General features: G+C 60.4%; 107 protein-coding genes, 1 pseudogene and 1 riboswitch (1 of these 109 running past the window's edge). Of the genes and pseudogenes, 25 read left to right on the top strand and 83 right to left on the bottom strand.

All coding sequences use genetic code 11. The features are described from left to right. From PHU01S_RS00520 to PHU01S_RS00500, 5 genes are all read right to left on the bottom strand, one after another. Positions 1–266: the 5' end (the start) of a long-chain-fatty-acid--CoA ligase gene (locus PHU01S_RS00520; protein WP_164762919.1), read on the bottom strand. 1,432 nt of this gene lie to the left of the window's left edge; 266 of the gene's 1,698 nt are visible here — the first part of the coding sequence; the start codon lies at positions 264–266; its stop codon lies off the left edge, out of view. A 25-nt stretch (positions 267–291) separates the two neighbouring features. Then, positions 292–2,076 (bottom strand): acyl-CoA dehydrogenase FadE, encoded by a 1,785-nt coding sequence (locus PHU01S_RS00515; protein WP_127505493.1) that lies wholly within the window; start codon positions 2,074–2,076, stop codon positions 292–294. 146 nt (positions 2,077–2,222) lie between these two features. After that, positions 2,223–3,407 carry an acetyl-CoA C-acyltransferase gene (locus PHU01S_RS00510; protein WP_127505491.1) on the bottom strand — a complete coding sequence of 395 codons (1,185 nt, stop codon included), beginning with the start codon at positions 3,405–3,407 and terminating at the stop codon, positions 2,223–2,225. Between the two features lie 277 nt (positions 3,408–3,684). Continuing rightward, positions 3,685–6,084 (bottom strand): 3-hydroxyacyl-CoA dehydrogenase/enoyl-CoA hydratase family protein, encoded by a 2,400-nt coding sequence (locus tag PHU01S_RS00505; protein WP_127505489.1) that lies wholly within the window; start codon positions 6,082–6,084, stop codon positions 3,685–3,687. A 158-nt stretch (positions 6,085–6,242) separates the two neighbouring features. Further along, positions 6,243–8,513, bottom strand: a complete 2,271-nt coding sequence (locus tag PHU01S_RS00500; protein WP_127505487.1) for a (Fe-S)-binding protein — start codon at positions 8,511–8,513, stop codon at positions 6,243–6,245. A 343-nt stretch (positions 8,514–8,856) separates the two neighbouring features. Here PHU01S_RS00500 and fadR point away from each other — a divergent pair, with 343 nt between their 5' ends. The 4 genes from fadR (at position 8,857) to PHU01S_RS00480 (ending at position 12,193) form a co-directional block, all read left to right on the top strand. After that, complete coding sequence (gene fadR / locus PHU01S_RS00495) at positions 8,857–9,441, top strand: fatty acid metabolism transcriptional regulator FadR (protein WP_127505485.1); 585 nt, start codon at positions 8,857–8,859, stop codon at positions 9,439–9,441. 33 nt (positions 9,442–9,474) lie between these two features. Next, a complete protein-coding gene (locus PHU01S_RS00490) occupies positions 9,475–10,242 on the top strand; it encodes an electron transfer flavoprotein subunit beta/FixA family protein (RefSeq protein ID WP_048744081.1) in 768 nt (255 codons plus the stop codon). A gap of 35 nt (positions 10,243–10,277) precedes the next feature. Next, positions 10,278–11,249 carry an electron transfer flavoprotein subunit alpha/FixB family protein gene (locus tag PHU01S_RS00485; protein ID WP_127505483.1) on the top strand — a complete coding sequence of 324 codons (972 nt, stop codon included), beginning with the start codon at positions 10,278–10,280 and terminating at the stop codon, positions 11,247–11,249. Between the two features lie 80 nt (positions 11,250–11,329). After that, positions 11,330–12,193, top strand: a complete 864-nt coding sequence (locus PHU01S_RS00480; RefSeq protein ID WP_048744085.1) for an SDR family oxidoreductase — start codon at positions 11,330–11,332, stop codon at positions 12,191–12,193. 114 nt (positions 12,194–12,307) lie between these two features. Here PHU01S_RS00480 and mnmH read toward each other — a convergent pair whose 3' ends face one another. Continuing rightward, positions 12,308–13,351, bottom strand: coding sequence for a tRNA 2-selenouridine(34) synthase MnmH (mnmH, locus tag PHU01S_RS00475; RefSeq protein WP_127505481.1), 1,044 nt, complete (start codon positions 13,349–13,351; stop codon positions 12,308–12,310). A gap of 11 nt (positions 13,352–13,362) precedes the next feature. Beyond that, a complete protein-coding gene (selD, locus tag PHU01S_RS00470; protein ID WP_049867456.1) occupies positions 13,363–14,412 on the bottom strand; it encodes a selenide, water dikinase SelD in 1,050 nt (349 codons plus the stop codon). Positions 14,413–14,593: 181 nt separating this feature from the next. Here selD and PHU01S_RS00465 point away from each other — a divergent pair, with 181 nt between their 5' ends. Continuing rightward, entirely contained in the window at positions 14,594–15,664 is a 1,071-nt protein-coding gene (locus PHU01S_RS00465; protein WP_049867457.1) for a permease, read from the top strand. 58 nt (positions 15,665–15,722) lie between these two features. Here the strand turns inward: PHU01S_RS00465 and PHU01S_RS00460 are convergent, their stop codons facing one another. Continuing rightward, positions 15,723–17,072 (bottom strand): PDZ domain-containing protein, encoded by a 1,350-nt coding sequence (locus tag PHU01S_RS00460; protein WP_127505479.1) that lies wholly within the window; start codon positions 17,070–17,072, stop codon positions 15,723–15,725. A 203-nt stretch (positions 17,073–17,275) separates the two neighbouring features. Between PHU01S_RS00460 and glsA the strand changes: the two genes are divergently transcribed. Next, positions 17,276–18,217, top strand: a complete 942-nt coding sequence (glsA, locus tag PHU01S_RS00455; protein ID WP_021880768.1) for a glutaminase A — start codon at positions 17,276–17,278, stop codon at positions 18,215–18,217. On the opposite strand, the gene PHU01S_RS00450 is transcribed toward glsA, so the two are convergent. Both PHU01S_RS00450 and PHU01S_RS00445 read right to left on the bottom strand, forming a co-directional pair. Further along, entirely contained in the window at positions 18,214–19,311 is a 1,098-nt protein-coding gene (locus PHU01S_RS00450) for a sensor histidine kinase (RefSeq protein WP_049867459.1), read from the bottom strand. The two genes, glsA and PHU01S_RS00450, sit on opposite strands and share 4 nt — an antisense overlap. Before the next feature lie 108 nt (positions 19,312–19,419). Further along, complete coding sequence (locus tag PHU01S_RS00445) at positions 19,420–20,106, bottom strand: Na-translocating system protein MpsC family protein (RefSeq protein WP_021880766.1); 687 nt, start codon at positions 20,104–20,106, stop codon at positions 19,420–19,422. 290 nt (positions 20,107–20,396) lie between these two features. Further along, positions 20,397–20,496, top strand: a riboswitch (purine riboswitch). Positions 20,497–20,544: 48 nt separating this feature from the next. Between PHU01S_RS00445 and PHU01S_RS00440 the strand changes: the two genes are divergently transcribed. After that, the gene (locus tag PHU01S_RS00440; protein WP_127505477.1) at positions 20,545–22,008 is read left to right on the top strand and encodes an NAD(P)/FAD-dependent oxidoreductase; all 1,464 of its coding nucleotides are present in this window, start codon (positions 20,545–20,547) and stop codon (positions 22,006–22,008) included. 68 nt (positions 22,009–22,076) lie between these two features. On the opposite strand, the gene PHU01S_RS26840 is transcribed toward PHU01S_RS00440, so the two are convergent. Beyond that, the gene (locus PHU01S_RS26840; protein WP_127505474.1) at positions 22,077–23,120 is read right to left on the bottom strand and encodes a protoglobin domain-containing protein; all 1,044 of its coding nucleotides are present in this window, start codon (positions 23,118–23,120) and stop codon (positions 22,077–22,079) included. 168 nt (positions 23,121–23,288) lie between these two features. Between PHU01S_RS26840 and PHU01S_RS00430 the strand changes: the two genes are divergently transcribed. Further along, complete coding sequence (locus PHU01S_RS00430; protein WP_164762918.1) at positions 23,289–23,990, top strand: HAD family hydrolase; 702 nt, start codon at positions 23,289–23,291, stop codon at positions 23,988–23,990. Positions 23,991–24,074: 84 nt separating this feature from the next. On the opposite strand, the gene PHU01S_RS00425 is transcribed toward PHU01S_RS00430, so the two are convergent. Both PHU01S_RS00425 and PHU01S_RS00420 read right to left on the bottom strand, forming a co-directional pair. Then, positions 24,075–24,266, bottom strand: a complete 192-nt coding sequence (locus PHU01S_RS00425; RefSeq protein WP_021881875.1) for a hypothetical protein — start codon at positions 24,264–24,266, stop codon at positions 24,075–24,077. A gap of 79 nt (positions 24,267–24,345) precedes the next feature. Continuing rightward, entirely contained in the window at positions 24,346–24,669 is a 324-nt protein-coding gene (locus PHU01S_RS00420) for an antibiotic biosynthesis monooxygenase (RefSeq protein WP_021881876.1), read from the bottom strand. Positions 24,670–24,794: 125 nt separating this feature from the next. Between PHU01S_RS00420 and PHU01S_RS00415 the strand changes: the two genes are divergently transcribed. Continuing rightward, positions 24,795–25,733: a DMT family transporter gene (locus tag PHU01S_RS00415; RefSeq protein ID WP_127505469.1), complete on the top strand. Its 939-nt coding sequence runs from the start codon at positions 24,795–24,797 to the stop codon at positions 25,731–25,733. 81 nt (positions 25,734–25,814) lie between these two features. Here the strand turns inward: PHU01S_RS00415 and PHU01S_RS00410 are convergent, their stop codons facing one another. Beyond that, positions 25,815–26,075, bottom strand: coding sequence for an HPr family phosphocarrier protein (locus PHU01S_RS00410; protein ID WP_021881878.1), 261 nt, complete (start codon positions 26,073–26,075; stop codon positions 25,815–25,817). A 216-nt stretch (positions 26,076–26,291) separates the two neighbouring features. Here PHU01S_RS00410 and PHU01S_RS26835 point away from each other — a divergent pair, with 216 nt between their 5' ends. Then, complete coding sequence (locus tag PHU01S_RS26835) at positions 26,292–26,420, top strand: hypothetical protein (protein WP_021881879.1); 129 nt, start codon at positions 26,292–26,294, stop codon at positions 26,418–26,420. Between the two features lie 87 nt (positions 26,421–26,507). Here PHU01S_RS26835 and PHU01S_RS00405 read toward each other — a convergent pair whose 3' ends face one another. From PHU01S_RS00405 to PHU01S_RS00355, 11 genes are all read right to left on the bottom strand, one after another. Then, entirely contained in the window at positions 26,508–27,119 is a 612-nt protein-coding gene (locus PHU01S_RS00405) for a thymidine kinase (protein WP_127505467.1), read from the bottom strand. A 52-nt stretch (positions 27,120–27,171) separates the two neighbouring features. After that, entirely contained in the window at positions 27,172–28,218 is a 1,047-nt protein-coding gene (locus PHU01S_RS00400; protein ID WP_021880775.1) for a M42 family metallopeptidase, read from the bottom strand. A gap of 204 nt (positions 28,219–28,422) precedes the next feature. Continuing rightward, positions 28,423–29,724 carry a pyrimidine-nucleoside phosphorylase gene (locus tag PHU01S_RS00395; protein WP_127505465.1) on the bottom strand — a complete coding sequence of 434 codons (1,302 nt, stop codon included), beginning with the start codon at positions 29,722–29,724 and terminating at the stop codon, positions 28,423–28,425. A gap of 169 nt (positions 29,725–29,893) precedes the next feature. Beyond that, positions 29,894–30,610 (bottom strand): purine-nucleoside phosphorylase, encoded by a 717-nt coding sequence (gene deoD / locus PHU01S_RS00390; protein ID WP_127505463.1) that lies wholly within the window; start codon positions 30,608–30,610, stop codon positions 29,894–29,896. Positions 30,611–30,658: 48 nt separating this feature from the next. Next, the gene (gene deoB, locus PHU01S_RS00385) at positions 30,659–31,840 is read right to left on the bottom strand and encodes a phosphopentomutase (RefSeq protein ID WP_048744112.1); all 1,182 of its coding nucleotides are present in this window, start codon (positions 31,838–31,840) and stop codon (positions 30,659–30,661) included. A gap of 232 nt (positions 31,841–32,072) precedes the next feature. Continuing rightward, positions 32,073–32,747 carry a deoxyribose-phosphate aldolase gene (deoC, locus tag PHU01S_RS00380; protein WP_021880780.1) on the bottom strand — a complete coding sequence of 225 codons (675 nt, stop codon included), beginning with the start codon at positions 32,745–32,747 and terminating at the stop codon, positions 32,073–32,075. Between the two features lie 263 nt (positions 32,748–33,010). Further along, a complete protein-coding gene (locus PHU01S_RS00375) occupies positions 33,011–33,250 on the bottom strand; it encodes a hypothetical protein (RefSeq protein WP_127505460.1) in 240 nt (79 codons plus the stop codon). Continuing rightward, positions 33,247–34,683: a dihydropyrimidinase gene (gene hydA, locus PHU01S_RS00370; RefSeq protein ID WP_127505458.1), complete on the bottom strand. Its 1,437-nt coding sequence runs from the start codon at positions 34,681–34,683 to the stop codon at positions 33,247–33,249. The genes PHU01S_RS00375 and hydA overlap by 4 nt, the downstream gene beginning before the upstream one ends. A 2-nt stretch (positions 34,684–34,685) precedes the next feature. After that, positions 34,686–35,972: an NAD-dependent dihydropyrimidine dehydrogenase subunit PreA gene (gene preA, locus PHU01S_RS00365; RefSeq protein WP_021880783.1), complete on the bottom strand. Its 1,287-nt coding sequence runs from the start codon at positions 35,970–35,972 to the stop codon at positions 34,686–34,688. Positions 35,973–36,087: 115 nt separating this feature from the next. After that, a complete protein-coding gene (locus PHU01S_RS00360; RefSeq protein WP_049867468.1) occupies positions 36,088–37,461 on the bottom strand; it encodes an NAD(P)-dependent oxidoreductase in 1,374 nt (457 codons plus the stop codon). Further along, positions 37,433–38,734, bottom strand: coding sequence for a Zn-dependent hydrolase (locus tag PHU01S_RS00355; RefSeq protein WP_127505456.1), 1,302 nt, complete (start codon positions 38,732–38,734; stop codon positions 37,433–37,435). The genes PHU01S_RS00360 and PHU01S_RS00355 overlap by 29 nt, the downstream gene beginning before the upstream one ends. A 224-nt stretch (positions 38,735–38,958) precedes the next feature. Here PHU01S_RS00355 and PHU01S_RS00350 point away from each other — a divergent pair, with 224 nt between their 5' ends. Next, positions 38,959–40,347, top strand: a complete 1,389-nt coding sequence (locus tag PHU01S_RS00350) for a PucR family transcriptional regulator (RefSeq protein WP_246029101.1) — start codon at positions 38,959–38,961, stop codon at positions 40,345–40,347. Here PHU01S_RS00350 and PHU01S_RS00345 read toward each other — a convergent pair. From PHU01S_RS00345 to PHU01S_RS00315, 7 genes are read right to left on the bottom strand one after another with little or no spacing between them, the layout of a single operon-like run. Beyond that, a complete protein-coding gene (locus PHU01S_RS00345) occupies positions 40,239–41,606 on the bottom strand; it encodes an aspartate aminotransferase family protein (protein WP_127505454.1) in 1,368 nt (455 codons plus the stop codon). The genes PHU01S_RS00350 and PHU01S_RS00345 overlap by 109 nt on opposite strands. 31 nt (positions 41,607–41,637) lie before the next feature. Then, positions 41,638–43,104, bottom strand: a complete 1,467-nt coding sequence (mmsA, locus tag PHU01S_RS00340) for a CoA-acylating methylmalonate-semialdehyde dehydrogenase (RefSeq protein WP_127505451.1) — start codon at positions 43,102–43,104, stop codon at positions 41,638–41,640. Between the two features lie 13 nt (positions 43,105–43,117). Further along, the gene (locus PHU01S_RS00335; RefSeq protein WP_174806333.1) at positions 43,118–43,999 is read right to left on the bottom strand and encodes a nitrilase-related carbon-nitrogen hydrolase; all 882 of its coding nucleotides are present in this window, start codon (positions 43,997–43,999) and stop codon (positions 43,118–43,120) included. A gap of 24 nt (positions 44,000–44,023) precedes the next feature. After that, positions 44,024–45,061: an ABC transporter substrate-binding protein gene (locus PHU01S_RS00330; RefSeq protein ID WP_049867473.1), complete on the bottom strand. Its 1,038-nt coding sequence runs from the start codon at positions 45,059–45,061 to the stop codon at positions 44,024–44,026. 52 nt (positions 45,062–45,113) lie between these two features. After that, a complete protein-coding gene (locus PHU01S_RS00325) occupies positions 45,114–46,235 on the bottom strand; it encodes an ABC transporter permease (RefSeq protein ID WP_127505449.1) in 1,122 nt (373 codons plus the stop codon). After that, positions 46,232–47,011 (bottom strand): ABC transporter permease, encoded by a 780-nt coding sequence (locus PHU01S_RS00320; RefSeq protein ID WP_127505447.1) that lies wholly within the window; start codon positions 47,009–47,011, stop codon positions 46,232–46,234. Before PHU01S_RS00320 ends, PHU01S_RS00325 begins: the two co-directional genes overlap by 4 nt. A 23-nt stretch (positions 47,012–47,034) precedes the next feature. Further along, positions 47,035–47,820 carry an ABC transporter ATP-binding protein gene (locus PHU01S_RS00315; protein WP_049867474.1) on the bottom strand — a complete coding sequence of 262 codons (786 nt, stop codon included), beginning with the start codon at positions 47,818–47,820 and terminating at the stop codon, positions 47,035–47,037. Positions 47,821–48,203: 383 nt separating this feature from the next. Between PHU01S_RS00315 and PHU01S_RS00310 the strand changes: the two genes are divergently transcribed. Then, complete coding sequence (locus PHU01S_RS00310) at positions 48,204–49,406, top strand: DNA glycosylase AlkZ-like family protein (RefSeq protein ID WP_218032392.1); 1,203 nt, start codon at positions 48,204–48,206, stop codon at positions 49,404–49,406. A gap of 57 nt (positions 49,407–49,463) precedes the next feature. Here the strand turns inward: PHU01S_RS00310 and PHU01S_RS00305 are convergent, their stop codons facing one another. After that, on the bottom strand, positions 49,464–49,970 hold the full coding sequence (locus tag PHU01S_RS00305) for a DinB family protein (protein ID WP_049867476.1): 507 nt from the start codon (positions 49,968–49,970) through the stop codon (positions 49,464–49,466). 158 nt (positions 49,971–50,128) lie between these two features. On the opposite strand from PHU01S_RS00305, the gene PHU01S_RS00300 reads away from it, so the two are divergent. Further along, positions 50,129–50,722, top strand: a complete 594-nt coding sequence (locus PHU01S_RS00300; RefSeq protein ID WP_127505442.1) for a CGNR zinc finger domain-containing protein — start codon at positions 50,129–50,131, stop codon at positions 50,720–50,722. Next, positions 50,719–51,195: a GNAT family N-acetyltransferase gene (locus PHU01S_RS00295; RefSeq protein WP_049867478.1), complete on the top strand. Its 477-nt coding sequence runs from the start codon at positions 50,719–50,721 to the stop codon at positions 51,193–51,195. The genes PHU01S_RS00300 and PHU01S_RS00295 overlap by 4 nt, the downstream gene beginning before the upstream one ends. A gap of 76 nt (positions 51,196–51,271) precedes the next feature. Here the strand turns inward: PHU01S_RS00295 and PHU01S_RS00290 are convergent, their stop codons facing one another. From PHU01S_RS00290 to PHU01S_RS00280, 4 genes are all read right to left on the bottom strand, one after another. After that, positions 51,272–52,060, bottom strand: coding sequence for an SDR family oxidoreductase (locus PHU01S_RS00290; protein WP_048748518.1), 789 nt, complete (start codon positions 52,058–52,060; stop codon positions 51,272–51,274). A 96-nt stretch (positions 52,061–52,156) separates the two neighbouring features. After that, a complete protein-coding gene (locus PHU01S_RS25525) occupies positions 52,157–52,312 on the bottom strand; it encodes a hypothetical protein (RefSeq protein WP_218032391.1) in 156 nt (51 codons plus the stop codon). Between the two features lie 278 nt (positions 52,313–52,590). Next, positions 52,591–53,655 (bottom strand): lactonase family protein, encoded by a 1,065-nt coding sequence (locus PHU01S_RS00285; RefSeq protein ID WP_127505440.1) that lies wholly within the window; start codon positions 53,653–53,655, stop codon positions 52,591–52,593. A gap of 142 nt (positions 53,656–53,797) precedes the next feature. After that, a complete protein-coding gene (locus PHU01S_RS00280; RefSeq protein ID WP_127505438.1) occupies positions 53,798–55,678 on the bottom strand; it encodes an LTA synthase family protein in 1,881 nt (626 codons plus the stop codon). A gap of 117 nt (positions 55,679–55,795) precedes the next feature. On the opposite strand from PHU01S_RS00280, the pseudogene PHU01S_RS26515 reads away from it, so the two are divergent. Both PHU01S_RS26515 and PHU01S_RS00270 read left to right on the top strand, forming a co-directional pair. Continuing rightward, a pseudogene (locus tag PHU01S_RS26515) lies at positions 55,796–56,278 on the top strand (IS1595 family transposase); the annotation flags it as partial. Between the two features lie 15 nt (positions 56,279–56,293). Further along, on the top strand, positions 56,294–56,809 hold the full coding sequence (locus tag PHU01S_RS00270) for a GNAT family N-acetyltransferase (RefSeq protein ID WP_084781305.1): 516 nt from the start codon (positions 56,294–56,296) through the stop codon (positions 56,807–56,809). 181 nt (positions 56,810–56,990) lie between these two features. Here the strand turns inward: PHU01S_RS00270 and PHU01S_RS00265 are convergent, their stop codons facing one another. Genes PHU01S_RS00265 through PHU01S_RS00255 form a run of 3 tightly spaced genes read right to left on the bottom strand, consistent with a single transcriptional unit; the run spans position 56,991 to position 59,841 of the window. After that, the gene (locus PHU01S_RS00265) at positions 56,991–57,305 is read right to left on the bottom strand and encodes an HNH endonuclease (protein WP_127505436.1); all 315 of its coding nucleotides are present in this window, start codon (positions 57,303–57,305) and stop codon (positions 56,991–56,993) included. A gap of 41 nt (positions 57,306–57,346) precedes the next feature. Continuing rightward, complete coding sequence (locus PHU01S_RS00260; protein ID WP_021878589.1) at positions 57,347–59,380, bottom strand: peptidoglycan D,D-transpeptidase FtsI family protein; 2,034 nt, start codon at positions 59,378–59,380, stop codon at positions 57,347–57,349. After that, complete coding sequence (locus PHU01S_RS00255) at positions 59,377–59,841, bottom strand: SACOL1771 family peroxiredoxin (RefSeq protein WP_048748520.1); 465 nt, start codon at positions 59,839–59,841, stop codon at positions 59,377–59,379. The genes PHU01S_RS00260 and PHU01S_RS00255 overlap by 4 nt, the downstream gene beginning before the upstream one ends. Before the next feature lie 181 nt (positions 59,842–60,022). Between PHU01S_RS00255 and PHU01S_RS00250 the strand changes: the two genes are divergently transcribed. Continuing rightward, positions 60,023–61,057, top strand: a complete 1,035-nt coding sequence (locus PHU01S_RS00250) for a HoxN/HupN/NixA family nickel/cobalt transporter (RefSeq protein WP_048748536.1) — start codon at positions 60,023–60,025, stop codon at positions 61,055–61,057. A 251-nt stretch (positions 61,058–61,308) separates the two neighbouring features. On the opposite strand, the gene PHU01S_RS00245 is transcribed toward PHU01S_RS00250, so the two are convergent. From PHU01S_RS00245 to PHU01S_RS00190, 12 genes are all read right to left on the bottom strand, one after another. Further along, a complete protein-coding gene (locus PHU01S_RS00245) occupies positions 61,309–61,527 on the bottom strand; it encodes a cold-inducible protein YdjO-related protein (protein WP_021878586.1) in 219 nt (72 codons plus the stop codon). A 108-nt stretch (positions 61,528–61,635) separates the two neighbouring features. After that, a complete protein-coding gene (locus PHU01S_RS00240; RefSeq protein ID WP_049867482.1) occupies positions 61,636–62,388 on the bottom strand; it encodes a GNAT family N-acetyltransferase in 753 nt (250 codons plus the stop codon). A 182-nt stretch (positions 62,389–62,570) separates the two neighbouring features. Then, a complete protein-coding gene (locus PHU01S_RS00235; protein WP_127505434.1) occupies positions 62,571–63,005 on the bottom strand; it encodes an organic hydroperoxide resistance protein in 435 nt (144 codons plus the stop codon). A gap of 112 nt (positions 63,006–63,117) precedes the next feature. Next, positions 63,118–63,507, bottom strand: coding sequence for a hypothetical protein (locus PHU01S_RS00230; RefSeq protein WP_127505432.1), 390 nt, complete (start codon positions 63,505–63,507; stop codon positions 63,118–63,120). Between the two features lie 164 nt (positions 63,508–63,671). Next, entirely contained in the window at positions 63,672–64,013 is a 342-nt protein-coding gene (locus PHU01S_RS00225; RefSeq protein ID WP_021878582.1) for a hypothetical protein, read from the bottom strand. Between the two features lie 55 nt (positions 64,014–64,068). After that, complete coding sequence (locus tag PHU01S_RS00220; RefSeq protein WP_048748523.1) at positions 64,069–65,061, bottom strand: serine hydrolase domain-containing protein; 993 nt, start codon at positions 65,059–65,061, stop codon at positions 64,069–64,071. Between the two features lie 275 nt (positions 65,062–65,336). Continuing rightward, the gene (locus PHU01S_RS00215; protein ID WP_127505429.1) at positions 65,337–66,248 is read right to left on the bottom strand and encodes a helix-turn-helix domain-containing protein; all 912 of its coding nucleotides are present in this window, start codon (positions 66,246–66,248) and stop codon (positions 65,337–65,339) included. Between the two features lie 99 nt (positions 66,249–66,347). Beyond that, entirely contained in the window at positions 66,348–68,225 is a 1,878-nt protein-coding gene (locus PHU01S_RS00210) for an ABC transporter ATP-binding protein (RefSeq protein WP_127505427.1), read from the bottom strand. Next, the gene (locus tag PHU01S_RS00205; RefSeq protein WP_048748526.1) at positions 68,222–69,970 is read right to left on the bottom strand and encodes an ABC transporter ATP-binding protein; all 1,749 of its coding nucleotides are present in this window, start codon (positions 69,968–69,970) and stop codon (positions 68,222–68,224) included. The genes PHU01S_RS00210 and PHU01S_RS00205 overlap by 4 nt, the downstream gene beginning before the upstream one ends. A gap of 71 nt (positions 69,971–70,041) precedes the next feature. Next, positions 70,042–70,791 (bottom strand): DUF421 domain-containing protein, encoded by a 750-nt coding sequence (locus PHU01S_RS00200; RefSeq protein ID WP_127505425.1) that lies wholly within the window; start codon positions 70,789–70,791, stop codon positions 70,042–70,044. Between the two features lie 92 nt (positions 70,792–70,883). Beyond that, entirely contained in the window at positions 70,884–71,465 is a 582-nt protein-coding gene (locus PHU01S_RS00195; protein WP_048748527.1) for a TraR/DksA C4-type zinc finger protein, read from the bottom strand. Between the two features lie 94 nt (positions 71,466–71,559). Beyond that, on the bottom strand, positions 71,560–72,309 hold the full coding sequence (locus PHU01S_RS00190; protein WP_127505423.1) for a metallophosphoesterase family protein: 750 nt from the start codon (positions 72,307–72,309) through the stop codon (positions 71,560–71,562). Positions 72,310–72,405: 96 nt separating this feature from the next. Here PHU01S_RS00190 and PHU01S_RS00185 point away from each other — a divergent pair, with 96 nt between their 5' ends. Further along, entirely contained in the window at positions 72,406–72,849 is a 444-nt protein-coding gene (locus PHU01S_RS00185) for a GNAT family N-acetyltransferase (protein WP_127505421.1), read from the top strand. 217 nt (positions 72,850–73,066) lie between these two features. Here the strand turns inward: PHU01S_RS00185 and PHU01S_RS00180 are convergent, their stop codons facing one another. After that, on the bottom strand, positions 73,067–73,339 hold the full coding sequence (locus PHU01S_RS00180) for a hypothetical protein (protein ID WP_021878572.1): 273 nt from the start codon (positions 73,337–73,339) through the stop codon (positions 73,067–73,069). Positions 73,340–73,508: 169 nt separating this feature from the next. On the opposite strand from PHU01S_RS00180, the gene mprF reads away from it, so the two are divergent. Continuing rightward, positions 73,509–76,211: a bifunctional lysylphosphatidylglycerol flippase/synthetase MprF gene (gene mprF, locus PHU01S_RS00175; protein WP_127505419.1), complete on the top strand. Its 2,703-nt coding sequence runs from the start codon at positions 73,509–73,511 to the stop codon at positions 76,209–76,211. 93 nt (positions 76,212–76,304) lie between these two features. Continuing rightward, complete coding sequence (locus PHU01S_RS00170) at positions 76,305–77,360, top strand: polysaccharide deacetylase family protein (protein WP_164762917.1); 1,056 nt, start codon at positions 76,305–76,307, stop codon at positions 77,358–77,360. Between the two features lie 180 nt (positions 77,361–77,540). Here PHU01S_RS00170 and PHU01S_RS00165 read toward each other — a convergent pair whose 3' ends face one another. From PHU01S_RS00165 to PHU01S_RS00135, 7 genes are all read right to left on the bottom strand, one after another. Then, positions 77,541–78,248, bottom strand: coding sequence for a DUF4166 domain-containing protein (locus PHU01S_RS00165; RefSeq protein ID WP_127505416.1), 708 nt, complete (start codon positions 78,246–78,248; stop codon positions 77,541–77,543). Positions 78,249–78,268: 20 nt separating this feature from the next. Further along, entirely contained in the window at positions 78,269–79,234 is a 966-nt protein-coding gene (locus PHU01S_RS00160) for a DoxX-like family protein (protein WP_127505415.1), read from the bottom strand. After that, entirely contained in the window at positions 79,231–79,680 is a 450-nt protein-coding gene (locus tag PHU01S_RS00155; RefSeq protein WP_127505414.1) for a thiol-disulfide oxidoreductase DCC family protein, read from the bottom strand. The genes PHU01S_RS00160 and PHU01S_RS00155 overlap by 4 nt, the downstream gene beginning before the upstream one ends. Positions 79,681–79,832: 152 nt before the next feature. Beyond that, complete coding sequence (locus tag PHU01S_RS00150) at positions 79,833–80,492, bottom strand: response regulator transcription factor (RefSeq protein WP_127505413.1); 660 nt, start codon at positions 80,490–80,492, stop codon at positions 79,833–79,835. Beyond that, complete coding sequence (locus PHU01S_RS00145; RefSeq protein WP_127505412.1) at positions 80,482–81,855, bottom strand: sensor histidine kinase; 1,374 nt, start codon at positions 81,853–81,855, stop codon at positions 80,482–80,484. The genes PHU01S_RS00150 and PHU01S_RS00145 overlap by 11 nt, the downstream gene beginning before the upstream one ends. Positions 81,856–82,013: 158 nt before the next feature. Next, entirely contained in the window at positions 82,014–82,574 is a 561-nt protein-coding gene (locus tag PHU01S_RS00140) for a macro domain-containing protein (RefSeq protein ID WP_076355535.1), read from the bottom strand. 68 nt (positions 82,575–82,642) lie between these two features. Continuing rightward, complete coding sequence (locus tag PHU01S_RS00135) at positions 82,643–83,083, bottom strand: hypothetical protein (protein WP_127505411.1); 441 nt, start codon at positions 83,081–83,083, stop codon at positions 82,643–82,645. 297 nt (positions 83,084–83,380) lie between these two features. Here PHU01S_RS00135 and helD point away from each other — a divergent pair, with 297 nt between their 5' ends. Both helD and PHU01S_RS00125 read left to right on the top strand, forming a co-directional pair. Beyond that, complete coding sequence (gene helD / locus PHU01S_RS00130; protein WP_127505409.1) at positions 83,381–85,744, top strand: RNA polymerase recycling motor HelD; 2,364 nt, start codon at positions 83,381–83,383, stop codon at positions 85,742–85,744. An 84-nt stretch (positions 85,745–85,828) separates the two neighbouring features. Next, a complete protein-coding gene (locus PHU01S_RS00125) occupies positions 85,829–87,253 on the top strand; it encodes a hypothetical protein (RefSeq protein ID WP_076355529.1) in 1,425 nt (474 codons plus the stop codon). A 220-nt stretch (positions 87,254–87,473) separates the two neighbouring features. On the opposite strand, the gene PHU01S_RS00120 is transcribed toward PHU01S_RS00125, so the two are convergent. Then, positions 87,474–88,646 carry a WD40/YVTN/BNR-like repeat-containing protein gene (locus PHU01S_RS00120; RefSeq protein WP_127505407.1) on the bottom strand — a complete coding sequence of 391 codons (1,173 nt, stop codon included), beginning with the start codon at positions 88,644–88,646 and terminating at the stop codon, positions 87,474–87,476. 718 nt (positions 88,647–89,364) lie between these two features. Between PHU01S_RS00120 and PHU01S_RS25520 the strand changes: the two genes are divergently transcribed. Next, entirely contained in the window at positions 89,365–89,538 is a 174-nt protein-coding gene (locus PHU01S_RS25520) for a hypothetical protein (RefSeq protein WP_164762916.1), read from the top strand. Between the two features lie 204 nt (positions 89,539–89,742). On the opposite strand, the gene PHU01S_RS00115 is transcribed toward PHU01S_RS25520, so the two are convergent. From PHU01S_RS00115 to PHU01S_RS00095, 5 genes are all read right to left on the bottom strand, one after another. After that, positions 89,743–90,540 (bottom strand): undecaprenyl-diphosphate phosphatase, encoded by a 798-nt coding sequence (locus PHU01S_RS00115; protein WP_127505405.1) that lies wholly within the window; start codon positions 90,538–90,540, stop codon positions 89,743–89,745. A 69-nt stretch (positions 90,541–90,609) separates the two neighbouring features. Continuing rightward, complete coding sequence (locus PHU01S_RS00110) at positions 90,610–90,969, bottom strand: Lin0512 family protein (protein WP_076355523.1); 360 nt, start codon at positions 90,967–90,969, stop codon at positions 90,610–90,612. A gap of 45 nt (positions 90,970–91,014) precedes the next feature. Beyond that, positions 91,015–92,163: a DUF3900 domain-containing protein gene (locus PHU01S_RS00105; RefSeq protein WP_127505403.1), complete on the bottom strand. Its 1,149-nt coding sequence runs from the start codon at positions 92,161–92,163 to the stop codon at positions 91,015–91,017. Continuing rightward, positions 92,153–92,698, bottom strand: coding sequence for a glycosyl-4,4'-diaponeurosporenoate acyltransferase CrtO family protein (locus PHU01S_RS00100; RefSeq protein ID WP_076355521.1), 546 nt, complete (start codon positions 92,696–92,698; stop codon positions 92,153–92,155). The genes PHU01S_RS00105 and PHU01S_RS00100 overlap by 11 nt, the downstream gene beginning before the upstream one ends. Then, entirely contained in the window at positions 92,688–93,830 is a 1,143-nt protein-coding gene (locus tag PHU01S_RS00095) for a glycosyltransferase family 2 protein (RefSeq protein WP_127505401.1), read from the bottom strand. Before PHU01S_RS00095 ends, PHU01S_RS00100 begins: the two co-directional genes overlap by 11 nt. Before the next feature lie 161 nt (positions 93,831–93,991). Between PHU01S_RS00095 and PHU01S_RS00090 the strand changes: the two genes are divergently transcribed. After that, positions 93,992–95,491, top strand: coding sequence for a phytoene desaturase family protein (locus PHU01S_RS00090; protein ID WP_127505399.1), 1,500 nt, complete (start codon positions 93,992–93,994; stop codon positions 95,489–95,491). A 172-nt stretch (positions 95,492–95,663) separates the two neighbouring features. On the opposite strand, the gene PHU01S_RS25515 is transcribed toward PHU01S_RS00090, so the two are convergent. From PHU01S_RS25515 to PHU01S_RS00035, 12 genes are all read right to left on the bottom strand, one after another. Next, complete coding sequence (locus PHU01S_RS25515) at positions 95,664–95,849, bottom strand: hypothetical protein (protein WP_164762915.1); 186 nt, start codon at positions 95,847–95,849, stop codon at positions 95,664–95,666. Between the two features lie 89 nt (positions 95,850–95,938). Further along, positions 95,939–96,469 carry a GNAT family N-acetyltransferase gene (locus PHU01S_RS00085; RefSeq protein WP_083687945.1) on the bottom strand — a complete coding sequence of 177 codons (531 nt, stop codon included), beginning with the start codon at positions 96,467–96,469 and terminating at the stop codon, positions 95,939–95,941. A 218-nt stretch (positions 96,470–96,687) separates the two neighbouring features. Continuing rightward, entirely contained in the window at positions 96,688–97,089 is a 402-nt protein-coding gene (gene mnhG, locus PHU01S_RS00080) for a monovalent cation/H(+) antiporter subunit G (protein ID WP_076355513.1), read from the bottom strand. Further along, on the bottom strand, positions 97,082–97,357 hold the full coding sequence (locus tag PHU01S_RS00075) for a Na(+)/H(+) antiporter subunit F1 (protein WP_127505397.1): 276 nt from the start codon (positions 97,355–97,357) through the stop codon (positions 97,082–97,084). The genes mnhG and PHU01S_RS00075 overlap by 8 nt, the downstream gene beginning before the upstream one ends. Then, positions 97,354–97,833, bottom strand: a complete 480-nt coding sequence (locus PHU01S_RS00070) for a Na+/H+ antiporter subunit E (protein ID WP_076355509.1) — start codon at positions 97,831–97,833, stop codon at positions 97,354–97,356. The genes PHU01S_RS00075 and PHU01S_RS00070 overlap by 4 nt, the downstream gene beginning before the upstream one ends. Then, complete coding sequence (locus PHU01S_RS00065) at positions 97,833–99,320, bottom strand: Na+/H+ antiporter subunit D (protein ID WP_127505395.1); 1,488 nt, start codon at positions 99,318–99,320, stop codon at positions 97,833–97,835. Before PHU01S_RS00065 ends, PHU01S_RS00070 begins: the two co-directional genes overlap by 1 nt. Further along, the gene (locus PHU01S_RS00060) at positions 99,313–99,651 is read right to left on the bottom strand and encodes a Na(+)/H(+) antiporter subunit C (RefSeq protein ID WP_076355505.1); all 339 of its coding nucleotides are present in this window, start codon (positions 99,649–99,651) and stop codon (positions 99,313–99,315) included. Before PHU01S_RS00060 ends, PHU01S_RS00065 begins: the two co-directional genes overlap by 8 nt. Then, a complete protein-coding gene (locus tag PHU01S_RS00055; RefSeq protein WP_246029100.1) occupies positions 99,652–102,504 on the bottom strand; it encodes a Na+/H+ antiporter subunit A in 2,853 nt (950 codons plus the stop codon). A gap of 266 nt (positions 102,505–102,770) precedes the next feature. After that, positions 102,771–102,953: a hypothetical protein gene (locus PHU01S_RS00050; RefSeq protein WP_021881273.1), complete on the bottom strand. Its 183-nt coding sequence runs from the start codon at positions 102,951–102,953 to the stop codon at positions 102,771–102,773. Further along, the gene (locus tag PHU01S_RS00045; protein ID WP_164762914.1) at positions 102,950–104,245 is read right to left on the bottom strand and encodes a Ger(x)C family spore germination protein; all 1,296 of its coding nucleotides are present in this window, start codon (positions 104,243–104,245) and stop codon (positions 102,950–102,952) included. Before PHU01S_RS00045 ends, PHU01S_RS00050 begins: the two co-directional genes overlap by 4 nt. Continuing rightward, complete coding sequence (locus PHU01S_RS00040) at positions 104,242–105,342, bottom strand: GerAB/ArcD/ProY family transporter (protein WP_164762913.1); 1,101 nt, start codon at positions 105,340–105,342, stop codon at positions 104,242–104,244. The genes PHU01S_RS00045 and PHU01S_RS00040 overlap by 4 nt, the downstream gene beginning before the upstream one ends. Next, positions 105,339–107,030 carry a spore germination protein gene (locus PHU01S_RS00035; RefSeq protein WP_049867505.1) on the bottom strand — a complete coding sequence of 564 codons (1,692 nt, stop codon included), beginning with the start codon at positions 107,028–107,030 and terminating at the stop codon, positions 105,339–105,341. The genes PHU01S_RS00040 and PHU01S_RS00035 overlap by 4 nt, the downstream gene beginning before the upstream one ends. 217 nt (positions 107,031–107,247) lie before the next feature. Between PHU01S_RS00035 and PHU01S_RS00030 the strand changes: the two genes are divergently transcribed. Next, complete coding sequence (locus PHU01S_RS00030) at positions 107,248–107,469, top strand: hypothetical protein (RefSeq protein WP_127505389.1); 222 nt, start codon at positions 107,248–107,250, stop codon at positions 107,467–107,469. Positions 107,470–107,590: 121 nt separating this feature from the next. Here PHU01S_RS00030 and PHU01S_RS00025 read toward each other — a convergent pair whose 3' ends face one another. The 5 genes from PHU01S_RS00025 to PHU01S_RS00005 all read right to left on the bottom strand — a co-directional run. Beyond that, positions 107,591–108,817 carry a nitric oxide synthase oxygenase gene (locus PHU01S_RS00025; protein WP_084781687.1) on the bottom strand — a complete coding sequence of 409 codons (1,227 nt, stop codon included), beginning with the start codon at positions 108,815–108,817 and terminating at the stop codon, positions 107,591–107,593. Positions 108,818–108,831: 14 nt separating this feature from the next. Beyond that, positions 108,832–109,656, bottom strand: a complete 825-nt coding sequence (locus PHU01S_RS00020; RefSeq protein ID WP_048748387.1) for an EcsC family protein — start codon at positions 109,654–109,656, stop codon at positions 108,832–108,834. A 355-nt stretch (positions 109,657–110,011) separates the two neighbouring features. Continuing rightward, positions 110,012–112,084 (bottom strand): HelD family protein, encoded by a 2,073-nt coding sequence (locus PHU01S_RS00015; protein WP_127505386.1) that lies wholly within the window; start codon positions 112,082–112,084, stop codon positions 110,012–110,014. Positions 112,085–112,236: 152 nt separating this feature from the next. Then, positions 112,237–112,509, bottom strand: coding sequence for a DUF1294 domain-containing protein (locus tag PHU01S_RS00010; protein WP_232313192.1), 273 nt, complete (start codon positions 112,507–112,509; stop codon positions 112,237–112,239). 129 nt (positions 112,510–112,638) lie between these two features. Then, a partial coding sequence (locus tag PHU01S_RS00005) for an ATP-dependent helicase C-terminal domain-containing protein (protein ID WP_281279704.1) occupies positions 112,639–113,618 on the bottom strand: 980 nt, incomplete at its 5' end.

Here is a 113,618-nt window from a genome sequence, read left to right as displayed (position 1 = left end):
GCGATGACGGCCTGAGGGCAGTTGGGAAGCATGACCGCGACCCGGTCTCCCTTGCGGAGACCGAACCCGTTCATGGCGTTCGCGAAGCGGTACGTTTGATCCAACAGATTCTCGTAGGAGATGCGGGCGCCCATGAATTCCAGCGCGGTGCGCTTTGGATGCTTGCGGGCGGTCTGGACCAGGAATTCCGCCAGGTTCTGGTCCGGATAGTCGTAGGTCGGCGGTACTTCGGCGGGATAATGGCTGAGCCATGGCCGGTTTGACATGCCGTTCACCCCATTTCCTGCCCGATTAAGGAACGTAGCGCTCCGCTTCGATGACGCGCGAAGCAATGCGGCGCTTCAGCTGCACCGTATTGGCCGGATTCGACTTCGTCAGCTTTTTCAGCACGGACAGCTGCGTGCGAAGCGTATCCCCGGATTCCATGGCGGCGAGCGTTTCCTTTGCAAGCTCCGCGATGCGGGCGAACTCCTCCTGCACGAAGACGGTCGTCATGTCGACGCCGAGCTGAGCCTTTGCTCCGCCCTGGAGCGAAATGCGCTTTTGGGTGCGGAGGACGGCGCTTTCCATCGCGAAGATCGAGATCATGATGTCGGCCAGGTTGCTCAGTATTTCCTGCTCCTGATCCAGCTTCATCTGGTACTTCTGGACGGCTCCGGCGCCGGCCATCAGGAAGATTTTCTTGGCGTTGGAGAGCAGATGAGCTTCCCGCTCCAGCGTGCCCTCGAACTTCTCGCCGAGCGAGGAGCGCATTTCCAGCAGCTCGCCCTGCAGCTTCATCGCTTTCTGCATGAGAGGCAGCTCGCCCTTCATCGCGCGCTTGATGAGCGTGCCGGGTATGAGCAGCCGGTTGATCTCATTCGTGCCCTCGAAGATGCGGTTGATGCGGGAATCGCGGTAGATGCGCTCGACGCGGTATTCCTGGGTGAAGCCGTAGCCGCCGTGGATCTGCACGCCTTCGTCGGCGACGAAGTCGAGGCCTTCGGATGCGAACACCTTGTTGATGGAGCATTCCAGCTGGTATTCCGCGATCGCCTTGGCCGACTGATAGCCGACGTCGGCAGCGGAATAGTCCACGTCGGCGAGCCCGACGTCGAACAGCCCGGCCGTGCGGTAGACCATCGACTCCATGACGTACGTGCGGATGTTCATATCGGCCAGCTTCTTCGCCACGAGCGGGAAGCTGCTGATCGGGCGGCCGAACTGGGCGCGTTCATTCGCATATTTGGCCGAGTATTCGATGGCGTCCTTGGAGGAGCCTACGCAGCCGACGGCGAGCTTGTAGCGGCCGATGTTGAGGATGTTGAAGGCGATCAGATGGCCCTTGCCGACTTCCCACAGCAGGTTTTCGGCCGGCACCTTGACGTCTTCCAGAATGAGCGGACAGGTCGAGGAGCCTTTGATTCCCATTTTCTTTTCTTCCGGACCGATGCTCACCCCTTCCATCGAACGCTCGACGATGAACGTGCTGAAGTCCTTGCCGTCCACCTTGGCGTACACGATGAACACGTCGGCGAAGCCGGCGTTCGTAATGAACTGCTTCGTGCCGTTCAGCACGTAATGCTTGCCGTCCTCGTCCAGGACGGCCGTCGCTTTGGCGCCGAGAGCGTCGGAGCCGGAGGACGGCTCCGTCAGGCAGTAAGCCGCGATCAGCTCGCCGGTCGAGAGCTTGGGCAGGTACTTCTGCTTCTGCTCTTCATTGCCGAAATAGACGATCGGCAGCGTGCCGATGCCGACATGCGCGCCGGCGGAAAGGGCGAATGCCGACGCCTTCGTCATTTTCTCGCTGATCAGTGTGGAGCTGACCTTGTCGAGCCCGAGACCGCCGTAGGCTTCCGGCACATCGGCTCCCAGCAGGCCAAGCTCTCCGGCCTTGCGCAGCTTTTCGACCGTCAGCTCATAATTGAGCTTCTCGATCGCCTCGTCGACAGGCGCGATCTCGCCCGCGACGAAATCCTCCGTCGTCTCGGCGATCATGCGCTGCTCTTCGGTCAATTCTTCCGGGATGACAATGCTGCTCGCGTCGATATCCTCGATAATGAAGCTTCCGCCCAGCACTTTGCTTTTGGTCGTCATGATAATCGCTCCTTGGAATGGGTTGGATTGATGAGCCATGCTGCCCTCGGATTTCCCCGCCGCAGATACGGCCGCCAGCGGAATTCTGCTCCGCCTCGGCCGGCTGGACGCCCCGGTGCAGCATCCCTTGCCTGCACTCTACCTGCTCAAGCGGAATGGACTTCGAAGACGCCTGCCGCTCCCATGCCGCCGCCGATGCACATCGACACGACGCCGTAGCCGCCCCCTCTGCGGCGCAGCTCGTTGATCAGCGAGACGCTGATCTTGGTGCCGGTGCAGCCGAGCGGATGGCCCAGCGCGATCGCGCCGCCGTTGACATTGACCTTCTCCTCGTCGATGCCGAGCTCCCGGATGATATGGAGGCACTGGGAGGCGAACGCTTCATTGATTTCATAGAGATCGACCTGCTCCTGGGAAATGCCGGCTCGCTTCAGCGCCTTTGGAATCGCCTCGACCGGGCCTACGCCCATGATCTCCGGCTCGACGCCCGCAAGGGCGAACGAACGGAACGTAGCCAGCGGCTTCAGGCCGAGCTCGTCGGCTTTCTCGCGGCTCATGATGACGACCGCAGCCGCTCCGTCGCTGATCTGCGAGGAGTTGCCCGCCGTCACCGAGCCGTTCAGCTTGAACGCAGGGCGCAGCTTGCCGAGCGTATCCGGCGTCGTATCGACGCGGACGCCTTCATCGGTGTTGAAGACGAACTTCTCGGTTTTCACCTTGCCGCTGTCTTCCATGGACTTGAGCTCCGCTTCGAACGGGACGATCTCATCGGCGAACTTGCCTGCGGCGATGGCTGCAGCCGCCTTCTCATGGGAGCGGGCAGCGAAGATGTCCTGGTCCTCGCGGCTGACGCCGAACTTCTCCGCGACGCGCTCGGCCGTATGCCCCATCCCGATATAGACTTCCGGGTATTCATCGACGATTTTCGGATTCGGGGAAATTTTGAAGCCGGTCATCGGAACGTGGCTCATGCTCTCCACCCCCCCGGCGATCATCACATCCGCGTTGCCGGTCATGATGCGCTCCGCCGCGAAGGCGATCGATTGCAGGCCGGAGGAACAGAACCGGTTGACGGTCAGCGCCGGAACCGTCACCGGGAAGCCTGCATACAGCGACATGATGCGGGCGAAGTTGAGCCCCTGCTCCCCTTCGGGCATCGCGCAGCCGATGATGATATCCTCCACATCTTCTTTCTTGAGCCCCGGCGCCCGCGAGACTACTTCCTGCAGCACGATTTTGCCGAGGTCGTCCGCGCGGGTTTGGCGAAGGCTGCCTTTCTTGCCTTTGCCGATCGCCGTCCGGGCCATGGATACGATTACCGCTTCTCTCATGACTTCACGCTCCTTTAATGGTTCGCGTTTTGTGAGCAGCCGCTCCGGAAATAAAAGGCCCTTCCGATCGCTCTTGCCCCCGGATTTCTTTGATTCCGCATGAATGTGGAAATCCGGCTGCAAATGCGACCGCTCCTCTTCTCCATGGAGCTTACATTTCCTGCGATCTCTGCACAGCCGTCCCAAACTCCTCCAGAATACTGAGCGGTCACATGGCTCTTAAATCCGGATGGCTTTGATTCCACAGAAAGATGTCGTTTCTGTGCCGAGCGATATCCTAATTCCGCAAAGCCTTGCCTTTGGAGAGCATATGCTGCATGCGGGCCTGGGTCTTCGGCTCGCCCGTCAGGCTGAGGAAGGCTTCGCGCTCCAGATCGAGCAGATATTGCTCCGATACGAGCGTGCCGGCCGGCAAGTCGCCGCCGCTCAGCACATGCGCCAACTTCTTGGCGATGAGAAGGTCGTGGTCGCTGATGTAGCCGCCTTCCTTCATGCCGATCGCCGCGAGCTGCAGCGCGGCCTTGCCTTCGGCGCCGGCGATGCGGATCTTCTCTTCCGGAGGGAGCGTGTAGCCGTCCGCAGCCATCTGCAGGACAGCCTGCTTCGCTTCGTAGATCAGATGGTCCGCGTTCGGCAGGATGCGGTCGTTCGTGCGGAGGTAGCCGAGCCGCTTGGCATCATGCCCGCTCGAGGACACCTTCGCCGAGCCGACCGTCTCGAACACCTGGCCGAGCAGAGGCAGCAGATCCGCTTCCGGATGCCCGGCCTGCCTGCTGACGCGCAAGGCGAATTCCTTGCAGCCGCCGCCGGCCGGGATGAGGCCGACGCCGACTTCGACGAGGCCGTAATAAGTCTCCGCCGCGGCGATGACCTGGTCCGCCGGCATGCAGGCTTCGACGCCGCCGCCGAGCGTCATCCGGTGGGGCGCCGCGACGACCGGCTTTTCCAGCCGCTTCAGCTTATACATGCTCTGCTGGAACAGGTTGATGATTTCGTCGACTTCGTCCCATTCTTCGTCCTGCGCTTCCATGAGCAGCAGCATCAGATTCGCGCCGACGCAGAAGTTGCGGCCCTGGTTCGCCAGGACGAGGCCGCTCCAGTTGCGCCGGACTTCCTCCGCGCTCTGCTGGATCATCGACAGGATATCGTCGCCGATGGCGTTGTTCGGGGAATGGAATTCCAGGCAGACGACGCCGTCGCCGATATCGATCAGGCTGGCGCCTGTATTGGATTTGACGACCTTGTTCTGCTCCTTGAGCGAGCGCAGGTCGATCTCTTGAACAGGGGCTTCGACTTCCTTGTACCGGCTGCCGCTCACATAGAAGCGCTTGCCGTTGTCCTTCTTATAGAAGCTCGCATGGCCGGCTTCAATCCATTCCTTGACCCATGCCGGAACGGCGAGGCCTTCCTTCTCCATCCGCTGCACCGACTTCGCGAGCCCGATGGCATCCCATGTCTCGAACGGGCCCAGCTCCCAGTTGAAGCCCCATTTCATCGCTTCGTCGATTTCCTGGATCGAGTCGGCGATCTCCCCGACCTTGTCGGCGGAATAGACCAGAACCTGCTTCAATATATTCCACGCCAGCTCCGAATACTTGTCTCCGGCGCCGAGGAGAGCCTTCGTCTTTTCACGGGCGCCTTTGACGCTCTTCGCCGCTTCCAGGGAACCGGAAGCCGCTTTTTTCTGCGGCGTATACTCCAGCGTCCCGAGATCGATCGACAGGATCTCGCTCTTGCCGCCTTCTCCTTTGCGCTTCAAATAAAAGCCTTGGCCGGATTTCTCGCCCAGCCAGCCGCGCTCGACGAGCTGCGTCAGGGCGGCCGGAGGCGTGAAGTCTTTGCGCTCGGCCTCGTTGTCCACATTCAGGCGGACGTTGTCCGCGACATGGATGAACGTATCGAGGCCGACGAGATCCAGCGTGCGGAAGGTGGCGCTCTTCGGGCGTCCCATAGCCGGACCGGTGACCGCATCCACTTCCTCGACGGTGAAGCCGCCCTTCTCCATTTCCTGCAGCGACACGAGCAGACCGTACGTCCCGATTCTATTTGCAATGAAGTTCGGGGTGTCCTTGGCGATGACGACGCCTTTGCCGAGGACGGTTTCTGCAAATGCCTTCATCTCGTTCACAAGCTCCGCATCCGTTCCGTCCGCCGGAACGATTTCCAGCAGTTTCATGTAACGGGGCGGATTGAAGAAATGGGTGCCCATGAACGACCTGCGGAACGGCTCGCTGCGCCCTTCCGCCATCGCGTTGATGGAGATGCCGGAAGTGTTGGAGCTGACGATCGTTCCCGGCTTCCAGTGCTGCTCGATGCGGTCGAGCAGGCTGCGCTTCGCGTCCAGATTCTCGACGATGACCTCGATGATCCAGTCGGCATCCGCGATCTTGTGGAGATCGTCCTCCAGGTTGCCCGGCGTGATGCGGCCCGCGAAGGCCGGATCGTAGAGAGGCGCCGGATTCGTCTTCTTCAGCTTGGCGATGGCGCTTGCGGCCAGCCTGCTGCGGACAGCCGGATGCTCGGCCGTCAGGCCTTTCTTCTCTTCCTCGGGGGTGAGCTGCTTGGGCACGATGTCCAGGAGCAGCGTCGGAATGCCAACGTTGGCCAGATGGGCGGCAATGCCGGAACCCATAATGCCGGAGCCGATGACGGCGGCTTTGCGGATCGAAATGCTCATCGTTGCTTGCCTCCTTGATTAAGGTTTTTGCGGCTTTCAAGAACAATGCTTTTCCCGTGTCGGATGCTCTCTTCCTCTTCATGGCCGATCGAAGAAGGACGGTCCGCTAACTAAGGTGCGCGTACCCTTATGCTGCCGGCTCTGGCTGCCTCCATGCGTTATACGGCCATCCCTTCGCTGCCGGCCGGAGCGCTGCCCGCGCATCCGAATACGGCTTCCTCGAGAATTTCGGCGATGTCGCGCGCCTTCACCCTGTCATCGACTTCCTTCAGCTTCGTGCCGTCCTCCAGCATCGTCAGACAGTACGGACACGCGCTGCTGATCAGCGTCGGATTCACTTCGAGCGCCTGCTCGGTGCGCGCCAGGTTGACGCGCTTGCCTGCCGTCTCCTCCATCCACATCATGCCGCCGCCCGCTCCGCAGCACATGCCGTTCTCCCGGCTGCGCGCCATCTCCACCAGATCCACGCCGGGAATGGCACGGAGCACATCGCGCGGCTCGTCATACACGTTGTTGTAGCGGCCCAGATAACAGGAATCATGGTAGGTGATCCGCTCGTTGACCTCATGCTTCGGCTGCAGCCTGCCTTCCTTCAGCAGCCGGTCGAACAGCTGCGTATGATGGAGCACCTCCACGCCTTCGAGACCGAAGTCCGGATACTCGTTCTTCAGCGTGTTGAACGTATGCGGGCATGCCGTCACAATCTTCGTCACTCCGTACTTCCGGAACGTCTCGATATTCTCCATGCACAGCTGTTGGAACAGCATCTCGTTGCCCATGCGCCGCGGCGTGTCGCCGGAGTTTCTCTCCTCGTTGCCGAGAATCGCGAAGCGGATGCCGGATTCGTTCAGCAGGCGGGCGACGGCCCTCGAGATTTTGCGGCTGCGGAGATCGTAGGAGCCCATGGAGCCGACGAAGAACAGATAGTCGAACTCCGGGTTTTCCTTGACGAGCGGAACGCTGACCCCTTCCACGTCTCCGGTCCATTTCACGCGGTCGTTGCGGTTGATTCCCCAAGGGTTGCCTTGGCGCTCGATGTTCTGCATTGCGCGCTGGCCTTCATGCGGCACGCTGCCCTGCATGAGGACGAGGTGGCGGCGCAAGTCGATGATCTTGTCGACATGCTCGTTGCCGACCGGACATTGGTCCTCGCAGTTGCGGCATGTCGTGCACGCCCAGATCTCGTCCTCCGTCATGACTTCGCCGATGAGCTCGACTTCCTGCGGGCTGCGCTCCTCTTGATGCCAAGAAGCCTTCTGCCAGCCGATCGTCGGCCGGATATCCGTGATGGCGCCGCCGGGATCCCTCCATGCGACGGAGTCCGACTCTTCCGCGCCGGCCGCCACCTCCTCCGCGCCTCCTCCGGCCATCTCGAGCAGCGAGCCGGGCATTTCCGCAGAACGAGGGACAAAGGCATGCGCCTTGCCTCCCCCGGCGCTTCCTGTGCCGAAAGCGAACTCGGGAACCCAGGGAGATCTGCCGGTGACGGCCGCTCCCTTGTCGATCAAGTGGTCGCGAAGCTTCACGATCATGTGCATCGGAGAGAGCGCCTTGCCGGTATTGGATGCCGGGCACACATTCGTGCAGCGGCCGCATTCCACGCAGGCATAGAAATCGAGCATCTGCTTCTGGTTGAACTCCTCGATCTTGCCGACGCCGAACGATTCCGCTTCCTCGTCCTCCAGATCGATCTTGCTCAGCCTTCCGGCCGGCTCCTGCTTGCGCAGATAGATGTTGACCGGCGCGGTGAGGATATGGAAGTGCTTCGACTGAGGCACGTACACGAGAAACGCGAGCAGGATGGCCAGATGCGCCCACCAGGAAACCATGAACAGCACATGCGCGGCTCCGGCTCCGATTCCTTGCATGCCTTCGGCCATCACGGAGGTGATCGGCGCGTAGCCGGAAAATGCCATGCCGAGCCAAATCCGCTCGAAAGCAAGGGAGAACAGGACGGATGCCATCAGTCCGAAGATGAAGAAGACGACGATGCTCGGCTTCCACCCTCTCTTCAGACGGGCGAGCTTCTCGCCGTAGCGGCGGTAGGCCGCATACCCCATCGCGACCAGAATGGCGAATACGGTGATTTCCTGCAGCAGGCTGAACCAGCCGTATCCGGGAACCGGCAGATGGTGCTTGCCTGCCGTCAGGCCTTTGATGATCAGGTCGAGCGCTCCGAACTGCAGAATGACGAATCCATAGAAGATGACAATATGCATGATGCCGCTGCGGATATCCTTGAGCAGCTTCGTCTGGCCGAATACTTGAGCGAGGAACTCGCCCCATCTGCCCTCTCCCTTGAGAGGCACGGCTGTCTTTTTCCCCAGCTTCATATAGAGCCAGCGGTGGTACACCGCCCTGTAGAACAGATAGACTCCGCAGCCCGTCAGAGCCAAAAACAAGATGAGATTGATCAGCTGTCCTGCCATTGCGGCTCACCCTCTCTGCAAATTCCTTTCGCCGGCCGTTCGCCGGGCATTCTTAGATGAAGCGCTTACAAGGCCGGTTCAAAAAAATCTTAGTGGTATCCCGCCTGTCATGCTGTCCGGCGCGGCTGCATACGTCTCCAAATCCTCCGCTACACTACTAAGAAATAAGAAGGAAGATATCCCGCCTCTTCCTCTCCGATCCCAAGCATGTTCCGCCTTCTGGAAGGCGGTTAGCGTCCAAGTTCCGGATAAATCGTTGACAATCCGTGTGATATCCCCTAAGATGAAGAAAATGAATGAGCATTCATTCACCATACGTAAATACTACCACCGAGGTGCCATCATGACAAGTAGGAAGCCGGAAAAATATTATCAGATCCTGGAAGCCGCCCAAAAAGTCATTGCCGAAAACGGGTTCCACGGCTCGCAGGTGTCGAAAATCGCCAAGGAGGCCGGAGTCGCCGACGGTACGATCTATTTATATTTCAAGAAGAAGGAAGATATCCTGATCTCCTTGTTCGAGGAAAGGCTCGGGGATCTGGTCGGACGGTTCAAAGCCCGGCTGGAGGATACGGCGACTGCCGGCGAAGCTCTGCGCGCCATCTGCGAGATCCACTACTCCGTCCTGGAGCAGAACATCAATCTCGCATACGTGACCCAGATCGAGCTGAGGCAGAGCTCGCTGGAGCTGCGCAAGGCGATCGGCCTGACCGTACGGCCTTACATCCAGCTCATTGAGCAGATTCTGGAAAAAGGGGTGAGAGAAGGAGCGTTCCGGGACAATCTCGACGTCAAGCTGACCCGGCATCTTATATTCGGAGCGATGGATGAGGCGGTTTCCTCCTGGCTCATATCCGGGCAGAAGTTCTCCCTGACCGCCCAAGTCGACAAAACCGTCGAATTTTTCCTGCATGGCCTCAAAAAATAACAGGGATTCAACCATTCGAGGAGGAGAATCGAGATGAACATTTTCTGCCTGCTGAAGCAAACCTTTGATACGGAAGAACGGATCGTAATCCAGGACGGCCAGGTTTCGGACGACGGCGTCAAATATGTCATCAATCCTTACGATGAATATGCGGTCGAGGAAGCGCTCCAGCTCCGGGAAAAGCACGGCGGAACGGTTACCGTCGTCTCTGTCGGCCCCGCCCGGGCAGCGGAAGCGCTTCGCTCGGCGCTGGCGATGGGAGCCGATGAGGCGGTGCTGATCTCCGACGAGCGCATCCAATCCGACGAAGCGGGCATCGCCTCCTTGCTCCAGGCTTATATCTCCAAGCAGCCCTTCGACGTCATCCTCGGAGGCAACTTCTCCGTCGATACCGGCGGCGGCCAAGTCGCGGTCCGGCTTGCGGCGGGTCTCGGCATTCCCCACGCCGCTTCCATCACGAGTCTTGACATCGACGGTACGGCTGCCAGCGTCAAGCGGGATGCCGAAGGAGACACGGAATCCCTCGAGCTGACGCTGCCGGCGCTGTTCACCGCCCAGCAAGGCTTGAACGAGCCGCGCTACCCGTCGCTGCCGAATATCATGAAGGCGAAGAAAAAGCCGTTCCAGACGCTGTCTCTGGACGATCTCGGCGTCGACGCCGCCGCCGTCGCCCCGCTGACCAAGCGGCTTGGCCTTTCCCTGCCGCCTGAGCGCGGAGCCGGCCAGCTCATCAAGGGAACGCCGGCCGAGCAGGCCGCGCGTCTCGTCGAGCTGCTGCGCACAGAAGCCAAAGCGATCTGATCCCATCCTTTTTTCCTATCCAAGGAGGTTAAACCATGAGCCAATCCGTTCTTGTCATCGCCGAAATCCGCGGCGGAAAATTGCGCCAGGTATCGCTTGAAGCCGTCCATGCCGCCAACCAGTCCGCGGGCGGCGCTCCGGTCGACGCCGTCATCATCGGCAGCGGCATCATTCCGGTCGCCTCCGAGCTGGCCGCCTACGTGTCGGGCAAAGTCTACGCCGTCGATCATCCTGAGCTCGCGTCATACAACGCTCCGGCTTATCTGGCCGCCGTCAAAGGCCTTCTCGACGAACGGAAGCCAGGCCGCGTCTTCCTCGGCCATACTGCGGAAGGCAAGGATCTGGCGCCGCTTGTCGCCGCCCATCTTGGTGCCGGACAAATTTCCGACGTCATTGCTGTAAGCGATTCCGCGGACGGCTCTGTCTATACCCGTCCGATCTACGCGGGCAAAGCTTTTGAGGAAAAAGCCTTTTCCGGCGGCTCCGGCGTCGTCACCGTCCGGCCGAACAACCTTCCGCCAGCCGCACAGGCCGCGTCGCCGGCCGAAGTGGTCGACCGCGATTATGCTCCAGCCTCCGATCTCCGCTCGATCGTCAAGGACGTCGTGCGCAAAGCCGGCGGCAAGGTCGACCTGTCCGAGGCGAAGATCGTCATCTCCGGCGGACGCGGCGTGAAGAGCTCCGACGGCTTCAAGCCGCTCCAAGAACTGGCCGATGTGCTCGGTGCCGCCGTCGGCGCCTCCCGCGGAGCCTGCGACGCCGGCTACTGCGACTACGCGCTGCAGATCGGCCAGACCGGCAAGGTCGTCACGCCGGAAGTGTACATCGCCTGCGGCATCAGCGGAGCCATCCAGCATTTGGCGGGCATGAGCCAGTCGCGCGTCATTATCGCGATCAACAAGGATCCGGAAGCTCCGATCTTCAAATTCGCCGACTACGGCATCGTCGGCGACCTGTTCGAAGTCGTGCCGCTGCTGACGGAAGAGTTCCGCAAAGTGCTCGCGTAAACAGCATGAACCCGCCCGGATGATGCCATTACGGGCGGGTTTTTCGATGGATATGAATCATTCCTGAGGAGGAGCTTGTTATGGGACCGTTTCGACCCGATCTGCTCAAAGGCAAAACCGTGCTCGTGACGGGCGGCGCGACCGGACTTGGACGCGCAATGGCGGAAGGCTTCGCCCGGCATGGAGCCTCCATCGCGCTCGCGGGACGCCGCGAGGAGAAGCTGCAGGAAGCGGCTGAGGCGTTCCGCGAGGCCGGCCATGATGTGTTCGTCCAAAGCTGCGACGTCCGGGACCCGGCTTCCCTATCCGCATTGGCGGATGCTTTGGACGAGCGCTTCGGAGGCGTCGACGTGCTCGTCAACAATGCCGCAGGCAACTTCATCAGCCCGACCGAGAGGCTCTCGCCCCGCGCCGTCGACGCCGTGCTGAACATCGTGCTGCACGGAACCTTCTATGCGACGCTGGAGTTCGGCAAGCGCTGGATCGCGGCCGGCCGGGGCGGAACGATGCTGAACATCGTCACGACCTATGCCGAGACCGGCTCCGGGTTCGTGGCGCCGTCGGCCGCCGCCAAAGCCGGGGTGCTTGCTCTCACCCGCTCGCTGGCGGTGGAATGGGCGCGCTACGGCATCCGCCAGGTCGCCATCGCGCCAGGTCCGTTTCCGACGGAAGGCGCATGGGCAAGGCTGGCTCCGACACCGGAGCTGGCCGAGCGCATGGCGGACCGCATTCCGCTCAAGCGAGTGGGCGACAAGCAGGAGCTTGCCGATCTGGCCGCATTTCTCGTCTCCGATTACGCTTCTTATCTCAACGGCGAGGTGGTGACGATCGACGGCGGCGAATGGCTCCAGGGCGCCGGACAGTTCAACAGCCTGCTTGAAGTGACGCCGGAACAGTGGGACCGGCTGGCCGAGCTTACCCGCACAGGCGGCAAAGGGCAATAAAGCGTTTGCCGCCTGTGCGACCGGCAGCTTCCGTTCATGGGGGAAGCAGCTGCATACGCCAAAAAGCCCTCGCCGGGCTGAAGCTTCTGCCCGGCGAGGGCTTTTCCTGCACAATCAGACCGGAACTCCGCTTCCCGGGAGCGCCGCGATGATCGGCTCCAGGGCGGCGGCAGCCGAATCGGCCTGCACGAACCGTTCCTGTTCGCTGTCGTACCGGTCGGAGCCGTGCTCGTAGCGCGGGTCGTAATAAGCGGTCAGCAGCAGCTCCGCGGCGCGGCCGAAGTCATCGTTCCGAATGCTCTGCTCGATTTCCGCCGCGACAGGGGTATGGATTCTCGACTTGATCACGCGGAAGGCGGCCATGCATTGCTGCTTGTGCTCCTCCGGACGGTAATCCTCCAGAATATGCCGGATCCGCTCCCCGATCGGCAGCTCGATCCGGATCGGAATTCCCGTCTCCTTGGCTTCCATCAGAAACTCGGGAAGCACGCATTTGCCGATGCGGCGGCTTTCCGCCTCCATAATGACGTAGGGCGAATGCTGCAGAGCGATCAGCCGCTCAAGCAGCAGCGACTCGAACGTCTTCTGGTTGTGGGCGCGCATCCCGATCTGGCCGAATATGGAGCCGCGATGCCCCGCCATCCCCTCCAGATCCAGCACCGGATACCCGCGGCGTTCAAGCTCGGACAGAATTGCCGTCTTGCCCGTCCCCGTATTGCCGTGAAGGACATAGGCGCGCTGATTGAAGGAGAATTCCGCCAGCGTCTCGACGACCCAGCGCCGGTATTCGCGGAATCCGCCCGACAGCCGGTAAGCGTGGATGTCCATCAAGGAAAGCAGAGTCGCCGTCGTCCGGCTCCGCATGCCCCCTCTCCAGCAGAACAGGGCCTTCTTCTGGGGAATGGCCGCGAACTGCGCGATGAATGCCGGCAGCTTGGCCGAGATGATCTCGAGCCCCCGCTTCTTCGCTTCCTGGACGCTCACCTGCTTGTAGAGCGTGCCGATCTCCGCCCGCTCGCGGTCGTCGAAGAAGGGGATGTTGATGCTTCCGGGAATCGTGGATTCCTCGTATTCGGACGGGGAGCGGACGTCGATGATGACGAGCTCTCCCGAGTCCCTCTTCGCTCTCAGCTCTTGCACGGTCAAATCCTGAAACATGGAATCTCTCCTTACGATACTTCGATGATGCCGTGATGGTCGTCGACCGCTTCTCCGATGAGAGCCGCCTCAAGACCTGCGGCAAGCAGCTCGCCGAGCAGGGAATCCGCTTCTTCTCCGGCTACGGAAATGAGGAGTCCTCCCGAAGTCACCGCGTCGCACAGGATGAGGCGGTCGAGCTCGTCGAGCTCCGGGCCGAACGTGACAGCAGGCTGCACATGCGCATAGTTGTTTCTCGTGCCGCCCGGCACGAAGCCTTCTTCGGCGAGCTCGCGGGTGCGCGGCAGGACCGGAACGTCGCCGCGTCGGATATTCAGGCCGACCCGGCTGCCTTTTGCCATCTCCGAAGCATGGCCGAGCAGCCCAAAGCCGGTCACATCGGTGCAGGCATGGACGTCGTAGCCGTCCATGATTTCGGCCGCCTTGCGGTTGAGCTCCGCCATGACGGAAGTCACCTTGGCGACATCTTTTTCCGTCAGCCGGTCCTTCTTGATCGACGTCGTATAGATGCCCACCCCGATCGGCTTGGTCAGGATGAGCTTGTCGCCCGGACGGGAGCCGGCATTCGTGCGGACGCGGCCAGGATGGACGAGACCGGTGACAGCCATGCCGAACTTGGGCTCCTTGTCGTCGATGGAATGGCCTCCGACGAGCGTCGCGCCTGCTTCCGCAAGCTTGTCGGCAGCTCCGCGGAGAATATCGGCGAGGATGCTTTTGTCGAGCGTCGCGATCGGAAATGCGACGATATTGAGGGCCGTCAGCGGCTTGCCGCCCATCGCGTAGATGTCGCTGATGGCGTTGGCAGCCGCGATCTGGCCGAAGGAATACGGGTCATCGACGATCGGAGTAAAGAAATCGACCGTCTGCACGAGCGCGAGCTCGTCGCTCAGCCGGTAGACCCCTGCGTCGTCGCTCGTATCAAGCCCGACGAGCAGATCGGCGTTGGGCAGCGCCGGAGGCAGCTGCCTCAGCACTTCCGACAAGTCGGACGGTCCGATTTTGCAGCCGCAGCCGCCTTTGGTGGAGAGCGAGGTCAATTTGATCACATTGGATTCCGGCATGGTTCATCCTCCCAGATGGCTAGTACTTTACTCCCTTAAGTATACGCCAAGGCCGCGCAAAAACCAAAATGGCGCGCCGAGCTTCGCCCCTATCCCCTAACGCTTCAAAAAAGTGAAGGAACGGATCGCGGGATATGCTATAATAATCAAGTTTTCCATTCCATCTTAGGAGGTTGTATTCATGAGTCCTTCCCAAGGAACTCTTCCGCGCCCGGCGATGAGCGGCAAAAAGGCCGTCTGGCTTGCTGTCGCATTCATCCTGATTACCGTCGCCGGCCTGACATATGTAAAATGGTGGCCCTACTACGGAAAGGCGTTGAAAGCCATCACGGAGCATACGATCGGCAGCTCGATTCTGACCGGCGGCTCTGAAAGCATTCCGTCCCCGTCGTGGCAGTCCGCGTGGGACTATGCCCAGGCTTATTATAAAGCCGTCTGGAAAGCCGCCGTGCTCGGCATCCTGCTCGGCTCCCTCGTTCAGGTGCTGATTCCGTCAGGCTGGCTGCTCCGCGTTCTCGGCGGACGCAGCTTCAAGAGCACCGCCATCGGCGGCCTGGCCTCGCTGCCCGGCATGATGTGCTCCTGCTGCGCCGCTCCGATCGCTGTCGGCCTGCGCAAAAAAAACGTTTCCGCCGGCGCCGCCCTCGCCTTCTGGCTCGGCAATCCGCTGCTGAATCCGGCGACGCTCATCTTCATGACGTTCGTGCTCACGTGGAAGTTCACGCTGCTGCGGCTGTTGTTCGGCATCGCCATCACCTTCGGGGTGAGCTACTTTGCGAACCGCTTCGTCAAGGACGCCGCCATCCCGGAAGATCAGGTGCTCACCGCCGTGCCGGCTGACGACGATCGTCCGTTCTGGCTGCGCTGGCTGCGAAGCCTCGGCCAAATGCTGCTGAACGTCGTCCCGGCTTACATCATCGCCGTTCTGCTGCTCGGCGCCGCGCGCGCCTGGCTCTTCCCGAGCCTCGGCGAAGGGACAGGCATGACCATTCTGACGCTGCTTTTGTTCGCTGTCGCAGGCACGCTGTTCGTCATTCCGACTGCAGCCGAGATTCCGATCGTGCAGGCATTCACCTCGCTCGGTTTCGGCGGCAGCGCCGCAGGCGCTCTGCTCATCACGCTGCCTGCCGTCAGCCTGCCGTCGCTCCTGATGATCCGCCGCGCGTTCCCGGCCAAAGTATTGGGGCTTGTGTTCGGGTCCGTCGTCGCCGCCGGCGTGCTCAGCGGCATCATCGGCTCCTTCTTCCTATAGCCGCATGAAAAAAAGGCCGTCTCCGAAAATGATCGGAGACGGCCTTTTTTTCATCGCTTCAATTTTTCGGATGAGCCTTCAGCCACGACAGCATGTCGTCGAGAGTGCGGACGGGAACGATCTCCAGCGAGGCGCTGCCTTTGCGGGCATCCTTCTCCTGGCCTTGCGGCACGAAGAACACATCCGCGCCTGCTCGGGCGACCGTATAGGCCTTCTGCTCGATGCCGCCGATTTCCCCGACGTTCCCATTCCCGTCCAGCGTGCCGGTGCCGGCCACCCGATTGCCGTACGTAACGCCTCCCGGAGTCAGCTGATCGATAACCGTCAAAGCCAGCATCGCCCCATGCGACGGGCCTCCTTGGTACACGATATAGGAGCGGTAGTCGGCCTTTCTCGTCAGATCCGCCCGGGTGCGGTCCTGCACCTGGATGCCGAATGCCGCGCGGCCCCGCTGCTCGGGATTCTCCTTCGTTTCGATATCCGCCGACATCTCCTGACTGCCCCGCTTGAGCCCTACACGGACCGTATCGCCCGGCTTGACGGAGCCCATGACCTTCGCCAGCACGGCCGTCGTGCCGACCTCCTTGCCGTTCAAGCGGGTCAGCACATCGCCGGGCTCAAGACGCCCTTCCGCCGGACTGTCCTTGAGCAGAGCGAGCACTTGAACCCCGGTCGGGATCACGCCCTGGCCGAGACCGAGCTTTTTGAGCGCGACGGCGGTTCCGACGTCGTTGGCGCCTGCCCGCTGGATGAACACCTGCCGTTGGATTTCTCCCAGCGAAATGCTCGTATCCCTCTTTTCAATATGCAAATGGGGGAACAGCCCGGCGTAGATCCAGTCCACCGGAAAAGCCGGACGCTCGATGACGAGAACGCCTTCCAGGCTCCCCCTGTCCGTACCTCCTTGGATATGGGCATACCGGTTCATGTTCATCGTGAATCCCGGAGTGGTGACGCCATATGAGGTCGGGTAAAAAAGAAACGCTCCGACCGCCGCCGCTGCCAAGGCGGTCGTCAACGATCTCCAGGGGAAGCCTCCCCGTCTTGCAGTCTCGCTCACAAGAGCGTCGATGAGGATGAGAGCTCCGGTAGCCGCCGCTGCCGCAGCGGCGGCTCCGAAGCGGTCCGGCCGCGTAAGAAGCAGCAGCGCCGTCAGGATGCCTCCGGCTACGGCGAGAAGATTAATGACGCCAAGCCAGCTTCTTCCCCTCTGGAGCCAGGAGGAATAAGCGCCGGCAGCCCACATGAGAGGGATGGCCGCAGCGGTCCGGGACAGGATTTGAATCAGATCCATCCAATAATAGCTGCCCAGCCGCAATGGATCCCCGATCCAGATCAGTTCTCCACAAACGGACCCAACCGCAGCGGCGATCAGGGATGCCGCGTACCAGCGGGAGCTTTTGCCCATTTCCTCGTCCTCCCCGAATGACTGCTTCTGACTTTCCCTTGTCTTCCTTCTCTACTAGGATACACAAGAGGGAGGCTTACATTCAATGCAGGCTTCCGGTCGGCCGTTTTACAGACCCGGCGAATGCCGATACAATGAAGAAGTTCGCTACCATAATGCCGGCCCGGCTTGGTGCCGGCACACCAAGGAGATCGATTCAGCCTATGGACATCGCAACCTGGAACGCCCTGCAAGCCGGCCTGCCGCAATGGCTGGACAACAGCCGCGCCCGAACGGCAGACGGCAAGACCGCTTCCTATATTCCCGAGCTCAGCAAGGCGGATCCCGATACTCTCGGCATCCATATCGCCGACATGAACGGCGGTTCCGTCTCGGCAGGCGACTGCGGGACCAGATTCACCATGCAAAGCATATCCAAGGTATTCACGCTGATCCTCGCTCTCATGGACAATGGCGAGGAGGCTGTATTCAGCAAAGTCGGCATGGAGCCGACCGGGGACAATTTCAACTCGATGCTCAAGCTCGAGCTCGTACAGCCGGGAATTCCCTTCAATCCGCTTATCAACGCCGGGGCCATCGTCATTTCTTCCTTGATCAACGGAAACAGCCCCGCCGAGAAGGCGGGGCGCATCCTGGATTTCATCTCCGGACTTGCAGGCAATCCTGATCTGGCGGTTGACGACGCCACCTATTATTCCGAATCCGCAACCGGCAACCTGAACCGGTCCATGGCGTATTTCCTGACCGACAACGGCGTTCTCCGAGGCGGAGTCGAGGAAGTTCTGGAAGTCTATTTCCGCCATTGCTCCATCTCGGTCACATGCAGCGATCTCGCGAGGATGGCCGTCATTCTGGCGAACGACGGCATCGATCCCGTCACGGGACAAGCCTTGATTCCAAGACGCTACGTTCAGATCGCCAAAACGTTCATGGTCACCTGCGGCATGTACAACGGCTCCGGACAATTCGCCATCGATGTCGGCTTGCCTGCCAAGTCCGGCGTATCCGGCGGCATTCTGGCGCTCGTGCCGGGCTTGGCGGGAATCGGGGTCATCGGTCCGGCGCTCAACCCGCATGGCAACAGCTTGGCCGGGGTTCATCTGCTGCGTTCCTTGTCCCGTGAATTCGACTGGAGCATGTTCTAGAGAATTTCCTCGCCTTCCGCTTCACCTTCCCTTACCTGGATGGTGAAGCGGATGCGGTAGCCTTCCCCGTCATGCTCGAACCACAGCTCGCCGCCCATTCCCTCGATCCGGTCCCTGACGCCGGATATGGGCTGAATGCGGCTCTCGACTTCATGGGGATGCCAGATCGTGAAGAGCAGATCGAGCATATCGTTGCCGATGCTTCGGGAATTCACATGAACACGGGCGCCGACCGTTCCCGGCTCTGCGCCGAAGGCGGCTGCCGAGAGAAGGATGATGAGCGTCTCCCGAAGCAGCTCCTCGTCCCCGACCACCCGGATCGGAAGCTCGGGATCCAGCCAGCAGCTGAGCTGCAGCTGCTGGCTGAGCCCGTCGTGAAGACCGGCGGCAAGCTCTGCCAGCAGCAAATGAAGCGAGAACGGCGTTATCCGGCGATCGACGGAACCGGCGGCCATGCGCGAGTTGGCCATCATATGCTGAATCAGTTGAATGAGATAGCCGCTGCTTCCAATAATCGTATCGACGTAGCTTCTCTGCTCGTCGGTCAATTCCGTCTCCGCCAGAAGCTCCGCCATGCCGGAAATGCCGGTCATAGGAGTGATCATCTCAAGTCCAAGTTCGTAGAGCTGATCCTTATCCTTTTCCAGCCTGGCATTGGCGGAACTCATCGCTTCGAGGCGGCGCTTGTCTTCCAGGCTCTCTTCCTCGAGTCCGGATTCCTTCTGAAGGAGCCATCTGGCCGCCGCCATCTGCAGGACGGCTTTCTCCATCTCGGTGAACGCCGCTTCCCTCCGCAGCAGTCCCAGCGTCCCCGTCGATGCCTTGCCGCCGGTTCTCACCTGCAGCCCGCAGTAATGAAACCCGAGCCAGGTATCCCCTTCGGCTCCAGCTTCCGGTTCATCGACCTCCAGACCGCAGTGCAGAATCGGTTCCCCCTTATGATGCAGATGCGCGACATGCTCCTCGTTCCCTTGCCGTTCGGAAACGAAGTAGGCGTCGGCATCGATCAGCTTCGAGATTCCCGTCAACAGCGCGTCCATCGGCAAGCGGACATTTTCTTCTTCCGCCAAATGATCATGTGTTAATTCCGTCATCGCATCAACGCCCACCCCGAAAAATAATAAAAGCCAAGAATAGGCGCCTTGCCGGCACCGGTTCTTGGCTCATGAACAGCGTATCGTAATATCTGGTCATAAAGTCCGTTATTCGTTTGGAAACGTATAAACGATAATGCTTTGATCCTTGTCGAACTTCCAGTCGAGGTACAGACCGTCGGGGCTGCGGCCCACCGCACGGTTCATGTCGACTTCCGTAAGCAGCATGGATTTTTCCAGCGAGCGCTTCGCTACGCGAAGCGCCGGCTCGTAGCCGGCCCGGAGCAATTCCTTCTCCAGCTTGATCAGAATGCCGGACCGGTACACGATCAACGTCCGGGGATTCGTCCAGAACGAGTAAAGCTTGTCAGGAAGCTTCTCTGCTTCTTCCGATATCCTTCTCACCGATTCGTGTATGTACGGCTTGCCCCTGTACTTCTCCTGATGCGCTTCGAATTTGGAGCTGTCCACCAAACCGACCATGATTCCGGAGTGGTTGTCCAGGTTCCAGTCGTAATACACATCCGTAATCTCCAGATCCAGCGACTCCAGAACGAGAGCCTTGAAATCCGGCAGAAGGAGATCCATTACGAGCTGGCGCATTTCCCTGACAGCCTCGTCCTTGTTCTGCTGCAGCATGATCTTCTCGACCACGCTGACGAACTGGCGAAAATGCATGGTCACGCATACTTCATTGCTTGAAACGAAAATCGATTCCGGACCTTTGCCGAAGCGGTCTCGGAGCAATTTGCCCATTTGGCTGGTCAATTGGGACAGAGCGGCACGGTTCTCCAACCTTTAGTCATCCTTTTAGCTAGTATCAAAAACGATTTTGAACTTGGACGTCGCCATTATAGCATATAATGCCATCGATAGATAGAGATGCTTATCGACAGAATGGCCGCCGGCAAACGGGCCCTGCTTATTTTGAAACCCGCTTGAAGACCTTGTTGATTTCATCAATGTTCGTGTTTAGATCAAATAAACCTATATATAATGATATTGTTAGTGTGTAATTCAATCAATTACGAATAATTTCATTCAAAATCGTTGACACATACGCGCTTCTCGGTTACCATTTCACTTGTCGCCTTACCCGGCGCGTTCGTATATCCCCGATAATAAGGTTCGGGGGTCTCTACAAGGAACCTCAAATTCCTGGCTACGAACGGGATGCTTTCGCATACCCGTTTGCAGCCGGGATTTTTTGATGAAGCCGGGAGGATGATTAGGATGGGAAAATATGATGTGATCATCGTCGGAGCCGGACCCGCAGGCATCTTTGCCAGCTACGAGCTGACGCTGCAGCATCCGGGACTGAACGTTCTGCTTGTGGACAAAGGCCATGATATTTATCGCCGCAGCTGTCCCATACTGGAAGAAAAGATTCAGCTTTGCCCGCCGGCGGCAGGCAAAAAAGACTTCGCCGGCTGTCTGCCGGCCTGCTCCATTACAGCCGGCTTCGGCGGGGCGGGCGCATACAGCGACGGCAAATTCAACATTACGACCGAATTCGGAGGCTGGCTGACGGATTATCTCGCCCCTTCCAAAGTTCTGGAGCTGATCCGCTATGTGGACAGCATCAACCTCGAGCACGGAGCGACAGCGGCCATCACCGATCCTACGACGGATACGATCCGAAGCATCGAGCAGCGCGGCTATGCCGCCGGACTCAAGCTGCTGCGGGCGGAAGTGAGGCATCTGGGCACCGAGCAGAATCTGGACATCCTCAAGTCCATTTATGAATATTTGAAAACGCGCATCGAGATGTCGTTCAAGACCGAAGTCGAGGACATTGTCACCGAGAAACAGGATGGCGGACATCGCATTACGGGAATCGCGTTCAAAAACGGGACCACGCATGAGGCGGATCTCGTCATGATCGCTCCCGGCCGGGATGGTTCCGCCTGGCTCACGTCGGTGCTCAAGCGGCGCAGGCTCAAGATGTACAACAACCAGGTCGATGTCGGGGTCAGGGTCGAAACGTCCGATGTCGTCATGCGGGAAATCAACGAGCATCTGTACGAAGGAAAATTCGTCTTCAACACATCGGTCGGCACCCGGGTGCGCACGTTCTGCAGCAACCCTTCCGGACATGTCGTCGTCGAGAACCACAGCGGCGTCATGGCCGCCAACGGCCATTCCTACAAGGATCCGAGCCTCGGATCCCGGAATACCAACTTTGCGCTGCTCGTCTCCCATACGTTCACGGAGCCGTTCGACAAGCCGAACGAATATGCGAGGGAAATATGCAGGCGGGCCAACGATCTCTCGAGCGGCGGCGTCATCGTCCAGAAATACGGGGATATCATCCGCGGGCGCCGCTCGACGGCAAGCCGCATCTCCGAAGGGTTTCTGGAGCCGACCTTGAAGGAGGCCGTCCCCGGCGATCTCGGACTCGTGCTGCCTTACAACACGATGCGCAGCCTGATCGAGATGGTGGAAGCGCTGGAGAAAGTAACACCCGGCATTGCTTCGGAACACACGCTGTTCTACGGCGTCGAGGCGAAATTCTACTCCGCCAGGCCGAAGCTCGACACGAAGCTTGAGACGGAAATCCGCGGCCTGTACTGCGGCGGCGACGGCGCCGGCATTACGCGCGGACTGGCTCAGGCTGGCGCCGCAGGCGTCTGGATCGCCCGCTCCATGCTGGAGCGGATCGGTACGGCATCCGCTCCTGCTGCTGCGCTGTCCTGAATCCAATCAAAAAGGCAGACCGGAAAATCCGGTCTGCCTTCCTTTTGCCTATCCAATTGCTGTCGTCTTTAACCGTCCGTCTGGACTCCGTCCGTTATGGATCGCTCCGCCTCGCTTTTCAATTGCTCCAGCTCCACCGAAACGTTCTCGATGATCCGGATGAACAGAGCCAGCTCCTCGGAGCTTGCGGCTTGTTCTCCGGCAGCCTGAGCCGTGTCCCTCGACATCGCCTGCACTTTGTGCAGCACCTCGCCGATCGATTCCACCTTCTCCTGAATCAGCTCAAGCGATTCCTTGGAATGCCGGGCAAGCTTGCGCACTTCCCCCGCGACGACTTCGAAGCCTCTACCCTGCTCGCCGGCCCGCGCCGCTTCGATAGCGGCGTTGAGACCGAGGAGATGCGTCCGGTCGGAAATGTCGCCCATGAGCGCGCCCATGGATTCGATGGAGCCGATCTGTTCGCCGAGCAAGCCGAGTTCGGCGTCGGTCTGCTCCTGCGACAGCACCGTCGCTCGGGCCAGCCTGTTGACTGCTGCCGTGCTGCGGCTTACCTGCTCCATTCCCGCCGCCAGCTGGCGGATCGCTTCGCTGACGCCCGTCAGAATATGGGACTTGCTGTCCAGCACTCTCTCCAGCTTGGCCTTCTCGTCCTTTTCATAGGCTTCGAGCACAAGCTGCGAATCGAGGTTGAACATCTTCGTCAAGGAATGGAGCACCGGCGTCCACTGTCCCGGAAGCTCGGCTGCCAGGTGGGCGGCGGCGAGATCCAAATAAATCATGTAAGCGCCCAGATACCACCGGGTCGTCAGCCCGATGCGGGAATGGATCTTGCCTACCAGGAGGCGGTTGTTGAAATAGGCTTCGTCGATCGTTCCATCCGTCATCGACAGGAAGTATGTCCTTTGCGTCGCCTTCAGCCTCTCCAGCGTGCTGTGGGCTTCAATGATCGCTCTCAGCTCGGGCTTCGCCGCGATCTGCCCATACAGCGAGTCTACGAGCCTGTCCACGATGTTCTCGAATACGGCCCTGCTGCCTTGAAGCAGATCCAGGTCTTCTTGCTTCAACCCAATGAATTGTAGCTGGGCTTCTCTTTCCGGCGCAACGGCAATCATGTCCCCATCTCCTTGCCTTTGTTAACCTAATCCTGACTTTATCGGCTGGTGCGTTGAAATAGTTTAGTGCCGCAGCAAATTGAAAACGCTGCCTCCGTTCTTGAGGCCCGCTTTCCGTCATGGTACGATATAGTAATCGACTGCATGCAACGGGAAGGAAGAAAACAAGTGAAAAGCAATCCGGTGGAATGGATCTTTTTCGACGTCGGCGAGACACTCGTGGATGAATCCGCGCCGATAGCCGATATTATCTCGCAGCTCATCCGCGCAGCCGGGCGCCGGGGGATCGCGGTATGCGAGCGGGACATCCGGGAAGCCTGGATGCAAGCCCATGAACGGTTCTCTCCGTTTCCGATGGCCGATATCCTGCTGCGGCTGTTCCCCGACGACGCGCTTCGCCAAGCGATCTGGAAGGAAATGAAATACCGCAAGGAGCTGGACAAGCCGTTCCCGGAGGCGAAGAGCCTCCTGCAGTCGCTCAGCGGGAGCTATCGGATCGGAGTCATCGCCAATCAGAGCGCCGGAACCGTCCATCGGTTGGAGTCTTACGGGCTCATGGAGCATATTGAAGCGGTATTCTCCTCCGCGGAGACGGGCCTGGTGAAGCCGGATCCGCGCCTGTATGAGCATGCCCTCCAAACGACGGGCTGTCCCGCCTGCAAAGCTTTAATGGTAGGAGACCGGATCGACAACGACATCGTTCCCGCGCGCCAGGTCGGCATGCATGCCCTATGGATCCGCCAAGGCTTGGCTCTGCGCCAATCCAGCCCCTCTCCGTCTCTCCAGCCGAGCGGCACGATACCGTCCATCGGCGAAATGGCTCGCTGGCTCGAGCTATGGCAGCCTACGGATCCGACCCGCGCCTTCTGACGCGCATGGACAGCATAAAAAAAACCGCCGATCGGCGGTTTTTTTGGACTTTCATTGGAGTCTATGGATGCTGCGGATGCCGGCCTAATCCTGAGCCTGGCTGTCCTGGGGACGATGAGGCGGCGCAGAAGCAGGCGTCGCCTCCTCCTCGTCATCGCCGGAATCGTCCATCTTTTTGAAGCCGTACACGAACAGTATAATCGTCCCGATCATGAGAAGTCCAAAGAAAATCAAATAAAGCGAGTCCGTCAAGGATGTATCCTCGCCGACATGCATGGGCAGCAGCTCCTTCCACCTTTAGCTTAGCTTGGAGCCGGGACATGCGTATGACTCTTTCGGGCTATAAATGTGACAATCAGCGGGCAATAGAACCCTTCACAGCCGCAACCTCATATCGGGAGACTTCCGTTTCCAGCACATAATCCGGCGGCGTCTTGCCGCGGCTCTCGCGGTGGCCTTGGATATGGACATCGCTTTTTTCCCAGCCCTTCCAAGCCTCTTCCGACTCCCATCGGATTTGGACGATGACTTCTTCCTCACCCCGGCGAACAGCCTTCACAAGGACGCTCATATCAATGAATCCGTCCATTTCCTGTACCGGTCCCGGCTTGCTGAACCGCTCCACGATTTGTCCGGAGAAACCTTCCTTCACTTTGATCCGGCGTTGAATGACGAGCATGCGGCTTGTCCCCTTTCGATCGTCTCCATTCTGCTATCCATCCTCCTTCATGATAATTGATAATAATTCTCATTGTCAATGAAAAAGGAATTGCAGCAAAGCTTCGGAACGATTAAAATATTCGGATGAATACTTTGCAGCCGAAATCAACTTTGTCGATTCTATTGCCCCTTGTCGTCGGTATGGCCGCCATTTCCTGCTCTCCCATACTTGTCCGTTATTCCAGTGCTCCCGTATCCGTTCAAGGGCTGTACCGGATGCTTTTCACCTTTTTATTGATGCTGCCTTTCGGCTGGAAACATCGCCATGCCTTCGCGTCGATCACTCTTCGGGACTGGGTGAAGCTGACCGTCGCAGGCTTCTTCCTGGCGCTGCATTTCCTGCTCTGGATGGCTTCCTTGTCCTACACCTCGATCGCAAGCTCTACGATTCTGCTCACTCTTGAGCCCGTATTTGTAGCCATAGGCGCTTACCTCGTCTTCAAGGACAGGCTGCGCCGCTCAGCGGTCATTGGCATGTCGGTATCGATTGCCGGAGCCATCCTGGTGAGCTCAGGCGACTTCGGCCTGTCGCAAAGCGCCTTTTTCGGAGATACGCTGTCCCTTCTCGGGACGGTCGCCGTTGCCGTGAACATGATTCTGGCCAAGCAGCTCATGGCGCGAATCCCATCTTACGTCTACAGCCTGATCGTATTCGGCATCACCGCGCTTTGCTTCGCTGTCTACAATGTGTTCGCAGGCATCCCGATGATGGGGTATGAATCACGGGAATGGGGACTGTTCCTGCTGCTCGCCATCATCCCGACCGTCTTCGGCCATATGATTTTCAACTGGCTGCTGCAATCGATCAAGGCGACGACGATCTCCATGGCCGTGCTGGCCGAGCCGATCGGCGCCAGCCTTCTCGGCCTCCTGTTGTTCGGCGAGCTGATCACAGGGTTCCAGCTGATCGGCGGCGTATTCATGATTGCCGGCTTCATCCTCTATCTCAAGTCGGAGGAACGCCCTTCCGCCGCCAAGCAAGGAGATCCTGCCCTGGACACGACGAGCGGCGCCGTTTCCTGAGCCTGCCATGCTGCCAAGCCGAACAGGCCAGCCCCATTCCGGGCTGGCCTTTCTTTTATACGGTTCCGCCCGTCTTCCTCCTTATTCCTTCTCCAGCAGCTCCAGCATATGGAGGAAAGCCTCCTCCTCATCCTTCCCTTTGACGCGCAGCATGACGCGCGTACCGGAGCGGATCGGCAGCAGAAGCATGCCGAGCAGGCTTTTCACGTCCACGATGTTGATGCCGTCCCCATGAGCGAACTCTAGCTTGATGTCCGAACGGAAGCGGGCGGATTCCGAGGATAGCCGGGCAAGATCCTCGCGGGTAAAATCGGCAGCAATCACAAATTCATGAACTCGCATCCTGCATTGACCTTCTTTTCCTCGGGATAAAATCGAATCACCGCATGTGTACGTTATATTCGAAATGAGGAGCCGGGTTCCTGCTTGAAGCGCATTCACCAAAATAATGAATGGCCTTGGCGAGGTCGTAAGCGGACTTGCGTCCCTAATTGCTGCGGCATGTCTTAAATCGCCCGCAGTTGGGTAAAGAATACCTATATACGGGAGGCGATTGTGATGATGATGTCCCCATTCGAGGACAGGATGTATGCCGTGTTGTTCTACATCCTCGCCGCTGCGGTCGTAATCGGCGTCGGCGGGTGGATATATTGGCTGAGCAGGAAAGCGAAAAGGAAAAGCCGCTGACAAGACAAGCGGCAGCTCAAAGCGGGCTCGAAACAAAAGCCGGCCTCTTCAACGCCATTTGACAGGCGTTGAAGAGGCCGGCTTCATTCATTTATCCGGTTCGTTTTCCATGCTCGCCGAGAAAGCCGCGTTATAACATTTGCGGCAGACGGGCTTGTAGTCGTCGTTGCCTCCGATTTGAATCTGATTCCCTTCGTTCACGGGAACTCCGTCCAGGAAGCGGATCACCATCGTCGCCTTGCGGTCGCAATACCAGCAGATCGTCTTGATCTCCTCGATCTTGTCTGCTTGCGCAAGCAGATAATAGCTTCCCTCGAACAGCTGGTTGCGGAAATCGTTTTTGAGCCCGAATGCCATCACCGGCACATTCAGCTCGTCCACGACCCGGGTCAGCTGCAGGATATGCTCCTTCTTCAGAAACTGCGCCTCGTCGATGAGCACGCAGTAGATCGCCTTCGGCGCTCCCGCAGGCTGATGCCGCAGCACCTCCTCGAAGATGTCGGTTTCTTCGCGGACCGGGAGCGCCTTGCGCGTGAAGCCGACGCGGGACCCGACCTGCTCTTCTCCGCTGCGCGTATCCATGGCCGGAGAGAAGATCAGGACCGCTTTTCCCTGCTCCTCGTAATTATGGGCAACCTTGATGATCTCAAAGGACTTGCCGCTGTTCATCGTCCCGTATTTGTAATACAGCTGGGCCAAAACGGCTTCCCCCTCTTCAATCGATCCTTCTGCGCTGCCGGACGGCAGCTTCCTATTCCATCATGTAGGCGAGCAGCAGCGCGCCTGTATGGAGGATCGCATCCGCATGCGTACGCTCCATCCCGTGGGAGGCATGGACGCCGGGGCCGATCAGCGCCGCCCGGATGTTCGCTCCGCCGCGCAGAGCGGCCGAGGCATCCGAGCCGTAGAACGGATAAATGTCGACCGCATGCGGAAGCTGCTCACGCCGGGCGAGCTCGATCAGCCTGGAAGTCATGCCGTAGTCGTAAGGACCGGAGGAATCCTTGGCGCAAATGGATACGTCGAGCTCCGTTGCCGACAAATCGTCGCCGAGCGCGCCCATGTCGACCGCTATCATCTCGACGATGTCCGCCGGGATATGGGCGCTTCCGTGGCCGACTTCCTCGTAGGTCGAAATGAGGAAGGTAACGCTTCCTGACGGCTGGAGCCCTTCCCGCTTAAGCGCTTCGAGAATGCCGAACAGCGCTGCGACGCTGGCCTTGTCGTCCAGATGGCGGGACTTGACCCAGCCGTTGTCGAAGATGCGCACGCGCGGATCCCACGAGACGAAGTCGCCCGGCGCGATTCCGAGCGCAAGCGTGTCCTCCTTGCTGAACACCGACTCGTCGAGCCTGACCTCCATCGTCGCCTCTTCGCGCTTCTGGCTGCGGGCATCCGGATACACATGCACGGACGTCGCCGTCGACAGCACGGTGCCCTCGTACACCCGGCCGCTGCGGGTATGCACCTGGCAATACTCCCCTTCGACCGTATGCATCGCATAACCGCCGATCGGCGTCATGCGGAGCATGCCGTTGCCCTTGACGGAGCGGACCATCGCGCCAAGCGTATCGACATGGGCGGACAGCAGCAGCGGAGCCTTGCTTCCCGTTCCCTGAACGGTCAAGATGCCGTTCCCTTTAGGCGTCAATTCCATCTTGTAGCCGAGACGCTCCGCCTCCCGCTGGACCAGCGACATAATATTCATGCAGAAGCCGCTCGGGCTGGGCGTCTCCAGAAGCTTTTGCAAAAAATCAAGAATGTACGCTCGATCGAGCTTATCCTTCAGAACAGCCATTCCGACATTCCCCTCTCCAACTAAGCTTCATCATCCTGAATCCTTCGACATTGTACCATATTTTGCTTGGCCGGACCGCCGTCCAAGGCGGCTGCAGCGCAGCACGGAAAAGTCCCTTCCGGCCAGCCGTCCATGCAGGCTGATCGAAAGGGACATGACGGCCGCGGCTTGTCGGCGCAGCCGGCGGCATGAATCCTGAATCGCTTATTCGGTTACGATTCCCCGGACCAGCACAGGCGCCTTGGCGCTGCCCGCAACGCGAATCGCTTTGTACAGGCGCTCCTTGACCTCTGCGACGTCCTCGCTGGAAGCATGGATCGTAACGAGGGAGTCTCCCGCGTTGACGGCGTCGCCCACTTTTTTGTTCAGCACGAGGCCCACCGACAGATCGATTTCGGATTCCTTCGTCGCGCGGCCGGCTCCGAGAATCATCGCGGCCGTGCCGACGGCGTCAGCCGTAATTTCGGCGACAAATCCGTCCTCCTTGGACGGCAGCTCGATGCGGTACGGCGCCTGCGGCAGAAGCTCCGGATTGTCGGCGACGGCAGGATTTCCGCCTTGGTTGGCAATGAACTCCTTGAACTTGTCAAGCGCCGCGCCGCTCGCGATAAGAGCGCGCAGCTTGTCCTCCGCTTCCTCGAGCGATGCCGCCTTGCCGCCGAGATAGACCATCTGGCGTCCGAGAGCGAGGCACAGGTCCAGCAGATCGGCCGGTCCTTCGCCTCGCAGCGTATCGATCGCTTCCTTCACTTCAAGCGCGTTGCCGATCGCAAGGCCGAGCGGCTGGCTCATGTCGGAGATGACGGCCATCGTCTTGCGGCCGACTTCGTTGCCGATGGCGACCATCGCCTCCGCCAGCTCCCTCGCATCCTGCTCATCCTTCATGAATGCGCCGGCGCCGGTCTTCACGTCGAGGACGATCGCATCGGCTCCGGCCGCGATCTTCTTGCTCATGATGGAGCTCGCGATCAACGGGATGGAATCGACCGTAGCCGTGACGTCCCTGAGAGCGTACAGCTTCTTGTCGGCCGGCGTCAGATTGCCGCTCTGGCCGATGATGGCGATGCCATGCTCGTTGACGAGACGGGTGAAGTCCTCCTTGGTCAGCTCCACATGGAAGCCTTCCACCGCCTCGAGCTTGTCGATCGTGCCGCCCGTATGGCCGAGGCCGCGTCCGGACATCTTCGCCACCGGCACGCCGGCAGCGGCAACGAGAGGAGCAAGTACGAGCGTCGTCGTATCGCCGACGCCTCCCGTCGAATGCTTGTCGACCTTGATGCCCTCGATATCCGACAGGTCGATGGAATCGCCGGAACGGACCATCGCCATCGTCAGATCCGCCCTCTCGCGTCTGGACATGTCGCGGAAGAAGATCGCCATCGCCCAGGCGCTGATCTGATAATCGGGTATATCCCCGTTCGTATAGCCTTGGATGATGAAGGCGATTTCCTCTTCGCTCAATTCATGCCCGTCGCGCTTTTTCTCGATCAAGTCCACCATTCTCATGAACGAAGACCATCCCTTCAATAGTTAATGTCGTAAATGATATATACGATTAATTCTCATCCCATGCCCCTACAGAGCCTATCCGCCCATTTTTAATGACGTTAATCGATTTGCCGGAATCCGGAAGCTTCTGTCGAAATTTAACGGCATCAATGATGCGGCCCGGCAGCTACTTCGGATCGATCGACACGGCGGTATCGAGAGCGGCCGCCATCATGTCGTTGAAGGTCGATTGGCGCTCTTCTGCCGTCGTTTCCTCTCCGGTAAGCAGATGGTCGCTGACCGTAAGGACGGTAAGCGCCTTGACGCCATGGCGAGCGGCGATCGTGTACAGCGCCGTCGTCTCCATCTCCACTCCGAGCACGCCATGATCCATCAGGCGCTGAACCGCGGAGGTGTCTTCCTTGTAGAAGACATCGGTGCTGAAGATGTTGCCGACATGGACTTTCATGCCGGCTGCCGATGCCAGCTCGTACGCTTTTCTGAGCAACTGGAAGTCAGCTATCGGGGCATAGTCGTAGCCGAGGAATTGATGGCGGTTCATGCTGGAGTCGGTGCATGACGCTTGAGCAAGGATGACGTCCCTCACCCGGACATGCTGCTGCATCGCTCCGCAGGTGCCGACCCGGATCAGGTTCTTGACGCCGTAGCTGCGGATCAGCTCCTGGGCGTAGATGCTGATGGACGGCAGCCCCATGCCCGAGCCCTGCACGGAGACGCGCTGTCCTTTGTACATGCCCGTATAGCCCAGCATTCCGCGGACTTCATTGTAAAGCTCCACCTCGGACAAATACGTTTCAGCGATATATTTGGCTCTCAGCGGGTCTCCGGGCAGAAGCACCGTCTCCGCGATCTGGCCTTCCTTGGCTCCGATATGTACGCTCATGCTCATTTCTCCTTTGCATTGTCGGTCTGAAAAACGGAAGCGGGAGAGCTACTGCAGCTCCCCCAGGAAGCTATGGCCGTGCTCGGGAGCCTTCACCTTGAAGTTGTCGGCGATCGTAGCCCCTACGTCAGCAAAAGTCGTCCTGAGCGGCAGAGCGCTGACGCGGCCTTGGAAACGCGGGGAATAGACCAGCAGCGGCACGTATTCGCGCGTATGGTCGGTGCCGATATAGGTCGGATCATTCCCGTGATCCGCCGTAATGACAAGCAGATCGTCCTCGCCAAGCTTCCCGATCACTTCAGGCAGGCGCGCATCGTACTCCTGCAGAGCCTCTCCATACCCCTGCGGGTCGCGCCTGTGCCCGTACAGGGCATCGAAATCGACCAGGTTGAGGAAGCTCATGCCGGTGAAATCCTCGCCGCATACTTCGGCCAGCCTGTCCATCCCTTCCATATTGCTCGCGGTGCGGATAGAGCGGGTTACGCCTTCGCCGTCGAATATATCGGAAATCTTGCCGATTGCGACAACGTCAAGCCCGGCCTCCTGGAGAGTATTCATGACGGTCGGCTGGAACGGCTTGAGGGCATAATCATGCCGTCCGGCCGTTCTCTTGAACGTCCCCGGCTCGCCGATGAACGGGCGGGCGATGATCCGTCCGAGCATATATGGGTCCTCGAGCGTGATTTCGCGGCAGAATTCGCAGATGTCGTACAGCTCCTTCAGCGGCACGATCTCCTCGTGCGCAGCGATCTGCAGCACCGAGTCAGCCGATGTATACACGATCAACGCTCCGGTGCGCATATGCTCCTCGCCCAGCTCGTCGATGATTTCCGTTCCGCTGGCCGGCTTGTTGCCGATGACCTTGCGGCCGGTATGCTCCTCGATCCGCTGGATCAGCTCCTGCGGGAATCCATGCTCGAATACGCGGAAAGGCGTATCGATGCGCAGCCCCATCATCTCCCAGTGGCCCGTCATCGTGTCCTTGCCGCTGGAGGCTTCCTGCATGAGGCCGTAATAGGCCTGCGGAGCCGTCGCCGGCTCGACTCCGAGAATCGGAGCGATGTTGGACAACCCCAGCTTCTCCATGTTGGGCATCGAGAGCCCGCCCATATGATCGGCTATATGTCCCAAAGTGTTGACGCCATGATCTCCGAAATCGGCTGAATCCGGAGCTTCTCCGATGCCGACGGAGTCCATGACGATGACATGAATGCGTTTGAATGGCTGCATTTGGGCCCTTCCTTTCTGAATTCCATAAGTAAGCGGACGATCGAACCGGATGCTGTTGGGCCGGTAGAATGGCCGGCAGACGCCGCGTCTCGGGAGCCGCTTCTTCCATCATAGCCCGAGGCAGGCTTCGCGGCAAATGCCGGCGCGAAGCCGCTGCGCGCGCAAAATCAAAAGCCGGAAAAACCTTCCGGTTCTTCCGGCTTCATGGAAGCCTTGCTTCGGATCGAGCTCCTCAGTAAGCAGCGGTGGATTGGCCGCCCTGCATGATCTTGACGCCGGAGCTTGCTCCGATTCGGGTCGCGCCTGCGGACACCATCCGCTGCATGTCCTCGAGGCTGCGGACGCCGCCCGATGCCTTGACGCCCAGGTCCGGACCGACCGTGCGGCGCATCAGCGCCACGTCCTCCGGAGTGGCGCCGCCCGTAGAGAAGCCTGTAGACGTCTTCACGAAGTCGGCTCCGGCGCGCACGGCAGCCTCGCAGGCGCGGACTTTCTCCTCATCCGTCAGCAGGCAGGTCTCGATAATGACCTTGACAACAGCTTTGCCCGCAGCCGCCTCGACGACAGCGCGGATGTCGGCCTCGACAAGCGCGTCGTCTCCGCCTTTGAGAGCGCCGACATTGACGACCATGTCGATTTCTCCGGCGCCGTTGGCGATTGCGTCCGTCGTTTCAAAAGCCTTCGCCTCTTTTGTCGACGCCCCGAGCGGGAAGCCGATCACCGTGCATACCTTCACGTCCGTTCCGCCAAGCTGCGCCGCCGCAAGCTCTACCCATGCCGGGTTCACGCAGACCGAAGCGAAGCCGTATTGCTTCGCCTCCTCCGTCAGCTTGAGGATCTCTTCCTTGACCGCGTCCGCGCGAAGCAGCGTGTGGTCGATCATGCCTGCCAATTGCTTATGCTCCATGTGCTCATCATCCCCTAATTATGCATGCTGCCTTCATCATATCACCGCTCTGAACAATTGTAAAACGGTAGATAAGCATTTGTTCAACCGGTTTCCTATCCCTAGAATGCCATAAAAAGCCTGCCGATTATTCGGCAGGCTTCTCGGTTTTTCCATCTTCTCTCATTTCGAATTTCGGATTGCACTCCCCGGTCTGGCCGATGCAGCTTGCAAGCTGCGGCAGCCTGCACATTTCTCCTATCGATTCGATCGTCCCCAGCCGCCTATAACTCCGCCGCATGAATCTGAAGGATGACCAGATTGGCGACGTATTTGCGGGCATCGGCCGATTGCAGCCGGATGAGGCAAGGGGAAGAAGCATGCCGGCCGGAACCGGCGACCGGAGCGGAGAAGCGGACGACAGTTCCGTCCAAATCCTCTCGTACGTCCAGGATGCTCCGCTCTTCCTCCAGCAGCCGGTCCAGCAGCCGCTTCTCTTCCCATGCGGATTCGCAGGCGCTCATCCCCCCCTCCCCCCCGCAGAAGCTTCCGGTACGGATATCGGCGTCCTTGCACCGAATCTGGCTCTCGGCACGTACCTTCCGCAGCCGGCTTGACCGACGAACTCGCCGTCGCGAACGACGAACTGTCCGCGCAGAAGCACCGATACCGGCTTCCCCGTCGCCTCCATCCCTTCAAAGGCGCTGTAATCGACTTTAAGATGATGGGAATCCGCCGATAAAATCCGTTTGGCGGACGGGTCGAACAGGACGAGATCGGCATCGCTCCCTACCGCTATCGTGCCTTTGCGCGGAAACAGCCCGAACAGCTTGGCGCTTGCCGTCGATACGAGGTCGACGAACTGATGGATCGTGATTCGCCCCTTCTCCACGCCCTCGGAATAGAGAAGAGTGAACCGGTCCTCGATCGTAGGGCCGCCGTTCGGTATTTTGGAGAAATCGCCGCGTCCCAGCTCCTTTTGTCCTTTGAAATGAAAGGAGCATTGATCCGACCCGACTGTCTGCAGCGTTCCGCTGGACAAGGCGTCCCACAAAACCTGCTGATGCTCCCGTTCCCGCAGCGGCGGAGACCAAACATATTTGGCTCCTTCGAAATCCGGCTTTTCCAGGCTGGAGATGTCCAGAGTCAAATACTGGGGGCAGGTCTCGCCGTATACCGCCAGTCCCCTCGCCCTGGCCTCCCCGATGCGTTGAACCGCCTGCGCGCAGGTGACGTGGACGACATAGAGGGGAGCTCCCGCCAGCCCCGCCAGCTCCGCGGCCCGCCCGGTCGCCTCTCCTTCCAGCTCGGGAGGACGGGTAAGGGCATGATGGATCGGATCGGTGTCGCCCCGCGCCAGCGCCTGCTCGACGAGAAAGTCGATGACGTCCCCGTTCTCGGCATGGACCATGACGAGCGCTCCTTCCTCCCTGGCAAGCTGCAGCGTCCGGAACATCGTTCCGTCATCCACCTGAAAGACGTCCTTGTAGGCCATGAACACCTTGAGAGAGGTAATGCCTTCCCTCCCGATAATTTCCGGCAGCTCCCTCAGCGCCTGCTCTCCGGCATCCGCCACCATGAGATGGAATCCGTAATCGACGGCCGCTTTGCCGGCCGCTTTGGCATGCCAGGTCCGCACCGCATCGGACAGCGGTTCGCCCCGTTTGGTCAGGCAAAAATCGAGCACCGTCGTCGTGCCTCCGAATGCGGCCGCAATCGTGCCGCTCTCGAAGTCGTCCGCGGTGACGGTGCCGCCGAACGGCATGTCCAGATGGGTGTGGGGATCGATTCCACCCGGAAATACATACAAGCCTGCCGCATCGATGATTTCGGCTCCGGCAGCATCGAGGCGGCTGCCGATCGCCGCCACGATGCCGTTCTCGATCCGAATATCGGCTTGGTACATATCGCTTGCCGTCACAATCGTCCCGCCGACAATCACTTTCGTTGAGCTCATCGTCATACCGCCTCCATCTCGGCCGAATCGGCATTCAGCTTCTCCAGCGCCCGCTGGCGTTCATTCCACGTAAGGGGCGCGGCTCCCGGCAGCTCCACCATCTCGATCGCGCCGTCGGCCGGGCAGACGATCGAGCAGAGGTTGCAGCCGACGCAATCCTCTTCCCTCACCTGCAGGAACGGCTTGCCGCCGCTTCCTGTCAGCATGTCGATGCATTGATGCGAAGCGTCCTCGCAGGCGATATGGCATTTGTTGCAGTTGATGCAGGCCGCCGTATCGATCCGCGCGACGACTCTGTAGTTGAGATCCAGATCGCCCCAGTCTCCGTAGCGGCCGACGCTGCGGCCGGTCAGCTCGCTCGCCGCTGCCAGCCCCTTGTCGTCCAGATACCGGTTCAGGCCGTCGATCATGTCCCCGACGATCCGAAAGCCGTGGTGCATCGCCGCCGTGCATACCTGCACGCCCGAAGCGCCCATCAGCATGAACTCGACCGCATCCTGCCAGGAGGAGATCCCCCCGATGCCGGAGATCGGCACGCCTATCTCGGAATCCCGGGCGCATTCCGCCACCATGTTCAAGGCGATCGGCTTCACGGCCGGGCCGCAGTAGCCTCCATGCGCTCCCAGGCCGCCGACATGGGGAACGGTGTTCCACGTATCGAGGTCGACTCCGGCCAAGCTGTTGATCGTGTTGATCAGGCTGACCGCGTCCGCGCCGCCAAGTACCGCATGGCGGGCCGTTATCCTGACGTCCGTAATGTTAGGGGTCAGCTTCACGATCACCGGCGTCGAGGCGGCTTCCTTGGCCCACAGCGTCTGCATCTCGACGAGATCCGGCTGCTGCCCCGATGCCGCGCCCATGCCGCGCTCCGCCATTCCGTGCGGACAGCCGAAGTTGAGCTCCAGTCCATCCACTCCCGCATCCTCGACGCGCTTCACGATCTCATGCCACTTCTCCCGCTTCGGCTCGACCATCAGCGAGGCGACCACAGCGTGCTTCGGATAAAGCCTTTTCGTTTCCCTGATTTCCCGCAGATTCACTTCCAGCGGCCTGTCGGAAATCAACTCGATATTGTTGAAGCCGGCCACGCGCCTCCCGCCGTAGTGGACGGCCGCGAAGCGGGAGGACGTATTGATGATCGGCTCGCCGAGCGTTTTCCAGACCGCTCCTCCCCAGCCGGCTTCAAACGCTCTCTGCACCTGATACCCTGTATTGGTAGGCGGAGCGGACGCCAGCCAGAACGGGTTCGGCGATGTGATTCCCGCCATGGAAATCGATAAATCGGCCATGCCTTCGCCTCCTGTCGGTGGACCTGGGACGTTCACTAGTCATCTGCCGGCCTTGCTGTCTTCTGGCAGCCCCGCTGTCTTCTGGAAGCCTCGCAGTCTTCTGACGGCGCTGCTGTCATCCGGCCGCAGCTTCCGTCCCCCCCGCCAGAGCGGAGGCGATCGCCGCGGCGGCCCGCTTGCCCTGCTCCGCCGCCGAGACGACGGTCGCTTCCCCGGCTCCGGAGCCGTGGATCATATCCCCTGCCGCATAGACCCGCGGATGAGAAGTTCTCCCGGTGAGGGGGTCGACCTCCGGAATTCCGCGTTCATGGCGAAGGCCGAACTGCTCCGAAAGAGAGATCAGCCTTTGCTGTCCCGTAGCCAAAATGACCGCATCCGCTGCCATGCGGAACTCCGAGGAAGGAAGCGGAACCGGAATTTTCCGGCCGTCCCGTCCCCGCTCCCCGGTCAGCTCCAGCCGCACGCAATCCAGTCCGGCGACTCCTCCCGAACCGTCGCCGGCAATGCCGACCGGTAGGGTGAGCCAGCGGAATTCCACTCCCTCCCGCTTGGCGAACTCGTATTCGAACGGATAAGCCGTCATCTCCGCTTGCGTCCGCCGATAGACGATGCGGACGGAAGCCGCGCCGAGCCTCAGCGCGCTCGTCGCCGCATCGACGGCCGTATTGCCGGCTCCGATGACGGCGACCCGCGCTCCTTCCAGCCTCGAGGGGATGCGGCCCGATTTCGTCGTCTCGATGAGGCGGATCGCGTCGTAGACGCCATCCAGCTCCTCTCCCGGCAGTCCGAGCGGAGGCACATATCCCATGCCTGCCGCAAGCAGAACCGCGTCATACCCGCCCAGCAGCTCTTGCGCGCTCACCGAGCCGCCGATGCGGACGCCGGTGCGGATCTCGACGCCAAGCCCCTCGATCTGGGAAATTTCCCAGCGGGGCACATGAGGCGGGAGGCGGAAGGAGACGATTCCGGAATGCCCGAGCCCTCCCGCCTCGGCCTTGGCTTCATAGACGACAACCTTGAAGCCGCCTCTCGCGAGCTCGCGGGCGGCCGACAGTCCCGCCGGGCCGCTGCCGACGACAGCGACGCTGCGTCCATTCGGCTCGCCGGCCTGGAACAGCTGGCGTCCGCTCGCGGCGGCATCGTCCGTAGCATAGCGCTGCAGCCTGCCGATCATGATCGGCGTAGACGGGCCGCCGAGCACGCAGGCCCCTTCGCAGAGCAGCTCCGTCGGACAGACGCGCGCGCAGCTCGCTCCCAAGGGATTGGCGTCCAGGATTGTATAAGCGGCACCGGCCGTATTGCCCGTTGCGATGCGCTTGATGAAGGCAGGCACGTCGATGCCGGTCGGACAGGCCCGGATGCAGGGCGCATCATAGCAGTACAGGCAGCGGTTGGATTCTTCCATAGCGGCGGCGCGGCTTAGCGGCAGCGTCAGCTCGGCGAATGGGCCGCCCGCCTCCTCAAAGCTTCTCAGCTTGTCGATTCCCATCGCGCCGTCCTCCTTCCCCGTACGGCGGCCGGGCCGCCAGGCGCATGAGCGTCCGGGCCAGCAGCTCCGTGCCTGCCGCGATATCCTCCGGGCTCGAATATTCAAGCGGATTATGGCTGATTCCATCGCGCGAGCGGATGAAGATCATGGCGTACGGGCACACATGCGACATCGCAAGCGCATCGTGGAACGGACCGCTCATCAGCTCCGGCAGCGGCAGGCCCGCTTCGGCCGCCGCTTCCCTGACGGCAGCCATCAAGTCCGGATCGCAATAGCGGGGCTCGCTGTCCGTATCGACGACAAGGTCCCATTCCAAGCCGTTGTCGGCCGCCTTGTCCGCGATGAGAAGGCGGAGCCGACGCTCCAGCCTGCCGCGCCTCGACATGTCCATATCCCTCAGGTCGACCGTGAACCGGACCCTCTCCGGAATGACGTTGCGGGAATTCGGATAGACATGTAGCGAGCCGACCGTGCCCACGGCCGGCGAGCCCTCCTCGCCGCGAAGAAGCTCCTGCAGCCCGGCAATGACCGCCGCCGCTCCCGCCAGCGCGTCCCGGCGCATCGCCATCGGCACGGAGCCTGCGTGGCCGGCGAATCCCCGCAGCTCGACGGTCCACCAGAGCGGACCCGAGATGCCGGTGACGAGTCCGCATGATGCGTTCAGGGACTCCAGCACGGGTCCCTGCTCGATGTGCAGCTCCAGATAGGCCTTGACGGCGCCCGGAGAGCAGGCATCTTCCGCGAAGCGGCCTGGGTCCCCGCCGAATGTCAGCAGCGCCTCGCGCCTCGTGACGCCTTGAGCGTCCGTTCGGTCAAGTTCCCCCTCCTCCAGCCTGCCGGCAAGTCCTCTCGATCCGAACAAGCCCTTGTCGAACCTGCAGCCTTCCTCGTCGGAAAAGACGGCCACCTCGACGGGGCCTTGAGGCGGCTCTCCCGAATCGCGCAGGAGCTGCACCGCTTCGATCGCGCCGACCACCCCTGCGACGCCGTCATAAAGACCCGCATTCGGCTGCGTATCGATATGCGATCCCAGCATGAGGACAGGGCCGTCTTCCATGCCTTCCATCCTCCCGATCAAGTTTCCGAAGGCGTCGACCCGAGCTTTCATCCCCGCCTCCTCCATCCAGCTCCGTACGGTTTCCCGCGCCTGCGCATCAAGAGCGCTCATGGCCGGCCGGCTGGCCGAGGTGGCGCCTATCGCTCCGATCCGCCCCAGACTGGCAATTCTCGAACGCAGTCGTTCAATCGATACGGCTGCTCCGGCTTCCTTCATTGGGCTTCCTCCCTCGAAGCGTAATGTAAGGTTACATAACGTATCATACTCAATTTTCCGAATTTTTTGAATATTTATTTTCCATTCCCCTCTTTTGATGTAAGATAATCTTACTTCTTCTCCTTTCCTCTTTCGATCATCCGTGCCTGCACGTCCGTTTCCCCCACAGAGACAGCTACAGAAATCGGAAGCTTATAATCGAACCAGCAATAAGGAGGATGCTTATGCCGGTCCAACGCCCTCTTACCGTCCGCGATACGCTTCTCAGTCCCCACTTTGCCCAAGCCTTGGTGGCAGCCGGCTCCAGCGGCCTGGATCGGGAGATCCGCTGGGTCCACATTCTGGAAATATCCGAAGCCGATGAGCTTCTGCACGGCGGAGAAATGATTCTGACGACCGGGGTCGGATTTCGGGGAGAGGCGGCCGAACGCCGCCGCTTCCTGGCTACGCTGATCCGCCGCGGAGCCGCGTGCCTGTGCATCGAGCTTGGCCCCTATATGGCATGCCTTCCCGAGGAATGGATTGTGCAAGCTGAAGAAGCCGGCTTCCCGCTCATCGTTTTTTCCGGCAAAGTGCGCTACGTCGATATCACTCATGATTTTCACCGCCTCATCCTCGGGCTTCAGAGCGGCAGCCGCAGGCAGCTGCCGCATGCCCGGGAGCGTCCGGACAAGGAGAGAATCGGCTGGCTGCTGCAAGCCAATGAGTACGGACCCGGTAACGAGGCTTGGCGGAGCGATCCGCTGCTGCAGCCTTTCGAGAGGCTGCCGTGCCGCACGGTGCTGCTCGAGCTCGGAGCGGGCACCGGCCGCCGCCGCGATACGGCCGCTCTCCTCCCCGGAGCTGCCGGCTGCATCACCGAGGCCGCTTATCTGCTGAAGCGCGAGCTGGAACGGACCGGCTCGCCTTGTCTTGCGGACGGCGACGGCGCGCGCATCACCCTCGTCATCGCCGATGCCTCGGCTGCCGAGACATGCCGCCGCCTTCTCGAAAACGCGCTGCTGCGGCTGGCCGAATGGCAGCCGCGGGCTGCGGGGGCAGGCGAAGCCCTGGCCGGCCGCCAAGGAGCTGCCGAAAGCCGCCGGCAGGCGCAGCTCGCTCTCGATCTCGCCGGCGCAGCCGGCCGCAGCAAGTCTCCTTGCCTGTTCTACGAGGAGCTCGGAGTGCTGCAGCTGCTGCCTGCCCTCAATGACGGCAGCAGGCTGGAAGACTTCGTCGACAGGCATCTCGGGCCGCTCCTTTTGGCCGACCGTCTCAAGGGAAGCGAGCTGCTGCTGACGCTGAAGGTGTATCTCGACGCGGAGGGCAACAAGCAGGAGGCCGCCCGCAGATTGTACATCGTGCGCCAGTCGCTCTATTACCGGCTGGAGCGCATCGGCGAGCTGCTTGGATCCTTCTGGCACATGCCGGAACGGAGACTGGCCGTGCAGGTCGCGCTGCGCGCCTACATGCTGCTGCATCCCGGCTCGCTGCGGGAGCCTGAGCCGCAGACGCCGGACGCCCGTCACGCCGGAGAGGCTTCCTCCAGCGCTTCGAGAAGCGCCGCCAGCAGGAAATCCAAGTCCTCGTCTGTGCTCGACAGCGGCGGCGCGAGCGTAAGCACGTTGTTGTAGCCGGCGACGGTATCTCCGTTCTTCCCGATGATCAGCCCCCGGCGCCGGCAGCTGTCTATGATTCCCTGCACGACATCGGGAGCGGCCGGCTTGCGGCTCTGCCTGTCTTCCACCAGCTCGATTCCCGCCATGAACCCGAAGCCCCGGACATCCCCCGCCAAAGGATGTCCGGCCAGCGCCGCTCCGAGCTCCTCCAGGAGCCTTGCTCCCAGCAGGGAAGAGCGTTCCCTCAGCTTCTCCCTTTCCATCAGCTCCAGATTGGCAAGCGCGACCGCGCAGGAAGCCGGATGGCCCCCGAACGTATTGACATGGCGCAGATGATCGTATTCCCCCTTTTGGCAGAAAGCCTGATAGATTTCGCGCTTTACGGCGGTCGCGGCGAGCGGCAGATAACCGCTTGTGATCCCTTTGGCCATCGTGACGATGTCCGGGGAGACGCCGAAGTTGTGGTGGCCGAAGCTGCGGCCCGACCGGCCGAAGCCGCAGATGACCTCGTCAACGATCATCAGCGCGCCGTGCTGCGTGCAGATCCGTCTGACCTCTTCCATGTACGCCTTGTCGGGCACGATGATGCCGCCTCCGGTAATAGCCGGCTCCAGGATGACGCCGGCGACCGTATCCGCGCCCTCCCATACGATCGTCTCCTCGATTTCCCTCGCGCATTGGAGCTGATGGGCTTCCCGGCTCATTCCCTCCGGTCTTCGGTAGCTGTCCGGCGGGCGGACATGCAGGAATCCCGGCGCAAGCGGCTCGTACTTGAGCTTGCGGACGGCCTGCCCCGTCGCGGAGAGAGCTCCCGGCGAGCTGCCGTGATAGCCGCGATAGCGCGCAATGAACTTGTGCCGGTACGGATGTCCGGTCTGCTGCTGATATTGCCGCGCCATCTTGAACGCCGCTTCGTTCGCTTCCGAGCCGCTGTTGGAGAAAAACACGACGTAATCGCCTTCAAGCCATTCGCCAAGCTTCTCCGCCAGCCGGATCGCCGGCAGATGCGTTTGGGTGAGCGGGTAGTACGGCATGGAGGACAGCTGCCGGTATGCCGCATCGGCCAGCTCCTGCCGTCCATAGCCCGCATTGACGCACCAGAGGCCGGACATGCCGTCCAGATACCGGTTGCCCTCGCAGTCGGTAATCCAAGATCCATTCGCTTCCGTAATCAGCAGCGGCACATCGTTTTCCTTGAAAGGACGCATGCCGTGCCAGACGACGCGGCGGTCTGCCGCAATATGATCCGCGGCTGAACGGCCGGCTTCAATCATAAGACTCGCTCCTTTTAGGCGCAGGCGCCGGTCAATACCGGGCCGTCACCATTTTTTTGCGGGTGTAGAACTCGACTCCGTCCCGCCCGTTGGCATGAAGATCGCCGTAGAAGGAGCTTTTCGCTCCGGAAAAAGGAAAGAATGCCATCGGAGCCGGAACGCCGAGATTTACGCCCAGCATGCCGGCGTCCATTTCCTCGCGGAACTCCCGTACGGCAGCCGCGCTGTCGGTGAACAGGCAAGCCCCGTTCGCGTACCTCGACCGGTTCGCGAGCGCGATTCCAGCCTTCAGATCGGGCACGGTCAGCACGCATAGGATCGGCGCGAACAGCTCCTCCTGCCAGATCGCCATATCCGGGGTGACCTCGACTGCGATCGTCGGTCCGAGAAATGCAGCTTCATCCGAGTTCCACTCCCCCCTCCGGCCGTCCATGAGCAGCGCCGCTCCGTCCCGGATTGCGAGCTCCAGCAGCTTCAGCGCCCGGTCGCGGCTGCCGCAGTCGATGAGGGGACCGATAGGAGTCCCCGGCCTCGCTCCGTCGCCGACGATCAAAGCTTCGGCGGCGTCTTGGAGCAGCGGCATGAACGCCTCTGCCGCCGACTCCTGCACGGCGACGACGGAGCAGGCCATGCAGCGCTGGCCGGCGGAGCCGAATGCAGCCGCAGCGATCTGGCTCGCGGCGGCCTTGAGATCGGCATCCGCAAGCACGATGGAGTGGTTTTTCGCTCCTGCCAGCGCCTGGATGCGCTTGCCCGCCGCTGCCGCTCGGGCATGGACGGCCGCAGCCGCAGGCTGCGAGCCGACGAAGCTGACCGCGGCGATAGCCGGATGCTCCAAGAGCGCGTCGACCGCCTCCTTCGAGCCGTTCACGACATTGAGCACGCCGGGCGGAAAGCCCGCTTCCGCGAACAGCTCCGCAAGCCGGCAGCTGAGCAGAGGCGTCTTCTCCGACGGCTTCAATAGGAACGCATTGCCGCAGGCGACAGCCAGCGGAAACATCCAGCATGGCACCATCATCGGAAAATTGAACGGGGTTATGCCCGCGACGACGCCGAGCGGATAACGGTACATGCCGGATTCGATGCCGCCCGCGATATCCGGCAGCTGGCTGCCCATCATCAGCGTCGGCGCTCCAGCTGCGAATTCCACGCATTCGATTCCGCGCTGCACTTCGCCCAGAGCCTCCTCCAGGCATTTGCCGTTCTCGGCTGTAAGGATCGCAGCAAGCTCCATCCGGCAGCCATGAAGCAGCTCCCGGTAGCGGAACAGCAGCCTTGCCCTGGCCGGCACCGGCACCTTGCGCCAGTCCCGGAACGCCAGCAGCGCGGCGGCGGCAGCATCCTCCACCTCGGCGCGGCCGGACATCGGCACGACGGCCAGCACCTCTCCCGTTGCCGGATTCCGCACCTCCGCCTGCCCGGTCCCGACCGCGGCCTCCTTCCACGAGCCTCCGATCCAGTTGCCCAGCTTGCGCGGCCCCGCAGACGTCTCCGTCATCTCCGCTTCCTCCTCACAGATGCGCCAGCTCGCCGTATGTTTCCGGCCGCCGGTCGCGATAAAACTGCCACGCCTCCCGAGCCTCGCGGATCACCGCGCGGTCCAGCTCCCCGATGACGGCCTCGTCCCGGTCCCTGCTGCCTTCCGCCACAATCCTGCCGCGGGGGTCGACCAGATAGGACTGGCCGTAGAACTCTCCCATGTTCCAGGGAGCTTCCGTCCCTACCCGGTTGATCGCGGCCACGTAGTAGCCGTTGGCGACTGCATGGGCCGGCTGCTCCAGCTTCCACAAGTACTCCGACGTGCCGGCCACCGTCGCCGACGGATTGAAGACAATCTCCGCCCCGCCAAGGCCGAGCATCCTCGCTCCCTCCGGAAAATGCCGGTCGTAGCAAATATAGACGCCTACTTTTCCATAGGCCGTGTCGAAGACGGGATAGCCGAGATTCCCGGGCTTGAAATAATACTTCTCCCAGAAGCCGCAGCTTCCCCCGCCCGCTCCGACCTGGGGAATATGATGCTTGCGGTATTTGCCCAGCACCGCTCCGTCGGCATCGATGACCGCCGCCGTATTGTAATAGCTGGCGATGCCTTCCCGCTCATAGACGGGCAGGACAAGCACGATGCCAAGCTCCCGTGCAAGCTTCGCGAACACTTGCACGGTCGGCCCGGCAGGGACCTCCTCTGCCGCCCCGTACCATTTGGGAACCTGCTCCGCGCAGAAATACGGACCGAAAAAAATTTCCTGCAGACCGATGATCCGGGCTCCGCGCCCGGCTGCTTCGCGGATGAGCCGGATATGCTTGTCGATCGCGGCGGCCTTGTGGACCGCGACGTCCTCATCGCCGTCCACTTCATGCCTTGCCTGGATCAAGCCGATTTTGACCGTATCCATTATCCCCATGCCCCAGCCTCCCGTCTATTTGGCCGCCATGCCGTAGATTTCCGTCGTATAGGCGGTTCCCGCATCCGCCGCCTTCTGGATGACGCCGAACTTCAACGCGATCTCCGCGGTCTGCCGGAAAGCCTCCTCGTCGATCATGCCGAGCTTGCCGATATCGAAGCCGTCCGGAGCAACCAGCTTCGCAACCTCCTTCATCATCTTCAGCTGATGATCGCGCGATGTGCTCGCCGCATCCGCTGATTTCATCACAATATCGACCGCTCCCTCTTGATCCTCGACGGCGTCCTTCCAGCCCTTTAGCGACGCCCTCAGGAATTTGGCGGCCGTCTCCTTGTTCTTCGCCAGCCAGTCCTTGTTGGCGAACAGATTGTCCTCCAGCATCCCGACGCCTTCCTTGTTCATGTCGATGACCGACAGCTCCGCCTCGGGAATGCCCTGCTCCAGCACGACCTGGTACTCGTTGTACGTCATGGCCGAAGCCGCGTCCAGTTCGCCGCCCAGAAACTGGTCCATCGTGAAGCCTTGCTTGGCGAACTGCAGATCCTTGGAAGGGTTCAGCTTGTATTTGTCAAACAGCGCCAAAAGCTCGAATTCGTTGCCGCCCATCCAGTTGCCGACTTTTTTGCCTTTCAGGTCCGACGGTCCGGCAATGCCTGCCGATTTCCTGGATACAAGCACGAGACCGCTTTTCTGGTACACCTGCGCGATCTCGACGAGCGGAAGTCCCTGCTCCTGATGCGCCAGCAGGCTCGCGACCCAATCCACGCCGATATCGGCCGAGCCGTTGGCGACCTGCTGCTCCGGGACAATGTCCGGTCCGCCCGGGACGATCGTCACGCTTAGTCCTTCGTCTTTGTAATAGCCTTTTTCGAGCGCTACATAGTAACCGGCGAACTGGGCCTGGGGCACCCATTTCAACTGCAGCTTGACCGCACCTGCGCCTTCGCCGGAAGCTTCCTTGCCGCTGCCACCGCAGGCCGTCAGCGCTCCGGCCATCAGCACGGCGAGCCCCGCCGCCGCCAGTCGGCTGTTCCAGCTTGCTGGCCTCTTCATAAGCATCCTCCTCATTCCCGTCCGCATGATGCGGAACGCGATGTTCCGCCTTCTAGCTCAGGCGCCTCCGAAATTCGGGATGCCAGAGCAGCAATCGCCTTTCGGCCGCTTGCACAAGCATATACATGCCGATCCCCGCGGCTGCCGCCGCTCCGATGCATGCCCATCCAAGAGGCATGCGGGCGATCTTCACCGAATTGGACAGCAGATAGCCAAGTCCGCGCGAGGAGTAGAAAAATTCGCTCACCATCGCCGCAATCAGGCCGCCGGCCGTGCTGATCTTGAACGCTGTCAGCATCGCCGGCAGCGATGACGGCAGCCTGAGCTTGAAAAAAGCCGGCACCGCCCCCGCACCGAGAACGTTCATCAGATCCATTGAAGCGGAATCGGCCGATGTCAGGCCGCGGTAGCTGCCGATCGCCATCGGCGCCAGCGTCGCGGCGGCGGCGACGGCGGCTCTGGAGGCGAGGCCGTCGCCGAGCCACAGGTTCATGATCGGGGCGAGCGCTACGATCGGAACCGCGCCAAGCGAAGCGGCTAGCAGCAGCGCGCCGCTCCCCCATCTCGGCATGGCGGCGGCCATTGCCGCCGCCAGCCAGCCGAGCAGGGTGCCGGCGGCGATGCCCGCCGCCGCCTCCAGCAGCGTGTAGCCTGCGGAGCGGAACAGCAGGCCGGCGTTGTCCGCTGCCGCCCGGAAGATCGCCGAGGGCAGCGGCAGCTGATAGGCTGCCAGGCCGAGAACGGCATGGATGAGCCCGGCCTGCCAGATCGCAGCGAGGGCAAGGCCCGCGCCTAGCGGCAGAGCCCATGCGGCCGTACCCTGCTGCATGAATCGGCCCTTTTCCGCTGGAGCTGCCTTAGGCGAAGTTCGGGTTCTGTTCCGATCATCGGCTGCGGCGGATGCATCCGATGCTTCGGCACCGACCTCGGCACCTGCTGCCGCTCCGAGCTCGACACCTGCTTCTGCTTCGGCAGTCGGATCCGCTGCTCCGTACTGGCGGGCAGCATCAGCAGCTCCGGCTTCACCGTCTCCCTTCAGAGCTCCCTCAGCCGTCGCCTCTACCGTGACGAGGACGGCAACATGCTCCGAAACGCCGGAGGCCCGCTCGGCTTCGACTTTCCCGGATGCTTCCTTCCCGCTCCTTGCGCTCGATGTCGAATAAGGCATGCTCATCGCAGCCCCCTCCCTTGACGTCGTCCCGACGTTCGGCTCCAGGGCAGCAGCGTATTCTCGAGCGCCGCCGTTATGCCGTATGCCGCGATGCCAAGAGCTGCCGCCAGCAGTACGGTGCACCAGAACAGCGCCGCATGGGTCGGGCCGTAGTATAGATGACGCAGCATAAGCACTCCGATGCCGCGCTGAGCGCCCATCAGCTCCACGAGAATCGCACCGGTCACAGCGAGCGGGGCGGCCGCCTTCAAGCCCGTGAACATTCCCGGCAGAGCCGCAGGCAGCCGCAGCACCCGGTAAGAGGCCGCTCGTCCGCATGCAAGGACATGAAGCAGATCCCGATCTTCTTGACGTACCGACTGCAGCCCGCGAAGCGTATGGAGCGCGACCGGAAAAAAGGAAATATAACCGGCAATGAGCACTCTCGCCGTATTCTCGTCCCGGAAAATGGCGTACACTATCGGCGCCAGCCCCAGTATCGGCACCATCTGGGAGGCGACCGCATACGGAGCGGCGATCCGCTCCATCGTCGCCGACAAGCTCATGAACAGCGCCAGCGCCACTCCCGCAGCCGCCCCCAGCAGAAAGCCTTCGCATGCGTTGAGCAGCGTCACAGCCGCCTCCGCAAGCAAGCTCCCGGCGTTGCGGAACAGCGCTACGGCGACAAGATAGGGATAAGGAAGCTTGGACGAAGCCAGCGCCACTCCCCGCTGCTGAAGCAGCCAAGCGCCGGATTGCCACAGAGCCAGCGCTGCGGCTGCCCAAACAAGAGCCGGCATGATCCTGGCTGCCGCCGCCGCCTTCACGCCGACGCCTCGCGGAACCGCCCCCTGATGCCGTCCACGAGCTCGTGAAAGCTCGGGAGCGCCCTCGTCGACGCATCCCGAGGCCGCGGCAGCGGAATATCCACCGCTGCCGCCAATCTCCCGGGACGGGGGGAAAGGACGAACACCCGATCCGACAGGAAGACGGCCTCGGCGATGCTGTGCGTGACGAAAACAACGGTGCATCCTGTGTGGCCCCACACGGATAGGAGCTCCTCGTTCAGCTTCTCTCTCGTGAATTCGTCGAGTGCCGAGAAAGGCTCATCCATGAGCAGGATATCCGGCTTCATCGCCAAAGCGCGGGCAATGGAAGCGCGCTGCTGCATCCCCCCGCTGAGCTGCCAAGGGTAGCGGAGGCCGAATCCTTCCAGACCGACGAGCCTCAGCAGCGACTCGGACCGTTCCCTGCGGTCTGTCCGCGGAACGCCCGCCAGCTCAAGCGGCAGCTCAACGTTCGCCCGCACGCTCCTCCATTCGAACAAAGCCGGCGTCTGGAACACCATGCCGAGCTTGCCGGCCAGCCGAGCTGCACGCGGAGCCGACCCGGATACTCTCACCTCTCCCGACGTAGGTTCCAGCAGATCCGCGATCATCCTCAGCAGCGTCGTCTTGCCGCAGCCTGACGGTCCGAGCAGCGCGGCGAATTCTCCCTTGCGGACGGTCATGCATACGTCCCGCACGGCCGGAGACTGTCCTCCTCCGCCGTAGTCCATTCCGATCCCCTTCATTTCGATCTCCGCTGCAACCGCCGAACCCGCTTCCATCCGATTCAAACCCCCTCGTGGACGTTTTTATCCTGCGTGAGCTTCATGTTCTGATTGCTGCCATCTGCTTAATCGTACTCCGGAGGGGGACCAAAAGCATTAGACAGGACGGTCAATCCCGCTTGGTCACTCTGTCAAAACAACCGGCCCGGCAGATGCCGAGATGGGATGAAATCAGACATGAAGCTGACGCATTTCGTCTGGAAAAATAATGCTGAAACGGCCTTTCGGTATCGAAGGCATTCCGGTATAATCCCAATCAGGAACATCCGTTCCCCGTTTCCGAATGGATAGGAAGCCGGCTCGAACGGATACAGGAAAGCGAGGCTTGAACCATGGGGAAAAATATCGTTCAACTATCCTCAGCCGAAGCGCGCCGCTTCATGCTGGACCATCAAGGCCTTGGACCGACGCCGGAATTCGAGGGCAAGGAAGGCATTCTCTCGTTCATCTCGCGCGTAGGCTGCATCCAGTTCGATCCCCTGGACCAGGCCGGACGCAATGCCGAGCTTGTCCTTCAGTCCAGAATTCCCGGCTTCAGCCCCGCGATGCTGGAGGAGCTGTTATATGACGACAGGCGGCTGCTGGACGGCTGGGACAAGGTCATGAGCATCTACAGCAGCAGCGATTGGCCCTATTTCGCCCGGGGGCGCCGGCAGGCGCATGACCGTTACGCCGATATCAAGGAGATCCGCGAGCTTCTTCCTTCCGTCCGCCAGGCCTTCCGGGATCGGGGGCCGCTGCTGTCACGGGATTTGGAGCACAAGGAGAAAATGGACTGGGCGTGGGCTCCGGCTAGGGTATCGAGAGCCGTTATGGAAAGCATGAATCTATGGGGCGAGCTGATCGTCCATCACAAGCAGCGCAACCAGAAAGCCTACGACTTGGCCGAAAAGCATTTTCCGGAAGCGCTCCTGCAAGCGCCCGATCCGAATCCGTCCGAGCAGGACTACCGAAAATGGAGGCTGATGCGCCGGATCGGAGGCGTCGGCCTGCTGCCTTACCGCGCTTCCGATGCATGGGTCGGCACGCATTTCATGAACACGGCCGACCGCAAGCGGGGATTTCTGGAGCTGCTGGAAGACGGGCTGCTCGTGCAGGTCGAAGCCGAAGGGCTGACCGCCCCTCATTTTGTCCGCAGCGAGGACTGGGCGCGCTGGAGCTCCTCTTCTCCGGCATCGCGCTGGTCCAGCCGCCCGCCGCGGACAAGCGTGCTCGCCGCCCTCGACAATCTGCTGTGGGACCGCAGGCTGGTCAAGGAGCTGTACGGCTTTCATTATGTATGGGAAGTGTACAAGCCCGCCGCGTCGAGGCTGTACGGCTATTATGTGCTGCCCGTCCTTTGCGGCGACCGCATGGTCGCCCGTTTCGAGCCCGGCCGGATCAAGGGAAGCAAGGATCGCCGCATCATTCTCGGATGGTGGCCGGAGCCGGGAGTCGAATGGAACGAAGAAATCCGCGGCAGCGTAAGGCAAGGCTTCGCCTCCTTCCGCCGTTATCTCGGCTGCGAGTCGTTCGAGCTGTCCCCTGCCGCGCTGGCTGCCGACCCCGAGCTCGATGCGCTCGTGAACGCTCCTTTTCCATGACAAAAAAGCCGCCAGGCTGCGACTTGCGCAGCCTGGCGGCTTTTTCAAGGCATGCTTTCAGTCGAACGATCGGGTTGGCGACCAGGAGCCCTGCAGCTTGCGAAGAAGGATGATCTGGCCGCAGTGATAAGCGTCATGCACGTACAGGCTTGTAAGCCAAGGTCCAGCCGGGCTGTCCTTGACAACATCCTTGTCGTACACCGCATCATCCATGGCTTGAATGATGAATCCGATTTTCGCATGGGCTTCGGCCAGACGTTTCTTCGTCGCCTCCCAAGCTTCGCCTTCCGCTCCGTTGACAGCCGGCTGGAACGTGTCGGTGTTGCTGATCCGCGGCTGAGCAGGAGCCTCGACTCCGTACCACTTGTTCAGAAAACGCTCTTTGTAGAAGATCAGATGGTGCACGTTCTCGCGGATCGTATTCCCTGCCTCGCCTGGCGGCCGCCAGTCGGCCTGCTCCTCCGTTACGCCTTCCAGCGCCATGCCGAGCGGCGGCTGCCAGTCCTCCTTGTCGTAAGCATGCTCCCAGCCTTTCTGCAGCAACTCCGTTTTGATTCGGGCCATTGGTTGTCGTCCTCCTTGTAGAGAATGGGATGTAACGATATAATGTCGTATAGCCGGTTACGTGATGCTGACGATAGTATACCCGAAACCGCTTTAGATGTAACGATCTATTTTAGTTTAGAACGTTTCATACTGAACCGGCATGGAGGATGGGCATCATGATCTGGGAAGATTACTTGAACAGCCAGTGGTACGATTGGAGAGGCAGCGGCGCGAGCGAGGACCGGCTCGAGCGTCCCGCCTGGAGATCTCAATTTTTGACCGAGCACGCCCTCGTCGATCCCGGTCCGCCTTCGCCTGAGGAGCTTCAAGCGATGCGGACGCTCCGCGGCAGCCTCAGGGAGCTGACTTCCCGTATCAGCGACTCTGTCCGTGTCGAGGAGGCTCCTCCGTTATCCGATACCGATTTTGCCTGCCTCAACTCCGCACTCGTCTCCAGCCCCTATACCAAAAGGCTGTCCTTCGGAAATGGAGCCCTCTCTCTCGTCGAGATTCCCTCGGAATCCGGCTGGCAAGGCATCATGGCGAAAATAGCCGCTTCCTACGCGGACTCCCTTGCCCATGGAGAGCTGGAACGGTTCCGAATATGCGACAATCCCGACTGCCGCTGGATTTATTACGATACGACGCGCAATCGCTCGAAGCGCTACTGCGACGATAAATGCTGCGGCAATCTGATGAAGGTCCGGCGCTTCCGCGAACGGGCCAAAACCGCTTCAACCACGAGCAGACGAAAGAAGGATGAAAAATGAACGAATCCAAATTCCAGGCCGAATGTCTTGACGTAACCGACGCAGCCGTATCGGAGCAATTGCGCGCCTTGCAGACGGCCGCCTATCGGGAAGAGGCCCGACTGATCGGCTTCGACGGCATTCCCCAGATCGGGGAAACCCATGAAGCTCTGCTCGCCTCCCCTGCCGTCTTCTACGGCTGCCGTCTCGACGGCAGGCTGGCCGGCGCCGTCGCGATCGAGCGCGAGCCTTCGGGCATCGTCACAATCGCCCGCCTTGTCGTCCACCCCGATTTTTTCAGGCGCGGAATAGGGAGTTCCCTGATTCGCTTTGCTCTCGGCCTGTACCCGAACTCCGAATACCGGGTGTCGACAGGCACGGCCAACGATCCCGCAGTGCAGCTCTATCTCCGTTTCGGCTTCGAGGAGAGCGGCCGGGTCGAGATCGTTCCCGGCGTTTGGCTGACCGGTCTCCGCAGGAGCCCACGGCCGTAATCGTATTCCAGCTCGTCCTGCCGGTTATAAAAAAAAAAACGCATGGCGCTCATGGCGCCATGCGTTTTTTTTTGGCTTACAGCAGCGACTCCGCTCCATCCACGTATATATCGGTGCCCGTAACGTGGGAGGACAGATCGGATGCCAGATAAGTGACGAGATCCGCGACTTGGGCAGCCTTGCCCGGCTTGCCGGCGAGAGGATGGGAGCCCTCGGGATATTCCACCGGTATCGCAGCTTCCTCGGCTTCCTTGGTTTTGATCGTGCTGTCGTCGATATGGGTGTTGATCGCCCCCGGACAAACGGCGTTCACCCTGATCTTATGCGGGGCGAGCTCCAGAGCAGCCATCTTCATGAAGGCGACCTGCCCGGCTTTGGAGGAGCTGTAAGCGCTGGCGCCGGTATTGTTGAAGATCCGGTTGCCGTTGATGGAGCTCGTAATGATGATGCTGCCGCCGTTTTTCTTGAGATGCGGAATGCTGTACTTCACCGTGAGGAACGTGCCGCGCAGATTGATGCCAAGCGTCTCGTCCCAATCGTCCACATCCAGGTCCTCGATCGTCGTCCACACCCCGTTGATGCCGGCGTTCGCGAACACGACGTCGATTCGCCCGAAACGCTCGTATACGGAACGGATGCCAGCCTCGACCGCAGCGGCGTCGCTGACGTCGGTCGCCGTCACGATAGCCTCTCCGCCTTCGCTTTGGATTTCGTCCCTGACTTTCTCGGCATCATCCGGTGTGCGGTCCAGAAAACCGACCTTCGCTCCATGACGGGCAAAATCAAGCGCGGCGGCTCTCCCGATGCCGGAGCCACCTCCTGTAACGATCGCCACTTTTCCTTCCAGCAGCCGGCTGACGGTCATCTTTCATCATCCTTTCGATTATGTATCCTAGTTTTAGAATGGCTTCCATTCATCTATAGAATACTTAATCATCCCGATAACGGATGAATCGCCTCGTCAGCGGTAGACCGGCTGGCTGTGAGCGGCGCTTCCTTGCAGCTCCGGCGCTGCCGGCTCCGCCGGAAAGTCGGAAGCCGGAGGGGCGAGCAGGACAGTGCCCGCGATTCCAGCAAGAAGAAAAAAGATGACAGCAAGCAATTTCGCAAATGGCATGTCCCGCATTAAATGGCCTCTTTTCGATACATTATATTCACTAATTTTATTATTTCGATTTTATCAATCAATTTCCTGCTGTTTTCAATCATTTTAATAAATTTAATTTTCGACAGGAACACGAGATTCCCGATGTCCATCTCTCCCTCTCCATTATCAGTCCCATCCTCGCCGCGATCCCAACGCTTTTGCCGGATGCACCGCATGCCGCCTTTCCCTTATCTTCGCAACAAAAAAACAGGCAAGCAGTCCACTGCTTGCCTGTCGCTCGCGAAGGCCTATAGGTTGAAAGGCATGACGCAGACCGGCTGCGAGACTTCAAAGCTACGGTCTGTATACTGAAGCTTGCCGGATTGGCGGTCGACACGGAAGAGAGCGATGTTGTTCGTATCTTTATTCGCAGCGAACAGCCAGTTCCCATCCGGCGTCAAGGCGAAATGCCTTGGATGCTCTCCCTCGGTATGGATATGCTGAACCGGCTCCAGCCGACGGCCCTCATCCGATCCCTCATAAACGACGATGCTGTCATGTCCCCGGTTCGAGCCGTAGACAAAGCGTCCATCGCTGGAGACGGCAATCTCGGCGCAGGTGTTCTCCCCTTCGTAGCCCTCCGGCAGCGTCGGAAGATAATGAAGCTCCGTCAAGCCTCCTGTTTCCGCATCATACTCCAGCACGCTGACCGTTGAATCCACTTCGTTGATGACATATGCGATATGGCCGTCCGGATGGAACGCCAAATGCCGGGGTCCGGCTCCCGCATGGATGTCATTGTCCCGCACTGGCTTCAGGGCGCCTTCTTCAACGGCATAGGTACGGATCAGATCAAGGCCAAGATCCTGGACGAACACATACCGGCCATCGGGGCTGAACTGCGAGGAATGCGGATGCGGGCGGTCCTGCCGTTCCTCGTTCACGCTATGGCCCTCATGCTGCTGCTGGTCCAGCCTCGGACCGATCTTCCCGTCTGCGTCCAGCTCCATCAAGCCCACCATGCCGCCATGATAGCTGACGACGACGAGATGGCGGCTGTCCGGATCCCGCTGGATATGGCAGGTCGGGCCATCCGTAGTAGCCGCTTCGCTCAGCCTTTCCAGAGAATTGTCCAGCGGATCGAAACGGAACGAGACGGCGGCGCCCGTTTTGCCTCCTTCCGGCGATTTTCCCTCGGAAATGGCGTACACAAAACGTCCGGCCGGATCGATGTTCAGGAAGGTCGGATTTTTGAGCCCGTCCGCCTCCGCCAGCAGATCCAGGCTGAGCTCGTCTTCATTCCAGCGGTAGGCATACAAGCCGCTTCCATCCGGTTCCGCATAGGAGCCGACGAATACATACAATGGGTCCATAATTCAACCAATCCCTTCTGCCTTCATGTTTGGTTTGTTCCTCAAGTCTTCGTCAGTTTCATCTCATCATGTCCTTCAAGTTCTTCCTGTCCTTCATGCTCTTCGTCATGCCTGCTATCGGCCGCCTCTCCGGTCACAGCAGCTACCGCTTGGGCAGAAGCTTCACATACGCATCCGACAGCCCGAGCAGCTTGATCGTGTAATCGTAATCGCTCCGGTACTTGGAGAAGTCGGCGACCGGCTGCAGCGTCTTCAAGGAGACCGCCTTCCCGTCCTCGAATCCTTTGCCCGGCACGAACAGGATCTCTTCGTTGATGAACGAGCCCGACGGCAAGTAATAACGTTCTCCGAGAATATTGCGGTCGGTATTCAGCAAGTCGCGTCCGAATGCAGTGAAGCCTTCTTTTTTCAGCGAGATTCCCATCAGGTTGGCGACGGTCGGAAGAATGTCGAGCTGCCCTCCGATTCCTTCGACGACCTTGCCCTGCTGGCCGGGAACTCGGATGATGAGCGGAATGTTGAACCGGGAAATCTGATTGTGATAAGGAATTCCGAGCTCCTGCTGGATGAACGCCGGATCGTTGCTCTGAGGCTGCAAGCCGAAATGATCGCCGTAAATGACGAGAGTCGTGTTCTCCCATAACCCCTCGGCCTTCAGCCTGTCCACCAGCATCCCGACGGCATCGTCCGTGTAATGGATCGCCTGCAGGTAATCGCCGAGCTGCGAGCCGGCCAGGGATTCATCTTCGATCAGAGTCTGCTTGTCCTTCGGGATTTGGAACGGAAAATGGCTCGATGTCGTGATCAGATGGGCGTAAAACGGCTTCCCTTTTCCGCTGAGCTCCGCCATTTTCCCTGCGGCGACCCGGTACAGCTCCTCATCCGATGCGCCGAAGCTGTTGAAATGGTCGTTGTTGTAGAACGGCTTGTCATAATACTTGTCGAAGTTGAGCGCCGGGTACAGCTTGTTCCGATCCCAGAAGCCCACATTGTTGATATGGAACGTATTCGCCTCGTATCCTTCGCCTTGAAGAAGTCTCGGCAGGCTCGGAAGCTTGCGGTTGCCGTAGCCGGTGGACATGGCGATCGTCCCGGTCGGGTAGATGGACGTGTTCGTCATGAATTCCGCATCCGACGTATTCCCCTGGCCGATCTGCTGGAAGAAATGAGGAAAATAGTATCCCTCGTTCGCGAGCTTGTTCAGGTTCGGGGTCAGTTCCTGGCCTTGCAGCTTCAGATGGATCGGGAAATTCTGGAACGCCTCCATCTGGATGATGACCAGATTCGTCCCCTTGGCGGCTCCGAACTCCTGAAGCGGCGCCGATTCGTCCTTGCGGTACGGATACGAAGCCTGCAGCTCCTCGATCTTCTGAATTGTCTTGCCGATATCGCCGGACGCAATCTCCTTGTTCTCCTCGCGGATCTTGATCGCGCTGACGACCTGATAATTGAAGACGCCGACGCTCTCGGCCTGCGCCAGCTCGCTCTGGGTCGCCTCCGCATCGCGGATGAACCAGAAGCTGCCGGCGAGTCCGGCAACCGTAAGCAGGGCCGCAGCCGGCTTCCATAGTCCTTGGCGTCCCTCGATTTTCCGTCCGCGCGTCCGGCGCAGCATCCATATCACGGCAATCAGGACGACGTCCGCGAAGTAGATGTAGTCCATCGGTTGGATGGTCGCGTCCACGCTCTCCCGGATCCCATAGACCTGGTTGAGGTTTCCGAGAGCGGTATAGGTCGCCACAGAGCCGAAATGGCTGAAATACAACGTGATCGCAAACAAGACGAGAGAATAAACGAGATTGAACCCCCAGTAGGCGGGTCCTTTGCCGCGGCGCGGGGTCAGAAGCTCCAGCAGCCCCGCCAGCACGAGCAGGGATGCAAAGTCGGCGACTACGGCAAGCGGCTCCAATCCGCCGAACAGGTTGTACCGCATCCACTCCAGCTTGGCCAGCATCAGAACGAACAAATAATAGAAAAGATTGCGGCCTTGCGAACGGGAGCCGGCTCCAACAGATTTCAACATATCGAATCCTTCTTCCTGGTGGCATCCTGCCATTTTCACCGTATCAGTATATCATAACGCAGGAATGCTTCGCATGAACGGGCTCCAAGCCCTGCTGCCAACGGGCTCATTTGAGAGCGTGACCGTCAGAAGATGGCCTACTCTGGTTTTCTTGGGCGTGGTTGTATCAAAACAACGAAGTTGGATGAAGCGATCGGCGAGCATTTATCCGACTCAAACGTGCTTTGCACGGATTCGTGGAGGGCGTTTAGCTCTTATGCGAATTCAAAAGGTTCGGCTCATTACCGATTCAAATCCGATGGAAAACAGCGCGTTAAGGGCGTTTACCATATCTAAAACGTGAACAGCTACCACAGCCGCATGAAAAATGGATGGACCGCTTCAATGGCGTTGCAACCAAATATTTGCAGCACTCTTTGACATGGTTCCGTTATATAGACAGCAAGGAATATGAGAATACCTCATCGAAAAAGAAGAATATGTTGTTCAAATCGTGCTTGTTCACTGTTGACGACACGAATAAAAAGCTTCGGCTGTCTGCTTACTCCTGTTAAGTTAACTGGCAGGATAAGAAATTTTGGAAGGTTATTGATGCAATAGAAAGGTGGGAGAGTTTTGATCGAAACAAAACGTCTTATAATTAGAGAAATGGTGCAGTCCGATTATGATGCATTGTGCGGAATATTGTGTGATGAGGAAGTAATGCGTGCTGCTTATGGAAGAGAATTCAACTTAGAAGAAGCACAAAATTGGCTTAACAGACATCTTAAAAGATATGAAGAATATGGTTTTGGACTTTGGGCTGTTGTATTAAAAGAAACAAACGAAATGATTGGTCAATGTGGTTTGACAATGCAAGGCTGGAGAGAAAAAGAAATTTTGGAAATAGGATTTTTGTTTCAAAAAGCATATTGGCACAAAGGTTACGCAGCAGAAGCGGCAATTGCTTGCAAGGAATACGCTTTTTCAGTTCTTAATGCAATTAGGGTTTATTCTATTATTAGGGACACAAATATAGCCGCTCAAAAAGTTGCGGTTCGAAACGGTATGAATATTATTGATAAAGATACTAAGAATTTTAGGAATATAGATATGGAATTTTTTCTGTATTCTGTTGAGCGAACAAAATGAGCAGGGGAAATTGAAAAGGTTTCCATGATGAACCCATATCCTGGTTGAAATTGAGCTAACGGACAACGATAGCTCAATGAACCGCCTTCATTCAATGCGGTTTTCTTATGCTCAAAAATCAACATTTGAGTTTAACATAGCCAAAAACAAAAACCGCCGAAATGGCGGTTTTTGTTCCGTCTCAATGATCATTGCGCACGCGGACTGATTTGCGGAGCTTGGGCATGGTAGATGGCGGCTGCTTGCGGATGTAACGGATAAAAGCGGCGATCGCTTCGTCCGCCCGCAAAGCGTCGAGTGTCGTCAGCTCGCGCAGCACGAGGTCTGCATTGGTGTAAAGCGCGTGGATCTGGCGATGGCAGGGAGGGCAGAGAAGAGCTGTGCCTTTAAATGTCCCGCCCTGCTCCCGCGGCGTAAGATGATGCTCGGTCAAGCTGACTCCGGATCTCCCGCACAGCTCGCAGCGGCCCTTCGCCGTTCCGGTCTCCATTGACATGGGTCAAGCTCCTTCATGGCCTTTTCCATCAGCATGCCCGGTCAAGGATGGGTTGATGCTTTTTTCGGTACGCCGTTAAGCCCGACCGCCTGGTCGTAGGCGTCGAAGATTTGACGGGCGACCGGCGCGGCTCCCCAGCCGCCGTAACCGCCCTCGGGAATGACAATCGCGACGGCCAGCTTCGGCTTGTCTGCCGGAGCGAAGGCGATGAATACGGAATTTTCCACCTTCACGCCGCCCGCAACGGTCTGCTGCGATGTTCCTGTCTTCCGCAGGAAAGAATAGCTGACCCCTTCGAAGCCTTGCACGCTTACTTTGGCCATTCCTTTGTAGATCGTGTTCCAATAGGAATCCGGGAAGGTGACCTGGTTAAGCACCTCGGGCTTATACGATTGGACGACGTTGCCTGACGGATCGAGAATTTCGTTCACGAATTGAGGCTTCATGCGCTTGCCTTTGTTGGCGAGCATGGAAGCGTACTGGGCCAGCTGCAGCGTCGTATATTTGCCGAGCTGCCCGAAGGAGGATCCGACAAGCGCGGAAATATTGCTGGACTCCTTCGCATCATGCGTATAGTCCTCCACGCCCTTCTGCTCGCCGAGCAGCCCGCTTTCCGTCGAAACGCCGAGGCCGAATTCCTTCATGTATTTATCCCATACGCCGACAGCATCCTTGCCGTATTTTTTCAGCAGCCGCTCGCCGACCATGGCGGACATGAACGCATTGGAGGAATGGGCGATCGCTTCGGAAGCGTTGATGTATCCGTTCGCTTTGTTGCTCGCATTCCGGATCGTCCTCTCGGAGCCTGTGGAACCGAATTTGTAGTAGCCGACATCATGGTATTCCTCCGTGGCCGAGAACAAGCCCTCATTCAAACCGATCAGAATGGAGAGCGGCTTCTGCGTCGAACCGAGGTAGACGAGAGAAGGAGTATGCTTCGTCTGCTCCTTGTCCGTCGCATACGGAGGCGATACAGAGCGGATCGTGCCGTTCCTCGTAAAGTAGAACAGCTCTTCCTTGGAAGGCGTGCCGTCCTTCCACTGGTTCGGATCGTAGTCCGGCATGCTGGCCATGGCGACAACTTTGCCGGTATCGACCTCCATCGCCACGGCAAAGCCGATCTTCGCCTTGTTGCCGGCGTTCTCCGGCTTCGTCGTCGAATGGCGCAGCTTGTCGATCTGCTCCGTCATCGCTTTCTGCGCCGTCAGCTGCACGGAGCGGTTGATCGTGAGCACGAGATCGTTGCCGCGGGTCGGCGCCTCGACTTCCGGCGGACCGATGATCCGCTGCAGGCGGTCGACCGGGAACGTCTTGACTCCGTTTTTGCCGCGCAGCTGCTCCTGGTACAAGTACTCAAGCCCGTCGTAACCGACCGTTTCCTCCGGCGAGTATTTCTCCGTCGGATCCGTTATTTCCTTGATCGCGTTATACTTGGTCAGCGTCTCGGGGGCGGTGCGGTAGCTGCGCAAGTAGCCGACGAGCTGCACCGCGACTTTGTCGGAGTCATAGTTCCGCACGTTCTCCTCGACGATGTCGACGCCCTTGAACTGCTCCTTGTTCTCCAGGAAATAAGCGATTTCCTTATTGTTGAGGTCCGACTTGATCTTGCGCGGCACGGAAATCGTGTTCGTCCGGAAGTTGAGGTCCATCTTCTTCTGGATTTCCTCCGCGGTGAGCTTGCCTTCGGGATCATCCTTGTCGGTGAGCCTCGCGAACACCTCGGCCAGCTTCTTGCTCATCTCGATGGCGATCTCCGGCTTGCGCTCGTCCTGGACGGTATACGTAAGCGTCTGGGTCGACGTCGAGAAGGCGATCGGCTTCTTGTCGGAATCGAGGATGTCCCCCCGAAACGGAGGAATGGCCACCTTGCTCGTGCCCTGCCATTCCCGCTGCGCCTTCAGCGTCGGTCCCTCTACGAACTGCAGCACCGCCAGCCGCACGATCAGGATGCCGAACAGCACGAAAGCGGCAAAAAAGAACGCATTGAGCCGAAACATGAACTGCCTGCGGATGACATAGTCCTTCTCTTCATCCCTGCCGACGATTTGCGGAGGCTTGCCGTTGGCGCCCTTCATGGCTTGCCTCCTTTCTCTTGCCCGATCGCGATTTCAGGAACAGCCGACACGGCGACATTTCCCCGCAAGGCCTTGGATATCATGCACGTCCGCTCGGCCTTCTCCGCCAGCTTCCCCGCCGTATCCGCCTGGCGGACAGAAGCGGAAGCAGGCAGCAGGATATCAGGCTTATGCGTGATCGACACATACGTATACACGCCGCTTGTCGTATCGACGACCGCTTCGGACCGCAGGGACAGCCTCTCCGGCTCGATGCCGGAACGCTCCAGCATGGCGGCGAGCGTGATGAGATAACAGGTCGATGCCGCTCCGAGCAGCATCTCGTCCGGATTCGTTCCGATGCCCGGACCGTCCATGACGGAGGGAATGGAGACAGCCGCATTCAGCCCTCCGGCTGCAATCGTCCCCTCTCCTCCTCTTCCCCCCTGCCATTCGGCTTGAAGTGTGAAAAGATGTTCCATCTCGCGCTCCTTCTATGACCAAGCATGAAATAATTGAACGACCGTATCCATTCATGAAATAAAAGCTGACATCATTATTGACCGCTTCGAAATAGGATGGTACATTTTCTAAAACTTTTAGCGATGCGCAGCGTCCATCCGCTGTGAAACCCGCCTCGAAGGGATGTAACCTGACATGTCCATGCCTTTATCCTCCTCCGCGCCCGCATCCGTCCGCAAAGACCGTTCCTGGGCCGCATACGCGGCTGTCGTCCTGCTTCTGCATGCAGCCGGGCTCGCCGGCCTGTTCCTGGCTGCAAGCCATCATCCCGCCTTCTGGGGACTCGGAATTCTGGCGTATACGCTCGGACTCCGGCATGCATTCGATGCGGATCATATCGCTGCGATCGACAATACGGTGCGCAAGCTCGTCGAGCTCCGCCGCAGTCCTCTGGGCGTCGGCTTCTATTTCTCCCTCGGCCATTCCAGCGTCGTATTCCTCATGGTGCTCGCCGTCGCCCTTTCCTTCCAATGGGCGCAGGAGCGCCTGCCGGCCATGCAGGAAATCGGCGGCCGGATCGGCATCACCGTCTCCGGCACTTTCCTGCTGCTCATCGGCCTGGCCAATCTGGCCGTCCTCATCCAACTCTTCAAGCTGAGCCGGATATACCGGGAAGCCGAGCATCGGGAAGAGCTCGCCCGGCTGCTGGAGTCGCGCGGCTGGATCGCCAGGCTCGTCAAGCCGCTGACCGCCTTTGTCGGCAAGAGCTGGCATGTCTATCCGCTCGGGTTCCTGTTCGGACTCGGCTTCGATACGGCGACCGAAATCGGACTTCTCGCGCTATCGGCTACGGCGGCTGCGAGCGAGCTGCCCGCCTTCGCCATCCTGTCGCTCCCGATCCTGTTCGCAGCGGGCATGAGCATGCTGGACACAGCGGACGGAATCTTCATGACGCGTGCCTACAAATGGGCGGTGCAGTCCCCTGTACGGCATCTTCGCTACAACCTGACCGTAACGTTCCTCTCCGTGGCGAGCGCCCTGTTCATCGGAGGCGTCGAAATCGTTCAGATGCTGGACGGCTACTTGCATTGGCAGTCTCCGATCATGAAAGCCGTCGCCGCACTGGAATTTTCCGAGCTCGGTTATATGCTTGCAGCCTTGTTCGCCCTATCCTGGGGAATATCCTGGCTGGCCTGGAGAATAGCCGACGCGAAGGCCAAGGCGTCCCGAAATTGAGACGAATATGGACAGCGAAAAGTTTCCATCTTCCGCGTCTGGTGCACATCTCCTGCCGGCCGCCCTATCAAGCGCGGAGAGGCGTTCAGGAGCTGGAGCCTAATGACCGGCGCCGCCCGGCTCCAGCTGTTCTACTCGTCTTATTGTACCATATCGCACCGCATCGAACATGTCTGTCCGGACCTCTTCATCTAATAAAACTCGCCCCCGGCCTGCCATCAGCCGGGGGCGAAATCAGGTAAGCTGCCGGATTACAAGCCGTACTCGTCCTTCGGCTTCGGCTTGCGCTTGATTTTATTCTGTACGGCAGGCAGATGCCTCATGCTCCGCAGCATCGGGCCTTTGCACATCGGGCACAGCTGCGACTCGGCCGCGAATTCGTCGCGGACCCATGCCTTGCAGTCGGCGTTGCGGCATTTCCATATTTTTGTAGGAATCAGTTCGGGTTTCGTATCTTCGGAAGTCGTCAAGAGGGTGCATTCCTTTCTTATGTCGGGTCAGTCTGTTGACGCCGTCCCGTCGCAGAGACAGCCTGACTACTATACACCTCTGATCCTCGCAAAGTAAAGACTTGACAGCTATTCCGGCTGCACCCGGTACCAATACGGATAAGCCTCGCGATAGCCGAGCTTGGCGTACAACGCTTCTGCCGGCTTGTTGCCGGTGACGACCTGAAGATAGCTCTGGCGCACTCCGCGCTGCGCCGCCCAGCGGTACAAGCCGCGGATGAGCTCGGCAGCGTGGCCGCGTCCCCTGCAGTCAGGAGCCGTCACGATGTCATAGAGCCCCAGGTAATCCCCGTCAAGCACTCCGACTCCGAGCGCGACCGGCCGGCCTTGAGCATACAAGACGGCGAAAACGCGAGGCAGCGGCGAGGAATCGAACATGGAGACGAAGGTTTTCTCCTCGCTCGCTTTGAGCCCGTTCCACTCCACAAGCAAGGACAGCCAGTAGGATCTCGGCTGGTCCTCCAGCACGAGCTCGCCCGCCCCTGCCGGCACAGCGGCCGGTATCGGCGTTACCATCACCGTGGATGGATCTGCGATCCGGTACCCGCGTCGCGCAAGCACGGAATCGAGATGCTCCGGCTCCGTGAACGGTGTGATCTTGAAGATGGCAGGCTGGCCGGTCTCCCGGTAAAACTGCTCGCAGCGGCTGATTTTATGTTCCAGATGCTGTTCCATCGGACCGAAATGATGCAGCGGCTGAACCGAATTGGATCTCTTTGTATACCCTTGATTGGCTTTGACGAGCCATCCGCCCAGGCTTCTTGTCTGCAGAGCCGGCCAGCTGTTGAGCGCCGCCTCTTCAACTTCATAGTATGCTTTCAATGGAGTCCCTCCGAATCTGACTGAATCTCATAGGTATAAATATACTTTATTATTTATTTTTATTCAATTTTCTTTTTCCTATGCCTGCATTCCTGGTTAACGAAAAAAAACATCCTCCCCCTGAGGGAAGGATGCCTATGGCCGATGTCTCTTCAGACCTGCGCGGACAGGAGCCATGTTTTTCAGGCCTGCGCGGCTTGACTCTTCAGCACATTGAGCTCGACCTCGATGTTGCCTCTTGTCGCCTTGGAATAGGGGCACAGCTCATGGGCTTTTTCAGCCAGCTTGCGGATCTGCTCCAGCTCCGCTCCCGGAATGGATATATCCAGCCTTACCGCCAGAGCGAAGCTTTCCCCTTCCTTGAAGATCGACACATGGCCGGTCACCTCGGCTCCGCCTGCATCGATTCCTTGCTTGCGGGCAGCGAGCTGAAGAGCGCTTTCGAAGCAAGCCGAGTATCCGGCCGCGAACAGCTGCTCCGGATTGGTCGCTTCGGCGCCGCTGCCGCCCAGTCCTTTCGGCATCGCCAGCGGCAAATCCAGAACGCCATCCGATGATTTGACGCTGCCCTGACGGCCGCCGCGGGCCGTTACCTCCGCTGTATAGAGTGCATCCATGTTGCCTCTCCTCGCTTTCGGTTCATTCATTCGTACATGCTTGAATATAACCTTCCGGACCCGATTTTAATCGCAAAAAATCCTCCGGGAGGACATCCCCGGAGGATAGCGTTCAAATCAGCTTCATGCCGCTATAGGTTCCGATGAGCTGCAGCATCCGGTTCGGGAGCGGCAGCACGAACTGCATCGCGCCCAGCGCAAAGCGTCCGCTCCGGTTATGCATCATCGCCGAGGCGACCTGGATGCGGTAAGACGGTCCTTCCGTGAAGCTGACCGCGTATTCGGCGGTCCCATCCTGATAGGCGCGTAATGGAGCCGCAGGCTTCTTGGGATTGGCGAACGGCACGATGCTAACCATGTCCTCCAGCTTCAGATGATAGTTGGCATGGGGTTTATGATAGATAAGTTCGGAAGTGGTGAGGGTCATGCCGAAATCCGGCTTTTTGATCGATAAGAGCAGAGTTCCCTCCAGCTCGCGAACGGGAATGAAATCGGAATTCAAGGGCGCTGCCTCCTTTCGGTTAGGTACCAGCATATCATAAACCGGCGCTTCCGGCCAAAGTCCGGCTCCATGCCAAACAGCGCCTGCGAGGGACCGGCAGAGGCCGGATTCCAGCAGGCGCTGCGGTTCCGAACGAAAGGCGGTTCCGTTGCCGTGCGAGACGTCTAATGCGTTTGCTGTCCGCCGGAAATGCTGCTCCGGACTTCCTGTTCGGCCGCGCTCACTCGTTCCTTGAGCTTGCGGATTTGCCTCAGCTGCGCGTCCGCCTGCACCTGGATCTGATTTTCCATCATGCTCAGCTCGTGGACGAGCTCCTGCATCGTGTTCACCAGTCCGCGGACTTTCTCGCCGCTGCTGTCCGCTCCCGCACGGTGCAGGGCGGCCTTGCCGGCCTCCTGATCCTGGATGCGCTTCATGCGCACCTGCTCCTGGAATTGCTCATAGCTCATCGTAAGGCTGTTGATCTCCTCCGAGCCGGAAGCTCCCTGCTGTCCATTCATGTTCATCTCTGATTCCTCCTATTGGGGCTGCTGCCTGGATATCCTTAGGATGCCCGCTTTCTCACCAAGTATGTCCAGTCGCGGCCGGGATGACCAGCTCCGTCAGGACGCGGCGGGAATAGATCGACTTGTTCCGTCCGTCCAGGCTTTTGCGCACTACGACCGTCATGTCCAGCGACGGAATGACGAACAGGTATTGTCCCCCGTATCCGAAGGCGAAATAGTAGCCGGGGCCGTCCTGCTTGCTTTCGGGGGACACCCACCAATGATAGCCGTAGCAGCCGTAGATGGACGGCTCGTAATGAAGAAGACCTTTATGATGAGGCTTCTGCGAGTCCGCGATCCAATTCGGAGGAATGATCGCCTCGCCGTTCCATCTTCCTTGCTGAAGATAAAGCCTTCCGAACCGGGACAAATCCTTCATGCTCATCGACAGTCCGGCGCCAGCCTCATGCCCTTCTCCGAGCCGGTTCCATCTGGCGCTGCCGATGCCGGCCGGACGGAACAGATTTTTGCGGGCGAACGAGGGCAGGCTTTCCTGCGCGGCGCGGGTGAGAATAACGGAGAGCAGCTGGGAGCCTCCCGTATTGTACGTAAACGCCGTTCCCGGCTCATGCGCGAGCTCTCTCCCCAGGACGAATGCGGCCGGTGATGCGGCCTTCTTCATCTCCCAATACGGCTTGTCGAAATCCGGCCAATCGAGGCCGCTCGTCATCGTGAGCAGATGCTGTATCGTAATGTCCCGCTTGCGGGGATCGTCTTCGATCGCCTTGGCGATCCCTTCCTCCTCCATGTCCAAATAAGAGAAGACCGGGTCTGAGACGCTGCCGATCAGTCCCTGTCCGACCGCGATTCCGATCAAGGCCGACAGCACGCTCTTCGTGCAGGAATAGATGGAAGCGGGACGATCCGGGCCGCCGGCCGTCCACTCCAGCAGAACCTTGCCGCCTTGCTCCGCATAAATGCCTTTGATTTTCCAGCTGTCCAATTGCATGGCCTGCTTGTCCGTCAGCATAATGGCCGAACCGCATCGGGACGCTGCCGTTGCCGTCATGGTGGATACCCCCTTGCCGATCCCTGCTAATAGAATGATGCCGGATGCTCCGGCTTATTCGAATGGATTCCAATACACGCCTTCTGCTTTATTGAAACAGTCGGACCGCTCCAAGTCAAAAAGAGTTGTCCGGATGCCCGGATATGCATCCCGCCGCGCAGGCCATCCGTCGACGGCTATCGGCTCTACCGGCGGAAAAACAAAAAAGGCTTCGCGCCCCGATATCGAAGCGCGAAGCCTTTCGTCGATTCCCTGGAGAAGTCGGCCGATGCCGATCAGCCCGTCTTGCGCAGCTGCAGGCCGCTGCCCAGACGCTGCAGCAGAATAGCCGACAGCTCCTCCGGCCGGCTCCAGACGATCGGAATCAGTCCTTCCAGATGAGGCAGGCTATCCGCGCCGCCGTCCTGCACCGTCCAGATGACGGGCACGCCCGAAGCCGCGGCGCTGCCTGTCGCCAGATAAGCCTCCGGCGGATTGCCGGTCAAGTCGGCCAGCAGCAGGTCGGCAGCAGCAGCCTGCTCGAGCAGGCTTCGCCCGTCCTCTTCATCCCGGGTCAGGATGCGCGGGATGTAGCCGCATTGCTGCAGCAGCGGCAGCACATGGCCCGCCCACTCCGGCAGCTCTCCGCCCTTGTCGGCGAACACCAGCGCGCAGGTTTTCGCCGTGCGGCCGGATACGGCCAGCTCCGCGCGGCTCCATCCGCCTTCCGTCAGGCTGAACGTCGATCCCGTCCGTTCGATGAGCTCCTGCTCGCGCAGCATCTCGATGACATAGACCATCTCCTGCAGGTTCTGGGAGTAGGTCAGATTATAGCTGCGCGACAAGCGGTGGATGACGACCGGATCTCCCGGCGACTCGCTGTTCCTGCGCAAGAAGGCCAGCAGCCTGTCTGCTTTCGCTTCGACCGTCGCAGGCACCTGCGGTGATGCCGGCAGCATCTCGACCTGCTCGAGGTCTAGCCGGATTTCCTTGCCGCAGTCTGCCATTTCCCGTATATATGCCGACGCCAGCGGGAACAGCTCGCGCTGCCGCGGATAAGAGAGCATGCCGAGCCGGTCGTACGTTCCTTCGGCCAGCGAATATTCCGCCCCCGGCGCGCAGTCGCAGCCGATAAAGCGCTCTTCCTGCGCCGGGCCGGCCTTCACCGGCACGATCGCGTCGCAAAACAAACATCTTTTTGTATACATGATGATTCCCTCCAATACCAAACCCTTCGTCCCAGTGTACAGGACTTCAGGGGGCACAGTCGGTTAAGGTTCTCTCATGAACCTTTAACGATTCTCATATTAGGAGGCTTCATTTCCAGAAAATTGGCTCCGGTAAAGCTCCGCATAAATGCCTCCACGGGCGATGAGCTCCTCATGCGTGCCCTGTTCCGCTACGGAGCCTTTGTCCATGACGAGAATGACATCCGCGTCCCGGATCGTGGAGAGCCTGTGGGCAATGACGATACTCGTCCTGCCTCTCATCAGCTCCTTCATCGCATGCCGGATCTGCACTTCCGTGCGCGTATCCACGCTGCTCGTCGCCTCGTCGAGAATGAGGATGGCGGGATCGGCCAGCAGCGCCCTCGCGATCGTAAGGAGCTGCTTTTGCCCTTGGGACAAGTTGCTGGCGTCCTCGTTGAGTACGGTCTCATACCCTTCCGGGAGCGTGCGGATGAAGAAATCGGCATGCGCCGCACGGGCCGCATCCTCGATTTCGGCGTCGGTCGCCTCCGTGCGGCCGTAGGCGATATTGTCCCGGATCGTGCCTTTGTACAGCCAGGTATCCTGCAGCACCATGCCGAACAGGCTGCGCAGGCTCCCTCGGGTGAGCTGGCGGATATCCCGGCCGTCGATCGTGATCTTGCCGCCGTCCACCTCATAGAAACGGAGGAGCAGGTTCACGAGAGTCGTTTTGCCCGCACCGGTCGGACCTACGATCGCCGCCGTCTGCCCGCTCTTCACTTCGATCGACAGCCCCTTCATCAACGGAACCTCCGGCTTGTAGCCGAAATCCACCGATTCGAAAGCGACATTTCCACGGATGCCGCGTCCGGCTTCCGACGTGCCGTCCGGCTCTTCTTCCTGTTCGTCCAGCAGCTCGAATACCCTCTCCGCCGAAGCCGCGGTCGATTGGATGATGTTGGCGATGTTCGCCAGCTGCGTGATCGGCATCGTGAACTGTCTCGCATATTGGATGAACGCCTGGATATCCCCGATCGAGACGCCGCCCCGGGTCACCATCAGTCCGCCGACGACGCTGATCAGCACATAGCCCAGATTGCCGACGAAGGACATGAGCGGCATCAGCGTGCCGCTGATGAACTGGGCGCGCCAGGCGGACTGGTACAGCTTGCCGTTGATGGCCTCGAAGCGCTCCACCGACTCCTTCTCCCGGCCGAACGCCTTGACGATCCGGTGTCCGGTGAACATTTCCTCGACATGGCCGTTCAATTCGCCGATCGACCGCTGCTGGCCGGCAAAATGCTTTTGCGACCGCTTGGCAACCGCCTTGGTGACCAGGAAGCTGAGCGGCAGCGTGACAAAGACGATCAGCGTAAGCAAGGGGCTGATCGTCAGCATCATGACGATGACGCCGACGAGCGTGACGGCCGAGGTGATAAGCTGAGTCAAGCTTTGCTGCAGCGTGCCGCTGATGTTGTCCACGTCGTTGACGACCCGGCTCAGAATATCGCCGTGCGACTTGGCGTCGTAGAACTGCAGAGGGAGCCTCTGCAGCTTGTCGTCCACTTCCTTTCTCAGCCGGTATACCGCTCCTTGGGTAACGCCAGCCATCAGATATTGCTGGACGTACCCGAACAGAAAGCTGAGAACGTACAAGCCTGCCAGCCATCCCAGAACATGCAGCAAGCCGGCATAATCGAACGGAACGCCGGCAGCTCCATTCATTCTCGCCACGACGCCCTTCACAATGATGTCGGTCCCGTGCCCGAGCAGCTTGGGACCGACGATGGAGAACACCGAAGCGGCAATGGCGCTTGCCAGCACCAGCAGCAGCCTGAGCCGGTAAGGCTTCAGGAACCGGAGCAGCCGCAGCATCGTTTTTTTGAATTCCTTGGGCTTCTCTCCGGGCATCATCGCTCCGGGACCCGGCCCTCCGCCCATCCGCGGAATCGCGCCGGGATGGCGTCCCGGCGGCGTCCGCCGTTCCTCGCTCATGCCGATTCCTCCTCTGTCCGGAGCTGGGATTCCACGATTTCGCGGTAGACGCCGCAGCTCTCCATCAGCTCTGCATGGGTGCCGTCGCCAGCCAATCGCCCTTCATCCAGCACCAGGATCCGATCCGCTCCCATGACGGAGCTCACCCGCTGGGCAACCACCAGCACGGCGGCTCCACCTGTCTCCTCCGCCAGCGCGGCGCGAAGCCTCGATTCCGTCGACGCGTCCAGCGCCGAGAAGCTGTCGTCGAACAGATACAGATCGGGGCGCCTCACAAGCGCCCTCGCGATCGACAGCCGCTGCTTCTGCCCTCCGGACAGGTTGGCTCCGCCTTGGGCGATGTCCGTCGAGAAGCCTTCCGGCATCGCTTCGACGAAGCCGGCAGCCTGCGCCACCTCAGCGGCATGGCGCACTTCGGCATCCGTCGCATCCTCCTTGCCGTAGCGGATGTTGCCGCTCACCGAGCCGGAGAACAGCAGCGCCTTCTGCGGCACGAGGCCGATTCCTGCGCGAAGCTCTTCCTGGGACAAGCTTCTGACATCCCTGCCCCCGACCCGCACCTCGCCCTCTCCCGCATCGTAAAACCTCATGATGAGGTTCAGCAAGGTCGTCTTGCCGGAGCCGGTGCCCCCGATGACAGCGGTCGTCTCTCCCGCCCTGGCCGTGAAGCTGACCCGGTCCAGCGCCGGCCTCTCGGCACCGGGATAATGGAAGCTCACTTCGCGGAATTCAACCTCCCCGCGAGCTGCGCCTGTCCTCGGCGAAGCTGCGGGCGACGGCTTCGCCTGCCCGTCGGTTATCGTCGGAGCGATATCCAGCATCTCGTTGATCCGGGCTGCGGAAGTCGCTGCGCGCGGCACCATGGCGAACATCATGGACATCATGACGAGCGAGAACATGATCTGGCTGGCATACTGGATGAACGCGATCAGGCTACCGATATTCATGTCTCCCGCATCGATCCGCTTCGCTCCGAACCAGACGATGAGCACGGTTGTCAGGTTCATGATGAGCATCATCGTCGGCATCAGGATCGCCATCATCCGGTTGACGCGCAGCGCCGTATCGGCCAGATCGCGGCTGGCCGAGTCGAACCTGCCCTGCTCGTACTCCCCGCGATTGAAGGAGCGGATGACCCGGATGCCGGTCAAGCCTTCGCGCAGAACGAGGTTCAGCTTGTCGAGCTTGACCTGCATCGCCCTGAACAGCGGAATCGCCTTGCGCATGACGGCGAAGATCGTAAGGCCGATGACCGGAATGACTGCGACAAGGAGCAGGGATAGCTTCGCATCCTTGGAGAAGGCCATGATCAGCCCGCCGATGCACATCATCGGCGCGCTGACCATCATTCTCATCATCATGATCAGAACCTGCTGCACCTGGTTGACGTCGTTCGTCGTCCTGTTGATCATCGAGGCCGTCCCGATCCGGTCGAACTCCGGCAGCGAGAACTTCTCCGCATGCGCGAACAGCTTCGAGCGGGCGCTGCGGCCGAAGCCGGAGGCGACACGGGACGACAGGAAGCTGGATGCGATGATGCAGGCCGCACCCGCGGCGGACACGAGCAGCATGAAGCCGCCGATTCTCCAGATATAAGGCACGTCGCCCTTCAAAATGCCCTTGTCCACGATGTCCGACAGCAGCGTCGGAAGATACAGGTCGGACAACGATTGGCAAAAGACAAGCGCCAATACGGCCGCAATCTGAAGCCGGAATGGCTTCAGCAGCCGAAACAGCTTGAACAAGGCTTTCCCTCCTTATTTTACTTCTAAACCAATTCATTCCTACTCATCTTAATCTTCGCCGAAATCTTCTGTCAAACAAGGTCTTCACCCGCTTTTTCAGCGGTCCGATCCCTGTTCCGCAGCTTCTTCGCTCCCGGCCCGGGAGGCCGCTGGGAACGAAGCTGATAGAACAAGCCGCTGGCGTCCGACCATTCCCCATAGAGGATTTGCCTCTTATCATCGATGCCGATATGCGCGAGCAATCCGAGCAGCCACTGGCGGTCCCTGCCCAGCGACTCCAGCGCCCTGTCGACGATGTCTCCGTCCTCGATCACGCTCACCGGCAAGGAAGGGCTGTCCGGCTCCTCCTTTTGACTGCCGCCTGCGGCCGGCTTGCTCAGGACGCTGATGCTGCCGTTGGTCTCGAACAGCGCATAAGCGACATCGCGCACGGAGAAGACGCCGTTCTCGCGCAGCAGCATGCTCAATTGGCCGAAGTCCAGATTGTTCCTCTTCATCGCCGCACGGTCGATGATTCCTTCCCGGATGACCAGATCCGGCGAGCCCGTCACCCGCCTGGACAGCCAGGGAATCCGGTTCAGCAGCTTCTCCATGCCGTAGGACAGCAGCGTCCAGACAGCCAAGGCGAACACGAGATGGCCGTATCCGACCTCCTTGTCGTAAATGGTATTGCCGACCAGCTCGCTTAGCATGAGCGAAGATACAAAGTCGAATGCGGTCAGCTGCGAAATCTCCTTTTTGCCCAGCACTCTCGTCATGATCATCAGGCTGACAAGCGCGATCAGCAGCTTGAGCGCAATTTGCCCGAACAATGGGTCCATTCCGTCCCTCCCCCGGTGTCGATCCGAAAAAAAACCGGACCGCGGAACGGTCCGATTTCCTGTTTCCTATGGCTTCGATAGGAGCGCTTCGATTAGCGAAGCTTTTCCATTTCATTTGCGGCCTCGGCGCCTTCCGGCTGGGCAGCAACCGTATCGGAGGCGTTGCCGTATTCCTCCAGCGTCTTCCAGGCATCCGCGTCGTCGAAGCGGCCGGAATGAGCTTGCCTGCTCTCTCCCGCTCCCGTCGGCGGCAGCGTCATGACCTCTTCTTCGACGGGGCGGTACTCCCCACTTTCCCGTTCAGGAACGTTGTCGACCGTATGCCGGGTCGAGGGAATCGCTTCAAGACGCTCGTACGGAATCGGTTCTCCGGTGGAAGCATCCAGGCCGTACTTGCCTTCCTCCATCAAGCTCAGCGCGCGGTTCACCTGAGCGAGCTTCTTGCCGAGCTTTTCGTCTAGCGCCATGTCGCGCTCTTTCTCGAACGTGACGGTCCCGGAATCGGCCGGATGATTGTCGTAGCTGGACAGCTCCCCGTCGGAATCGGTGGCGGTCAGGGGCGCTCCCTCCAGATCGGTTTCCCGATTGAGGTCGAAGTGAGCCTCCAGCTCCTTCTTCTCCTGCAGCAGGCTGTTCTTCAGAAAGTCCAGCTGGGATGGCTTGAGATGTTTCATGCTGTCTCCTCCTAAGCAATTCGTTCTATAGCTACCTATACCCTCAGGAGGCGGCAAATGAAGCAAGCGTCACCAGCGGAATGGCCGCAATGCCTCAGCGGCCCGCCGGGGATTCTCCCGCGTTGACAGCGTCCTCGCTCACGCCGCCGGCTGCGTCGATCAGGAGGGCGTTGAGACGGCCGCCCGCCGAGCAGCCGCCGTCGATTCCGATCTTGTCTCCGCCGAACCAGACCGACGGCTCCTTCTGGAATTTGATCGTACGAGTATGGCCGAAGACGACGGTTTTGCCCGCCGTCACCGGAGCGTGGTGGAACGGCTCCCTTATCCACATGAACAGCTCTCTGGGCTGATCCTTCCAGCTGGACCCGGCAGCCGGATCAATGCCTGCATGGACATAAATGAAGGCTTCGTCCTCCGCATGCAGATCGAGGCTGTCCAGCAGCTCGACATGCTCCTTGAATTCGGTGCGGATAAGCCGGAGCACGCCGGAGGCGTCTGCCGCCCCGCGGTATTCCGTTCCGGCGGCGCGAGCGTAGCTCCGCAGCGTTTCATGCCCCCCTTGCCCGAGAAACTTGTCAAGCAGCTCGGGCTCAGGATGGCGCAGGCATTGCAGGAAGCGCTGGTCATGATTGCCTCTCAGCGCGGTCGCCCGGCCCCCGCCTTCGCGCAGCAGAGCCATGACGGCGTCGATGACGCCGCAGCTGTCCGGTCCTCGGTCCACGTAATCGCCGAGCAGGATCAGCCTGTCCTCTCCGGGGCGATAACCGACTTTCTGCAAAAGCTCTCCAAGCTCCCGGCTGCAGCCGTGAATGTCGCTGATGGCGATCGTTCGAAATCTATCCATGTAGGAGCCCTCCTTGTTGTTGCCCTCGTAATTGCGGTTGCCGGCGCCGATTTGCTACAATACACCGGAAGCAATCAGCGGAAGGGATGATGACGAATGTTGTCTGCAACTAGAGTCCAAACGAAAGAACAGCTGGAGCAATGCCTCCATATCCGCAGGGAAGTGTTCGTCCGGGAGCAGGGAGTTTCCATCGAAGAGGAGCTCGACCACTACGACGAGTCTCCGGAGTCGTGCATCCACGTTCTCCTGACCGATGACGCCGCGCCGGTCGGAACGGGCCGGGTCAAGGCTTTCGAAGGAAGCAGCGCCAAGCTGCAGCGGATCGCTGTCCTGGCCTCCATGCGCGGCCGCGGCGCCGGCTCCGCCATCGTGCAGGCGATGGAGCAAGCCGCTCGGGAAGCAGGGTACGGCCGCGCCGTGCTTGACGCCCAATGCCAGGCGGAGCCGTTCTACGCCAAGCTCGGGTACAAGCCCGTGTCGCCCGACATTTTCCTCGATGCAGGAATACCGCATGTCAGGATGAGCAAGGAGCTGAGCTAGTTCCGGACGGAAGGATGAATGGCCTCCAGGAATTCGCTGTTCACTGATTTTCGCATTATATTCCATTTTGGAACAGCGCCATTCTACCGTTTCATCGAATTTCCTGCCGCCCTTTCTTCCAGGCAACGCAACTAAAGATGGGATCCATCAGGCAGAGAACGCCAAAAACCCGCATGCGGAGTCGCCCTCGCATGCGGGTTTTCAATTTTACGTCCGGCTAGTCTTGCTTGAGAGCGTCCTTGGCGGCCGCGATCAAGGCGTCGTAGAACTCGTCGTTGTCCTCGAGCTCCTCCTCCACCGCTTCGATCTCCGCTTCCGGCCCGGCTTCGTCCTTGAAAAACAAGCCGTATGCCCAGTCCTTGCCTCTCTTGTTGCTCTGCAGCGCAATTTCGTATGCCTGCTTATGTCCTTCGATCTTGAATTGCACTTGTCCGACATAACCGCCGTCTTCGGCAACCGTCATCTCGGCATGGATGATTTCCCACTTCACCTGCTGCTTCCCCCTCGTCGTTCATGACCTTATCATACTTAACCTTGTCCCGGATTTCCAGCGCCATGGTCCCGGCTGCGGCGGCGGACGGAAGAAAAAGCGGGGAGGGTGTGATAACATACGAAGGACAGGAAGTCATCCGGCATTTTCAGGAAAGGCGGACAGCGCAATGAATCCATCCCATCCGACCCACCCGACCGACGAAAACAAGGCTTGCGAGGAAGAACAGGAAGGCCGCAACGCCGAATCCCGTCCGTGGATAAAAGCTGTCAAGACGCTTGAGCCGATCTATCGGATCAAGGCGCTGCGCCTGCTGCTGCCGCTATTCGTCATCGGACTTGTCTTTTTTGAAGGCAGGCATCTGTTCCATGACATGTCGGCCGGCACGATGCTCCGCGAGCTGCGGCGGCTGCCGGACAGGGACATGCTCCTGCTGCTGGCGGCAGGCCTTGCCGCCGCGGCCGCCATGAGCGGCTACGACTTTGTCGTCCGCCGCCACTTCAGGCTCGAGATGAGCCGCTGGACGACCTTCCGCTTCGGATGGATCGCCAATACGTCCAACAACGTGCTCGGCTTCGCCGGCTTCACCGGAGCCGGCCTCAGGGCGCTGCTCTACAGGGGCGAGGGCGTGCCGGTGCAGACAGCGGCCAAAGCCGTCGTCTTCCTGTCGCCGGTCATGATCGCCGGCTTGTCCATCATGGCCTGGGGAGACGCTCTCGGCCTCCTCCGTGCCTCCAAGCTGTTCGATGCGCACCCCTGGCTGTACCCGGCCGTCTGGGGCATGGCGCTGTACGTTCCGCTGTTTCTGGCCATGCAGCGCTCCAAATTGTACGCCCGCTGGTTCAACCGGGGCGAAAGCCAGCTGCCCTGGCGCGTCATAACGGCAAGCCTCGGCGCTTCCCTGCTGGAATGGCTGTCGGCGGCGGCGGTATTCACGCTTGCGGCGCACATCATGCTGCCGGAGCTGCCTGTCGATACGGTGCTCGGCATCTATGTCGCGGCCGCAGTGGCCGGCCTGGTGAGCATGGCGCCTGGAGGCGCAGGCGCCTTCGACCTCATCGCCGTGCTGGGACTGCAGCTGTACGGCGGCCATGCCAACCGGGCGCTCGCCATCCTTCTGCTGTTCCGCATCTTTTATTATCTGATCCCATGGATCATCGGCCTCATGATGGCCGCGATCGAGCTCATTCCCCGCCGCAAGCGGAATCCGTTGACCGAGAACGGCAAAATGCAGAATGCGTTCAACGCCTGGCAGCGGTTCTGGTCCTGGCCCGGACAGAACGCTTATATCGGAGATGTCGGCGTATGGGCGCTTTCCAAGCTCGTGCTCGCGGCCGGAGCGGTGCTGCTGCTGTCCGCGGCGACGCCGGGCCTGCTCGGCAGGCTGGAGCTGACCGAAGGGCTGCTCACGCTGCCGGTCATGCATATTTCCCATCATCTTTCCGTCATGATCGGAATCGTGCTCGTCATGCTGTCGAGAGGAATTTCTCTCAAGGTGAAGCGGGCTTACATCGCCGTTCTCGTCCTGCTCGTCGCAGGCGCAGGCTTCACCTTCGCCAAGGCGTTCGACTATGAGGAAGCCCTGTTCCTGCTCCTCGTCGCCCTGCTGCTGTGGATTTCCCGTTCCCGCTTCTATCGCCGAAGCGCGCCGCTCGGGGCGGGCCGGATCGGGGCCATGCTGGGCATATCCGCCGTGGTGGCGTTTCTGTACAGCTTTGTCGCCGACCATTCCGGCAAAGGATTCCTGCATCATCTTCCGCGCTCGTTCGACCGCAGCCTGCTGCTGTCGTCCGGCGAGCATGCGGCAGGCGCCGCTCTGGGACTTGCCGGAGCCTGGATCTTCCTCGCCGCCCTCCTGCTGCTGCGTCCCGGCCGGCCGCCGGGCTCGGCTCCGGATGAGCAGGACCTGGAGAAGCTTTCTGCCTTTGTCGGAGGCAAGCAGGGCAATCCACTCACTCCGATTCTGTATACAGGCGACAAGAGCCTTTTCTGGGCCGCAGACGGCGAAGCGCTTATTCCCTATGCCGTCATCCGCGGCAGGCTGGTCGCTCTCGGCGATCCGCTCGGTCCGATGGAGCATGCGAGCCGGGCCGTGCAGGAATTCCAGGCGTACGCGGACCGTTATGCGATGACGCCCGTCTTTTACCAGGCAAGTCCGGACTATCTCCCCGTCTATCATGAGAACGGCTTGCGCTTTTTCAAGCTCGGGGAAGAAGCCTTCGCCGATCCTGCCGCCTTCACGCTTGCAGGCAAAAGCCAGGCCGCCCTGCGCAGCGTGCGCAACCGCTTCGACCGGGAAGGCTTCAGCTTCCGCATGGCGGCGCCTCCGCACAACCGCGAGCTCATGGACGAGCTGCGGACGGTGTCCGACGCCTGGCTCGGCGGCCGCCGCGAGAAAGGCTTCTCGCTCGGCTGGTTCAAGGAAGACTATTTGCAGCGTTTTCCGATTGCGCTGATCAGCGGCCCGGACGGCAGGACGGCGGCCTTCGCCTCGCTCGCCCCGTCGGAGGACGGCGGCAGGACGATGTCGGTCGATCTGATGCGGCATCTGCCCGGCGCCCCCAATGGCGTGATGGACCTGCTGTTCATCCGCCTGCTGGAATGGTGCAAGGCCGAAGGCTTCGAACGCTTCAATCTCGGCATGGCTCCGCTGGCCAGCGTAGGCGGCAGCAGCAAGTCCTTCCGCGAGGAGAAGCTTGCCCGGCTCGTGTTCCAATATGGAGGGCATTGGTACGGATTCCAGGGACTGCGCCGCTACAAGGAAAAGTTCGACCCCGCCTGGGAGCCGCGCTACTTGGCTTATCCCGAAGGAGCGAGCCTGCCGCTGCTGCTGCTCGATCTCGTCCGGCTTGTCTCCCGGAAAGCGGACTAGCGCTGAAGCCGATTCGTCATCTCCTGTTCAGCTGGCTTTAAGCTTCGGATGATACGCTCCGATACGACACGGATGCGAAAGAAGGCAGAAGATATGAAATGGAAAATTCCTTTGGCGGCAGGCTCTGCCGCCGTGTTAATCGCGGCGGGCTTGCTTGGCCTTATCCTGCTTCGCGGCATCGCCGGCCGGCCTATCGCCGGACATTCCGCCGCGCAGCTCCCCGGTTCCCGGGAGCAAGGCTGGAGCCAGCTCCCGGCTCGCGGCAAGCACAAGGAAGGAGCTCCGGCAAGCGGAGGCGCCGCCTCAGCCCGGGAACTGCCGGTCCCTGCGGCCGTTCCGGCTTCCTTCACCGGCAAAGTCGGCGTGCTCATGTACCACGACATCGAGCCGACCGCAGCCGGAGCCGACGCGATCACGCCGGGGCAGTTCGCCTCCGAGCTCGACGGTCTCCGCAAGATCGGCTACCGGATCATCTCGCTGCAGCAGTTCCGAATGTTCATGCTGGGCAAGCAAAGCGTGCCGAAAGGCTCGCTGCTCGTTACATTCGACGACGGCTATGAGAGCTTTTACCGTTATGCCTATCCGATTCTGAAGCAGCGCGGCCTTGCCGGAGCCTGCTTCGTCATTACCGGCGACTTCAGCCCTTCGGCTCTCGTCTACACGCCGCATATGACGCCCGCGGAGATCAAGAAGATGGAAACCGACGATCCCGCCATGGAGGTCCAGGCTCATACCGACGCGCTGCATGTCAAAATCGACCGGCGCCATGACTTGCTCACAGGCCGCATTCTCCGTGCCGGCAGGCTCGAAAGCGACGCCGATTACCGGGCCCGAATTACAGCCGACACGATTAAATGCCTATCCAGCCTTCGGCCGCTCAACTCTCGTCCGGTGGATTCGTTCGCTTATCCGTACGGCCTGCATACGCCGGAAGCGGTCTCCCTGCTGCGGGCGCAGGGAATCAAATACGCCTTCACGACAGCTCCCGGACTCGCAAGCCGAACCTCCGATCCGCTGCTTCTGCCTCGGGTCAATGCCGGATCCCCGGCAATCTCGACTGCGGCGATCGCAGCCGAGCTGAACAGGCTCGCTTCGGCGATGCCGCCCTTGCGCCGGACGATGCCTTCGACGCTTGCAACGGCTTCCTAGGCTCCGGCAGCTTTCTCTGCATCGGCAGCTTTCTTTGACTCCGGCAGCTTCCTCGGCATCCACTGCTCCCGGTGCTTCCCTGGCTCGCAGAAGGACTGCCGCTTCTGCCGCCATCGCTTTCCAAGCATCCTGACGACAGCAATCGGCCCCCGATATGCCAGCCGGCAAGCGGGGGTCTTGTCATTCCCGACGCTCCGTGCGAATGGGAAGCACATGCGGGGGCACGGCGATTCCAGCCCGTTCCATACTGTTCTCGAAACGGCCCTCATAACGGAACACATCGCCCAGAAGCGGGCTTTTCACCTCGACACGGACGCGGAACAGACCCGCCTCGTCGTCGAACCACTCCTCCACGTCCGCTTGGCCGGTAAAAGCATCCGGGAAGCGGAATCCCGCCCAGCCCTCGTAGAACCGCTGTTCTCCCGAACGCAGCCGGATGCCGCCCGCCGCCGTCGCTTCCATATCGAGATCGACTGCCAAATGCTGCTTGTTGCCGAGATAGTCGACGATGCAGCCGCGGCTGCGGCTGAATATCATCGTCGCATCGAAGCGGCGGATCCGCTTCGGGAACCGGAAGGTGCGGATCCAGGTGACGGTTTCCCTGCCGAACCGGTCCTTGTAGCTGTAATTCTCCACCGTGAACGGAACGGATGCACCGCTCTCCGGAAACATGATATTCCGCATCTTGCCGATATGGAGCGGAAGCTTGGCCAGAGGGTGATGCCAGACAGCATCCATTGTCCCTCTGCCTACGGCCGCGGATGCCGAGCCGCTGTGCAAGGAGAAGCGCTCCCGGATACGAGGATGCAGCTTGCTGAATTCATTCCCGAGCGCAAGCTCGTAGATCGACTTGCCGGCGCTCTGTCCGGCTCCCTTGAACCTGTCCATCACTTCAGACTCCTTCCTTTTCACAGGCTCCTCCCCCCTTTTGCCCTCGGCTGCTTGCGCAGGCATCTCGAAGCCCGGGGGCAATAAGGGACCGCAATCGCTGCTGCCGCCGACAGCACGAGCAGCGGAATCGTGGTCGTCAGAGGATTGAACGGCTCGGCCAGCAGCTCCGGCCGGAGCGCGGCTCCGCATACGGACAGCAGCAGCAGGCAGGCGGCCTGGATGATGATGACCGCTCGGGAATGCCTGCAGGCCACTAAAATGACGGCCGCGGCAGCTTCTCCCCAGCCGAGCAGCTGCAGGGCCAATGATTGCGCCGTCGATGTCAGGCCAAGCCCCGCCAGCATGCCGAGCTCCGTGCCGGAGTCGTGGAGCAGCTTCGGCACGATGCCTTCGTAGAGCCACATGCCCGCAAGAGCAGTAATGGACGCCAGATGAATCGCAGCCATAGCGGCGACCAGCTCCGGCTGCCACCCCTTCTCGGCCCACATCCGGAGACGATCGAAGCTCCACGCCGTCGCCCATCCCATGAGAGGCCGGAACATATACCGGTCCGCCAGCTTCCCGGCGGTTCCAAACCGGGTCGAGTACGTGTAGCGGGTCATGAACCGCAGCCCTTCCCCCGTTTCCTCATACTGCCAGTATCCCGCACCAGACCGGAGCAACGACCATTTTTGCGAGGAAGAGAACCTTAAAGTGGATAGCCTCCGGCCGGCGGCGGAGTGCGGCCTCGTCTTCGTTGTCCCGAAGCCTTCCACAGCCGCGCCGAAGCCGATCCGCGTCCGGTAGCGGAACCGCCTGCCCTCCCGTCCTTCCGATTGCGGCAGAAAGTCGATGGACGTAAACCGAAGATCCCAGCGTTCATGCAGCTTGGGCTGCTGGGTCAGATGCCAAAGCTCCTCGACACCGCAGCGCATCCTCATCTCGACGTAGATCGGCTGGACGGAGATTTTCCCAACTAGGCTTTTGTTCCCGGTTCGGCTCATTTTTCCGCCTCCTTATCCTCGCCAAGCAATTGGAGAGCTTCTTCGGCGTTTACCACCCGCTTGCCTCGAATGCGTTCCGCATCCAGCAGGCTGCAGCCTCCATGCGGCGCCAGCCGGTGCCGGAGCTTGGCCAGAGCGTCATAGCCGATATCCCTGATGCCGGAAGGCAGCGCCTGCAGCATCATAGCGGGCAGCCTCCCGCCTCGAAGCATTCGCAGCAAGATCATGGCAGCTGTTCCCTTCGTATAGACTTCGCCTTCCTTCACCAAGACGAAGCTGTTTGTTTCTGCCGCCTTCAACCCGTGCCGCTCCAAAATGACGCTGCCTGCTTCGGATTGCAGCGCCGCGAAGCGTAGCCGGTCATCATGATCCCGATCGGCGGCGAATCGTGTCAGCGCATTGCAAAGCGCGCAGTTCCCGTCTACGAGAGCGATCGATCGTTTCATTGTACAGCCCTCCCTTTCATAGCCCTTTCTGCTGCTTCTATCGTATCGCTGCTGCGGAGACAGCGTCAGGCCTCAAAAGAAGAGGAGGGAACGGCAAAGAGGGCCTACATTCCGTAGGCCCTCTTTGCCGTGCATATGCCGCCGCGTTCCGCTCAATCCCGCTCTATTCCGGCGCCGTCCCCGTCGCCTCTCTTGATTTTGCGCACCGCTTCGCGGCTGCTGCGCGCGCCGAGCTTCTTGAGGATCCGGTTCACCTGGTTTTTCAGCGTGCTCTCGCTCTTGAAGAGCCTTCTGCCGATCTCGGCCTGGGTCGTGCCGCGCTCGATCAGCTCATACACCTCCCGCTCGGATGGAGTAAGCGGCTGAAGCTGCTCCTCCCGCTTGAGCCTGCGGAACTCCTTCAGCAGAGCCGCCATGGGCGCCGGCTGGGATACGGCCTTGCGTATCGCGGCCGGCAGCTCCCGGTAGTCCGTCTTCTCGATGTACTGCACCGCGCCGGAACCGAATGCCCGGGTCATCGCCGACTCCTCGCCTACGGAGGTCAGCATGATGATCGGCGAATTCCGCAGCTCCAGCAGGTCGGCGGCTGCTCTTATTCCGTCCCGGACACCTTCGCCGAGCTGGATGTCCATCAGGACGACATCATATTCCAAGGCGGTGGCCACCTTAAGGGCCTCTTCCGGCCCACGCGCGGAAGCTGCCAGGAGCATATCCGGCTCGGCGCTCAGAAAGCGGCTCATCGCGCGGATCCAGTCCGGGTCGTCTTCCACCATCAAGATCCGGATCAGCCGATTGTCATGCTCATTTCCCATTCCTTGGTCCAGCCTCCCTTTTTCCATCCGGCATACGGCTTGGCGCCATCGTCAGCTCGAGCGTCGTGCCGGTTCCTTCGACTGTGCTGACGCGGACCCTGCCTCCGGCCCGCTTCATGACCTGGTACACATACGACAAGCCGATTCCATAATTGCTCCTTCCCTGCTTCGTGCTGTAGAAGGGCAGGAACAGATAGGGCAGATGGACGGCGGCGATGCCGGGGCCGTCGTCGGCGATCCGAACGACAAGCCTTCTCCGCTCCCGCAGCAGGCTTGCCGAGACGGTCCCTCCCGGACCAGCCGCTTCAACTCCGTTGGAGATGACGTTCACGAGCGCTTCCTCGAGATGGAACGGATCGCAGCTCACATGCGCAGCAGAACGGATATCGCCTGCAGCGAGCGAGACGCCGCGGAGAGCGGCGGCGGCGCTGCATCGGGCAACGGAACGCAGCAGCAGCTCGTCCAGGCGGCAATGCTGCTCCCGCCAATCCATCTCCCTCGTCTGGCCGTGAATTCTCGTCACCGCATCCAGCATCCGATCGGCGGAATCCCGGATCAGCTCCAGGCTTTCTGCCGCGCTGCCCTCCGCCGCGAGCCGAGGCTCCGCCATGTTCAGCTCCCGATCGAGCAGCTCGGCTCCGATCTTGATTTTGCCGATTTCGTTTTTCAGAGAATGGCTCAGCATCGAAGCGCCCATGCCTGCCGTCCGCATCGCGCTCTCGACGGGATCGCGCTCTACGCGGAGCCTGATGCCGAGAACGCCGTAAAGAAAAATGGCGACCAGAGCGGCTCCCATCGAATAGGCGATGAACATGGCCACATAGGGAAAGAAATCGTACTGGGGCCGCAGCGCGCGGCCGACGTTGATAAAGCCCAGGACTCCGAGAAGCGTCGGCACCATGACGGCCGTCAAGGCCAGTCTGCTCCTGCGGCTGGCGGCATGCCGCTCCCTGTGCAGCGACACGAGGAGGCATGCGCAGGCTGCGGCGTAATAGGGCCCCGCCCATACCAGCAGCATGCCGTAGTTCGGGGCATGTGCGGGCGCCAGCAGCCAAGCGCCGGCGGCAGATGCAGCCGGCGGCGCCAGCAGCAGCAGCTTGGCGGCCGTCCGCTGCCTGCTTGACGGCAGGAAGCCGCCATACAGCAGGCAGAAAATGAGGACCGCGTAAGGAGTCAGGCATGCATTGAACAATCCGGCAGCCTCCGCGAAGCCTGACAGTCCCCGCTGCCGAAGCTGCTCCGTCAAGCCTCCCGAAGCCGCCGTCAGCATGAAGATGGCAGCCCAGCGGTTGACCGCTTCCTGCGGCCGCGCCAGCCAGGCTGCCGCCCCTGCGGCTGTCAGAGCCGCGAAATAATAAAGCACGGATCCACCCCTTTGTCAGCTCATACTGCCATTATATCGGATAATTGGCTTGAGCAGCTTGGAGGAATTCGGCAATGCGGCGGCCAAGCCCGATCGGGCAAGGACAGAAAATCAAAAAACCGGCACCCGTCTATACGGATGCCGGTCCAGCCGCAGGCCTAGCCGGAGGCCAGATAGGCCTGCTTCATCTGCATGCCGTAACAACGGCAATTTTCCTCATCCTTGCAGACGAACGTGATTCTTTTGATGGAAGTGTCCTCGCGCCTCTTGATATATGCCTTCACCTCGGCAAAAGCGATCGCCGCCGCTTCTTCCTTGGGATATCCGTAAATGCCGGTGCTGATGGCCGGAAAAGCGATGCTGGAAGCCTTGCTGGCGTCGGCGATCTCCAGCGCTCTGCGGTAACAGCTGGCGAGCAGACGCTTCTCTCCGTGGCCGCCGCCCTGCCACACCGGTCCGACCGCATGGATGACATAGGCTGCCGGAAGCTTGCCCGCCGTCGTAATGACCGCGTCTCCGGTGGAGCAGCCTCCCTTGTCGTTGCGAATCAGCATCAGCTCGTCGTGTATGGCGATGCCGCCAGCCTGCATGATCGCCCCGTCTACGCCCGCGCCGCCGGAAAGGCTGGCATTGGCGGCATTGACAATAATATCGGCTTCTATGCGGGCAATGTCTCCCTGGACCGTCTCGAGCAGCGTGGAATTGATCTGGATCGTCATCGTCTTCGCCTTCCTCCCGCTTACATTCTACCCAGTACTTACTCCAGGAGGACGCTGTTGAATCGGAGTTACCGTTTTTTTCCGCTCTTGACCAGCCAAGGGTACAGCTGAGCGCCGGGACTGGAGGATGCCAGCCAGTATTCCACGCTGCTGGAGCGGCTGGCGATCGATACCCAGTCTCCATAGACGGGAAGCGGATTCGGCACCGGCTGCGGAAATTTCCTCACGATCAGGTCGCTGTATTCATAGCTGAAAACAAGACGCCTGTTCAGGTTGTAGAACTGATACACCGCCACGGAGGAGAAGGTCGGGTTGAGCGGCTCGAAGGCCGCTTCCTTGTCACCAAGCGTGAGCTGCCCGTAGGCGATAAAAGGAATGATCTTGCGGGAGAGCAGCAGACGCATCCGCGGGAAGTCCTCATCTTGCCTGCCTGCCGGAAGCTCCAGCTGACGGCCGTAGCGCTCAGCCTGAGCGGGAGTCGTTATCCAAACCGAATTGAACCGGATCACCGTCCATCCCCCCTCCATTCTCGCTCATACATATCCGAAGGAAGGCCGTTATATTCCCGAGCAGGACGGAGGAGAATCATAATTAAGGGCGAACATAAATAAAGGCCGGATCAAGGGATCCGACCTGTGTATATTGAAATAGAAGCCAATAAATGATATGATCCATTAGATGGTCAAAAGAAATGAGCTAAATCACATTTATCTCAATCGTATTATACACCCCTTCTCCCCTGCCGTCAATCTTTTTTTCGGCAGGCTGACAGCCGGTGAATACGAACCAAGGAAAGGAAGTGCCCCATGGCAAACCGCGAGGTATGGAAGCAGGAGCAGGACCGCGTCGATGCCGTGCGCGGGGAGCTGCAGACGAGGATCGCTCGCGACGAGCCGCTCGTATCGGATCTCAAAACGCAGGTTGTCGATATCCGCGCCGACTTCTGGGATGATGTGACCGTCAACCTGACGGCCGGCGACGATCGGCTGGAGACGGCGATAAGCATGAAGCAGCAGGCGGAAATCCTCTCCGAGCGCGAGCGCAGCCACCGCCATCTGCGGGAAGGTTTGACGAAAATGCGCCGCCTTCTGCCGTCTCCCTATTTCGGCCGCATCGATTTTCAAGAAAATGAAGCCGGCGGCAGCACCGATCCGGTCTATATCGGCACCGCCTCCTTCCTCACCGAAGACGGGGAGAGCTTCCTCGTCTACGATTGGAGAACGCCTGTAGCCAGCCTTTATTACGATTACGGACCCGGGCCCGCTTCCTACGACACCCCTGGGGGGCTCATCGAAGGCGAAATGACGCTGAAGCGGCAGTTCACCATTCGCGACGGCGTCATCAAGGCCATGTTCGACACAGGGATGACCATCGGCGACGAGCTGCTGCAGGAAGCTCTCAGCCGCAGCTCGACCTCCCAGATGCAGTCCATCGTCGGGACGATCCAGCGGGAGCAGAACGCCATCATCCGCAACGATCTCTCCAGGCTGCTGATCGTCCAGGGCGCCGCCGGCAGCGGCAAGACATCCGCCGCTCTGCAGCGGGTGGCATACCTGCTGTATAAGCACCGCACGCGGATCGGCGCGGACCAGATGGTGCTGTTCTCCCCCAATCCGATGTTCAACAGCTATATTTCCTCGGTGCTGCCTGAGCTCGGCGAGGAGAATATCCGGCAAACGACATTCCAGCAGTATGTGGAGTCGCGTCTGGGCCGCCGGTACGACATCGAGGACATCAATGACCAGCTCGAAGCGATATTGGACGATTCCGGCGACGCCGCCCGGCGCAGCCTGCGCCTCGAGGCCATCCGCTACAAAAACTCCGCGGGCTTCCTGGAATCGATCCAATCGTTCGCGGACAGCCTGCTTCATTCCGGCATGAAATTCCGCGGCTTCAAGTTCAGGGGCAAGCTGCTCATCAGCCGCGAAGACATCGGCGCCCGCTTCTACGGCTGCGAGCCCCATATCCGGCTGCCGAACCGCATCGAGCTGCTGCGCGACTGGCTCCTGGAGGAGCTGGCTAGGCTGGAGCAGGAGGAATGCGCCGAGGAATGGGTGCGCAACGAAATCGAATATCTCGACAATGACCGTTATCAGAGCATCTACAATCAAATGCGCAAGCAGCGGGGAAAGAGCGGCGGGGAGCTTGACGAGAGCGCGCTGGAGGAAAGGCTGCTGCGGGAGCAGCTCGTCCGCGAGGCTTTCAAGCCGCTGCGCCGGATGGCCGCAAGGCTGGCGTGGATCGATATGCACAACCTTTATCTGCAGCTGTTCCGGGAAGATGCCGCCGGACCCGGCCTGCCGCCGTCCTGGGCGGATGTATGCCGCTTCACTCGCGAACGGCTTGCCGAACGCTGTCTTCCCTACGAGGACGCCTCGCCCATGCTTTATCTGACGGAGCTGGTCCAGGGCTTCCGCACCAATACCGGCATCCGGTACGTGCTCGTCGACGAAGCCCAGGACTACTCCCCGTTCCAGTTCCAGTTCCTGAAACGGCTGTTTCCATTCGCGAAGATGACGGCGCTCGGCGACTTCAACCAAGCCATCTTCGCCCACTCCACAGAACTCGAAGGCAATGCCCTGCTGGCCGGTCTATACGGGGCCGAGGAAACGGAAACGATATTGCTCAGCCGCAGCTACCGCTCTACCCGTCCGATCGTCGAGTTCACCCGCTCGATGCTTCCGGGGGGCGATGCCATCATTCCATTCGACCGTCCCGGGGAGCTGCCCGAGGTGCTCGCCTCCGCCGGCATGGCCGAGCGGGACCGCCTTCTTGCCGCCAGCCTGCTGGAGCTGAGGCAAGCCGGGTCCGGCTCCGCGGCGGTCATCTGCAAAACGGCGGCCGAGAGCAAGGCGGCGTGGGAAGCACTGCGCTCCTATCCGGGCTTGGAGGAGCTGCGCCTCGTCACGAAGGATACCGCCACATTCCAGAGCGGCCTTATGGTCATTCCCGCTTATCTGGCCAAGGGCGTCGAATTCGACTCCGTGCTCATCCATGACGCTTCGGCCGAAGCGTACGGAGAAGAACGGCTGCGCAAGCTGTTCTACACGGCTTGCACGAGAGCGATGCACCGCCTGCTGCTGTTCAGCCCGGGCGAACCAAGCCGCTTCATCCTCGAGGCGGCGGATGGTACCTACAGGCTGGAGACTTCCCTGTCAGCGAAAAATTGAACGCGCAGCCCGGATGAACGCCCAGTTCCGCTTCCGCATAGGATGTCATAGACAGACATCCTGTCGGGAGAGGAAGACGGATTCATGGAGCTCACGCTCACAGCCATCCATTGGGTTTACCTGCTGCTGATCGGCGTCATCGTCGCCTTCATGGCGATGCGCCGCGATACGACGGTCGTCTGCGTGCTCGGCATCGGCATCATCGGCTTGCTGGCGAGCGGCACGCTGAGCGGCGCGGTCAGCGGAACGTTCAACAGCCTTATTTATGCGATTAAGGAACTGTCCGGAACCATCCTCATTATTTCCATCATCGTCGCCATGAGCCGGCTGCTCATGGAAACCGGAGTGAACGAGGTGATGATCCGGCCGTTCACGGGACTGATCCGCTCTCAGGGAATGGCCTTCTGGGGAATCGGCCTCATCATGATGGTCGTATCGTTCTTCTTCTGGCCTTCTCCAGCCGTCGCGCTGATCGGAGCCGTCCTGCTGCCGGTCGCCCTGCGGGTTGGACTTCCGGCTCTCGGGGCTGCCATGGCGATGAACCTGTTCGGCCACGGCATCGCGTTGTCGGGAGATTACATCATCCAGGGCGCTCCCAAGCTGACGGCGGACGCGGCCGGCCTGCCGGTGTCCCAGGTCATGGAAGCGAGCGTGCCGCTCGTCATCGTCATGGGCGTCGTCACGACTGTAACGGCCTATTGGTTCATGAGACGCGACCAGAAGTCCGGCGCCTGGCGCGACGGTCTTGTCGGCTCCGGCTCCGCAGGTTCGATTTTCGGCAGCGATGCGCATGACCGGCCGTCACCGCAGTCCGCCGGCCTTGGCATCGGCGCCAAGAGAGCGCTCGCCGTCCTCATCCCGCTCCTGTTCGCCGCCGACGTCGCGGTCATGTTCGCCCTCAAGCTGCAGGGAGGGGACGCGACCGCTCTCATCGGAGGAACCGCAGCCTTGATCACGGTCGTTCTGTCCATGCTTGCCCACCGCGGCGCGGGACTGGAGAAATCGACCGCCTACATCGTGGACGGCTTTCTGTTCGGCTTCAAGGTGTTCGGTCCGGTCATCCCGATCGCGGCATTCTTCTACCTCGGCGACTCCGCCCTGCCGTCCTTGTTCGGCGAAGCCGCCCTCCCCGCCGGCTCCCACGGCATCGTCAACGATCTGGGCGTCGCGCTGGCCCACGCCGTACCGGTCAACGGAACCGTCGCAGCCGTGACGCTGACGGCGGCCGGCGCCATAACCGGCCTCGACGGCTCCGGGTTCTCCGGCATCTCGCTGGCCGGCTCGATCGCCCATCTGTTCGGCACGGCGATCGGTTCGGGAACCGACACGCTGACCGCGCTGGGGCAGATCGCGGCCATCTGGGTCGGCGGCGGCACGCTGGTGCCGTGGGCGCTCATTCCGGCGGCGGCGATTTGCGGCGTCAGCCCGTTCGAGCTCGCGCGCCGCAATTTGAAGCCGGTGCTGATCGGACTCGCCGTGACGACGGTCGCGGCGATCTTCCTGCTCTAAGATCTTTGTTGCTGCCCGCCGAACGACAAAAGCCTGAAGCCCATGAAAGGGGCTTCAGGCTTTTTCGTCCTGTTTGGATTCAGGATTTATCATCCTGGTGGGATTCGGGCTTTTTCGTCCCAGGCTTCAAATTTCCCGTCGTTTCACGACATCTAGGCCTTCATGCCCGCCAGCATGAAGGCTCGGCCCTCTGCATCGCTCCAGGCTTCCGGCCCTTCTCCTACAAGGATGGCTTTGCCGATACTCCAATGTTTTTGGTCCAGCTTTTGCCGCTGTCCCTGGTGGAGTAGACCGCCGTCCCGCCGTCGCCGTCGACGGTGATCCAGCCGATGGCGGGACTCGCGAAGCTGATCGCCGCGCCCCCGAATCCCGGCAGCATGCCGCCGCTGCTCCAAGTTCTGCCACCATCCGAGGAGCGGCCGATGCCGACCTTGCCGGCCGCAGGAGAGTAGCCGGACAGAATGGCCGTGGCGCCGATCAGCTCCAGCTCGCCGGGATGCCCTCCCGGAGAAGCGGGCCCCATGCCGGTAACGGCTTCTCCTTCGCCGGGGGCGTGTCCGCCTCCGGCCGTATTCTGTCCGATCGTCCGGATCCATGTCGATCCCGAATCCGAGGAAGCAAAGAGCGAATACGATTGCTGCGACATGCCCGCTCCTCCCATGAGCATCACCCACACGGCTTGCCCGGACACGCGCACGACGCCTCCGGTCGGCGCGTCGGACGAGACCGACAGCTTGGCCGCCCAGCTCCTGCCCCCGTCCAGCGTCTGCTCCAGCCGGTATCCCTTGGATGGATCGACGACGACCGCCCAGCCGGTGTTGCGGCTGGAGAACTCAGCGCCCCGCGTGTTCGGAGGCGTCGGAATCCTGCTCCAGCTGATCCCGCCATCCGACGTATAGTAGGAAAAGGCGCGGCTGTACCCGAATCCGCGCGATGCGTCCAGAAACCGTATCCGCTCCAGATCGGCCGTCCCCGGCTTGAGCTTCTCCCATGCGGATCCGCCGTCGGCCGTCTTGATCAGCGCGTTCGGTCCGGACGCCGCGGATCGGGCCAGCGCCCATCCGGTCGTATTGGACACGAAGTCCATCTGCGAGAACTGCCAAGTGCCTTGATAGATCGACTGCCAGTTGCAGCCGCCGTCGGAGGTGCCGATCAAAAACCCGTTGCCGGCGGCCCTTCCGGTCGTCGGATTCAGGAAGTCGAGAGACGAGAAGCGGAAGCTCCCGCCTCCTGCGGGCTCGCCGGCGAAGATGCCATGGTCTCCGTCCGTGCAGACCGGAGCCGCCGCATTGGCCAGGCCGGGTTTGCCCAGGCTGCCGATGGGACCGGCCGAAGCCAGGAGAACGCCGAGAATGGCGGCAGAAGCAATGAACGGGCGTTGAATGGATTTCATGACTGAGCGACCTCTCCTTGTGGCAACCCTGTTCTCAGGGTGTGGTTGATTGGGCATGAAGCTGTTTGCGTGCATCGGCGCGGGCATTCGCGGCATTCCTTGCTGCGTGATGGCGGCATGTGGAGTCCATGCGAATATTCTCGAGCTCGGCTTGCTGCTCGACCGCAGGAACTCTCCTGCGATGCTTGCCGCACATAACTTCCAGATTCGCTGGATCATGCTTGCCGAACACATAGCTGCCGGATGCTGGATCATGCTTGCGGCACACATAGATGCCGGATGCGCGGGATCATGCTGCCGCATACATAGCTGCCGGATGCACGGGATCATGCCCAACGCACATAGATGGAAAATGCATGGGAAAACCGCTCGCCGCATTCGGCCGCTCATGCAGCGGAGTCTTGCGATCACGGCAGCAGCGTTCCATTCCCGAACGGGCTTCCCCGACATCTTGATAACGCGATTTGAAGCCGACATGTTGCATTTCCAAACGGACAGTCTCTTCATTTCCCGCTTGCGGGACGGAGTCTATGGTCCGGGAGCTATCGTTCTATTTGCCCCTATGGAGCCTGATAAAACAACGTTTTGCCCGAAGTCATGCCAGGCATTCCCGGCGAAACGGCGATCCTTCGGCTGCAAGAGGTTCAGCGGTCTCGTTTTCCGCCTCGTCCAATCGGTTAATGAGCACATATCCAACCGAAATCAAGGAGGAACAACGATGAACAAAAAACTGCTCGCTACTGCCGTCGGCGCCGGAGTCACCTACTTGATGCGCAACAAGTCCGCCCGCGACAAATTGTTCAGCACCGTCAAATCATTGGCTTCCGGAGCTTCGGGCAGCCGTCCTGCAGCAACGGGGACGGAAAGGCCGCTGAACGAAACGGCCAAGTAATCCAGCTGGCAGCCGGTCCATCCATTGCGATGGCCGGCTGTCTTGCCGTTCGGGAGCCGGGACAGCCCATCCGCACCTCTTGTCGGATGCTTGGATCTGCTTTCCCCTCCTCATTTCCATTTTGATGCCGGCAAAAAGACCGGTCCCAGAAAGGAACCGGCCCGTCCATGGATGCGATCGATGCCGCGACCTGCCGACGCAGTCCTACAGGACGACGAACAGGAAGAAAACCGCCGCAAGCGCAAAGCGGTAATAAGCGAACCAGCTGAGCTTGAGCTTCTTGATCAGGTTGATGAACGTGGTCACCGCGATGAGGCCGACAATGAAGGAGACGACCAGGCCGACTGCGAACAGGCCGTAATCCTCCGGCACGAGCAGGTCGCGGCTCTTGATGAGATCGACGCCGGTAGCGCCGATCATCATCGGAACGGACAGGATGAAGGTGAAGTCGGCTGCCGCCTTTTGGCTCGTTCCCATGAAGATGCCTCCGGAAATCGTGGAGCCGGACCGGGAGAAGCCGGACCACAGCGCGAGAATTTGGAAGATGCCGATCCCGAACGCCTGCTTGTACGTGATGTCGTCGACCGTATCGGCGGAAGGCAGGCGGCCTTTCTGGTACCGCTCCGCGAAAATCATCAGGATGCCTCCCACGATCAAGGCGACCAGAACCGATTTGAAGTTGAACAGGTATTCCTTGATGAAGCCATGCAGCAGGACGCCCAGTATGCCTGCCGGAATCATGCCCAGAATGATGTGGATCAGATTAAGGCCGGATTTTTTGGAGAAATCGAATTTGAGGAACCCGACGAAACGCTTGAAATAAAGAACGAACACGGCGAGAACGGCTCCAAGCTGGACGACGACCTCAAACACCGTGGCCCGATCGCCGACGAAATCGAGCAGCTTGGCGGCCAGAATCATGTGGCCGGTAGACGATACGGGAATAAATTCGGTCAAGCCTTCAATAATGCCCAATATGATCGCTTTGATATAATCCAAGATATCCGCTCCCCTAACTTCCTATGTATGGACTCGGCAGGCAGCGCCAGGCTCGGCCTGCCGCCTCCGCCTTCAGTAGCCGGCCTCGACCGACGCAAGCACGACATAGATCAGATCGTTCACGTCCTGCTTGTCTTCCAGCACGATGCCGCTCGACGTGAGCATGCCTCCGGCCACGACCTCGATGGAAACCTCCCCGTAGGGAAGCTCCGCGCGAACGGCTTCCAGATCCAGCTTCTCTTCGTCGCAGGGCACGGCCAGCCGCACCCTCACCTTCATATTCTCCAGCTTGCCTTCCGGCAGCACGGTGCGGATGCCGGGCATGGAATTGCGGTGGATCGCATCCTGCACAGCCCTTACCGCAGCCTTGGTCACGTTCTGTCCATGCAGATCCGTCCCCATGCCGAGCTCGATGAACATTACTTGCCGCATGAATTCACTCCTCCCCATGTGGTTTCGGACCGCTGCCCTCGACGCTTACCAGGGAACGTCGTCATCCTCCGCAGAGGCGGCCGCCTGGGCCTGTCCGGCCGCGCCATCGCCTTCCGGAACGGCGGTCCCGCTCTCCTCCGCGCCGATCACTTTCATCACTTCCTCAAGCTCCGGCGGATGGATGAGCTCGACGGGCGAAATCCCGCGCTCGAACTGGAAGAAGTCTCCTTCCAGGACGGCCACGTAACGGCCGTTGTGACGGGCGAAATGCAGCGATTTGCCGAAGTCGGACAGCAGTCCCTTGACCTGGACTCCGCCAAGCTTGAAGCTGAGCGCCAGATCCTCCTTCTGCTCCACGAGAACGGCCGAAGCGGCGAACACCTGCTCCGGGGTCCATCTCTCCAGCAGCTCGCGCTTGTCCGATGCGGCCCAGATCTCGACCGCCTCCTCCTCTTCCTTGCGCAGATGGCCCTGATCATCCTGCCACTTGTCCTCCATGTACTGCTGCACCATTTCGAGCACCTGCTCGCCCATCACCTCGGGAAGGGGACGCTCATAGCTGACGAACTTCAGGAAATCCTCGAAGTATCTCGCATGCGAGGCCTGGTGAAGCTTGACCTCCCAGGAATCCATCATTCCCTCCTCCGGCATATGCGGATAGAGGATCGATTTCATGCTGCGCGCGCTGATGGCCATCTCCACGGTGGAGATGAGGCTTCTCTCGTCCGCGATGCGGGCTATTTTCGGCTCGAAATCGCATTTCAGGATGAACAGGAACGGCTGGTCGAACAGCTTGGACAGCGTGGCCTGCACCGCGATGAGCGCGCCGCCGCGGACTGCCGACGTATCCATATAGATGCGGACAAGCTCGTCGGCTATGCTGTGGAACCGCTCGGCATCCTCGGCGCTGCGCAGCCGCTGCAGCAGATTGTAGTCGGGATTGCTGTCCATCTCGTACCCCGGCTCGACGCGGAAGCGTCCGATCTTGGTCGGCACCGATTCCGAAGCGGGATTGCGCTCCGCCTTGCGCTTGACGATACGGGCGAATTCGCCGGTGAGGAAATCCTTGAGCGGACTGTCCTCGTAATCTTCTCCGTCCATCGTCTGGAAATGCTTGAACCGCTTGCCGCTGTCCGCGCTCTCCCCATCGGTCTGGATGACGAAGAAGCTCAAAAACTGCACATCAAATTCCATGGTCTCCGGGCAGCTCCTTCGCGCTGTATTGGTCTGTCCTATTAGGATAGCACAACCTTTCCCGGCGCGACATGACTTTCAGCAGCCGGGCCCGGTTGTAGCGCTGCACGAGAATGCAAGGAAGATTGGCCGCGACCGTATAGGCCGCCATGATCGCCACGCCGAGTCCATTGTTCCAGACGGCGAACAGCGGAAGCGGCAGGAACATCAGCCAATGCGCCAGCTCGCCGCGCCTCGTCTCGGCAGCGAAGCGCCGGAGGTAATCCGGATCGGCCGACAGCAGCCGCTTCTTGGCGAAGCCGCTCCGAATCCAGCCTCCCCCGTCGGGAAGCCTGTCCTTCCATTTGTGGATGCCGAGCTTCCTCTCATACCAGCGCCCATCCCGCTCGAACGGCAGCAGCCGCGTCATGCCGGCATCCTTGTCGTACCGCTGCCAGGGACGCCTCAGCGCGGAAGCCACCGAACCGGCATGCAGCAGGACCAGGACGCCTGCGTCCAGCAAGATCGTAGCCGTCGTTCCAGGCTCAAGCCACATCGATATCCCTGCCTTTCCACGATACGCGCCGCCTGACAAAGGAACGATAGAGGCCGTACGCGAATACGCCGCAGAAGTAAGCCAGGCCGAGCGGATAGAGCGCATATGTCCAGACGCTGAACGATCCCGCCAGACGGAACGCCCTGCGGCAGGTCCAAGCGGCCAAGGCGTACAGGAAAAGGCAGGCGGCCAGCTCAGCCGCTTGCGGCTGTCCGGAAACAGCCTTCGCGGCGGCCGACACCGCTCCGATCGCGGCGCCCGACAACCCGGATATCCATAGAATCGTCAGCGCCAGCATCCGCTTCTGCGCGGACGCCGCGCCTAGCGCGATGCTTTTGGCCCAGCCCGCCGCAATCGCCTTCAAGCCGCCCTCATACATGCGGAACGACAGCCTGCTCCCGCCCGCATAAGCCCGGCAAGGCATTCCTGCCGACCGGAAACGCGCCGCAAGGCGGTCATTCTCCAGCACCTCGCCGCGAATGGACGCGTGGCCTCCGGCCATCCTATACTCATCCCGGCTGCAGAACAGGCAAGGTCCGAACGAGCCTTCCCGGCCGCGCCGCGCTACCGGAGAGAAGCGTCCGGAGCCGGCCAGCACGGCCGCATTGAAAAAGGCGGAGAAATGCTCTGCGGCGCTCCCGATCCGGTGGTACGGCTGCACGGTCACGCAGCCGCCCTCACCGGCGGCTTCCGCAAGCAGCCGCAGCAGATCGGGCGCGGGCCGCACATCCGCATCCAGAAACAGCAGGCGGCTTCCCGCGGCGGCATCCGCTCCCTGGGCGCAAGCCCAGGCTTTGCCCTGCCAGCCGGCCGGCAGGCGGCCGGCTTCGACCAGAGCGACGCCGCGGGAGACGGCGCTCTGCCGTGTCCCGTCGGATGATCCGTCATCAACCACGATGATTTCCCTTGGAGCCGGTACCATCGACTGCAGCAGCGGAAGCAGCTCCTCCAGGTTGGCTTCCTCATCACGCGCAGGCACGATGACGCTGATCTCCATTCCGGTTGACGAGCCAGCGCTCGCAAAGGTTTTGCTCCCGAAACGGTCCAGGCTGTTCCTTCCTCCTCTCCCCCAGCCGATCAGCAGCAGGCCGCAACCGATGAGCAGCCCCTGCCAGATCCATCCCATCCACATGCCGATCTCCTCCTTGTTTTGGCGGCATTCTCGAAATCTTTGAAAGCTCCCCCCGTATCGAGAGAGAGAATACGGTCCACAATGGTTAAAAATGGTATATATGCCGGATGTTAACCAGTATCGACGGTTTCGGCATCCCTAATCCAAGGAGGAAAGAACAAATGAGCAAAGACATCGTCGTCATCGGAGGCGGCCTGGCCGGACTCTCGGCCGCGATCCGGCTGAGCGCCGACGGGCATAAGGTTACAGTGCTGGAAAAAAACGAGCGGGGGGGCGGCAAGCTGAATGTCCGTTCCGGAATGGGGTATTCCTTCGATACCGGACCGTCCATCCTGACGATGCCCTGGACGCTTGAGAAGCTGTTCGCCTCTGCCGGGCGCAATCTGCATGATTATATCGGCATCCAGAGAATCGAGCCGCAGTGGCGCGGAATATACGAGGACGGCAAGATGCTGGATCTCGTCGGCGATCTGCCCTCTATGCTGGACGGCATCGCAGAGCTGTCTCCGCAGGACCGTGAAAGCTTCCTGACGTTCCTCGATTACTCGAGAAAGCAGTACGATCTCAGCATGAAAAGCTTCTACAGCCGCTCCCTGAGCGGTCTGTCCGATCTCAGGCAGCAGCATTCCCTCAAGGAGCTGCTGGCGATGGATCCGATGAAATCGATGGCCCAGGTCACGGAGAGCTACATGAAGCATCCGCATCTGCGGCAAATCTTCCAATTTTTCGCGATGTATGTCGGTTCTTCCCCCTATGCGGCGCCTGCCGTCCTATCGCAGCTCGTCTACGTGCAGATGGGCCTCGGCATCTACTTCGTCACGGGCGGCATGTACGGCATCGCCCAGGCCGAGCTCAAGCTGCTGAACGAGCTTGGAGCCGAAGTGCGCACCGGAGCGGAAGTCGTCCGCATCCTCGATTCCAACGGACGGGCGGCCGGTGTGGAGCTGGCCGGCGGAGAAACGGTGGAGGCCGATCTCGTCGTCTGCAATCTGGAGGCGATTCCGGCGCACAGCTCCCTGCTGGCGCAGGCTCCCGGCAGCCGGCGCGCCGCCGAGAAGCTCGACAAATACGAGCCGTCCGTATCCGGCCATGTGCTGCTGCTCGGCGTGGACCGCAGCTACGAGGCATTCAAGCATCATAATTTCTTCTTCTCCCGGAATCCCGAGCGGGAATTCCGCGACATGTTCGTCGACAGGATGCCGACGGACGATCCGACCGTCTATGTCGGAATTTCGTCCAAGTCGGATTCCAGCCAGGCACCGGAAGGCTGCGAGAACTGGTTCGTGCTGACCCATGTGCCGCCGCTTGCCGAAGGAGAGAGCTGGGAGCGGCACCGCGAGCGCTATCGCGGCCTCGTGCTCGACAAGCTGGAGCGGATGGGCGCCGAAGGCCTCCGCGGGCATATCGTCTACGAGGAGCAGTTCATCCCCGATGACCTGCGCAGCCTGTACGGGGCCAACGGCGGCTCGATCTACGGCACGGTGACCGACCGCAAGCTGAATGGCGGATTCAAGATTCCGAGCCGCAGCACGGCGCTCGAAGGGCTGTATTTCGTCGGCGGCTCGACCCATCCCGGCGGCGGCGTGCCGATGGTCACTCTGAGCGGACAGCTGACCGCCGATCTCATCCGCGAGGATCTCGCCCGCTATCAGGCGATGTAGAGCTTCTCGCTTCAGGTTCAACCGGATGACAGCGAAGCCTTGAAAGAAGATGCGCGGCAGGCATGGAATCGCCTTGCAGACAAAAAGCCCGCTTGCCGGACCATCCGGTCCGCAAGCGGGCTTCTGCGCGGGCGAGCCCGATTCCGGCTCTGGCCGGATCAGCTCCGGCCGTTCAAAGCTTCCATTTGCGGCCGTACTTGATGTGGGGCCGGTTGTCGACTTCATCGATATACATCCAGCCGAGGTGGATGCCCAGCAGAAGCAGGAACAGGCCTCCCAAATAAAAGCCGAACGGGCCAAGCAAAATCAGAACATATGTGCATAGCAACACGGCTACACGCCCGAAGAGCGCTATCATCCATTCAACTCTCCCATCACTACAACAGGCAGCAATGAGGCATATTTTACCATACCTGCTATTGTTTCTCTATGCATGCTTCTTTTTAATCAGAAAATGGTCTTCCATTCCATGGAGCGCTCGATATGGGTCCTTGCTCCGATCTCGACCGTTTCCTGCATGCCGTAATCCCTCGCCCCCATCTTTTCATAAAAGAAGATCGCCGGGTTGCCTTCCAAAACCCATGCATGCAGAGTGAGGTAGCCCAAATCCTGCAGCCTTCCCCGCATCGTACGGAACAGCTCCGTTCCCCATCCCGCTCCCTGGTACGCCTCCAGCAAATAAAGCACGTACAGCTCCGCGCTGCCTTCCTCCGCCAGGTCCCGGCTTTTGCCGGCCTTGAGGAATCCGACGATCCTTCCATCCCCGTTCTCCAGCACGAGCGTGCAGGAGCCTGAATCCGGAACGGCCAGAGTCCTTTCCCACATCGCCTGTCTCGGTCCGGCCTCCATCGCCTGCAGATAGGCCGGATCGACGATGTCCTTGTACGTCGTCCGCCAGCTGCCGACCTGAACGGCGGCTATTCCTGCCCCATCGCCGGGCTTCGCGTCGCGGATGCCCATCAGCGCTTCGGATTCCATCTCCGCACCCCCGCAAGTTTTTTTCCCACTCTACCATAACGGGACGGTTAGGGAAAGTCTTCCAGCTCGGGGACGGAGGATGCTGGACTTCTTTCTTGGACGGCAGAATGAACAGAGCCGGCTCTTCCTGGCCGGCTTGAAGTCGAAAAAAAAAGCCGGCTGCGGCAGCCGGCTTCGGTTGACTGGCAGCAGCCTCCGCTGCTCCTTGGACAAGGGAATCAGTCCGCCTCCGAGCGGCGGATGAGCTCCGTCCTCTTCGATTCGGCTTCCTCGCGCTCCTTTTTCAAGGCGGCCTTGAGATCGTCGCGCACGCTCCTGTCCCACATGCCTACACCCGTCCGGTATGCGGCGCGGGCATTCAAATGGCCCGCCACCGGTCCGGTGAGGAAGACAAACACGATGCCGAGCAGCAGCTTGACGCTGAACTGCCCTTGCACGGCGGCGAAATACAGGAAAGCGCCGGTCAGGATGAACAGGACGCCGAGAGTGGCGCTCTTGGTAGCCGCATGCGACCGGAGATACACATCCGGCAGGCGGATGAGGCCGAACGCGCTGAACAGGCTGATGATGGAGCCGAACAGCACCATGAGCCCTGATGCCGCGGACCAGAGGTCATTCATCCTCCAACACCGCCCCTCTCTCGATGTATCTCGCAAAAGCCGTCGTGCCGATGAAGGTGACGATTCCGATGACCAGAATGATGTCGAAGTAGGCCGACGTTCCCTCCAGCATCCCGAGCACGGCGATCATCGACAGCAGCAGGATGCCGATCGTATCCAGTGCGGCGATCCGGTCCGATATCGACGGTCCCTTGAGCAGCCGGTACATGCAGCCGGCCGCTGCGAGGGACAGCAGCGCCAGCGAGATCTCAAGCATAGAGTTCATCATGTTCTCGTCACCTCCATGATCGCTTTTTCAAAGGTGCTGCGGATCTGCTCCTTCAGCTGCTCGGCGTCGCCGATGTCGATGGCGTGGATATACAGCACCCGGTTGTCATCCGATACGTCCAGCGTCAGCGTGCCCGGCGTCAGGCAGATGAGGCAGGCGAGCAGAGTCAGCTCCCAGCTCGACTTCAGCTCCGTATCGATGGCGACGATGCCCGGACGCATGTCCAGCCGCGGCTTCACGATCTGGTAGAGCACCTTGAAGCTGGAGGAGAACAGCTCGCGGATGAAGATGCCGAGCAGCCTGATGACGGCCAGCACCTTGCGAAGATAGAATTCCTTCTTGAGGAAACGGTTCAGGACGGCGATGAACAGCAGGCCGAGGCCGTAACCCGCCAGAAACCTCGGAAAGGTCAAGTCGTTGTACAGAAACATCCAGAGAAATGCAATGATGAGGTTGATCAGGAATTGGGATGCCATCAGACCGGCTCCTTCAATACGGCTTCAATATATTTCGATGGATCGGACAGCGTGCCGGCGGCGGCGCTGGCGGCCTGATAGATCCACTCCGAGCCGAACCCCATCAGCACGACGATTGCGCACAGCGCACCCGCCAGGACGACATGTCCGCGCATCGGGGCGGCGGCCGCGGCAGCCGGTTCTTCCTTCGGTTCTCCGAAAAACACATCCATGAACAAGCGGATCAGCGTGTACAGGACGATCAGGCTCGAGGCCAGCGAGATGGCTGTCAGCACGAAGCTGTCCCCCTGCAGGCCCCCTTTCACGAGCAGCAGCTTGCCGCCGAAGCCGCTGAGCGGCGGTATCCCGGCAATCGCGAGCGCGGCCGTGAAGAACATCCAGCCGATCCAGGGCTGGCTGCGGATGAGCCCGCCCAGCCTAGCCGCCTGGTCGGTTCCCCGTGCCTGGAGGATGAGGCCGGCCAGCAGGAAGAGCAGAGCCTTGGCAGCCATGTCGTGAAGCAGGTAGAATACGACGCCTTCAAGAGAAGAGCGGTTCGACACCGCAAGCCCGAAGGCGATGAAGCCGATGCTGATGACGATGTTGTAGTTGAGCACCGACAGCACCCTCCGGTAGGCCATGGCGCCGGCGGCGCCGAGCACCATCGTCGCTCCTGCCATCCAGCCGATCCAGGCATGGGTAATGGCCGGATCGTTCGGGAATATAAGCGTGAACGTGCGGACGAGCGCGTACAGCCCGACCTTGGTGAGCAGGGCGCCGAACAGCGCCGCGACAGCCATCGGCGGCGCGCTGTAGGAGCCGGGCAGCCAGAAGAACAGGAACAGGCCCGCCTTGAGCGAGAAGACGACGAGGAAAAAGACGGCGATGACATTCAGGATTCCCCCCTGCCCCGCAGCCGCGACCTTCACCGACAGGTCCGCCATGTTGAGCGTTCCCGCCACACCGTACAGATAAGCGACCGCCGCCACGAACAGCGTCGAGGAGATGATGTTGACGAGAACGTATTTGATCGTCTCCCGAAGCTGGATCTTCGTTCCGCCGAGCACGATGAGCGCATAGGAGGAGATGAGCATCACCTCGAAGCAGACAAACAGATTGAACAGATCCCCGGTCAGGAACGAGCCGTTGACTCCGGCAAGAAGCAGATGGAAGAACGGATAGAAGTAAAATCTCTCCCGCTCCTTCCCTACCGTGCCGAAGGCGTACAGCAGGCAGAACGAAGACACCAGCGTCGCCGCAGCCGCGAGCAGCGCGGCGAAGGGGTCGGCGACAAAGACGATGCCGTAGGGCGGCATCCAGCCTCCCATGTTCAGCGTCTGCGTGCCGCTGCGCAGCACCTGAGTCAGGAGCAGGCCGCATGCAAGCAGCGTCGCTCCCATGCCGGCGGCGGCGATGGCCCGCTGGAGCCGGATCTTCTCCTTGAAGAAGAAGAGGATGATGGCGGTGCATAAAGGAAACAGGAGCGGCAGGACGACGAGGTTATTCATGCTCCTGCCCCCTCAGCTGTTCCATATCGTCGGTCCCGAGCTTCTTGTACGTCTGATAGGCAAGGACGAAAAACAAGGATGTCACCCCGAAGCTGATGACGATCGAGGTGAGAATGAGCGCCTGCGGCAGCGGATCGGTGTACCGCTCCGCCCCTTCCCCGAGCAGAGGCGCGGAGCCCGCCTTGAGCCGGGACATCGTCAGCAGCAGCAGATGCACTCCATGCGTGAGCAGCGAAGTTCCGAGCACGATGCGCAGAAGGCTTTTGGACAAGATGAGATAGACGCCTACGGCGAACAGGATGCCGACGGCTAGAGACATGAACAGTTCCATTTACTTGTCCCTCCCGATGGCCAGGATGATGGTCATGGTGATGCCGACGACGGTCATATAGACGCCAAGATCGAAGATTACGGCCGTTGCCAGCTCGTTTTTGCCGAACACAGGCAGGTCCACATAACCGAACGTATGGCTCAGGAACGGGACGCCGAGCACGATCGAGCCGACACCGGTCAGGACGGCCACTCCGATGCCGGCCGCCGCCATCAGGCGGAAGTCGACCGGCATCGCCTCGCGCACCGTCTTGATTCCGAACGCCATGGACAGCAGCACAAGCGCGGACGACGTCATCAGCGCTCCGATGAAGCCTCCTCCAGGCTCGTGATGGCCTGCGAAGAGCAGATAGAGAGAGAAGGTCAGGATGATGAAGATGATGACCTTGGCCAGCGTCCGCAGGATGACGTCGTTGCTGCGGACGTCCTCGTAGACGAGGCGGAACTCCTTCTCCCTGGCGTCCGCCCCCTCCCGCGGCTCATCCTGGGGCAGGCGCAGGCGGATCAAGGCGTAGATCGCAAAAGCGGCCACGCCGAGGACGACGATCTCCAGCATCGTATCGAAGCCCCGGAAGTCGACCAGGATGACGTTGACGACGTTTTTGCCCCCGGCCAGCCGGTAGCTTTCCTTGAGGTAATAGTCCGAGATCGACTCGAAGGAGCGTCCGCTGAACGCCGCGAGGGCGATCAGCGTCATGACGGCCCCGACTCCCAGCGCGATGATGAAGTTGGGCAGCCGGAACCGCAGCGATTCCCGGTCCCTCTTCAAGGCCGGCAGATGGTAGAAGCAGAGCAGGAACAGCGTGACCGATACCGTTTCGACGATGATCTGCGTGAGGGCGAGATCCGGCGCTCGGAAGACGACAAAGAACAGGACGACCATGTAGCCGACCGCGCCGGTCAGGATGATCGCCATCAGCCTCGATCTGGCGAACGGCACGGCGGCGGCAGCGGCGATGAGAGCAGTCAGGATGACGGCTTCATAGACCGTTACCGGCGCCAGCCCCTTCAAGGAAATCGCGATTCCTCCCGTCGCGGCCGCTGTAGCGGCCAGAGCCAGGATGAGGAAGCCGAACAAGTACATCGTGTAATGGCGGAGCGAGCCGGTCATATAGAGCGACGTCAGCCGGCGCCCTGCCCGGTCCATGCCTCCGAGAACTCCCCCATACAATCCGTTCAGGGTGACAGGCGCCGGCAGCGGATCGCGGAGCAGCGCCGCTCTGCGCTGCAGGAAGAAGATTCCCGTGCCAAGCGCGAAGACGCCGGCGGTCATCCATACTTCGGTGGTGAGCCCATGCCAGAGCGTGAAATGCATTTCCGCTTCCGCCGCTGCGGGATGGATCGACGCAAGAGCCGGAGCGACGAGAGGAGACGCCGTCAAGCCCGGGGCGAGGCCCAGCAGCAGGGCGGCCGCCCCGAGCACGGCAGGAGGCAGCAGCAAGCCGGCAGGAGCTTCATGCGGCCGCCTCTCCAGTCGGCCGCTCTCCCGTCCGCCGAAGGTGCGGAGAATGAACCGCAGGCTGTAGGCGAATGTGAACACGCTGCCGAGCCAGGCGACGAGCGGCACGAGAACGACCGGAGTCCGCAGAGGCAAGCCGTGCCTCCAGGCGTCCAGCGCGGAGGCGAAGAACAGCTCCTTGCTGATATAACCGCCGAATGGCGGCACTCCCGCCATGGACAGCGCCCCCAGCAGCGATATCGTGAAGGTGACCGGCATCAGAGCCATCAGTCCCCCCAGCTTGCGGATATCCCTCGTTCCCGTCTCGTGGTCGACGATGCCGACCGCCATGAACAGCGTTCCTTTGAAGGCGGCATGGTTGACCAGATGCAGGATGGCGGCGGCAAGCGCCGCTGCGGAGAGCATGGATTCCAGCCCTCCTTCCGATCCGGAATGGACGGAGCCGAGCCCGATCAGGGCCATGATGAGACCGAGCTGGCTGATCGTCGAATAGGCGAGCAGCGCCTTGAGATCGGTCTGCTTGAACGCGCGGAACGAACCGTAAAAGAGCGTGATCAGGCCGGCTCCGATCAGCATGGAATACCAGACCGCCTGCCCGGCGAAGACCGGCGTCATGCGGGCAGCCAGGTACAAGCCTGCCTTGACCATCGTCGCGGAGTGCAGATAGGCGCTTACCGGAGTCGGAGCTTCCATGGCATCCGGCAGCCAGATATGGAAAGGGAACTGGGCCGACTTGGTGAACGCCCCGAGCAGAATGAGCAGCATGGCCGGGACGAACAAGGAATGTCCCGGAAGCTCGGGAGCGAGAGCGATGATTTTCCGGATGCTGAACGTGTCCGTCTGCAGGTACAGCAGCAGGAAGCCGGCCAGCATGGACAATCCGCCCAGCACGGTAATCAGCATGGATTTCATCGCCCCGTCGCGGGACTGCGGCCGTTGATGCCAGAAGGCGATGAGCAGGAACGACGATACGCTGGTCAATTCCCAGAACGCATACAGCGCGATGAGATGATCGGACAGCACGACGCCGAGCATGGCTCCCATGAACAGCAGCAGGCAGACATAAAAGCGGGTTACCGCTTCCTTGTTCCTGTCGAGATAAAACACCGAATACAAGGTGACGAGCACCCCGATGCCCCCGATGAGGAGCGCGAACAGCAGGCCGAGGCCGTCGACCGACAGATCGAAGCGGATATCCAGCGAAGGCATCCATGGCATGGAGGCCTCGATGGGCGTCCCCCCGCTTACTTTCGGGAGCAGCGAAGCAAAATAGACCAGCAGCAGAGCTGGCGCAGGCAGCGCAAGCCAGCCGGCATGGACGCGTCCGAACAGGCGGGACAGCAGCGGCAGCAAGGCGGCCAGCAGAAAAGGGAAAAAGACGACGATGAAGATCAACTGCTTACCTCCTCTTGCGGACTTCGTTCTCTACCAATGGTTCCCAATCGCAGGCCAAAGTAATTGCATTTCTTGTTACATACCCGAAAAAACGCAAAAAGAGCCCGCTGGTGGCAGGCTCCTCCGAAAAAAACTTGTATGCGATTGGGCACTCGATTTCTGTCAGTCTACCCTGGAACGAGCAGATTGTCAAATCACGCGGGTGTAAAAACGGAATTCCGAGCCGTATCCAAGCCGAAGAATAGCAGCCGCAGCCTATGCCCGTGTCAACCTTCCTTGATCAGCGTAATGGCTACCGGCATCGTCAGAGCCGATGCGGAAAGAATGGCGATGATGATCGCTCCCCGGAAGTTTTTTTGCCTCCATAGCGAAGGGATCAGCACTCCGACATAAAGGCTTGCCCATATCGACAACAGCGCAATGAACGCGATTTTCAGGTTTTGTGTCATTTCAGATTCATCTTGTCTCCTTCCACAGCAGGTCCAACCTGGTCTCCATGCCTGCGCATCTGGAAGCGGATATCCAGCCGATATTTGGTCTCCTTGATATGGTCTCTCCACTTGAATGCGTACCAATCCTGCAGCGTGGGAAATGTCGCCCTGACGTGATTGCCGATATGGAAGCAATCCGTGCTCCATTGATGCATCGTTTTGTCCAGTATTTTGGACGTCCGGTCCCTCAATTGCTCTTCGACGGAAGTCTCCAGCTTCTTCTGGTTTTGCGGAAGCGTATAATCGAGCTTCGAGAACGAACCGATCAGATCTCCCTCCATCCGCACCTTGAACGACACCTCGATTTCATCCTTGTTCCTCTTGATGTCCATGTCGGGCTTTTTCTGGGCGCTCATGATGATGCTGAGCGTGAGCTTCTCGTCGGACGGATCGCGGAATTCCAGCGTCGTCTTCTCGAACTCCCCGCGCAGCATGTTCATCATGATCGTTTCATAAGCCGTAAGAAAGCCGACCATTCTTTCCCCCCGGTATACCGCGCTTCCGAAAAAGTCGATCGGGGTTTCGCCCGACCTATGCAAGGTTCCGGCATACTGGTCGCCCTCTATGGGCTGCGAAGCCTTCTTGTCCGAATCTTCATCCGCAATGCGAGCCTTGCCCCTCTCGATATCGGGCCGAGCCGCGGACAGGATTGTCGTCGCTCCGGTGCCTGGCCGCTCCATATCGACGATGAAATCGTGGAATCGGGAGTGATGCGGAGTGACAGCCCCGATATTGTGGGGGTCCAGCTCCAGCTCGAACCAGAGATTGATGTCTTTTTCCATCGTAGGCTTGATGGAATGGATGAACGTATCCGCCCTCCCCTTCGTCGTGATGACGTTGACCGTTCTCCGGAATTCGTCGTTGCGCACAACCTCGCCCAATACCGGCATGACGCCTTTGCGGGCAAGGCTTTCTCCAAGAACGAACACTTTGGAATGGATCAGGGTCAGCCGCCTCGCGACATAGCTTTGGCTGGCCATCAGCGCCGCGGTCAGATTCGACGCCTCCTGGGAGAAGACGTCGACGATCTGCTCCTGGCTCCCGCCGGAGCTGTCTCCGCCTGCGGCGGCGTTGCTGGACTTCGGCATGGCAACTGCAAACGTATAGATGAAATTGCTGCTCGGGCCGGGGTCGACGCCGACGGCCATGATGAACGCCATGTTCTCGGGATCAAGCCGGTCCCAGCAGCCGGACAATAGAGGCAGTCCGACCATCGGCAGCGCCAGCATCGCTCTCAGAAAGCGCCTCATGTCTGCTGCCCCTTCAGCTTGCTCTTGATCATGCCGAGGAGCCAGGTCAGCATGGGGATCCCGATGCTCACGAGCGAGCCGTACGTCCGCAGATATTGGCCATCCCATAATACGGCCTCCATCTCGCTGCCGGGAAGAATGGAACAAGCGTACACGAGAAGAGCGAGCGGAAAGATAACCGGCTGGACCTTCGGCAGCTTCATCATCTGAGAGAGCGTGGCCGCCGAGCAGTATAAGCCGATGGCCAGCTTCACGACGGCGCAGATGAGCCAGGAAATGAGAAAGACGCTTTCCAGCCTCTGGATCCATCGGCCGAAAATGACGAGCCGGCTGAGCTCGAACATCGGCACATTCAGACGGATGGCCGTCGGATAAGGGAAAACGAATAAGTAAACGAACGTCGTAATGAAGATCGTGAAGGCCGATACCGACATGCACCACCAGGCAGCCTTCGGCCACTGGCTTGTCTTTCTCAAGCGGGGAAGGAGAAAGCCGAAAACGAGCATTTCCGAGAACAAGGAGCTCTTCACGAGGCCAAGCGACAGCACCTGCGAGCGTCCCGTGCCCCAGAACGGCAGCAAGGCGTCCGGCTCGAAATGGGTCATCAGGCCTCCCATGAGCACGATGACGACGCTCGCCACGATCAGGCCAGCAGCCGACCAGCAGAAGCGGCCGATGGCTTCCAGTCCGGCATAGGCCACGACCGCAATCGGAATCAGCATGGCGATCATGATGATGTTCATCGGCGTTCGCGGCAAAATGTCGGAGGCCAGCAGCTCCGAGAACTCGCGAAGCACGAGAAACGTAATCGTAAAGAAAAAGGTGAAATAGACGAGATTCCATATCGTCCCCAGCCAAGGTCCCCATATCTCCTCCGTCGCCTCGATCAAGGTCGAGCCTCCCGAAGCATGGCGGAGAACCCCCCGGATCGACCACCAGGTGAGCGGGCACAGCATGGCGGCGATGAGGGCGATGATCCATGCCGCCGTCCCTCCTATTTCCGCCAGCGACCTCTGAAAAGGAAGAAAAATCTTGGCGATAATGAAGATGATCCCGATCGATGCCGTTTCGCGCACGCCGATACGATGCGTATTCAAGAGGATTCTCCTCCTTTGGCAGGGCCGGATTCCATGCTGTCGTTGCCGTTCTGCTCATCCGGAATTTTATTCATGTCCTTCGGATGAACCGAGATTGGCCGCTTCACCTGCTTCTGCAAAGGAGCCCGGATCAGCGTATCCCGGGTCGGCCGCCGCGGCGCCAGAGGAGACAGGCTCGGCACTCCGAAGCGGTTGCCCGCCATCCAATACGTCCACAGCATGATAGACAGCAGAATGACGCCGACCAGACCGAGGAAAGAGGCGCAGGCCAAATAAACGAATCTCAGGATGCGCGTCGTGAACTGCATGTTGTAATTCGGAATCGTATAGGAGGCAAGCGCCGTGGCCGAGGTGACAATGACGATGATGGGGCTGACGATATTCGCCTGAACCGCGGCTTGCCCAAGAATCAGCGCCCCGACGATTCCGATCGTTGGGCCGATCACGCTCGGGATGCGGACCCCGGCTTCCCGGATCAGCTCGAACATCGATTCCAGCAGGAACGCCTCCGCCGAGACGGGAAGCGGCACGGATTCGCGCGTGCCGGCAATGGCGAGAACGAGCGTCGTCGGAATCATTTCATGGTGGTAATTGGCAATGGCTACATAGAGGGAAGGCAGGTAAAGGGACATGAAGAAGCCGACACTGCGCACGATTCTCAGAAAGGTGCTGTAATGCCAGCGCAAATAGCTGTCCTCGGCGGTCTGCAGGAACAACGGAAATTGGGCCGGCACGATCAGGGCGAACGGAGAATTGTCCACCAGTATGCCGACAAAGCCATCGGCCAGCTGCGCCGCCACCCGGTCAGGTCTCTCCGTGCTGAGAATGCCGGGGTAAATGGAATTGGGATGGTCCTCGATCAGCTGCTCCACCATCCCGCTGTCGCCGATATAGTCGATGCGGATAGACGCGATGCGCCGCCGCACTTCATTGACGAGCTCCTCGTTGGCGATCGACTTCAAGTAGGCGAAGGAAATCCGCGTTCGCGAAAGGCTTCCGATCACTCCCGATTCGACGATGAGATCCGGGGTGCTCAGACGGCGGCGGATCAACGATATATTCGTACGGATGTCCTCCGTGAAGCCTACCTGGGAGCCAAGCACGACATTTTCCGTTTTTGGAGCCTCCAGCGCCCGCTTCTCCATGCCCTCGACATCCAGGATGCCCGCCGAGTCGACGCCGTCGATGATGACGACCGCCGAGCCGATGACGATGGCGTTCGCGATGTCTCCCATGAAGCAGGAGGATTCCATTTGTCCGTTCGTAAAAACGGAAGAGGCCATGTCCGAAATTTCCAGCCGGCTCTCATCCGGAAGGTCGGCTTCCAGCAGCGGCGTTATGACCGTCCGGCTCAGATGCTGCCATTCGATCAGGCTGTCGAGGTAGACGACGATGACCGGTCTCGAATGCTTGCCCAAAGAGATGGAATGGAAGATGAGTCCGCTGTTCTGCGGATAGGAAAAATGCTTCTTCAGCCACGAAATGTTCTCCTCCAGCTTATCTTGAAGCCGCAAAGGATTGCCTTCCCCGTCCAGCAGCGGCGGGACATGGGGAAGCGCGTCGATAACAGGCGTATTCTCGGCTCGAGCAGCGCCGTCCGCCTCCCAGTTTCCTAGAGAGAAGGATTCCGGAGGCTCCGTCGACAGATCTGCGACGACATATTTTTTAAGCTTGGCCCATCCCTTCATTTCGCTTCAACCCCTGGTTAGCAAGCCTTCATGAACTTGCCTGCATTATTTGGCCGACTGGATAAAGATAACATCTGCTTGAGAGGTTCATTTTATTCCCATCTTCCGGATAACCCAGGGGCGGCTGGAAACGGCAAGACCTGAAGCGGCACTCCTATGGCAATTGCAGAGCAGCCTATTCAATGCAAGCATGACAAGTTGCAGAGCAGCCTATTCAATGCAAGCATGGCAATTGCAGAGCAGCCTACTCAATACAAGCCCATGGCAAAAAAAGGCGGGACAAAAGCTGTCCGCCGGACTGGATGCCGAGCTGAGAAGCCGCAAAGGAGAGGTGAGCTTCAATGATGTCCTCGTCAACTATGCCGGGATCGGCCGGAGCGTTGCCATGGAGGAATTCCGGCCTGAGGACGGATCCGGCATGCATCGCCGCCTTCCCTGAATCCCCCGACAGCCGCCGGATTGCCGGCCGGCCCATCGGCGCGAGCGGCGGCTTTTCTATGTACGAGCACGGCAAAAAGCCGACCCGGTTGCTTGGGTCGGCTTGGTAGCCTGCCGGCATCTTAGCTGCCGCGGCTCGCGTGAAAGGGACAGCCGCTCCTGATTCCTGCCGTCTCGGCGAAGACAGGCCGCTGCGCGGCTCCGGAAGATTCAGGCGGAGCCGGGCGGGGAGCAGCACAGGCTGCGCGTGCCCATGCCGGAGGCTGATAATTCAGGCTTGGGCTGAAATCGTATTCCTGCATGGCGCTGTCATGCCATACCGCAGTAGCCGCCGGGGATACCGGCGGGATGAGCCAGCTCCAGCGCGCGGACACGTCTCTGCCCTGTTCCCGCTCCTGCTGCTGGAAGCGCATGAATTGATCCGCCGCCGTATGATGGTCCACGATGCTGACTCCGGCCCGCTTGAAGGAATGAAGGACAGCCAGGTTCAGCTCCACCAGCGCCCGGTCCTTCCACAGCGTCGTGTTGCTGCTGCGGTCGAGGCCGAGGGCGTCGGCAACGTCGGGAAGCCTGTCGTACCGGCCGGCGTCCGCGAAATTGCGGGCGCCGATCTCCGTTTCCATATACCAGCCGTTGAACGGAGCGGCCGGATAATGGATGCCGCCGATCTCCAGGCTCATGTCGGATATGACCGGCACGGCGTACCATCTGAGGCCGAGACGATCCAGGGCGGGCGTGTCGGGATGCCGGATCTCGACTTCCTGAATCAGATGAGGCGGAATCTCAACCAGCTTCGGCTCCCTGGCTCCGATGCCGATGACGAGCGGCAGCACGTCGTAGTCGCCTCCGGTTCCTTTCCACCCGAGCCGCAGGCATATGGACGTAAACTCATCGGATGCCGGATCGCCGCGGCGCGGCGAAGAGCCGTCCGGCGAAGGATAACCCGCATATCGGATGAGCTGGTGGTTCCAGATGGATATTTCTTCCGAGCCTTCCGAGCGGCTGCGGAAGATCGTCATGAGCGGCCGGATCCTGCCCCCCGCTCCCGCCTTCTCCAGATGCCGGAACAGGCATTCGGCCACCTCGTCCTCAGTGGATGCATGGCGGGCGTCGATGACTTCAAGGGAATTCCAGAACAAACGGCCGATGCAGCGGCTGTTGTTGCGCCAGGCCGCCTTTCCCCCGTAGGCCAGCTCACCGGGCGTGTGGACATAAGCGCCCGTCCGGCGAATCTCGGCGTCGACCTCCCGGATCCGCTCTTCCGCCTCTTCCGGCGGCTTGTCCATTTCCCCGTAATACCGGCGCAGAAACGATTCCGCCTGCCGGCACAAGGCATCGATGCCCTCCATGCTGCTCATGCTGTCTATTCCCCGCTTTCGGCCAGTCTGGCCAGAATTCTCCGCTTCCGGTACAGCATCTCCGCCGCTTCGGTCACGTCCTTGAGCATCCCCCGGTTCGTATAGGCGCCGAAAAAGATGCCGGCTACCGGTATCGCCTGGAGCAGCTTCTTCCAGCCCCAGTTGTCCCGGTAGACGCTGATGACCTCCCTCCATCCCTGGATGCGGGAAATCGCGGCTTGGGCCGCTTCCTCTCCGGCCGATGCCTGCTGATTGATCTCTTCCAGAATAGCACGTTTTCCGACAATATCCGAGGATGCGAATTGCATGACCTTGACCGTGAAGATCCGCTCTTCCTTGAGCGTCGGATCAAAACCGTACGACAGGCCGATTTCCTGAATCGCCTTGAGCGAAAGGCCGAGCACGGCCGGAATATCCACGGCGAGCGTGAAGATGCCTCCGATGCCCGTCGTCGCGCCCTGCGCCGTCGCGAACAAAGTACGCTCGCCGGCAAGCTTTCGGGCAGCCTCGTCCATGACCGCCAGCGAATAGGGGCCCGACTCCGGTCCCCCGCGCTTCGCATTGGATGCGGCCAGCAGCTGCCCGACCTTGCGGCCCGCGACCAGATACTTTCCGCCGTTCTGTATATATCCGCCAAGCTCGTCCAGCGCAACGCCCAGCTTCTCATGAACGATCCTGGGAGTGATCTTGTCGAGCATCTTGAACGGCAGCCGCGACAGCCGATCCCAAATCATCAGATTTTTTTGATCCTTTTCCCATTTCTCGACTTCAGCCAAGGCCGATTTCAATTGCGCAGCCGTCTCCAGGCCGCCTCCCGCATGAATGGACATCAGAGCCAATCCTCCTTATGTGCAACGCTTGCCTGTTGCGGACGGATCACCGGCGGACATGCCGGAGCGTCCCGCTCTCCCACCTACGGGGAAGGCGCCATCCAGGTTGCGGTTATGCATTGTTTACCCGGAAACGGGGAGAGCAATCCCTGAGGCAAGACGGAGAGCCAAAAAGCCGGGCCTGTCGGCCTGCGGATGGCAAGCAGAAGGCGCGGCTGTTCGGGCAAGCGGGCTGAAGCCGGGCCTGGCAAGGGCCCGGCGGGGCAACGGAGGAGCCTTGGGCCGGCAGCCCGGTCCGCCTGCCCTGATACAGAGCTGTGGCTTGGCAAGGACCCGGCGGGGCGACGGAGGAGCCTTAGGCCAGCAGTCCGGTCAGCCTGCCCTGATACAGAACCCGCAGTCGGTGCAGAGCCCTCGTGCAGCCTACATACAGAAGCTTCGCGTCGGTCGGGCCGTACGCCGCTTCGCCCGCATCGGCGATGAGCACCGCATCGAACTCAAGCCCTTTGGACAGATAGACCGGCACGACCGTGAGGCCGCCGCCGTACGCCGGCTGGCGGGAATGGACGAGCGCCGCATCGAGGCCTGCCTCCGTGAGGATCCGGTGGATACCCGCGCATTCGGCCTCTGTCCTTCCGATGACGGCGATCGTCTGGAACCATTTCTCCTCTTGCCACTCCCGCACCGTGTCTGCGAGCCGCCCGGCCCAGTCCCCGCCGCCGCAGGCCAGCTCCTCGACCGGATCGCCGCTGCGGAACACCGGAACGGCAGGTTTTACTTCACCCGACATGCCGGCGAGCACGCGGTTGGCGAAGTCGATGATTTCCATCGTGGAGCGGTAGCTTCGGTCCAGCTCGTAATAACCGGTCTGCTCGGGAGCGAACAAATCCCGAAGCTGGCTCCAGCTATTGATTCCCGCGTAAGCGTGAATGCCTTGCTGCAAGTCGCCGAGCACCGTCATCGACGGCTGGCGCTGGCACAGCTTGAGCGCTTCGATCTGGAACGGAGAGTAGTCCTGCGCTTCGTCGATGACGATATGGTCGTAATGCGGCAGGCCGAGTCCGTGCAGGCGGATGTGAAGATAGACGAGCGGAGCGAGATCCTCCTGCTCCGCCTCTCCGGCTTTGATCCGCTGCGCGGTCGCCTTGGCCAGCGCCTTCGGCAGCGCGCCGGAGGCAGACTTGCCGTCCAGCAGCGCCCGGTATAGGGCAGGCGCGGTATAGGACGGTATTTTCTTGTTGAAGGAAGCCAGCTTCGCGAGCGCTTTGGAGCGGATCTTCTTGTCCGTCACGCCGCGGCTCTTGAGCTCGCCTTCCAGCCAGCGGCTGATCCGGCTTGCAAGCCGGTCGCGCCGGCGCATGATCGATTCCTCGCCGTAATCGGTATGGAACCATTCGCTCATCTGCTCAGGCTTCAGGCGGAAGCCGGGCAGCGGCTCGAAGGGTTCCGTCGGCACCATGCCCTCTTCCAGCTCGCCGAGCTTCGCCTCAAGCGCGTCCTTGAAGGCAAGGCTCCCCTTCAGCAAGCCGGAAGCCTCCTGCCATTCCTCGGCTGTGTGAGTGCGTTCGAACCAGTATTCCATCGTATCCGCAGGCGAGCGCAGCGACACCTCGTTCTGCAGCAGCTCGATCGCCCATTCGGAGAACGTCGTCTGGACGATATCGCCGACGCCGAGCTCGGGCAGCACGCCCGAAATGTAATCCAGGAACATCCGGTTGGGGGCGAAGATGATCATCCGTTCCGAGCGGATGCGCCCGGCGTATTGATAGAGCAGGAAGGCGAGGCGATGCAAAGCCACCGTCGTTTTTCCCGAACCGGCCACGCCCTGGATGAACAAGGCGAGATTTTTGTCCGCGCGGATGATCTTGTCCTGCTCCTGCTGGATCGTCGAGACGATGTCGCGGAGCTTGTTGTCCTTGCTCTCGCCGAGCCGGTAGAGCAGAAACTCATCCGTGACGGCATCGTCCTCCTGGCCGCGCACGAAGCTGTCGACCAGCCTCAGCAGCTCCTCCCGGCGCACCATCAGGTTGCGCTTGAGATGGACGGTGCCTTCGATTTCCCCGTCCGGGGAGACATAATTGACCGGGGCTTCCCCCCCGCTGAACGAATAGAACAGGCTCGCTACCGGAGCGCGCCAATCGATGACGAGCAGCTCGTCCGAGCCCGAACGGGCCACTCCGGCCTTGCCGATGTAGAGAGGGCTGGGATCCGCCTTGCCTTCCTCCTGGAAGTCGATCCTTCCGAAGTAGGCTTCCTTGCGCGCCAGCTCCAGCCTTCTCTCCCGTTCCTCTCTCTGCAGGTCGAGCATCTGCTCGGTGAAATCGTCGCCGGTATAGCGGGGGCCGATGCCCCGCAGCTGGACTTCGATGTCCTTAACGGCACTTGCGAGCCGTGTTTCTTCCTCTTGATAGGCACTTTGAGCACTCATGCCAGTTACCTCCTAAGGGTGGGTTTTTGGAAAAAGCGAAAGGTAACTATAGCACAGAAGACAATCTGGCAGCAATCGGAAATGTGGCGCCGCTTTCATTTTCTGCGAGACGAAATAAAAAAATCCGGGCCGCAAGCCCGGAACAAGTGCGGCTAGATCATTTTCAATACCGCATACACCCATATGGCATCAATGACGATGAGCAGGGGAATTCCGAACCGGAAGGAATTATGGAGCGTCTTATGCCTCCACTTCTTCATGCCCGCCCATGCGCCGGGCGCGCCTCCCAGCAGGCTGACGGCGAACAGCCTCTTCTCGGGGATGCGCCGCCGCCCCGCTCTAGCGGCCGCCTTGTCGATGCCGAACATGGCGAAAGCCAGGACGTTGGCCGCCAGCAGATAGATGGCCAGGAATGCCTTCGTCAAATGGATTCACTCCTTCCAGTATTCCTTTTGAAAGCTTCGGCAGCGAAGCCGCCTGTGCCGAATTGAATACAGACCGCGATCATGCCGCTATGAAGAGCAGATCAGGCCAACCGACAAGGAACGCAGCGTTCAGGTGCCTCTAGGCTTGGCGCGGCTGGTCGCCTGCGCCTGCAGCGGATCTTCGGGCCAGTAATGCTTCGGATAGCGCACCTTGAGCTCCTTGCGCACTTCGAAGTAGGCCGATGTCCAGAAGCTCTCCAGATCGCGGGTGACCTGCACGGGCCGCTGTGCCGGAGACAGAAGATGCAGGACGATCGGCAGCCGTCCGCCGCCGACCTTCGGAGACTGCTTCATGCCGAACAGCTCCTGGAGCCGGACCGCGAGGAAGGGAGCCTCAGGATCGCTGTAGTCGACCGGTATTCGGGAACCGCTCGGCACGGCGAGATGCGTCGGGGCATAATCGTCGAGCTGGCGGCGCCGCTCCCAGCCGAGCAGCGCGTCTAGAGCTGCCGTCAGCTCCAGCTTCTGCAGCCCGGCCGCGCTGCGGATGCCGACCGCATAAGGCGCGAGCCAATGCTCCAGGCTTGCGAGCAGCGCCTCGTCGGAGGCATCCGGCCAGTCCGGACGCATCGCATGCATCAGCCTCATGCGGGCTTGCAGCTGCCTGGAGGCGCGGTTCCACGGAAGGATGCGCAGGCCCAGCTTGCGGATTCCGTCCATCAGCGCGGCTGACACCATGGCGGGATCGGGCTGCTGAAGCTGCGCCTCGCGGACCGTGATCGCGCCGAGCTTCAGCTTCTTGCGGCTGCGGACGGCTTGCGCTCCATCGTCCCAGACGACCAGCTCCTCGGTTTGGAAAAGCTCCGGCAAATGCGTTTCCAGCTCCTCGAGCTCGACGGAAGCAGCCAGGTCGATCCGGCCCTCCGTGCCGGAGTCGTCCAGCTCGCAGACGACGAGATAGCCGCATTGCGAGAGCGGCTGCGGATTCGGCAGCGCCGCCCCCCGGCCGCCGGACATCAGAAAGCGGCCGTCCGGCCTCCGCTGCGCGATGCGGTCGGGATACGCCAGCGCGAGCAGCAGGCCGCCCGGCGCTTCCGCCGCAGCGAAGC

The organism is Paenibacillus humicus NBRC 102415 (genome assembly GCF_004000905.1).
GTDB classification, from domain to species: domain Bacteria; phylum Bacillota; class Bacilli; order Paenibacillales; family Paenibacillaceae; genus Paenibacillus_O; species Paenibacillus_O humicus.
This window is presented reverse-complemented; position numbering and strand designations above follow the sequence as displayed.

Bases quoted from the DNA above. Each gene is read 5' to 3' on its own strand.
- PHU01S_RS00515 (WP_127505493.1), bottom strand. From the start codon at position 2,076: ATGACGACCAAAAGCAAAGTGCTGGGCGGAAGCTTCATTATCGAGGAT.
- PHU01S_RS00510 (WP_127505491.1), bottom strand. From the start codon at position 3,407: ATGAGAGAAGCGGTAATCGTATCCATGGCCCGGACGGCGATCGGCAAA.
- PHU01S_RS00505 (WP_127505489.1), bottom strand. From the start codon at position 6,084: ATGAGCATTTCGATCCGCAAAGCCGCCGTCATCGGCTCCGGCATTATG.
- PHU01S_RS00500 (WP_127505487.1), bottom strand. From the start codon at position 8,513: ATGGCAGGACAGCTGATCAATCTCATCTTGTTTTTGGCTCTGACGGGC.
- fadR (WP_127505485.1), top strand. From the start codon at position 8,857: ATGACAAGTAGGAAGCCGGAAAAATATTATCAGATCCTGGAAGCCGCC.
- PHU01S_RS00490 (WP_048744081.1), top strand. From the start codon at position 9,475: ATGAACATTTTCTGCCTGCTGAAGCAAACCTTTGATACGGAAGAACGG.
- PHU01S_RS00485 (WP_127505483.1), top strand. From the start codon at position 10,278: ATGAGCCAATCCGTTCTTGTCATCGCCGAAATCCGCGGCGGAAAATTG.
- PHU01S_RS00480 (WP_048744085.1), top strand. From the start codon at position 11,330: ATGGGACCGTTTCGACCCGATCTGCTCAAAGGCAAAACCGTGCTCGTG.
- mnmH (WP_127505481.1), bottom strand. From the start codon at position 13,351: ATGTTTCAGGATTTGACCGTGCAAGAGCTGAGAGCGAAGAGGGACTCG.
- selD (WP_049867456.1), bottom strand. From the start codon at position 14,412: ATGCCGGAATCCAATGTGATCAAATTGACCTCGCTCTCCACCAAAGGC.
- PHU01S_RS00465 (WP_049867457.1), top strand. From the start codon at position 14,594: ATGAGTCCTTCCCAAGGAACTCTTCCGCGCCCGGCGATGAGCGGCAAA.
- PHU01S_RS00460 (WP_127505479.1), bottom strand. From the start codon at position 17,072: ATGGGCAAAAGCTCCCGCTGGTACGCGGCATCCCTGATCGCCGCTGCG.
- glsA (WP_021880768.1), top strand. From the start codon at position 17,276: ATGGACATCGCAACCTGGAACGCCCTGCAAGCCGGCCTGCCGCAATGG.
- PHU01S_RS00450 (WP_049867459.1), bottom strand. From the start codon at position 19,311: ATGACGGAATTAACACATGATCATTTGGCGGAAGAAGAAAATGTCCGC.
- PHU01S_RS00440 (WP_127505477.1), top strand. From the start codon at position 20,545: ATGGGAAAATATGATGTGATCATCGTCGGAGCCGGACCCGCAGGCATC.
- PHU01S_RS26840 (WP_127505474.1), bottom strand. From the start codon at position 23,120: ATGATTGCCGTTGCGCCGGAAAGAGAAGCCCAGCTACAATTCATTGGG.
- PHU01S_RS00425 (WP_021881875.1), bottom strand. From the start codon at position 24,266: ATGCATGTCGGCGAGGATACATCCTTGACGGACTCGCTTTATTTGATT.
- PHU01S_RS00420 (WP_021881876.1), bottom strand. From the start codon at position 24,669: ATGCTCGTCATTCAACGCCGGATCAAAGTGAAGGAAGGTTTCTCCGGA.
- PHU01S_RS00415 (WP_127505469.1), top strand. From the start codon at position 24,795: ATGAATACTTTGCAGCCGAAATCAACTTTGTCGATTCTATTGCCCCTT.
- PHU01S_RS00410 (WP_021881878.1), bottom strand. From the start codon at position 26,075: ATGCGAGTTCATGAATTTGTGATTGCTGCCGATTTTACCCGCGAGGAT.
- PHU01S_RS26835 (WP_021881879.1), top strand. From the start codon at position 26,292: ATGATGATGTCCCCATTCGAGGACAGGATGTATGCCGTGTTGTTCTAC.
- PHU01S_RS00400 (WP_021880775.1), bottom strand. From the start codon at position 28,218: ATGGCTGTTCTGAAGGATAAGCTCGATCGAGCGTACATTCTTGATTTT.
- PHU01S_RS00395 (WP_127505465.1), bottom strand. From the start codon at position 29,724: ATGAGAATGGTGGACTTGATCGAGAAAAAGCGCGACGGGCATGAATTG.
- deoD (WP_127505463.1), bottom strand. From the start codon at position 30,610: ATGAGCGTACATATCGGAGCCAAGGAAGGCCAGATCGCGGAGACGGTG.
- deoB (WP_048744112.1), bottom strand. From the start codon at position 31,840: ATGCAGCCATTCAAACGCATTCATGTCATCGTCATGGACTCCGTCGGC.
- deoC (WP_021880780.1), bottom strand. From the start codon at position 32,747: ATGGAGCATAAGCAATTGGCAGGCATGATCGACCACACGCTGCTTCGC.
- PHU01S_RS00375 (WP_127505460.1), bottom strand. From the start codon at position 33,250: ATGAGCGCCTGCGAATCCGCATGGGAAGAGAAGCGGCTGCTGGACCGG.
- hydA (WP_127505458.1), bottom strand. From the start codon at position 34,683: ATGAGCTCAACGAAAGTGATTGTCGGCGGGACGATTGTGACGGCAAGC.
- preA (WP_021880783.1), bottom strand. From the start codon at position 35,972: ATGGCCGATTTATCGATTTCCATGGCGGGAATCACATCGCCGAACCCG.
- PHU01S_RS00360 (WP_049867468.1), bottom strand. From the start codon at position 37,461: ATGGGAATCGACAAGCTGAGAAGCTTTGAGGAGGCGGGCGGCCCATTC.
- PHU01S_RS00355 (WP_127505456.1), bottom strand. From the start codon at position 38,734: ATGAAGGAAGCCGGAGCAGCCGTATCGATTGAACGACTGCGTTCGAGA.
- PHU01S_RS00350 (WP_246029101.1), top strand. From the start codon at position 38,959: ATGCCGGTCCAACGCCCTCTTACCGTCCGCGATACGCTTCTCAGTCCC.
- PHU01S_RS00345 (WP_127505454.1), bottom strand. From the start codon at position 41,606: ATGATTGAAGCCGGCCGTTCAGCCGCGGATCATATTGCGGCAGACCGC.
- mmsA (WP_127505451.1), bottom strand. From the start codon at position 43,104: ATGACGGAGACGTCTGCGGGGCCGCGCAAGCTGGGCAACTGGATCGGA.
- PHU01S_RS00335 (WP_174806333.1), bottom strand. From the start codon at position 43,999: ATGGATACGGTCAAAATCGGCTTGATCCAGGCAAGGCATGAAGTGGAC.
- PHU01S_RS00330 (WP_049867473.1), bottom strand. From the start codon at position 45,061: ATGAAGAGGCCAGCAAGCTGGAACAGCCGACTGGCGGCGGCGGGGCTC.
- PHU01S_RS00325 (WP_127505449.1), bottom strand. From the start codon at position 46,235: ATGAGCATGCCTTATTCGACATCGAGCGCAAGGAGCGGGAAGGAAGCA.
- PHU01S_RS00320 (WP_127505447.1), bottom strand. From the start codon at position 47,011: ATGCCGGCTCTTGTTTGGGCAGCCGCAGCGCTGGCTCTGTGGCAATCC.
- PHU01S_RS00315 (WP_049867474.1), bottom strand. From the start codon at position 47,820: ATGGAAGCGGGTTCGGCGGTTGCAGCGGAGATCGAAATGAAGGGGATC.
- PHU01S_RS00310 (WP_218032392.1), top strand. From the start codon at position 48,204: ATGCTGGACCATCAAGGCCTTGGACCGACGCCGGAATTCGAGGGCAAG.
- PHU01S_RS00305 (WP_049867476.1), bottom strand. From the start codon at position 49,970: ATGGCCCGAATCAAAACGGAGTTGCTGCAGAAAGGCTGGGAGCATGCT.
- PHU01S_RS00300 (WP_127505442.1), top strand. From the start codon at position 50,129: ATGATCTGGGAAGATTACTTGAACAGCCAGTGGTACGATTGGAGAGGC.
- PHU01S_RS00295 (WP_049867478.1), top strand. From the start codon at position 50,719: ATGAACGAATCCAAATTCCAGGCCGAATGTCTTGACGTAACCGACGCA.
- PHU01S_RS00290 (WP_048748518.1), bottom strand. From the start codon at position 52,060: ATGACCGTCAGCCGGCTGCTGGAAGGAAAAGTGGCGATCGTTACAGGA.
- PHU01S_RS25525 (WP_218032391.1), bottom strand. From the start codon at position 52,312: ATGCCATTTGCGAAATTGCTTGCTGTCATCTTTTTTCTTCTTGCTGGA.
- PHU01S_RS00285 (WP_127505440.1), bottom strand. From the start codon at position 53,655: ATGGACCCATTGTATGTATTCGTCGGCTCCTATGCGGAACCGGATGGA.
- PHU01S_RS00280 (WP_127505438.1), bottom strand. From the start codon at position 55,678: ATGTTGAAATCTGTTGGAGCCGGCTCCCGTTCGCAAGGCCGCAATCTT.
- PHU01S_RS00265 (WP_127505436.1), bottom strand. From the start codon at position 57,305: ATGTCAATGGAGACCGGAACGGCGAAGGGCCGCTGCGAGCTGTGCGGG.
- PHU01S_RS00260 (WP_021878589.1), bottom strand. From the start codon at position 59,380: ATGAAGGGCGCCAACGGCAAGCCTCCGCAAATCGTCGGCAGGGATGAA.
- PHU01S_RS00255 (WP_048748520.1), bottom strand. From the start codon at position 59,841: ATGGAACATCTTTTCACACTTCAAGCCGAATGGCAGGGGGGAAGAGGA.
- PHU01S_RS00250 (WP_048748536.1), top strand. From the start codon at position 60,023: ATGCCTTTATCCTCCTCCGCGCCCGCATCCGTCCGCAAAGACCGTTCC.
- PHU01S_RS00235 (WP_127505434.1), bottom strand. From the start codon at position 63,005: ATGGATGCACTCTATACAGCGGAGGTAACGGCCCGCGGCGGCCGTCAG.
- PHU01S_RS00225 (WP_021878582.1), bottom strand. From the start codon at position 64,013: ATGAACATGAATGGACAGCAGGGAGCTTCCGGCTCGGAGGAGATCAAC.
- PHU01S_RS00220 (WP_048748523.1), bottom strand. From the start codon at position 65,061: ATGACGGCAACGGCAGCGTCCCGATGCGGTTCGGCCATTATGCTGACG.
- PHU01S_RS00215 (WP_127505429.1), bottom strand. From the start codon at position 66,248: ATGTATACAAAAAGATGTTTGTTTTGCGACGCGATCGTGCCGGTGAAG.
- PHU01S_RS00210 (WP_127505427.1), bottom strand. From the start codon at position 68,225: ATGAGCGAGGAACGGCGGACGCCGCCGGGACGCCATCCCGGCGCGATT.
- PHU01S_RS00200 (WP_127505425.1), bottom strand. From the start codon at position 70,791: ATGGACCCATTGTTCGGGCAAATTGCGCTCAAGCTGCTGATCGCGCTT.
- PHU01S_RS00195 (WP_048748527.1), bottom strand. From the start codon at position 71,465: ATGAAACATCTCAAGCCATCCCAGCTGGACTTTCTGAAGAACAGCCTG.
- PHU01S_RS00190 (WP_127505423.1), bottom strand. From the start codon at position 72,309: ATGGATAGATTTCGAACGATCGCCATCAGCGACATTCACGGCTGCAGC.
- PHU01S_RS00185 (WP_127505421.1), top strand. From the start codon at position 72,406: ATGTTGTCTGCAACTAGAGTCCAAACGAAAGAACAGCTGGAGCAATGC.
- mprF (WP_127505419.1), top strand. From the start codon at position 73,509: ATGAATCCATCCCATCCGACCCACCCGACCGACGAAAACAAGGCTTGC.
- PHU01S_RS00170 (WP_164762917.1), top strand. From the start codon at position 76,305: ATGAAATGGAAAATTCCTTTGGCGGCAGGCTCTGCCGCCGTGTTAATC.
- PHU01S_RS00165 (WP_127505416.1), bottom strand. From the start codon at position 78,248: ATGGACAGGTTCAAGGGAGCCGGACAGAGCGCCGGCAAGTCGATCTAC.
- PHU01S_RS00160 (WP_127505415.1), bottom strand. From the start codon at position 79,234: ATGAGCCGAACCGGGAACAAAAGCCTAGTTGGGAAAATCTCCGTCCAG.
- PHU01S_RS00155 (WP_127505414.1), bottom strand. From the start codon at position 79,680: ATGAAACGATCGATCGCTCTCGTAGACGGGAACTGCGCGCTTTGCAAT.
- PHU01S_RS00150 (WP_127505413.1), bottom strand. From the start codon at position 80,492: ATGGGAAATGAGCATGACAATCGGCTGATCCGGATCTTGATGGTGGAA.
- PHU01S_RS00140 (WP_076355535.1), bottom strand. From the start codon at position 82,574: ATGACGATCCAGATCAATTCCACGCTGCTCGAGACGGTCCAGGGAGAC.
- helD (WP_127505409.1), top strand. From the start codon at position 83,381: ATGGCAAACCGCGAGGTATGGAAGCAGGAGCAGGACCGCGTCGATGCC.
- PHU01S_RS00125 (WP_076355529.1), top strand. From the start codon at position 85,829: ATGGAGCTCACGCTCACAGCCATCCATTGGGTTTACCTGCTGCTGATC.
- PHU01S_RS00120 (WP_127505407.1), bottom strand. From the start codon at position 88,646: ATGAAATCCATTCAACGCCCGTTCATTGCTTCTGCCGCCATTCTCGGC.
- PHU01S_RS25520 (WP_164762916.1), top strand. From the start codon at position 89,365: ATGAACAAAAAACTGCTCGCTACTGCCGTCGGCGCCGGAGTCACCTAC.
- PHU01S_RS00110 (WP_076355523.1), bottom strand. From the start codon at position 90,969: ATGCGGCAAGTAATGTTCATCGAGCTCGGCATGGGGACGGATCTGCAT.
- PHU01S_RS00105 (WP_127505403.1), bottom strand. From the start codon at position 92,163: ATGGAATTTGATGTGCAGTTTTTGAGCTTCTTCGTCATCCAGACCGAT.
- PHU01S_RS00100 (WP_076355521.1), bottom strand. From the start codon at position 92,698: ATGTGGCTTGAGCCTGGAACGACGGCTACGATCTTGCTGGACGCAGGC.
- PHU01S_RS00095 (WP_127505401.1), bottom strand. From the start codon at position 93,830: ATGTGGATGGGATGGATCTGGCAGGGGCTGCTCATCGGTTGCGGCCTG.
- PHU01S_RS00090 (WP_127505399.1), top strand. From the start codon at position 93,992: ATGAGCAAAGACATCGTCGTCATCGGAGGCGGCCTGGCCGGACTCTCG.
- PHU01S_RS25515 (WP_164762915.1), bottom strand. From the start codon at position 95,849: ATGATAGCGCTCTTCGGGCGTGTAGCCGTGTTGCTATGCACATATGTT.
- PHU01S_RS00085 (WP_083687945.1), bottom strand. From the start codon at position 96,469: ATGGAATCCGAAGCGCTGATGGGCATCCGCGACGCGAAGCCCGGCGAT.
- mnhG (WP_076355513.1), bottom strand. From the start codon at position 97,089: ATGAATGACCTCTGGTCCGCGGCATCAGGGCTCATGGTGCTGTTCGGC.
- PHU01S_RS00075 (WP_127505397.1), bottom strand. From the start codon at position 97,357: ATGATGAACTCTATGCTTGAGATCTCGCTGGCGCTGCTGTCCCTCGCA.
- PHU01S_RS00070 (WP_076355509.1), bottom strand. From the start codon at position 97,833: ATGGCATCCCAATTCCTGATCAACCTCATCATTGCATTTCTCTGGATG.
- PHU01S_RS00065 (WP_127505395.1), bottom strand. From the start codon at position 99,320: ATGAATAACCTCGTCGTCCTGCCGCTCCTGTTTCCTTTATGCACCGCC.
- PHU01S_RS00060 (WP_076355505.1), bottom strand. From the start codon at position 99,651: ATGGAACTGTTCATGTCTCTAGCCGTCGGCATCCTGTTCGCCGTAGGC.
- PHU01S_RS00050 (WP_021881273.1), bottom strand. From the start codon at position 102,953: ATGACACAAAACCTGAAAATCGCGTTCATTGCGCTGTTGTCGATATGG.
- PHU01S_RS00045 (WP_164762914.1), bottom strand. From the start codon at position 104,245: ATGAGGCGCTTTCTGAGAGCGATGCTGGCGCTGCCGATGGTCGGACTG.
- PHU01S_RS00035 (WP_049867505.1), bottom strand. From the start codon at position 107,030: ATGAAGGGATGGGCCAAGCTTAAAAAATATGTCGTCGCAGATCTGTCG.
- PHU01S_RS00030 (WP_127505389.1), top strand. From the start codon at position 107,248: ATGCAAGCATGGCAATTGCAGAGCAGCCTACTCAATACAAGCCCATGG.
- PHU01S_RS00025 (WP_084781687.1), bottom strand. From the start codon at position 108,817: ATGGAGGGCATCGATGCCTTGTGCCGGCAGGCGGAATCGTTTCTGCGC.
- PHU01S_RS00020 (WP_048748387.1), bottom strand. From the start codon at position 109,656: ATGTCCATTCATGCGGGAGGCGGCCTGGAGACGGCTGCGCAATTGAAA.
- PHU01S_RS00015 (WP_127505386.1), bottom strand. From the start codon at position 112,084: ATGAGTGCTCAAAGTGCCTATCAAGAGGAAGAAACACGGCTCGCAAGT.